At 59.1% G+C, this 85416-nt stretch carries 76 protein-coding genes and 2 tRNA genes (1 of these 78 only partly in view); 32 read left to right on the forward strand and 46 right to left on the reverse strand.

Features of this window, described 5'->3' with window-relative positions:
- The 15 genes from pnp to rlmE all read right to left on the reverse strand — a co-directional run.
- Positions 1-1036, reverse strand: the start of a protein-coding gene (gene pnp, locus ACB035_RS07105; RefSeq protein ID WP_019445917.1) for a polyribonucleotide nucleotidyltransferase. 1112 nt of this gene lie to the left of the window's left edge; 1036 of the gene's 2148 nt are visible here — the first part of the coding sequence; the start codon lies at positions 1034-1036; its stop codon lies off the left edge, out of view.
- A gap of 167 nt (positions 1037-1203) precedes the next feature.
- Entirely contained in the window at positions 1204-1473 is a 270-nt protein-coding gene (rpsO, locus tag ACB035_RS07110) for a 30S ribosomal protein S15 (RefSeq protein ID WP_005338797.1), read from the reverse strand.
- 144 nt (positions 1474-1617) lie between these two features.
- The gene (truB, locus tag ACB035_RS07115) at positions 1618-2568 is read right to left on the reverse strand and encodes a tRNA pseudouridine(55) synthase TruB (protein ID WP_005338798.1); all 951 of its coding nucleotides are present in this window, start codon (positions 2566-2568) and stop codon (positions 1618-1620) included.
- 1 nt (position 2569) lies between these two features.
- Entirely contained in the window at positions 2570-3007 is a 438-nt protein-coding gene (gene rbfA, locus ACB035_RS07120; protein WP_005338799.1) for a 30S ribosome-binding factor RbfA, read from the reverse strand.
- 55 nt (positions 3008-3062) lie between these two features.
- The gene (gene infB, locus ACB035_RS07125) at positions 3063-5756 is read right to left on the reverse strand and encodes a translation initiation factor IF-2 (RefSeq protein ID WP_005338806.1); all 2694 of its coding nucleotides are present in this window, start codon (positions 5754-5756) and stop codon (positions 3063-3065) included.
- A 20-nt stretch (positions 5757-5776) separates the two neighbouring features.
- Positions 5777-7279 carry a transcription termination factor NusA gene (nusA, locus tag ACB035_RS07130; protein WP_005338808.1) on the reverse strand — a complete coding sequence of 501 codons (1503 nt, stop codon included), beginning with the start codon at positions 7277-7279 and terminating at the stop codon, positions 5777-5779.
- Positions 7280-7293: 14 nt separating this feature from the next.
- Positions 7294-7752, reverse strand: coding sequence for a ribosome maturation factor RimP (gene rimP, locus ACB035_RS07135; RefSeq protein ID WP_005338809.1), 459 nt, complete (start codon positions 7750-7752; stop codon positions 7294-7296).
- A gap of 166 nt (positions 7753-7918) precedes the next feature.
- A tRNA-Met gene (locus ACB035_RS07140) sits at positions 7919-7995 on the reverse strand.
- Positions 7996-8087: 92 nt separating this feature from the next.
- Positions 8088-8172, reverse strand: a tRNA-Leu gene (locus ACB035_RS07145).
- Between the two features lie 7 nt (positions 8173-8179).
- On the reverse strand, positions 8180-8506 hold the full coding sequence (secG, locus tag ACB035_RS07150) for a preprotein translocase subunit SecG (protein ID WP_005338811.1): 327 nt from the start codon (positions 8504-8506) through the stop codon (positions 8180-8182).
- A complete protein-coding gene (gene tpiA / locus ACB035_RS07155) occupies positions 8507-9271 on the reverse strand; it encodes a triose-phosphate isomerase (protein ID WP_279503662.1) in 765 nt (254 codons plus the stop codon).
- 131 nt (positions 9272-9402) lie between these two features.
- Positions 9403-10737, reverse strand: a complete 1335-nt coding sequence (glmM, locus tag ACB035_RS07160) for a phosphoglucosamine mutase (protein ID WP_005338823.1) — start codon at positions 10735-10737, stop codon at positions 9403-9405.
- A 15-nt stretch (positions 10738-10752) separates the two neighbouring features.
- Positions 10753-11598 carry a dihydropteroate synthase gene (gene folP / locus ACB035_RS07165; protein WP_139405726.1) on the reverse strand — a complete coding sequence of 282 codons (846 nt, stop codon included), beginning with the start codon at positions 11596-11598 and terminating at the stop codon, positions 10753-10755.
- Positions 11599-11657: 59 nt separating this feature from the next.
- On the reverse strand, positions 11658-13604 hold the full coding sequence (gene ftsH / locus ACB035_RS07170; protein ID WP_005343537.1) for an ATP-dependent zinc metalloprotease FtsH: 1947 nt from the start codon (positions 13602-13604) through the stop codon (positions 11658-11660).
- A 45-nt stretch (positions 13605-13649) separates the two neighbouring features.
- The gene (gene rlmE / locus ACB035_RS07175; protein WP_005338828.1) at positions 13650-14279 is read right to left on the reverse strand and encodes a 23S rRNA (uridine(2552)-2'-O)-methyltransferase RlmE; all 630 of its coding nucleotides are present in this window, start codon (positions 14277-14279) and stop codon (positions 13650-13652) included.
- A 97-nt stretch (positions 14280-14376) separates the two neighbouring features.
- Between rlmE and yhbY the strand changes: the two genes are divergently transcribed.
- Complete coding sequence (gene yhbY / locus ACB035_RS07180; protein ID WP_005338829.1) at positions 14377-14673, forward strand: ribosome assembly RNA-binding protein YhbY; 297 nt, start codon at positions 14377-14379, stop codon at positions 14671-14673.
- 103 nt (positions 14674-14776) lie between these two features.
- A complete protein-coding gene (locus ACB035_RS07185) occupies positions 14777-15358 on the forward strand; it encodes a PilZ domain-containing protein (protein ID WP_371166970.1) in 582 nt (193 codons plus the stop codon).
- Between the two features lie 76 nt (positions 15359-15434).
- Here ACB035_RS07185 and greA read toward each other — a convergent pair whose 3' ends face one another.
- The 3 genes from greA to pomA all read right to left on the reverse strand — a co-directional run bounded on the left by greA (position 15435) and on the right by pomA (position 17725).
- Entirely contained in the window at positions 15435-15911 is a 477-nt protein-coding gene (greA, locus tag ACB035_RS07190; RefSeq protein ID WP_005343528.1) for a transcription elongation factor GreA, read from the reverse strand.
- 156 nt (positions 15912-16067) lie between these two features.
- On the reverse strand, positions 16068-16961 hold the full coding sequence (locus tag ACB035_RS07195; protein ID WP_031227624.1) for a flagellar motor protein MotB: 894 nt from the start codon (positions 16959-16961) through the stop codon (positions 16068-16070).
- A gap of 5 nt (positions 16962-16966) precedes the next feature.
- Positions 16967-17725, reverse strand: a complete 759-nt coding sequence (gene pomA, locus ACB035_RS07200; protein WP_005338837.1) for a flagellar motor protein PomA — start codon at positions 17723-17725, stop codon at positions 16967-16969.
- Positions 17726-17936: 211 nt separating this feature from the next.
- On the opposite strand from pomA, the gene xseB reads away from it, so the two are divergent.
- The 3 genes from xseB to dxs are packed head-to-tail and all read left to right on the forward strand — an operon-like array spanning position 17937 to position 20969.
- Positions 17937-18188, forward strand: a complete 252-nt coding sequence (xseB, locus tag ACB035_RS07205; RefSeq protein WP_005338838.1) for an exodeoxyribonuclease VII small subunit — start codon at positions 17937-17939, stop codon at positions 18186-18188.
- Positions 18189-19079, forward strand: a complete 891-nt coding sequence (gene ispA / locus ACB035_RS07210; protein ID WP_042080637.1) for a (2E,6E)-farnesyl diphosphate synthase — start codon at positions 18189-18191, stop codon at positions 19077-19079.
- A gap of 21 nt (positions 19080-19100) precedes the next feature.
- Positions 19101-20969: a 1-deoxy-D-xylulose-5-phosphate synthase gene (gene dxs / locus ACB035_RS07215; RefSeq protein WP_323906720.1), complete on the forward strand. Its 1869-nt coding sequence runs from the start codon at positions 19101-19103 to the stop codon at positions 20967-20969.
- 73 nt (positions 20970-21042) lie between these two features.
- On the opposite strand, the gene ACB035_RS07220 is transcribed toward dxs, so the two are convergent.
- From ACB035_RS07220 to glyA, 13 genes are all read right to left on the reverse strand, one after another.
- The gene (locus ACB035_RS07220; RefSeq protein WP_019445927.1) at positions 21043-21984 is read right to left on the reverse strand and encodes an ABC transporter permease; all 942 of its coding nucleotides are present in this window, start codon (positions 21982-21984) and stop codon (positions 21043-21045) included.
- Positions 21985-21987: 3 nt separating this feature from the next.
- Positions 21988-22962, reverse strand: a complete 975-nt coding sequence (locus ACB035_RS07225; protein WP_042080630.1) for an ABC transporter permease — start codon at positions 22960-22962, stop codon at positions 21988-21990.
- A 99-nt stretch (positions 22963-23061) separates the two neighbouring features.
- Positions 23062-24618: an ABC transporter substrate-binding protein gene (locus ACB035_RS07230; RefSeq protein ID WP_005343519.1), complete on the reverse strand. Its 1557-nt coding sequence runs from the start codon at positions 24616-24618 to the stop codon at positions 23062-23064.
- A gap of 70 nt (positions 24619-24688) precedes the next feature.
- Positions 24689-26413: an ABC transporter ATP-binding protein gene (locus ACB035_RS07235; protein WP_005358467.1), complete on the reverse strand. Its 1725-nt coding sequence runs from the start codon at positions 26411-26413 to the stop codon at positions 24689-24691.
- Positions 26414-26900: 487 nt separating this feature from the next.
- Positions 26901-27395 (reverse strand): phosphatidylglycerophosphatase A, encoded by a 495-nt coding sequence (locus tag ACB035_RS07240; protein ID WP_216977131.1) that lies wholly within the window; start codon positions 27393-27395, stop codon positions 26901-26903.
- Entirely contained in the window at positions 27392-28351 is a 960-nt protein-coding gene (gene thiL, locus ACB035_RS07245; RefSeq protein ID WP_026034998.1) for a thiamine-phosphate kinase, read from the reverse strand. The genes ACB035_RS07240 and thiL overlap by 4 nt, the downstream gene beginning before the upstream one ends.
- A 57-nt stretch (positions 28352-28408) precedes the next feature.
- Positions 28409-28822 carry a transcription antitermination factor NusB gene (gene nusB, locus ACB035_RS07250; protein ID WP_005343514.1) on the reverse strand — a complete coding sequence of 138 codons (414 nt, stop codon included), beginning with the start codon at positions 28820-28822 and terminating at the stop codon, positions 28409-28411.
- Positions 28823-28836: 14 nt separating this feature from the next.
- Positions 28837-29307, reverse strand: a complete 471-nt coding sequence (gene ribE, locus ACB035_RS07255) for a 6,7-dimethyl-8-ribityllumazine synthase (protein ID WP_005338866.1) — start codon at positions 29305-29307, stop codon at positions 28837-28839.
- Positions 29308-29510: 203 nt separating this feature from the next.
- Positions 29511-30620: a bifunctional 3,4-dihydroxy-2-butanone-4-phosphate synthase/GTP cyclohydrolase II gene (gene ribBA / locus ACB035_RS07260; RefSeq protein WP_021230382.1), complete on the reverse strand. Its 1110-nt coding sequence runs from the start codon at positions 30618-30620 to the stop codon at positions 29511-29513.
- Positions 30621-30769: 149 nt separating this feature from the next.
- Entirely contained in the window at positions 30770-31423 is a 654-nt protein-coding gene (locus ACB035_RS07265; protein ID WP_371166971.1) for a riboflavin synthase, read from the reverse strand.
- 55 nt (positions 31424-31478) lie between these two features.
- The gene (gene ribD / locus ACB035_RS07270; protein WP_371166972.1) at positions 31479-32588 is read right to left on the reverse strand and encodes a bifunctional diaminohydroxyphosphoribosylaminopyrimidine deaminase/5-amino-6-(5-phosphoribosylamino)uracil reductase RibD; all 1110 of its coding nucleotides are present in this window, start codon (positions 32586-32588) and stop codon (positions 31479-31481) included.
- Between the two features lie 199 nt (positions 32589-32787).
- Positions 32788-33237, reverse strand: coding sequence for a transcriptional regulator NrdR (gene nrdR / locus ACB035_RS07275; RefSeq protein ID WP_005338880.1), 450 nt, complete (start codon positions 33235-33237; stop codon positions 32788-32790).
- 150 nt (positions 33238-33387) lie between these two features.
- Positions 33388-34641, reverse strand: a complete 1254-nt coding sequence (gene glyA, locus ACB035_RS07280; protein WP_005338884.1) for a serine hydroxymethyltransferase — start codon at positions 34639-34641, stop codon at positions 33388-33390.
- Between the two features lie 324 nt (positions 34642-34965).
- On the opposite strand from glyA, the gene ACB035_RS07285 reads away from it, so the two are divergent.
- Positions 34966-35250 (forward strand): hypothetical protein, encoded by a 285-nt coding sequence (locus ACB035_RS07285; RefSeq protein ID WP_139743394.1) that lies wholly within the window; start codon positions 34966-34968, stop codon positions 35248-35250.
- 50 nt (positions 35251-35300) lie between these two features.
- Here the strand turns inward: ACB035_RS07285 and torS are convergent, their stop codons facing one another.
- A complete protein-coding gene (torS, locus tag ACB035_RS07290; protein WP_371166973.1) occupies positions 35301-38126 on the reverse strand; it encodes a TMAO reductase system sensor histidine kinase/response regulator TorS in 2826 nt (941 codons plus the stop codon).
- Between the two features lie 70 nt (positions 38127-38196).
- Here torS and torT point away from each other — a divergent pair, with 70 nt between their 5' ends.
- Together torT and ACB035_RS07300 are read left to right on the forward strand one after the other, a co-directional pair.
- On the forward strand, positions 38197-39243 hold the full coding sequence (torT, locus tag ACB035_RS07295; RefSeq protein ID WP_371166974.1) for a TMAO reductase system periplasmic protein TorT: 1047 nt from the start codon (positions 38197-38199) through the stop codon (positions 39241-39243).
- 37 nt (positions 39244-39280) lie between these two features.
- The gene (locus ACB035_RS07300; protein WP_047438145.1) at positions 39281-39685 is read left to right on the forward strand and encodes a GFA family protein; all 405 of its coding nucleotides are present in this window, start codon (positions 39281-39283) and stop codon (positions 39683-39685) included.
- Between the two features lie 36 nt (positions 39686-39721).
- Here the strand turns inward: ACB035_RS07300 and torR are convergent, their stop codons facing one another.
- Positions 39722-40435 (reverse strand): two-component system response regulator TorR, encoded by a 714-nt coding sequence (gene torR, locus ACB035_RS07305; protein ID WP_371166975.1) that lies wholly within the window; start codon positions 40433-40435, stop codon positions 39722-39724.
- A 145-nt stretch (positions 40436-40580) separates the two neighbouring features.
- Between torR and torC the strand changes: the two genes are divergently transcribed.
- From torC to ACB035_RS07365, 12 genes are all read left to right on the forward strand, one after another.
- Complete coding sequence (gene torC, locus ACB035_RS07310; protein WP_371166976.1) at positions 40581-41747, forward strand: pentaheme c-type cytochrome TorC; 1167 nt, start codon at positions 40581-40583, stop codon at positions 41745-41747.
- Between the two features lie 27 nt (positions 41748-41774).
- Positions 41775-44267, forward strand: coding sequence for a trimethylamine-N-oxide reductase TorA (gene torA / locus ACB035_RS07315; RefSeq protein ID WP_371166977.1), 2493 nt, complete (start codon positions 41775-41777; stop codon positions 44265-44267).
- A 99-nt stretch (positions 44268-44366) separates the two neighbouring features.
- Positions 44367-45035, forward strand: a complete 669-nt coding sequence (torD, locus tag ACB035_RS07320; RefSeq protein ID WP_005358423.1) for a molecular chaperone TorD — start codon at positions 44367-44369, stop codon at positions 45033-45035.
- 7 nt (positions 45036-45042) lie between these two features.
- Positions 45043-45411, forward strand: coding sequence for a hypothetical protein (locus ACB035_RS07325; protein ID WP_064338674.1), 369 nt, complete (start codon positions 45043-45045; stop codon positions 45409-45411).
- Between the two features lie 153 nt (positions 45412-45564).
- On the forward strand, positions 45565-48012 hold the full coding sequence (locus ACB035_RS07330) for an EAL domain-containing protein (RefSeq protein WP_371166978.1): 2448 nt from the start codon (positions 45565-45567) through the stop codon (positions 48010-48012).
- Between the two features lie 478 nt (positions 48013-48490).
- Complete coding sequence (gene acs / locus ACB035_RS07335; RefSeq protein WP_371166979.1) at positions 48491-50437, forward strand: acetate--CoA ligase; 1947 nt, start codon at positions 48491-48493, stop codon at positions 50435-50437.
- Positions 50438-50725: 288 nt separating this feature from the next.
- Entirely contained in the window at positions 50726-51175 is a 450-nt protein-coding gene (gene aroQ / locus ACB035_RS07340; protein WP_005338907.1) for a type II 3-dehydroquinate dehydratase, read from the forward strand.
- A 36-nt stretch (positions 51176-51211) separates the two neighbouring features.
- Positions 51212-51670 carry an acetyl-CoA carboxylase biotin carboxyl carrier protein gene (accB, locus tag ACB035_RS07345; RefSeq protein WP_139443126.1) on the forward strand — a complete coding sequence of 153 codons (459 nt, stop codon included), beginning with the start codon at positions 51212-51214 and terminating at the stop codon, positions 51668-51670.
- A 15-nt stretch (positions 51671-51685) separates the two neighbouring features.
- Entirely contained in the window at positions 51686-53026 is a 1341-nt protein-coding gene (gene accC / locus ACB035_RS07350) for an acetyl-CoA carboxylase biotin carboxylase subunit (RefSeq protein ID WP_005338910.1), read from the forward strand.
- A gap of 127 nt (positions 53027-53153) precedes the next feature.
- Positions 53154-53417 carry a YhdT family protein gene (locus tag ACB035_RS07355; RefSeq protein ID WP_069556466.1) on the forward strand — a complete coding sequence of 88 codons (264 nt, stop codon included), beginning with the start codon at positions 53154-53156 and terminating at the stop codon, positions 53415-53417.
- Positions 53407-54864, forward strand: coding sequence for a sodium/pantothenate symporter (gene panF / locus ACB035_RS07360; RefSeq protein WP_129504643.1), 1458 nt, complete (start codon positions 53407-53409; stop codon positions 54862-54864). Before ACB035_RS07355 ends, panF begins: the two co-directional genes overlap by 11 nt.
- 88 nt (positions 54865-54952) lie before the next feature.
- Positions 54953-56380 (forward strand): PTS transporter subunit EIIC, encoded by a 1428-nt coding sequence (locus ACB035_RS07365; protein ID WP_042080616.1) that lies wholly within the window; start codon positions 54953-54955, stop codon positions 56378-56380.
- Position 56381: 1 nt separating this feature from the next.
- Here ACB035_RS07365 and ACB035_RS07370 read toward each other — a convergent pair whose 3' ends face one another.
- Positions 56382-57254: a LysR family transcriptional regulator gene (locus ACB035_RS07370; RefSeq protein ID WP_005358412.1), complete on the reverse strand. Its 873-nt coding sequence runs from the start codon at positions 57252-57254 to the stop codon at positions 56382-56384.
- 100 nt (positions 57255-57354) lie between these two features.
- On the opposite strand from ACB035_RS07370, the gene ACB035_RS07375 reads away from it, so the two are divergent.
- The 3 genes from ACB035_RS07375 (at position 57355) to ACB035_RS07385 (ending at position 60506) form a co-directional block, all read left to right on the forward strand.
- On the forward strand, positions 57355-58371 hold the full coding sequence (locus ACB035_RS07375; RefSeq protein ID WP_371166980.1) for a zinc-binding alcohol dehydrogenase family protein: 1017 nt from the start codon (positions 57355-57357) through the stop codon (positions 58369-58371).
- A 537-nt stretch (positions 58372-58908) separates the two neighbouring features.
- On the forward strand, positions 58909-59787 hold the full coding sequence (gene prmA, locus ACB035_RS07380) for a 50S ribosomal protein L11 methyltransferase (RefSeq protein WP_005338919.1): 879 nt from the start codon (positions 58909-58911) through the stop codon (positions 59785-59787).
- A 164-nt stretch (positions 59788-59951) separates the two neighbouring features.
- Positions 59952-60506, forward strand: coding sequence for a sugar O-acetyltransferase (locus ACB035_RS07385; protein ID WP_236357098.1), 555 nt, complete (start codon positions 59952-59954; stop codon positions 60504-60506).
- Between the two features lie 382 nt (positions 60507-60888).
- On the opposite strand, the gene ACB035_RS07390 is transcribed toward ACB035_RS07385, so the two are convergent.
- Together ACB035_RS07390 and ACB035_RS07395 are read right to left on the reverse strand one after the other, a co-directional pair.
- Complete coding sequence (locus ACB035_RS07390; protein ID WP_279464406.1) at positions 60889-61437, reverse strand: NAD(P)H nitroreductase; 549 nt, start codon at positions 61435-61437, stop codon at positions 60889-60891.
- A 115-nt stretch (positions 61438-61552) separates the two neighbouring features.
- Positions 61553-63592, reverse strand: a complete 2040-nt coding sequence (locus ACB035_RS07395; RefSeq protein ID WP_279464405.1) for an NADPH-dependent 2,4-dienoyl-CoA reductase — start codon at positions 63590-63592, stop codon at positions 61553-61555.
- Between the two features lie 208 nt (positions 63593-63800).
- Between ACB035_RS07395 and sppA the strand changes: the two genes are divergently transcribed.
- Complete coding sequence (gene sppA / locus ACB035_RS07400; RefSeq protein WP_371166981.1) at positions 63801-65645, forward strand: signal peptide peptidase SppA; 1845 nt, start codon at positions 63801-63803, stop codon at positions 65643-65645.
- Between the two features lie 91 nt (positions 65646-65736).
- Here sppA and ACB035_RS07405 read toward each other — a convergent pair whose 3' ends face one another.
- From ACB035_RS07405 to ACB035_RS07440, 8 genes are all read right to left on the reverse strand, one after another.
- Entirely contained in the window at positions 65737-66657 is a 921-nt protein-coding gene (locus ACB035_RS07405) for a L,D-transpeptidase family protein (RefSeq protein ID WP_005338927.1), read from the reverse strand.
- 511 nt (positions 66658-67168) lie between these two features.
- Entirely contained in the window at positions 67169-68410 is a 1242-nt protein-coding gene (locus ACB035_RS07410) for a tetratricopeptide repeat protein (RefSeq protein ID WP_371166982.1), read from the reverse strand.
- A gap of 11 nt (positions 68411-68421) precedes the next feature.
- Complete coding sequence (locus tag ACB035_RS07415) at positions 68422-69057, reverse strand: energy transducer TonB (protein WP_005343441.1); 636 nt, start codon at positions 69055-69057, stop codon at positions 68422-68424.
- Between the two features lie 16 nt (positions 69058-69073).
- A complete protein-coding gene (locus tag ACB035_RS07420; RefSeq protein ID WP_005338933.1) occupies positions 69074-69481 on the reverse strand; it encodes a biopolymer transporter ExbD in 408 nt (135 codons plus the stop codon).
- A gap of 67 nt (positions 69482-69548) precedes the next feature.
- Positions 69549-70076 (reverse strand): MotA/TolQ/ExbB proton channel family protein, encoded by a 528-nt coding sequence (locus tag ACB035_RS07425; RefSeq protein WP_005338936.1) that lies wholly within the window; start codon positions 70074-70076, stop codon positions 69549-69551.
- Between the two features lie 10 nt (positions 70077-70086).
- On the reverse strand, positions 70087-71460 hold the full coding sequence (locus ACB035_RS07430; protein ID WP_005338937.1) for a MotA/TolQ/ExbB proton channel family protein: 1374 nt from the start codon (positions 71458-71460) through the stop codon (positions 70087-70089).
- A complete protein-coding gene (locus tag ACB035_RS07435) occupies positions 71457-72221 on the reverse strand; it encodes a DUF3450 domain-containing protein (RefSeq protein ID WP_371166983.1) in 765 nt (254 codons plus the stop codon). The genes ACB035_RS07430 and ACB035_RS07435 overlap by 4 nt, the downstream gene beginning before the upstream one ends.
- Before the next feature lie 108 nt (positions 72222-72329).
- Positions 72330-74885, reverse strand: a complete 2556-nt coding sequence (locus tag ACB035_RS07440) for a TonB-dependent receptor (protein ID WP_216951982.1) — start codon at positions 74883-74885, stop codon at positions 72330-72332.
- 739 nt (positions 74886-75624) lie between these two features.
- Here ACB035_RS07440 and ACB035_RS07445 point away from each other — a divergent pair.
- The 5 genes from ACB035_RS07445 to ACB035_RS07465 all read left to right on the forward strand — a co-directional run bounded on the left by ACB035_RS07445 (position 75625) and on the right by ACB035_RS07465 (position 81927).
- Positions 75625-76650, forward strand: coding sequence for an ABC transporter permease subunit (locus ACB035_RS07445; RefSeq protein WP_031227629.1), 1026 nt, complete (start codon positions 75625-75627; stop codon positions 76648-76650).
- A 2-nt stretch (positions 76651-76652) separates the two neighbouring features.
- Positions 76653-77696, forward strand: coding sequence for an ABC transporter permease (locus tag ACB035_RS07450; RefSeq protein WP_013724081.1), 1044 nt, complete (start codon positions 76653-76655; stop codon positions 77694-77696).
- A gap of 149 nt (positions 77697-77845) precedes the next feature.
- Positions 77846-79663 (forward strand): extracellular solute-binding protein, encoded by a 1818-nt coding sequence (locus tag ACB035_RS07455; RefSeq protein WP_371166984.1) that lies wholly within the window; start codon positions 77846-77848, stop codon positions 79661-79663.
- 31 nt (positions 79664-79694) lie between these two features.
- Positions 79695-80753: an ABC transporter ATP-binding protein gene (locus tag ACB035_RS07460; protein WP_371166985.1), complete on the forward strand. Its 1059-nt coding sequence runs from the start codon at positions 79695-79697 to the stop codon at positions 80751-80753.
- A gap of 127 nt (positions 80754-80880) precedes the next feature.
- On the forward strand, positions 80881-81927 hold the full coding sequence (locus ACB035_RS07465; protein WP_371166986.1) for an ABC transporter ATP-binding protein: 1047 nt from the start codon (positions 80881-80883) through the stop codon (positions 81925-81927).
- 101 nt (positions 81928-82028) lie between these two features.
- On the opposite strand, the gene ACB035_RS07470 is transcribed toward ACB035_RS07465, so the two are convergent.
- Positions 82029-82640 carry a YitT family protein gene (locus ACB035_RS07470; protein ID WP_005349421.1) on the reverse strand — a complete coding sequence of 204 codons (612 nt, stop codon included), beginning with the start codon at positions 82638-82640 and terminating at the stop codon, positions 82029-82031.
- Between the two features lie 309 nt (positions 82641-82949).
- On the opposite strand from ACB035_RS07470, the gene ACB035_RS07475 reads away from it, so the two are divergent.
- The 3 genes from ACB035_RS07475 (at position 82950) to ACB035_RS07485 (ending at position 85072) form a co-directional block, all read left to right on the forward strand.
- Complete coding sequence (locus ACB035_RS07475; protein WP_247823978.1) at positions 82950-83963, forward strand: NAD-dependent epimerase; 1014 nt, start codon at positions 82950-82952, stop codon at positions 83961-83963.
- A 110-nt stretch (positions 83964-84073) separates the two neighbouring features.
- Complete coding sequence (locus tag ACB035_RS07480) at positions 84074-84679, forward strand: DUF2076 domain-containing protein (protein WP_371166987.1); 606 nt, start codon at positions 84074-84076, stop codon at positions 84677-84679.
- 204 nt (positions 84680-84883) lie between these two features.
- Complete coding sequence (locus tag ACB035_RS07485; RefSeq protein ID WP_040068682.1) at positions 84884-85072, forward strand: hypothetical protein; 189 nt, start codon at positions 84884-84886, stop codon at positions 85070-85072.
- 155 nt (positions 85073-85227) lie between these two features.
- Here the strand turns inward: ACB035_RS07485 and ACB035_RS07490 are convergent.
- The coding region (locus ACB035_RS07490) for a hypothetical protein (protein ID WP_371166988.1) at positions 85228-85416 on the reverse strand (189 nt) is incomplete at its 5' end.

The following is an 85416-nucleotide window of genomic DNA, read 5'->3' on the forward strand; positions in this document are numbered from 1 at the left end:
CACCACGGGTGAACAGGGCAGAGCCGTGAGCACGGGGCAGAATACCGGTACCTACGCTCAGGGCGCGAATCATTTCCGGATCGCGACCATCGATACGCGGCTCACCACGTACTACGCGACCACGAACGATGCGGCTTTCCAGGCTGTGGAACTCTTCGCCGATCTTCTTGGCATCTTCTTCCACACCGGAAGCGATAACTTGCTCAACCACACGACCCTTGATGGCCGCGATGGTTTCGTAACGAACAGCCTTCTCGGTGATGCGGTAGGCTTCACCCAGTTCGGCGCTCGCCAGCTCGGCAACCTTCGCTTTCAGAGCTTCGTTGACGGCAGGCGGAGTCCAGTCCCACGGCTTGGTGCCGACGGCAGCGGCAAACTCGTTGATCGCATTGATCACGGTCTGCATCTGCTCGTGACCGTATACCACGGCGCCCAGCATCACTTCTTCGGAAAGGATGGCCGCTTCGGACTCAACCATCAGTACCGCGTTGGCAGTACCGGCAACCACCAGATCCAGATCGCTCTGCGGCAGTTCGGTGGTGGTCGGGTTCAGCACATACTGACCGTTCATGTAACCCACGCGAGCAGCACCGATCGGGCCGCCAAACGGGATACCGGAGATGGCCAGTGCAGCAGAGGCACCGATCATGGCAACGATGTCGGGGGATACGGCCGGATTCACGGACATTACGGTCGCAACGACCTGAACCTCATTGAGGAAGCCTTCCGGGAACAGCGGACGAATAGGACGGTCGATCAGACGGGAGATGAGGGTCTCGCCTTCGCTCGGACGGCCTTCACGACGGAAGAAACCACCCGGGATACGACCAGCAGCATAGGTACGCTCCTGGTAGTTGACGGTCAGCGGGAAGAAATCACGGCCGTGATCGGCCTCTTTCTTGCCGACTACGGTCACAAATACGCAGGTATCGTCCATGCTGACCATAACGGCCGCAGTGGCTTGACGGGCCATCACACCGGTTTCCAGAGTGACGGTGTGTTGACCGTACTGGAATGACTTTACAATAGGATTCACGTGAATTTCCTTTTTACAATTTGGCTCTTTAAATTCGCGCACAAGTATACTTGATTCGATGCAAAAGGTAAGCGGCGACGCGAATTCTGTGAAGCAGGCAACGGCTTGAAGAGCAATAAAAAAGGGGAACCTGACGGTTCCCCTTTTTCGCGAAATCTGATGGTCGATTAACGACGCAGACCCAGCTTGGCGATCAGAGCAGCATAACGCTCGGAATCTTTACGCTTCAGGTAGTCCAGCAGCTTACGACGCTGGGAAACCATGCGCAGCAGACCGCGACGACCGTGGTGGTCCTTGGAGTGCTCTTTGAAGTGACCTTGCAGATGGTTGATCTGGGCAGTCAGCAGGGCAACTTGCACTTCGGGGGAACCGGTGTCGTTGGCGCAACGAGCGTTGTCAGCAACGATTTGAGCTTTGATCTCAGCATTTAGAGACATGGTAATACTCCAGTAGAGTGTTTAAAGGTTCACAGCCAATCTCTAATTCAGCCGTGAAATGAGGGCGGTATCATAATCGTCCCCGCCCCTTTTCGCAACGATAAAGAGGCGAAACGGGAAAGACGCCCTGATACCGCCTGAGGATCACTCCTCGTCGTGATAACGCACCAGTCGCTTGGGAGCGACGCGGCCATCATCATCAATCTCGCCAACCCCGATGAACTCGCGCTCCGGGCCGACCGTCATGCGAACCTGACCGCTTTGCGGCGCACCCGCTACCTGCACGGCCTGGCCCTGATTCACATAGGCAGCCACAACCGCCAGCATGTTCACCTCGGGCAAACTTGCTACGGCGGTGTCCATCGGCAGCAACAGCGGATCCAGCTGCTCGCGCGGCGGGATGCTCTCGGCCTTGGCCTGCTCGAAGATGCACTCGAGTTGCTCCAGAGTCAGCATCCGCTCGTACGGATAGCTGGCCACCTGGGTACGGCGCAACTGGGTCACGTGGGCGCCACAACCCAGCACTTCACCCAGATCATCAACCAGAGAGCGGATGTAGGTGCCCTTGCTGCAGTGCACTTCAAGGCGCACTTCATCACCTTCGAAGCTCAGCAGTTTGAGCTCGAATACGGTGATGGGACGGGCTTCACGCTCAATTTCGATACCTTCGCGGGCATATTCGTAGAGCGGACGGCCGTTGTGCTTGAGCGCGGAGTACATGGAGGGCACCTGCATGATGGGGCCGCGGAACTGGTCCAGCGCCTCGATCAGGGTACCGACAGCCACGTTCACCGGACGGGTGGAGACCACCTCACCATCAGAGTCGCTGGTGTTGGTGCGCTCGCCCAGTTTGGCGGTCACCTCATAGCGTTTGTCCGCTTCCAGCAGATACTGGGAGAACTTGGTGGCCTCGCCGAGGCAGATCGGCAGCATGCCGGTCGCCAGCGGATCCAGTGCGCCGGTGTGACCGGCCTTGGCGGCGTTGTAGATGCGCTTGACCTTCTGCAACACATCGTTGGAGGTCAGGCCGGTCGGCTTGTCCAGCAGCAGAATGCCGTGCACATCACGGCCCTTGAAACGACGTCTTCGGGTCATCTCAGGCTTTATCCTCAGTCGTGTCATCCGGTGCGGATTCAGCTTCTTCATCACGGCCGGATTCGGCCATGCGACGCTTGTCTTCACGCACAGTGTTGGTCACCAGGTTGGAGAGACGCATCCCCTCGACCAGGGTCTGGTCGTAGTAGAAACGCAGCTCGGGCACCACGCGCAGACGCATGGCACTGCCCAGCAGACTACGGATATATCCGGCTGCTTCGGTCAGACCCTGCAAGCCTTCCTTGATGCGCTCGGCATCATTTTCCAGCTGCAAGAAGGTGACGTAAATCTTGGCATAGTTGAGGTCACGGGACACTTCCACATCGGAAACGGTCACCATGCCGATGCGCGGGTCTTTCACCTCGCGCTGCAGGATCAGCGCAATTTCACGCTGGATCTGCTGTCCGACCCGACGGGTCCGGCTGAATTCTCTGGCCATATTCTATCCTGCGATAAAAGGGGGCCGCGGCCCCCTATTTTGTCTAACTCTCGGCTTACAGAGTCCGTTGGATTTCAACAGTCTCGTAAACTTCGATCTGGTCGCCTTCGCGCACGTCGTTGTAGTTCTTGACCGCGATACCACACTCGTAGCCGTTGCGAACTTCGTTGACGTCATCCTTGAAGCGGCGCAGGGATTCCAGCTCGCCTTCATAGATAACCACGTTGTCACGCAGAACGCGGATACGGTTGGAACGCTTGACCACACCTTCGGTAACCATACAGCCGGCAACGGCGCCGAACTTCGGAGACTTGAAGACGCTACGCACTTCAGCCAGACCGATGATTTCCTGACGATACTCAGGGGCCAGCTTGCCGCTCATGGCCTGCTTCACTTCGTCGATCAGGTCATAGATGACGGAGTAGTAACGCAGATCCAGGCTCTCGGATTCGATGACCTTGCGCGCAGATGCGTCGGCACGGACGTTGAAACCAACCAGGATGGCGCTGGAAGCAGCAGCCAGGGTCGCGTCGGTTTCGGTGATACCACCTACGCCGGAACCCACGATCTTCACCTTCACTTCGTCGGTGGAGAGTTTGACCAGCGCATCGCAGATCGCTTCCACAGAACCTTGTACGTCGGCCTTGATCACCACGTTCACTTCGGACACTTCGCCCTCGGTCATGTTGGCGAACATGTTTTCCAGCTTGGCCTTCTGCTGGCGAGCCAGCTTGACTTCGCGGAACTTGCCCTGACGATAGAGCGCCACTTCACGGGCTTTCTTCTCGTCACGGACAACGGTGGCTTCGTCACCGGCAGAGGGAACACCGGACAGACCCAGAATTTCCACCGGCAGGGACGGACCCGCTTCCTTGATCTCGCGACCCAGTTCGTCACGCATGGCGCGAACACGGCCGTACTCGAGACCACACAGAACGATGTCGCCCTGACGCAGAGTACCTTCTTGTACCAGTACGGTCGCAACCGGACCACGACCTTTATCCAGGAAGGATTCGATCACGACGCCGTTGGCCATGCCATCAACCACCGCTTTCAGCTCCAGTACTTCAGCCTGGATCAGGATGGCTTCCAGCAGGTCGTCGATGCCTTCGCCAGACTTGGCGGACACGTGCACGAACTGGCAGTCTCCACCCCAATCTTCGGACATGACGTTGTAACGGGCCAGTTCGGTCTTGACGCGATCCGGATCCGCTTCCGGCTTGTCGATCTTGTTGACCGCCACAACCAGCGGCACACCGGCAGCCTTGGCGTGCTGGATAGCTTCGATGGTTTGCGGCATCACGCCGTCGTCAGCTGCAACAACCAGAACAACGATATCGGTCGCCTTGGCACCACGAGCACGCATGGAGGTAAACGCCGCGTGACCAGGGGTATCCAGGAAGGTGATCATGCCACTGTCGGTCTGGACGTGGTAAGCACCGATATGCTGGGTAATACCACCGGCTTCGCCAGCAGCAACCTTGGCTTTACGAATGTAGTCGAGCAGCGAGGTCTTACCATGGTCAACGTGACCCATGATGGTAACGACCGGTGCGCGCGGCTTGGCTTCGGAGGTCTCGTCACGATCGGACAGTACCGCCTCTTCCAGCTCGTTCTCACGACGCAACACAACCTTGTGACCCATCTCCTCGGCGACCAGCTGAGCGGTCTCCTGATCGATCACCTGGTTGATGGTGGCCATGGCACCCATCTTCATCATCACCTTGATGACTTCAACGCCCTTGACGGCCATCTTGTTGGCCAGCTCGGCCACAGTGATGGTCTCGCCGATGACGACGTCGCGGTTCACCACGGCAGCCGGCTTGTTGAAGCCGTGCTTCATGGCGTTCGGCATTGCGACCTTGCCGCGCTTGCCTTTGCGGGCACGCGGGTTGCGAGAGTCGCGATCATCTTCACGACGACCGGCTTTCTTCGGTGCCTTGGCAGCTGCGGCAGTGCGGCGGCTGGTCTCTTCTTTCCGATCCAACTCGTCTTCTGCGGCTTGCGCATGCTTGTTGGTGGTCAGATGGTAGTCGCTGCTCTCTTTGGCGCGAGCGGCCTCTTCTTCAGCCCAGCGGGCTGCGTTCTGTTCCGCCATGAGACGAGCCTCTTCGGCTTTCTTCGCGGCGAGTTCTTCAGCTTTTTTCAAAGCTGTTTGTTCCTGTTGGCGCTTCAGTTCTTCTGCTTCGCGCTTGGCCATCTTTTCTGCCTCTTGCTGAGCTGTGCTACTGGCTGCTTTGGCGGGCTGTGAAGCCTGTCGAGCCTTTGATTGTGCCTCGATCCGCGCCTTTTCCTCAGCTTCACGACGAGCTTGCTCAGCCTCACGGCGAGCCTTCTCTTCAGCTTCGAGACGGGCCTTCTCTTCGGCCTCGCGACGAGCTTTTTCTTCTGCTTCCAAACGCGCTGTTTCCTCGGCTTCCGCCTGACGCTGTTCATCTTCCAGCGCCGAGCGTCTTACATAGGTGCGAGACTTGCGCACTTCTACCTGCACTTCCTTGTTCTTGCCGCCAGTCCCCTGAACACTGATGGTGCTCTTGGTCTTGCGCTGCAAGGTCATGCGGGCAGGAGCGGCGACCTCGTCACCTCCATGCTGTTTCTTCAGGTGTGCCAGCAGAGCCTGTTTCTCAGACTCGCTGACCATGTCGTCGGCCTTGCTCTTGCTGATACCGGCATCGACAAACTGCTGGAGAAGACGATCAACCGGTGTGTCGATGTCAGTGGCAAGTTGTTTGACTGATACTTCTGCCATTCATTTTCCTCCGTTTGATCTTACTCGGACTGCTCTTCTCCGAACCAACAGATATTGCGAGCAGCCATAATGAGCTCACCTGCCTTCTCGGCAGTCAGCCCTTCAATATCAGCAAGGTCATCGATACCTTGCTCAGCCAAATCTTCCAGGGTGCCCACGCCACGGCCCGCCAGAGCGTAAGCCAGTTCGCGGCTCAGACCGTTCAGATTGAGCAGCTCTTCGGACGGCTCAACGCCATCGAAAGACTCTTCTTTGGCCAGTGCCTTGGTAGTCAGGGCATCTTTGGCGCGCTTGCGCAGCTCTTCGACCATGTCTTCATCCAGACCGTCGATAGCCAGCAGCTCGTTGACCGGTACAAAGGCGATCTCTTCCAGGGTAGAGAAGCCCTCTTCCATCAGCAGACCGGCGAAATCGTCGTCGATATCCAGAGTGCTGGTGAACAGGTTCATGATGCGGTCGTTTTCGGCCTGGTGCTTGGCACGCATGTCCTCAACGGTCATCACGTTCAGCTCCCAACCGGTCAGCTGGGAGGCCAGACGCACGTTCTGACCATTGCGACCGATGGCCTGAGCCAGGTTGGCAGCTTCCACGGCGATATCCATGGTGTGGTTGTCTTCATCAACGATGATGGAGGCCACATCGGCAGGTGCCATGGCATTGATCACGTACTGGGCCGGGTTGTCATCGTACAGCACGATGTCTGCACGCTCACCGCTCAGCTCGGCGGAGACAGCTTGCACACGGGCACCACGCATACCGATACAGGCACCGATCGGGTCGATACGACGATCGTTGGTCTTCACCGCGATCTTGGCGCGGGAACCCGGATCACGGGCAGCGCCCATGATTTCGATCATCTCTTCACCGATCTCCGGTACTTCGATACGGAACAGCTCTTTCAGGAAGTCCGGGCTGGAACGGCTGACAAAAAGCTGGGAACCACGGGCTTCCGGACGCACTGCATACAGCAGGCCACGGACACGGTCGCCCGGGCGGAAGGTTTCACGCGGCAGCATGTCATCACGGAAGATCACGGCTTCAGCATTGCTGCCCAGATCCAGGATGACGTTGTCGCGGTTGCTCTTCTTGACCACACCACTGATGATGGTGCCTTCTTTATCTTTAAACTGATCAACTACTTGTGAACGCTCGGCTTCGCGCACTTTCTGCACGATAACCTGCTTGGCGGTCTGGGTAGTGATACGGTCGAAGGTCACAGAGTCAATCTGGTCTTCAACATACTCACCGATCTGGATTTCCGGCTGATCGATCTGCGCCGCTTCCAAGGTGATTTCCGCGTAGGGGTTCTCCATCGCGGCTTGATCCGCAATGACTACCCAGCGGCGATAAGTGTCGTAGTCACCGGTCTTGCGATCGATTTCGACCCGAACTTCAATCTCGCCTTCATATTTCTTCTTGGTCGCAGTCGCCAGCGCGGTTTCCAGAGCCTGGAAGATCTTCTCGCGGGGTACCGCTTTCTCGTTGGATACTGCGTCAACGACCAGCAAAATCTCTTTATTCATATCCGATAGCCTCGTTAACCAAAGTTCGGCACTATGTTCGCTTTTTGGATATTGGTGAAAGCCAACACGTCGTCCTTACCATCTACTGTCAGGGTGATCATGTCGCCTTGCACAGCTTTGATTACGCCTTTGAACTTGCGGCGGTTGTTTGTTGCCATCCGAAGCGTTACCGCCGCCTCTTGGCCAACGTATTTTTCGAAATGGGCAACCTTGAACAGGGGACGATCCAGGCCTGGGGAGGATACCTCGAGGTAGTACTCCTCGGTGATGGGATCTTCGACGTCCATGATGGCGCCAACCTGATGGCTGACTTCAGCACAGTTCTCGACAGTCACACCCTGCTCGCCGTCGATATAGACACGCAAGGTGGAGTGTTTACCCGCGCGGATAAACTCAATACCCCAAAGTTCAAAACCCAAGGCAACGACCGGAGCCTCGAGCAGATCGGTCAAACGTTGTTCCAACGTAGCCAAAGTCACCCTCCGAAAAACAAAAAAAGGGCATAAAGCCCAGATAGATATCGATTCAGAGTAAATTGCACATAACAAAAAGCCCCGATGTCAAATCGGGGCTTGGCGCTTTACCCTGATTGTCGCCTCGCAGCGACCGCCTTCCTGAGCGTAGGAAATGCGTGAAATTTGGTTGCGGGGGCCGGATTTGAACCGACGACCTTCGGGTTATGAGCCCGACGAGCTACCATGCTGCTCCACCCCGCGTCCGAAATCGTGCGAGATTATAGCCACTTCACTCTCTCGATACAAGACTGACTGGCTATAATACACTCGGTTTCCCGAGCTCACTGCTTAATTGGTGCCGTGGGCGGGACTCGAACCCGCACACCCTAGAGCACTACCCCCTCAAGATAGCGTGTCTACCAATTCCACCACCACGGCAAAACTCTTACTCGGGAACGTCAGTATCTTTCTTCACTGGCGCTTTGGTCTGCTCAACCTGTTGGGTTTGTTGCAGATTTTCCCACTCACTACCCTGCTTTACCTTATTGCTGGACATAGATCCAAGCACCAGGCTGATAACGAAAAACAGAGTAGCCAAAATTGCTGTTGTTCGGGTCAGGAAACTGCCTGAACCACCGGAGCCGAATACTGTGTTCGATGCCCCTGCGCCGAAGGAGGCGCCCATATCAGCCCCTTTACCTTGCTGAATCATCACCAGACCAATCAGAGCCAGTGAAACCAGCAGATAAACGACTAGAAGAATCTCGTACATTTAACTTGCACCCTTTGCCGCTTCAACAATTCCTAAAAACGCATCGCTATCGAGGCTTGCTCCGCCAATCAGTCCGCCATCAATATCGGGCTGTGCAAACAAATCTCTCGCGTTGCTCGGCGTTACGCTCCCACCATAGATGATTCTAACTTTCTCACCTATTACCGGAGTATCCTCCGCCAAGCGACCACGTATAAAGGAATGAACCTCTTGTGCCTGCTCGGGTGTGGCGCATTTACCTGTACCTACAGCCCAAATCGGCTCGTAGGCGATGATAGCATTATCGAAAGCCATCGCGCCATTTTTCTCTATGACGATATCCAGCTCTTCAGCGATCACCTCGAAGGCTCTTCTCGCCTGCCTAGCCGCACCTGATTCACCTAAACAGAGGATTGGAATCAAGCCTGCCGCTCTGGCTGCCGCAAACTTCTCTGCGACGATAAAACTGGTCTCACCAAAGAGACGCCTGCGCTCGGAGTGCCCTACCAATACGTAATGACACCCTGCCTCTACCAGCATCCGACACGAGATTTCTCCAGTGTAAGCGCCAGTCGCGTGCTGACTCACATTCTGAGCCCCCAACTTTATTACCTTCTGCTCATTAAGCAGTGAAGCGCTAAAGTCGAGATGCACATGGGAAGGACAGAGAACCACATCTACTTTTCCGTCAACGCCGTTTAGGCACTGACTCGTAAACTGCTCTAACTGCGACTTACTACCGTGCAACTTCCAGTTGGCTGCTACAAACGGCTTGCGATGTCCCATCGGCAACTCCCTTGCGAAAGCGGGGCTGATAATATCCAGAGGATGCTCAGCTGACAAGTGCTATTTTTAAATTTTTGAATCGTTTGAACAAGATACAACCAGGGCGGCTAAAAAGCCGCCCCAACTGTTCATTAAAACGCCGATTCAACCTGCTTGGCGATGCGCTGAGCCATATCACGCACCTGCTGTTCATGCTCCCCTTCGACCATGACCCGGATCAGCGGTTCGGTACCTGATTTACGCAACAGTACGCGACCACGACCAGCCAGCTCCTGTTCCACCTTGGCAACCTCAGCCATGACAGCATCAGCGGCCAGCGGATCCTTGCCTTCGGCAAAGCGAACATTCACCAGCACCTGCGGGAACTTGCTCATGCCGGAGCGCAGCTTGGCAAGCGGCATCTCGGCACTGCGCATGGCGGTAAGTACCTGCAAGGCGGCCACGATGCCATCACCCGTAGTGGTTTGATCAAGACAGATAATGTGGCCGGAGTTCTCGCCACCGATGCGCCAGCCCTTCTCTTCCATCATCTCCAGCACATAGCGGTCACCCACCTTGGCACGGGCAAACGGAATACCCAGGGTTTGCAGCGCCAGCTCCAGACCCATGTTGGCCATCAGGGTGCCGACGACACCGCCTTTGAGTCGACCATTGCGCAGGGCATCGCGCGCGATGATATAGAGCACTTCATCACCGTCGATGAGATAGCCGGTATGGTCGACCATGATCAGACGGTCACCATCACCATCAAAGGCAACCCCCAGATCGGCCTTGCACTCCAGCACCTTGGCAACCAGTGCGTCAGGCGCAGTCGAACCGACACCATCGTTGATGTTGAGACCATCCGGGGCACAGCCCATGGTGATCACTTCGGCACCCAGCTCGCGGAAAACCGACGGCGCAATGTGGTAAGTGGCGCCGTGGCCACAGTCGACCACCATTTTCACCCCATCCAGATTCATGTGGGAGGGGAAGGTGCTCTTGCAAAATTCGATATAGCGACCGGCGGCATCATCAATGCGCACCGCTTTGCCAAGTTCGGCAGACTCGACACACTTGAGCTCGTGATCCAGCTCGGCTTCGATCGCCAGCTCGACATCATCGGGCAGCTTGGTGCCATCGGCGGAGAAGAACTTGATGCCGTTGTCATAGAAGGGGTTGTGGGAAGCGCTGATGACGATGCCAGCTTCGGCACGGAAGGTGCGAGTCAGGTAGGCAACCGCCGGTGTTGGCATGGGTCCCATCAGAATGGCTTTAAGGCCTGCCGCGGAGAGCCCCGCTTCCAGCGCGGATTCCAGCATGTAACCGGAGATGCGGGTATCTTTGCCAATCAGCACCTTTTTGGTGCCCTTCTTGGAGAGCACCTTGCCGGCAGCCCAACCCAATTTCATTACAAAATCAGGGGTGATCGGGTATTCGCCAACCTTGCCGCGCACACCATCGGTACCGAAATACTTTCTTGCCATTGTCTGTTCTCTTTATTATTTGGAAATAAAATCTTGTCCCGTCATTGCCAGCCAACCGACGCGCAATGCGTCCATGGTCTCCCGTACATCGTGTACCCTGATGATGCGGGCCCCATGCTGCATGCCGATAAGGGCGCATGCCAGACTGCCCGCCAGACGCTCATCCACCGGACGGCCCAGCAGGTTGCCTATCATAGACTTTCGCGACATCCCCACCAATAGCGGCAAGCCATAATCAAGCAGTTCCTTTTGAGCCGCCAACAGCTGATAGTTGTGTGCAAGGGTTTTGCCAAAGCCATATCCCGGATCCAGCAACAGCTCTTCACGACGGATCCCGACCGCCAGACAAGCCGCAATACGCTCATCAAAGAAGGCGCGTACCTCCCCAATCAGGTCGTCATAGTGCGGCTCGACTTGCATGGTTCTCGGCTGCCCCTGCATATGCATCAGACAGACCGGAACCCGCGCTTCGGCCGCGGCCTGCAGCGCTCCAGGCTCTTGCAGCGCCCGCACATCGTTGATCAGATGGGCACCCGCCTTGCAACCCTCCCGCATCACAGCCGCTTTGGAGGTATCGAGGGAGATCATCACATCCAGCTCACGAACCATCTGCTCCACGACAGGAATGACCCTGTCCAGCTCCTCCTGCTCGCTCACATCGGGCGCGCCAGGGCGGGTTGACTCGCCACCGATGTCGATGAGGGTCGCACCGTCAGAGACCATCTGGCGCGCATGGGCCATTGCCCGTTCAAACTGGTTGAAATTACCGCCATCGGAGAAGGAGTCGGGCGTCACATTGAGGATCCCCATCACATGGGGACGATCGAGGGAGAGGCTGAGCCCCTTGCTGGTTAACTGCATTTTCACGTCCATCTGATAAAGAAAAACCCCGGGCAAGCCCGGGGTTTGGAGAGTCACAATTATTTGGCCGGAGCGTCGTTGGCTTTGTCGATAGTGACATCCGCCACCGGTGCAGCCTCATCGGCAGGCTTGGCCTCGGCAGCCACGGTGGAACCGCCTTGCGGGGTATCACCGTGCTCGTCATGCCAGTTGCTCGGAGCACGAACCTCGCGACGGGCCATCAGATCATCGATCTGCTTGGCATCGATGGTTTCGTACTTCATCAGCGCATCTTTCATGCTGTGCAACACGTCCATATTATCCAGCAGGATCTGCTTGGAACGGGCGTAGTTGCGGTCGATGACCTGCTTGACTTCGGCATCGATAACGCGAGCGGTATCGTCGGACATGTGCTTGGCCTTGGCCATGCTGCGACCGAGGAACACCTCGCCATCTTCTTCCGCATAGAGCATTGGGCCGAGACGCTCGGACATACCCCACTGGGTCACCATCTTGCGTGCAATGTCGGTCGCCCGCTCGATATCGTTGGACGCGCCGGTCGATACCTTCTCGGCACCATAGATCAGCTCTTCTGCCAGGCGACCGCCATACAGGCTGGAGATCATTGACTCCAGATGCTGCTTGGAGTGGCTCCAGCGATCCTGCTCCGGCAGATACATGGTCACACCCAGCGCACGACCGCGCGGAATGATGGAGACCTTGTAAACCGGGTCATGATCCGGAACCAGACGACCAATGATGGCGTGACCAGCCTCATGATATGCAGTCATCTCTTTCTCGGACTCTTTCATCACCATGGAGCGGCGTTCCGCACCCATCATGATCTTGTCCTTGGCCTTCTCGAACTCGGCCATGGAGACCACTCGGCGGCTCTCACGGGCGGAGAAGAGGGCAGCTTCGTTGACCAGGTTGGCCAAATCCGCACCGGAGAAACCGGGGGTACCACGGGCAATCAGTGCCGGATTCACGTCATCCGCCAACGGAACTTTGCGCATGTGCACTTTCAGGATCTGCTCGCGACCACGGACATCCGGCAGACCGACCACAACCTGACGGTCGAAACGGCCCGGACGCAGCAGTGCCGGATCCAGTACGTCAGGACGGTTGGTGGCAGCGATGACGATAATGCCTTCATTGCCTTCAAAGCCATCCATCTCGACCAGCATCTGGTTAAGGGTCTGCTCACGTTCATCGTGACCACCACCCAGACCGGCGCCACGCTGACGACCGACCGCATCAATTTCATCGATGAAGATGATGCAGGGGGAAGATTTCTTGGCCTGTTCGAACATGTCACGCACCCGGGAGGCACCAACACCGACGAACATCTCCACGAAATCGGAACCTGAGATGGTGAAGAACGGCACCTTGGCCTCGCCCGCAATGGCCTTGGCCAGCAGGGTCTTACCGGTACCGGGAGGACCCACCAGCAGCACACCGGTCGGGATCTTGCCACCCAATTTCTGGAATTTGCTCGGGTCGCGCAGATAGTCGACCAGCTCCTTCACCTCTTCCTTGGCTTCATCGCAACCTGCAACATCAGCAAAGGTGGTCTTGATCTGATCTTCGCTCATTAGGCGAGCCTTGCTCTTGCCGAACGACATGGCACCTTTGCCACCGCCGCCCTGCATCTGACGCATGAAGAAGACCCAGACACCGATCAGCAGCAGCATCGGGAACCAGGAGATGAAGATAGAGGTCAACAGAGACGGCTCTTCCGGCTTCTCGCCCATCACTTTGACATTGTGATTGAGCATGTCGTTGAGCAGCTGGGGATCCGGCGCAGGGATGATGGTGGTAAATCGTTCACCAGTACGCTTGACGCCATTAATGACCTTACCGTCCATCCGTACTTCACGGATCTGCTCTTGGGTCACCTCTTTAACGAAGCTGGAATAGTCCAGCTGGCGACTGGTGGTATCGCTGGGGCTGAAGCTATTGAACACCGACATCAAAACGACGGCGATGACCAGCCACAGGATTAAGTTTTTCGCCATGTCACTCAAATCAGTAACCTCGCAGACTGACAGTTAACGATGAAGGTTAGGGTACTACAGTTTAAAACCGGTAGCCACAATGTAGACTTCCCGTGATCTGGCGCGGGATGAGTCTGGTTTACGAATTTTGACAGCGGAGAAAAGTTTACGAATTTCATTGAGATAGGCATCAAAGCCCTCTCCCTGAAACACCTTCACTACGAAACTGCCGTCACTACGCAATACCTGATTGCACATGTCCAGTGCCAGCTCGACCAGATACATGGCGCGAGCCTGATCCACCTGCTGGGTACCGCTCATGTTGGGCGCCATATCAGACATCACGACATCGACCTTGTCGGGACCCACTCGCTCCAGCAAAGCGCCGAGTACAGTTTCCTCCCGAAAGTCCCCTTGCAGGAAATCGACACCAGCAATGGGATCCATCGGCAAAATGTCACATGCGATAACGCGACCCGAATCACCAACCTGTTCAACCGCAAACTGGGACCAACCACCGGGGGCTGCACCCAAATCCACTACGGTCATGCCATGTTTCAGCAAGCGATCCTTGCCCTGGATCTCGTCAATCTTGAAAACAGCACGAGAACGCAGGCCCATTTTCTGGGCTTTTTTGACGTATTGATCGTCGAAATGTTCTTTTAACCAGCGAGTTGAACTGGGGGAACGTTTTTTCTGGGTCATGATAATCGACTTTAAAAAACCACAAGGGTTATTAGTATTAAGGGCTAAGTGGGGGTAGAATACGCCCCTTTCAACCCTGACTTATGAAGAAATTGCGATGATTCTCAACAATAAACAGAAACAGTACCTCAAGGGCCTTGCCCATAGCCTCAAGCCTGTCGTCCTGCTGGGTCAGCATGGTCTGACCGAAGGTGTACTGGCCGAGATCGATCTGGCACTGAACCATCACGAGCTGATCAAGGTTAAGGTTGCCTCTGAAGATCGCGAAATGAAACAACTGGTTATGGATGCTATCGTCCGTGAAACCGGTTCAATCAAGGTGCAAAGCATGGGTCATGTGCTGACCATTTATCGTCAAGCCAACGAACCCAAAATCCAGCTGCCCCGCAAGTAAAAGGAAAGAGCATCGCTCTTTCCTTATTCCACTTCTTCCCGAGTCGCTTGCCAAAGTAGTCGCAAAGCCCTTAACCTGCGATGAATACTTCCGGACACGCATTATGGCTCACCATCCTATTCTGACCGACGATGAGCTGGCCATGCTGCGGGACTTGGGGAGCAATCAGGACACCCATGTTCTGAGTGGTCACCTCGATGCCCCCATGCTTGGCTTGCTGCAAAAAGCCGAACACCTTGTACTCGAAGCCCGCTTCGCAGGCCATCAGCTGCGTTTTCCCCTGAGCTTTACCCAAGGGGAAGATGGCTTCGTCGAGCCCCGGTTATCTGCACCGGTCATCAGGGAGCTGGGGTTTGCCCAACCGCGCGCCTGGCGTCTCACCCAAAAAGCCAAGCTATGCAGCGAACTGGGCCTGTTTCAGGTACTCAGCCTCTCCCTCAACGGCCTCATCGTGGAAAATTTGCCAATCGACATGGTGGCCGATACCCCCATCAACGGCGAGCTCTGCATCGAGCAAGAGGACCCTCTTCCACTGCAGGGACGACTGGTAAGGCGCATCAAAACCAATGCCGACCATGCCACCTGGGCACTGAGCTTTCAGATGAGCGAAAACAACATCGAACGGCTGCGCCACTGGTTGTTTCAGCGCCATCAGGACGCCTTTACCGAGGCGTATCTGTCCTGATTTTTATCAATAATCACATAGATAAAGACAAACAGGGGAGCGTAAGCCCCCCTGTTTCATTGTCTGTAGCATTAGCTTAGATATAAGCAACTTCCAGCACTTCGTATTCCACATCGCCAGCAGGGGTCTTTACGATTGCAACATCGTCCACTTCCTTGCCAATCAGGGCGCGGGCAATGGGGGAGTTGACAGAGATGAGGTTCTGTTTGATATCAGCCTCATCATCACCCACGATGCGGTAAACCACCTCTTCCTCTGTCTCGCTCTTGAGCAGAGTCACAGTCGCGCCAAAAATAACGCGGCCGTTGTTGGTCATCTTGGTGACATCGATCACCTGCGCATTGGAGAGCTTGGCTTCAATCTCCTGAATGCGGCCTTCACAGAACCCCTGCTGCTCGCGAGCGGCATGGTATTCGGCGTTTTCCTTCAGATCACCGTGCTCACGGGCATCGGCAATCGCTTCGATAATCTGGGGACGAAGCTCGGTCTTGAGATAATCGAGCTCTTCGCGCAGCTTCTCAGCGCCGCGAACAGTCATCGGAGTATGATTCATAGTCGAAACCTGGGTTGCTTGAAAATAGAAACTGCGGCCATCTGCAAGGAGGCCGCAGCAATCGGTTCGGATGAGGCATCTTAATATGAAGCCAACACAAAATCCACGTCAGCCCCCTGATGCAGATCCCACTTGCGTCATCGACATTCCCCTCGCTTACTTCCCTTCCGGTACGGAAATGGGGGCCGAAACGGTCGGTTTGCCCTGCATGATGGCGATCTCCACCCGCCGGTTCATCCGACGATTTTCCGGGGTGGTATTGGGCACCAATGGCTGGGAATCCGCCATCCCCTGCACCACCAGTCGCCCCTGATCAAAACCGGGGACCTTCAGCATCTGGTGCGCCACCGCCACCGCCCGTTGCGACGACAACTCCCAGTTGGACTGGAACAGCTCATCTTCGGTCGCCACGTTGTCGGTGTGACCGGAGATGGTGATTTCACCCGGCACATCCTTGAGCAGGGTCGCGACCTTGCGAATGACCGGCCAGAACTGTGGCTGCAAAAATGCCGAACCGGCCGGGAAAGACGCTTTTTCCCTGATCCGGATGATGATCTGCTGGCCCAGCGCCTCAATTTCGATGGCGCCATCCTGGATCTGATCTTTCATCTGCTCGGCGAGGGCTTTGGCCAGGGTATTGGACTGTTCTTGCGCCTTCTTTGCATCCTGCGCGGTATCGCCCCCCGTCTGCTTGCCATCACTCTTGTCCTGACCACCTGCCTGATCCGCCTCGCCGGGCAGAAACTCCAGTTCGGTCTGAGTCATATCGATGGTCTGCTGCATCACGGTATCAATCGGCGTGGGCTCAGGGCGACCGGGCCTGAACTCCTGGGCAATCACCGAGGTTCCCTTGGGAATATCTTTCACCTCAAGGATGTTCTGCACTCCGAAAGCATTCTTCATAGAGCCCGCGATCTGCTTGAACTTGAGTACGTCCATCTCGGCAAAGGAGAGCAGCAGCACGAAGAAGCACATCAGCAGCGACATCAGGTCGGCAAAGGTGCCCATATAGGCAGGAAGACCGGGGGGGGGACATTTGCAATCAGACATGGTACCTACTCCGCGCCGGTATTGCGTTTGGACTGGCTCAGATAGTTCTGCAGCATGGACTGGATCACCCGCGGGTTCTGGCCATCCTGAATCCCCATAATGGCATCAAGGATCAGGGTACGACTGAGCTTCTCCTCCCCGCTGCGCAGCTCCAGCTTGTCAGCAATAGGAATAGCGATCATGTTGGCCTCAATCGCTCCGTACAGGGTGGTAAGCAAGGCCACCGCCATTGCCGGACCGATCGATTTGGGGTCACTCATATTTGACAACATGGCCACCAAGCCCACCAACGTACCTATCATCCCCATGGCTGGGCCCAGATCCCCAAGGGTACGGAAGACCTTGATGGCAATGACATGGCGCTCGGCTGTCAGGTCGATATCCTTTTCCATCACGGCGCGCACCACTTCGGCATCGTGACCATCCACCAGCATGTCGATCCCTTTTTTCATAAATGCATTGGGGATCTCTGCTGCCTCCAGCGCCAGAAAGCCCCCTTTGCGAGCCGCGTCAGCCAGTTCAACGGCTTTGGCGATCAGGTCGTCGAGCTTGTCGCCCTTATACATAAAGGCTTTGCCTGCCACCTTGAAAGCCAGAAAAAACTGCCCGATATTGAACTTCATCATGGCGATGAAGATTGAGCCAAGAATAGTGATATAGACCGATGGCATATCGATAAACATGCTCAACGAGCCACCGAGGATCATGCCGTAAATCACGACACCGAATCCTAAAACGATACCTAACAAGCTCCCTAGATCCACGTCCCTACTCCTGTCACCGGTTCTTATGCCTAATTATAGTTTGTTGAATTTTCTGCTATTGCGACCCTAGCGGCAAGCATGCATCCACTGAGAATGATGGCTCATTATCGGCCAGTTTAGCGAGAGTTTGAGGGGGCAATGCTTTTCTGCCTCCCCCCTGTGGACGGTCGATGTTAATATAAGCCGTTTTTTTCAATCCCCGAGGATGGACATGGCCAGTAAAAAAATCGACCGTCTGAGTTTTGATGCCACTCTGGAAGAGCTGGAAACCATCGTTCATCAGCTGGAACAAGGTTCCCTACCCCTGGAAGAGGCACTCAAGCAGTTCGAGCAGGGAGTTCATCTGGTACGGGCCGGTCAGCAAAAGCTGGAACTGGCCGAACAGAAGATCCAGATCCTGCTCAGTCAAGCCGATGGCAGTGACCAGCTCGCCCCCTTCCAGCCAGAACAAGGAGAGGAGTGAGTGGCGCTGGACCATTTTTCCCGTCTGCATCGTCAGCGTATTGACGACTGTCTGTCAGCACAACTTGAATCCTTGCCCGCCATGGCGCCGCGCCTGCGCGATGCCATGAGTTATGGCTTGCTGCTGGGCGGCAAGCGGGTTCGCCCGTTTCTGGTCTACGCGGTCGGCGAGATGCTGGGCGTCAAGAGCGAACTGCTGGATGGCCCTGCGGCTGCAGTGGAGTGCATCCACGCCTACTCCCTGCTGCACGATGACCTGCCCGCCATGGATAACGACGACCTGCGTCGTGGTCAGCCAACCGTTCACAAGGCGTTTGACGAAGGAACCGCCATTCTGGCCGGTGATGCGCTGCAGACCCTGGCGTTCTCCATTCTGGCCGATCACCCCATGCCCGATACCTTGATGGCCAACCGGGTGCGGATGCTGAGTACCCTCGCCCGCGCCTCCGGCTATCTCGGTATGTGTGGCGGTCAAGCGCTGGACCTGCAGGCCGAAGGGCGCCAGATCACGCTTGCCGAACTGGAGCAGGTACACCGCCACAAGACCGGTGCGCTGATTGAATGCGCCGTGGCGCTCGGCGCCCTGTGCAAAGCCGATGTCGATGACGCCACGCTGGCTGCACTGCAAACCTACGCAGCCGCGATTGGCCTCGCCTTTCAGGTGCAGGATGACATCCTCGACATCACAGGTGATACCGCCACCCTGGGCAAGCCGCAAGGTTCTGACCTGGCGCTGGAGAAAAGTACCTATCCGGCCCTGCTCGGACTCGAAAATGCCCGTGAGCTGGCTCGCGAACTGCATGGGAAAGCCTTAACAGCCCTGCAATCCTTGCCCTACAATACCGACATTCTGGAAGCGTTTGCCGATTACATCATCGAGCGAACCCACTAAACGCTGGATAACAGTAACAATATGAGCGTTGATATTAGCAATTTCCCCAACCTGGCCCTCGCGGACACTCCGGTCGAGCTGCGTTCCTTGCCCAAAGATCGGCTGCCGGTGCTGTGCAACGAGCTGCGCGAATATCTGCTGCGCTCTGTCAGCCGCTCCAGCGGACACTTTGCCTCCGGTCTCGGCACGGTCGAACTGACCGTGGCCCTGCACTACGTCTACAACACCCCGTTCGATCGGCTGATCTGGGACGTGGGCCATCAGGCCTATCCCCACAAGATCCTGACCGGGCGCCGTGATCAGATCCACACCATCCGTCAGAAAGACGGTCTGCACCCCTTCCCCTGGCGCGGCGAGAGCGAGTACGACGTGCTCTCCGTCGGCCACTCCAGCACTTCCATCGGTGCGGCGCTCGGTATGGCGGTCGCCGCCGAGAGTGAAGGTCTGGGTCGCAAGGTGGTAGCAGTGATCGGTGATGGTGCCATTACCGCAGGGATGGCCTTTGAAGCGCTCAACCACGCCGGCGATGTCCATAAAGACATGCTGGTGATCCTCAACGACAACGAGATGTCCATCTCCGAGAATGTCGGGGCGCTGAACAACCATCTGGCCCGGGTCATGTCCGGCAAGCTCTACACCACCATCCGCGAAGGCGGCAAGAAGGTGCTGGCAGGTCTGCCACCGGTCAAGGAACTGGCCAAGCGGGCCGAAGAGCACCTCAAGGGGATGGTGGTGCCCGGCACCCTGTTCGAGGAGTTCGGCTTCAACTATATCGGCCCCATCGACGGTCACGATATCGAGGCGCTGGTCGAGACCCTCCGCAACATGCGCAATCTCAAGGGCCCGCAACTGCTGCACGTCAAAACCAAGAAGGGCAAGGGTTACGAGCCGGCGGAGAAAGACCCTATCGGTTATCACGCCGTGCCCAAGTTCAATCCTGACGATTGCTCCCTGCCCAAGGCGAGCAGCGCCAAACCCACCTTCTCCGCCATCTTTGGCCAATGGCTGTGCGACATAGCCGCCAAAGACGAGAAGCTGGTCGGTATCACCCCCGCCATGCGCGAAGGCTCCGGTCTGGTGAAATTCAGCCAGCAGTATCCGGACCGCTACTTCGATGTGGCCATTGCCGAGCAGCATGCAGTCACTTTCGCCGCAGGTCTTGCCATCGCCGACAAGAAGCCTGTGGTGGCCATCTATTCGAGCTTCCTGCAGCGTGCCTACGATCAGGTGATCCACGATGTGGCGCTGCAAGATCTGCCGGTGCTGTTTGCCATCGACCGGGCCGGTCTGGTGGGCGCCGATGGCCCGACCCATCAGGGAGCGTTCGACATCAGCTTCCTGCGCACCGTGCCCAACATGGTGGTGATGACGCCATCTGACGAGAACGAGTGCCGCCAGATGCTCTATACCGGCTATCTCCATCAAGGCCCTGCCGCCGTGCGTTACCCCCGCGGCAGCAGTCTGAGCGATGCCCCCATCTCGTCAGAGATGCAGGCACTGGAGCTTGGCAAGGGTCGTATCCTGCGAGAGGGCAAGGGCACTGCCATTCTGGCCTTTGGCACCTTGCTGCACCACGCGAAAGCGGCGGCAGAGGCACTGGATGCCACCCTGGTGGACATGCGCTTCGTCAAACCGATGGATGAGGCACTGGTGCTGTCGCTGGCGGCCAGCCACGATCACTTCGTCACCATCGAAGACAACGCCATCATGGGCGGTGCCGGTTCGGCGGTGAACGAGCTGCTGATGCGCAATAAACAGTGCAAGCCGATACTCAACCTCGGCCTGCCGGATCGCTTCGTGGAACAGGGTACCCAGCAGGAGATCTATGCCCTGCTCGGTCTGGACGATGCAGGCATCCAGCGCAGCATCGAAAGCTGGCTGCAAGCCTGAACACGTGTTAACGCTATCAAACAAAAGAAGGGCGCCCACTGGCGCCCTTCTTATTTTGCGTTTCTGACTTGGATTACCCTTTGTAGATCTTGGGGTTAAACACATCCCGCAGCCAGTCACCCAGCAGATTGATGACCAGCACCAGCACCACCAGACAGATACCCGGGAAGGCGGTGATCCACCAGGAGCCGGAGAAGATGTAGTTGAAGCCGACGCTGATAAGCGAACCGAGCGAGGGCTGATCAACCGGCATTCCCAGCCCGAGGAAGGAGAGCGCCGCCTCGCTCATGATGGCGTTGGCCACCTGCACGGTGGAGATCACCAGAATGGGCGACAGGCAGTTGGGCAGAATGTGGCGGAACATGATGCGCGGGGCGCGGAACCCCATCACCTTGGCCGCTTCCACATACTCCTTCTTCTTCTCCGCCAGCACAGAGGCGCGCACAGTACGGGCGTACTGCGGCCACTCTGCAATACCGATGATCACCACCAGCATCATGATGGCGAACTTCGAGTAGAACTCGGAGCCAAAGGTTGCCTGAAAGATGGCAGAGATGATGATCGCCACCATCATGGTGGAGAACGACAGCTGCACATCGGCAAAGCGCATCAACAGGTTGTCAATGCGACCACCGAAGTAACCGGCAATCAGACCGATGACGATACCGAGCACCAGCTGCAGCGCCACCGCAAACAGGCCGATGGTGAGGGAGATACGGGCGCCATAGAGAATGGTGCTCCAGATATCCCGCCCCTGGTTATCGGTACCGAGCCAGAAGCGCTCCTCGCCACCTTCGAGCCAGGAAGGGGGCAACTCGGCATCCATCAGATCAAAACTGGTCTGGTCATAGACGTTGTGCGGGGCGAGCCAGGGGGCCAGCAGCGCCGCCAGCACAAATACCACGAACACCGCAAAGCTGAACATGGCTACCTTGTCCCGCAGGAAGTAGTAGACGATGTCAGAGTTCTTGAATCGTGCCCAACGGCTTGGGCTTGCAGTTACAGCATTAGTCATCTGTTACCCCTTGGCGGTCAGGTTAACGGTCGGGTTAATCAACCCGTAGAGCAGGTCGACCAGGGTATTGGTCACCACGAAGATCAGTCCCACGAAGATAACGTAGGCGGTGATCAGCGGGGTATCGACCCGGTGGATCGCCTCAAGGAACAGGAAGCCGGTGCCTGGCCACTGGAACACGCTCTCGGTCAGAATGGTGTAAGCCACCATGGTGCCGATCTGCACCCCACCGACGGTAATGACCGGCAGCATGGTGTTTTTGAGGGCGTGGCTGTAGTAGACCTTGTTGTTGTCCAGCCCCTTGGCACGGGCGAACTTGACGTATTCGGAGGAGAGCTGCTCCAGCATCTCGGAGCGCACCAGCCGGATAAACAGCGGCAGCATGATGGAGGAGAGGGACACCGCCGGCAGGATCAGGTGCAGGATGCCGTCCCAGGTGAAGAAGCCCGACTCCCAGCCCAGCAGGTTACGGGTCTCGCCGCGGCCATAGGCAGGCAGCCAGCCCAGCTGGATGGAGAAGAGGTACATCAGCATGATGGCGGTCAAAAATACCGGGATCGAGATGCCGATACTGCTCCCCGCCATGATGATCTTGGTGGGAATGCTGCGCGGGCGGATCGCCGAATAGACACCGAGTGGAATGGAGACCACCACGATGATGAGCGCGGCGGCAAACACCAGCTCAAGGGTAGCCACCAGCTTGTCGAGGATCACCTCGAGAGCGGGTCGCTTGAAGAAATAGGAGGTGCCCAAATCCCCATGCACCGCATTTTTCAGAAAGCGGCTGTATTTGATGAGGAAGGGATCGTTAAGGCCCATCTTCTCGCGCAACTCGTGACGCTGGGCTTCGGAGACGGATTGTCCCACCAGCTCGCGCAACGGGTCACCCAGGTTGTCCTGGATGGAGAAGGCGACCAGGCTGATGACGAACATCACTATCACGGCCTGATAGAACCGTTTCAGCAGGAATGTAAACATGCTTGTCCTTCTACGTGGCCTGTGTCGTGGCACAGGCTTCTGTTAGTGGGCGGAGTGGCCAGCTGACCACCCCGCCCCGTCCTTCCTTGCGACGTTCTCTTACTTGCTGACCACCAGGTCACCCAGGTAAGGGAAGTTCATCACGTTGACCACCGGCTTGATATCGACGTTCTTCTTGGCGCCATAGGCCAGATCTTCCCAGTGCAACGGCACGTAGGCAGCATCTTCGATCAGCATGGCTTCGACCTTCTTGAGCATCTCGGCACGCTTGGCCGGATCGGTCTCGGCGTTGGCATCCATCACCAGCTTGTCAGCTTCGGCGTTGGCGTAACCGGCGCAGTTGTACTGGCCCATACCGGTCTTGGCGTCCTTGGTGAAGGTCAGGAACTCGAAGAAGTTCGCGGTATCTTCGGTGTCGGAGTGCCAGCCGATCAGTTGCATGTCCGCGGCGCACTTGTCAAACTCAGGCCAGTACTGGGCCACCGGCATGGTCTTCAGATCCACCTTGATGTTGATCTTGGCCAGCATGGCGGAGACAGCCTGGGCAATCTTGACGTCGTTGACGTAGCGGGCAGCCGGGGAGATGAAGGTCATCTTGAAGCCTTTCTCGTAACCGGCCTCTTTCATCAGCTCCTTGGCCTTGGCCAGATCATACTGGGGTACCAGCGCCTCGTTGTGACCGGCATAGCCTTTCGGGCTCAACTGGCCAGCAGGGGTACCGAAGCCCTTGTTGATCTTCTCGACGATACCCACCTGGTTGATGGCGTAGTTGATCGCCTGACGTACACGCTTGTCTTTCAGCGCCGGGTTGGTGTTCTGGTTCAGCTCGATGATGATGGCGCGGGTACCGGACAGGGTGACCAGCTGGGAGTCCTTGCCATTCTTCACGCGCTCCAGATCGTTGGGCGCAACCGGATAGATCATGTCCACGTCACCACCCAGCAGGGCAGCAACACGGGTCGCATCTTCCTTGATCGGCACCACGGTCAGGTTCTCGACGTTACCCTTGGAGGCTTTGTCCCAGTAGTTGGCGTTGCGGGCATAATCCAGCTTCACACCCTGCTCGCGGAACTTGACGGTGAACGGGCCAGTACCGGAGACGTGGGTAGAGGCAAAGGAGTCGCCATTCTTGACGATCTCGGCCTTGTCTTTGCCCGCTTCGGTCTTGCCAGTGTAGAACTTGGAGTCCATCGGGAAGATGTAGGTGACGGTCTGCAGCACCAGCGGGAACGGCTTGGCGGTGATCAGATCGACGGTGTAGTCATCCACCTTCTTCACTTCGCTGATGGGATCGAAGATCGCCTTGAAGTCGACGGAGGATTTCAGGCGGTTGACGGTCCACACCACGTCGTCAGCGGTGAAGTCGTTACCGGAGTGGAACTTGACCCCTTTGCGCAGGTGGAAGCGGACGGTCTTGTCATCGACACGCTCGAACTTCTCGGCCAGACGGGGCTCGAACTGCAAGTCCTGGGTGTAACGCATCAGGGGATCGAATACCAGGTGCGACATCTCCAGGGTCTGACCGGAGAGCTGCTCCTGCGGATCCAGCGAAGTAGCGTCAGAAGCGACACCCACCTTGATATCAGCGGCTGAGACACTGAAGGCGAAACCGGCGGCAAACAGCGCCAGGGCAATCTTGGACAATCCTTTCTTCATCTTGTTCTCCATGCTTTTGGCTTTCTTATGACACTTTTTTTGACAAGCAGACCGGCGCTCCGGCGCTCTCCTAGCTTGCGATTTCCAGCCCCTCGCGGGACATTCCCTTGAACTCCGGCATGAGGGAGATCAGCTTGCGGCTGTACTCATGCTCGGCATTGGTAAAGAGTTTTTCGGTCTCGGCCACTTCCACCAAATGGCCGTGCTGCATCACCCCGATGCGGTCGCACATCTGGCGGATCACCGGCAGATCGTGGCTGATAAACAGCATGGTGAGCTTGAGCTCCTGCTGCAGATCCTTGAGCAGGTTGAGGATCTGGGCCTGCACCGACACATCCAGCGCCGAGGTCGGCTCGTCACAGATAAGGAAGCGCGGGCGAGTGGCCAGGGCGCGGGCAATGGAGATGCGCTGGCGCTGACCGCCGGAGAACTCGTGGGGATACTTGACCCCGGCACCACGACCGAGACCCACGTGATCCAGCAGATCGCCGACAATTCCCTCAATCTGGCTCTCGCTGCTCGCCAGCTGATGGAAGCGGATCGGCTCGGCAATGATGTCGCGCACCTTCATCCGCGGGTTCATCGAGGAATAGGGGTTCTGGAACACCATCTGCATCTGGCGACGCAGCGGGCGGCGCTCGCGCTCGCTCTTGAGGGCAGTCAGATCGATCCCCTCGAAGAAGATTTTGCCGGTATCAGGCGGATAGAGACCTGTGATGGCGCGGGCAATGGTCGATTTACCGGAGCCCGATTCCCCCACCAGACCGAAGGTCTCCCCTTCGAAGATCTCGAAGCTGATGTTGTTGCAGGCGCGCACATACTGGCGGCGGCTCGGGAAGATGGAGTCCTTGGTGACGAATTTCAGATCGACATTCTCCACCCGCAGCAGCGCCCCTTCATAGGCACGCTCGTCCTGACTCTGGCCGAGCCAGTGGGTCTTGAGGTCGATATTGGTATCCGGCGCACTGGCATCCTCGATATAGGAGACCAGCGGGAAGCGCACCAGCTTCACATCGGAACGGGGGACCGCCGAGATGAGGCTGCGGGTATAGGGGTGATTGGGGCTGCCCAGCACCTGTTCGGTCAGGCCGAACTCCACCAGATCGCCGCGATACATCACCGCCACCTTGTCGGTAACGTTGGAGACCACGCCCATGTCATGGGTCACCAGCATGCAGCCCACCTGACGCTCTTTGCAGAGGGCGCGGATAAGCTGGAGGATCTGATCCTGAATGGAGACGTCCAGCGCCGTAGTCGGTTCATCTGCGATGATCAGCTCCGGATCGCAGGAGAGCGCGATGGCGATAACCACCCGCTGACGCATGCCACCGGAGAACTGGTGCGGATACTGTTTGATGCGCAGCTCCGGCTGCGGAATACCCACCGCCCCCATCAGCTCCAATGCCTTGGCAAAAGCAGCCTCGCGAGAGAGGTCGGTATTGGCCAGAATGGTCTCCACCAGCTGATGCTCAACGGTGAACAGCGGGTTGAGGGAGGTCATGGGGTCCTGGAAGATGAACCCGATACGGGAGCCACGGATGGCCCGCATCTCGTTCTGGCTCTTGCCGGAGATGAGCTCGCCATTGAGATAGATATCGCCACGGGCGATGCGACCCGGCGGGCTCAGCAGATCGATAACGGCGTTGCCGATGGTGGACTTGCCGGCGCCGGATTCACCGACCACCCCGACAATCTCACCCTTTTCGATAGAGAAAGAGAGATCCTTCACCGCGGCCAGCACCCCGTAGCGGGAGGGGTACTCGATCCGCAAGTTCTTTACTTCGAGCAAGGACATGTTTACCTCTGCGGGGGACATCCGTCCCAAATAATTCGTCCGTAAATCAGCCGCAGATGCCGGTTGTTACCTTGGGCAATATTTGCTCAATCCATGAGGCAGCGAAACCAGCGATCCGGGCGGGTTTTTTGCATTTTTTTGGAATAACCCGCGAGTAACTTAGACGGTTTGACCACGGGTGTAAATGATTGAGTTATACAATTCCGCAATGTTTTGTGCAGATAACCACCAATTCGGTAGAGATAAATGATGATTTTCATCACAAAAATGGCCGGTGCGTCCGTACATCTATTGGTATCATTACTTTAATTTCAACAACAACGCAACAAGCAGCATTTATCACTATTTCCAAAACAATCACCAGCCCCGAATGAGTAGTGAATATTTATGTGAAATGGATGATAAACGGCAGCATATGCCGATGAATGAAAATTAAGCAGATATAAATCGGGGGATGCCAGAACGGTCATCCCCCGGAAGATGGCTCTCAACCGAGCCAGAATGCCAGTAATTGCATACAAAACAGGGCGAACAGGCCGGCGATCAGATCGTCCAGCATGATGCCCAGGCCACCGTGGATCCGGCGATCAAACCAGGAGATGGGCCAGGGCTTGAGCACATCAAACAACCGGAACAGCGCAAAGCCCGCCACCACCCACTCCCAACCGGCTGGCGCGGCGATCATGGTGACGCCAAAGCCGATCACCTCGTCCCAGACGATGGCGCCGTGATCCGGCATGCCGATGGCATCGGTGGCGCTCTGGCAGATGCGGATACCGATCAGGAACCCCACCACCAGCAGAGCGATAAACCAGTGGGTCGGCAGCCCGCTCACCAGCAGGTAGAGCGGAATGGCCGCCAGGGTGCCCATGGTGCCCGGCGCTTTGGGGCTGAGACCGGAACCAAACCCCACCGCCAAAAAGTGAAGCGGATTTTTCAGATCCAGTCGTGTCAGCTCGGGCTTTATCCTGAACAAACTCATGCGAAGTGATCCCACCCTTTCAGTTGCAACTCGACCGCCTGGTCGCCACGCAGGTAATCGATGCCCGGCTCGCCCGCCACGATGCGGCCAATGCGGCTGAACTTGACCCCGCTGTGGGCCAGCGCCGTATCGAGCGCGCCGCGGTGCTCCTCCGGAACGGTAAAGCAGAGCTCGTAGTCATCGCCACCGGCCAGCGCCAGTTGCCACGCCTCCTGCTCGCTCACCGCATCCTGCAGCACCGGCGAGAGCGGCAGCAGATCGAGATCGATCTGGGCCCGCACGCCGGAGGCCTTGAGGATATGGCCGAGATCCGATGCCAGCCCATCGGAGAGATCCAGCGCACTGCCCGCCAGCCCGCGCAGGGCCTGACCGGCCAGAATGCGGGGATGGGGGTGGTCGAGCCGTGGCAGCACGGCCGCCAGCTGGTTCTCGTTGAGGGTGCGTTTGCCCAGCAGGTGGGAGAGCGCCAGCGCGGCATCCCCCAGAGTGCCGGTGACATAGATGCCGTCACCCGCTTTGGCGCCGCTGCGCATCAAGGCGCGCCCGGCAGGCACCGACCCCTTCACCGAGATGGTGATGGAGAGCGGCCCGCGGGTCATGTCTCCGCCCACCAGCGCCACATTGTAGTACTCGGCCAGCTCCAGAAACCCTTCGGCAAACCCGGCAACCCAACCTTCGTTGATGGCAGGCAGGGTCAGTGCCAGCGACACCCAGCGCGGCTCGGCCCCCATGGCGGCGAGATCGGAGAGATTGACCGCCAGCGCCTTGTAGCCGAGATCCACCGGATCCATGTCGGGAAAGAAGTGTACGCCGCTCACCAGAGTGTCGGTGCTCACCGCCAGCTGGGTATCGGGGGGCAGGGTCAGCAGGGCACAGTCATCTCCAGGGCCCATCACCACGTCCTTGCGGGCGTGGGGGACCTTGAAGTACTTATCAATCAGCTCAAATTCACCCATACAGTAAAAAGCCAGCAATAAGCTGGCTCCTCTCTTAGATGCTGACGGACAGCAGGCTCAACGCTTGTTCAGCGACTTGATCACCTTGTCCAGTACACCGTTGACAAACTTGTGGCTGTCATCGGCAGCAAAAGCTTTGGCCAGCTCGATCGCTTCGTTGATGACCACGCGCGGCGGTACATCATCACGACGGGTCAGCTCGTAGGTCGCCAGACGCAGGATCGCCTTGTCCACCATGTCCACTTCTTCCAGCGGACGGGAGAGGAAAGGTGCAAACACCTTGTCCAGCTCGCTGCAGTGGAGGGCTACCCCGAACAGCAGATCGCGGAAATAGTTCAGGTCTACACCCTTGGTGTCCTGATCGATCTTGAACTGCTCTTCGATGTCACCCACGTTAGCCTTGGTCATCTGCCACTGGTAGATGGCCTGGGTGGCGCAATGGCGGGCTTTACGGCGCTCAGACGGTTTCAATGTACTTCTCCTCGTTACACGTCCAGTTCTTTCAGGACGTTGATCATTTCGAGCGCTGCCAGTGCAGCCTCTGCACCCTTGTTACCCGCCTTGGTACCTGCACGCTCGATGGCTTGTTCAATGTTTTCAGTGGTCAGCACACCGAAGGCAACGGGAATTTCATATTCCATCATTACCTGGGCCATGCCCTTGCTGTTCTCGTTTGCCACCAGGTCGAAGTGGTAGGTGCCGCCACGGATGACAGTACCGACTGCCACGATGGCGTCGTATTGACCACTCTTGGCCAGCTTCTTGATGACCAATGGCATTTCAACCGCGCCCGGCACTTTTACCAGTGTCAGGTTGCTGTCCTGCACTTGACCTTGACGCTTCAGTACGTCCACCGCGCCGTTCACCAGACTGTCGTTGATGAAGCTGTTGAAACGGGCAACAACAATAGCAACGCGCGCCTCAGGAGCGGCGATATTTCCTTCGATAACCTTCATTGGAAATCCTGTATCTGTGCAATCAAAAGGGCCGGAGTCAAAAGTGCTCACATTCTAGCACAACAGACCCACGACAAAAACCATGGCCGCAATAGACGGCCATGATCGCGATGTAACCAGTCCGGCGCACTTGCTCGCCGGTAAATTCCACGACTTCCAGACCGAAACCGCCCGGAAGGGGATGGTACTTCTCTGGTAGTACGTTACTCGCCGATGTACTCAACCACTTCCAGACCAAAACCACCGAGGGCATGGTACTTCTTCGGCGAACTCAGCAGGCGCATCTTGCTTACACCAAGGGCCTTGAGGATCTGGGAACCCACACCAACCCGGCGCGAGGTGCCCTGCCACTTGGCTCCTTCCGGCGCTAGCCCCTTGTCGGCGGCTTCAAAACCCTTGACCCTAGCCAGCAGCTCGGCGCCATGTGATTCCGCCCCCAAAATCACCAGCACGCCGCCTTCGTCAGCGATGCGGGCCATGGATTTGGGCAGCGGCCAGCTGCGGGCGGCGTGGCGGTCGGTCAGCAGCAGATCGCTCAGCACATCGTGCAGATGGACGCGCACCAAGGTCGGCTGATCGGCCTGTACCTCACCCTTTTTCAAGGCGAAGTGAACCTGATTGTCGATGGTATCGCGGAAGGTGATGAGGTCAAACTCGCCAAACTCGGTCGGCAACTTGCACTCGGCCACCTTCTCGACCGTGGTCTCGTGCTGGTTGCGGTACTCGATAAGGTCGGCAATGGTGCCGAGCTTGATGCCATGCTCCTCGGCGAACACCTCCAGATCCGGACGGCGCGCCATGGTGCCATCTTCGTTGAGGATCTCGACGATGACGGCGGCAGGCTCGAAACCGGCCAGACGAGCCAGATCGCAACCGGCTTCGGTGTGGCCGGCGCGGGTCAGCACGCCGCCATCCTGCGCCATCAGCGGGAAGATATGGCCCGGCTGCACCAGATCGGCCGCCTTGGCATTGGGCGCCACTGCCGCCTGCACGGTCACCGCACGATCGGCGGCTGAGATACCTGTGGTCACCCCTTCTGCCGCCTCGATGGAGACGGTAAAGGCGGTGGAAAACTGGGCATTGTTGCGATCCACCATCAGCGGCAGCGCCAATTGCTTGCAGCGATCCCGGGTCAGGGTCAGGCAGATGAGGCCACGGCCGTAGCGGGCCATGAAGTTGATATCCTCCGGACGGACGCAGGAGGCGGCCATGATGAGGTCCCCTTCGTTCTCCCTGTCTTCGTCATCCATCAGGATCACCATCTTGCCAGCCTTGATATCGGCAATGATTTCCTGGGTTGTGCTCAGCGCCATGGGCTACTCCATCAGTGTGCTTGGGGGTTGAGCCCGCAGGCTCAACGCAAATGCGTGTGTATGTTGCTCTAGATTGGGGCTAGCGGCTCCATTTCAATCAGAGCGGGATCACAGAAAATCGTTTTGGTGGCCAGATTTAGCGCACACCGTCAGAGAAAACCGGCCTTGGCCAGCGTCTCCATGGTCAGGGTCGAGGCGCTGCTCTCCTGACTTTTCCCCATCATCAGCCGCTCCAGATAGCGGGCGATCTGATCCACCTCGAGGTTGACCTTGCGGCCCGGCTTCCAGCTGGCGATGGTGGTCTCCTGGGCTGTGTGGGGCACGATGGTCAGACGGAAAAGGTCCCCCTGCACCGCGTTCACCGTGAGGCTGATGCCATCCACCGCAATGGAGCCCTTCTCGGCGATATAGCGGGAGAGCTCGCCCGGCGCCTTGACCCAGTACTCGATGGCGCGGCCGCTGCTGGAGACGCTTTTCACTTCCCCTACTCCGTCTACGTGGCCGGAGACCAGATGGCCGCCGAGGCGGGAGGTGGGCATCAGCGCCTTCTCCAGGTTGACCCGATCGCCCACCTTGGCGGCGGCAAAGCCGGTTCGGGAGAGGGTTTCCAGCGACACGTCGGCGGTATAGCTCTTGTCGCCGAGCGCCACGACGGTGAGGCAGACGCCGTTGGTGGCGATGGAGTCGCCCAGTTTGACGTCGCTAAAATCCAGACCTGGTGCGTGGACGGTGAGGGCCATGTCATCGCCCTGACGGCGCAGTTCGGCCAGGGTTCCCACCGCTTCGATAATTCCGGTAAACATGCAGATCACCTTGCTGATGACGGGGGCTGATTATGCCCCCTTGAACATTGATAAATCAGGCTATTTTGGCGGTAATGCGAATATCCGGCCCCACCATGCGCACGTCCTTGATGGCGAGCTTGAGCGCCTGGAACAGCCGGGTCAGGCCCGGCAGATGGAACAGGCCGCGCCCTTCGTCACCCATCAGTTTGGGTGCCTGATAGAGCACCAGCTCATCCACCAGCCCCTTCTCCAGCAGAGCGCCGCAGAGCCGCGGCCCCGACTCGACCAGTACCGAGTTGACGTTCTGCTTGGCCAACAGCATGAAGAGGCTGACCAGATCCAGCTTGCCATCCAGCAGTGGCAGCTCCAACTGCTGCACCCATGCGGGCCACTCGCCGGACGCCTTGTGCCGAGCCAGCAGCACCGGGCTCTCGCTCTGGAACAGCGGCAAGTCGGGTGTGAGGCGGTTTTGCGAATCGACGATGACCCGCAGCGGCTGGCGCAGGGTCTCTTTGGGATAACTTGCCTTGACCGAGGGGGGTAGCTCGTCCCAGCGCACGGTCAGGGAAGCACCATCGGCCAGCACGGTTTCAGCGCTGGAGAGCACCGCATCGTGACGGGCCCGCAGCCGCTGCACGTCGCGGCGTGCATCGGGGGAGGTGATCCACTGGCTCTCGCCGCTCGCCATGGCGGTGCGGCCATCGAGGCTGGCCCCCAGCTTGACGGTCACCCGCGGGAAGGCGGTACGCATCCGCTTGAAAAAGCCCGGGTTGAGCGCTTCGGCTTCGCTCGCCAGCAGGCCGAAATCGGTTTTGATGCCCGCTTCGGAGAGCATCCGCAGGCCGCGCCCGCCCACCTGGGGATTGGGATCGACCATGGCCGCCACCACCCGGGCCACGCCGGCGTTGATCAGCGCTTCGGCGCAGGGGGGGGTACGACCGTGGTGGGAGCAGGGTTCGAGGGTCACATAGGCGGTAGCGCCACGGACGTTGTCACCGGCGGCGCGCAGGGCGTAAACCTCGGCATGGGGCTCGCCCGCCTTCTGATGCCACCCTTCGCCAACCACCACGCCATCTTTGACCAGCACGGCGCCGACGCAGGGGTTGGGGGCCGTGGTGTAGCGGCCGCGGCGGGCCAGTTCGAGGGCCCGACTCATCCATTGGTAATCATCTTGACTAAACATTCGGGCTCCTTTGACAACACATCTCGACTTTACGCAGTATCGTAGGTTCGATTAGCGCAGCGTAATCGGACGCGGCAACATGGGTGAGAATGGCGGTTTACTTCTCCAGCTTGGCAATCTCTTCGCCAAATTCGCGGATATCTGCGTGTCCTGAGGTAGAGAGGGGCAAAGCGGATATCCGCTTACCCATCCGCTACCATCATTTCTCCAATTTGGCGATCTCTTCGCCGAACTCTCGAATATCTTCGAAGCTGCGATAGACGGAGGCAAAGCGAATATAGGCCACCTTGTCCAGACTCTTGAGCTCATCCATCACCAGATTGCCCACCAGCTCGGAGGCGACTTCGCGCTCGCCGGTGGCTCGCAGGCGGGATTTGATATGGTTGACCGCCTTTTCGATGGCCTCCATGCTCACCGGCCGCTTCTCCAGCGCCCGCAGGATGCCGGCGCGCAGCTTGTCTTCGTTGAATGGCTCGCGGGAGCCGTTGGACTTGATGACGCGGGGCATCACCAGCTCGGCCATCTCGAAGGTGGTAAAACGCTCGTGACAGAGCAGACACTCACGACGGCGGCGCACCTGATGGCCTTCTGCCACCAAGCGGGAATCGATCACCTTGGTATCAACCGCACTACAGAATGGGCAATGCATCGGACCTCCGGCGTTAATGGAACAGGGACCGGCCCGGCGGGCCAGGATCTAGGTCGGCCAGTGTAGCACGGCCATCCAAAACCGGTAAAAGCCAGAAAAAACAATGCCACCCGCAGGTGGCATTGGTCTCAAACCGGATGGTCTGACTTATCAGCCATAAACCGGGAAGCGGCGGCAGATATCCAGCACCTTCTCGCGCACGGTGGCCAGCACGGCATCGTTATCGTGGTTGTCCAGTACGTCGCAGATCCAGTGGGTCAGCTCGATGGACTCGGCTTCCTTGAAACCGCGGCGGGTGATAGCCGGGGTACCGATCCGCACACCGGAGGTGACGAACGGGGAGCGCGGATCGTTCGGCACGGAGTTCTTGTTGACGGTGATGTTGGCTTTGCCCAGCGCAGCGTCAGCATCCTTACCAGTCAGCTCGCGACCGATCAGATCAACCAGCATCAGGTGGTTGTCGGTTCCGCCGGAGACGATCTTGTAACCGCGCTCGATAAAGGTGGCGGCCATCGCCTTGGCGTTCTTCACTACCTGAGCCTGATAGGTCTTGAACTCCGGCTCCAGCGCCTCTTTGAAGGCAACGGCTTTACCGGCGATGACGTGCATCAGCGGGCCACCCTGACCACCCGGGAAGACGGCAGAGTTGAGCTTCTTGTAGAGCTCCTCGTCGTCAGCGGCGGAGAGGATCAGACCACCGCGCGGACCGGCCAGGGTCTTGTGAGTGGTGGAGGTGACCACGTGAGCGTGGGGAACCGGGTTCGGGTAGACGCCAGCGGCAATCAGACCAGCCACGTGAGCCATGTCGACGAACAGGTAGGCACCGACCTTGTCGGCGATTTCGCGCATGCGGGCCCAGTCAACAATACCGGAGTAGGCGGAGAAGCCACCGATCATCATCTTCGGCTTGTGCTCGACAGCCTGACGCTCCATGTCGTCGTAGTCGATCTTGCCTGACTCATCGATACCGTAAGGCACGATGTTGTAGAGCTTGCCGGAAAAGTTGACCGGAGAGCCGTGGGTCAGGTGACCACCGTGGGCCAGGTTCATGCCCAGCACGGTGTCGCCCGGCTGCAGCAGGGCCATGTAGACGGCACTGTTGGCCTGGGAGCCGGAGTGCGGCTGCACGTTGGCGTAAGTGGCACCGAACAGCTCTTTGGCGCGCTCGATAGCCAGGGTTTCGACCACATCCACATACTCGCAACCACCGTAGTAACGCTTGGAGGGGTAACCTTCAGCGTACTTGTTGGTCAGCTGGGAGCCCTGGGCTTCCATGACACGGGGGCTGGTGTAGTTCTCAGACGCAATCAGCTCGATATGCTCTTCCTGACGACGGGTTTCGTCTGTGATGGCCTGCCACAATTGCGGATCATAATTGGCGATGGTCATGTCACGTTTCAACATCCGTTTCTCTCCTGAAAATCGTTTGCGCGTTAGGTGAAGTGGGCGCGGGCATTGTAACGTGAGCTGGATCAAAGAGACAGTCCAACCACCTAAAAAAATGTTGAATTTATGTTGTAAAAAACAAGATTCCCTCCCCGTTCAATACCCTGGCCGCTCCGCCAAACGGCACATTTTTCATCCCGCTGCGGGCGGGCAAAACCCGAAGGGGATCACAACGCCCTCTTTATCCATCCTGTAACATATTCATTCGAAACAAATTTAATGATGATGGAGCTGATTGCAGCCATGCATCCGAGGGGCTGCACCTAACCGGAGGAGTTCAAGATGGACCATCTGCTGACATTCGTGATCCTGGCTGTCTTTTTTCTGTTCTACTGGGTCTACTACACCAGCCAACGCAAACATGTTTCCACCACCTCGTGGGAGCAGCTCCCCACCAAAGCCGACTATCTGGCGGCCCACCCTGAATCAGTCGATGGCGACATCATCTTCTGTTATCACTGCGGCCACCACGAGTTGCTGGAGGTAGGCATGGTGCACCTGACCGATTTTCGCCGGGAATGGGTCTGTGCCAAGTGCAAGCAGGTGCTGTTTCGCGAGAGCGAATAACGGCGCAGGGGCTGGCCCCCTCCCTAAACGTTGTGCATCGCCAGCAGGGATCAGGGCTGCGCATCCCTGTTTGCCACCAGCCACTGCTGCAACCCGCTCACCGCCGCGTCAAATTGCGCCCCGATTGCCGCAGGCTCCCCGCCTCCCGCCTCAAGAGCCGCACAGTGGCTGGCAAATTCGGTCAACCCCAGCGCCAGCGCACTCCCCTTGAGCTTATGCGCCAGCTGACGTTGCTCACTTCCCTCATCCTGAGCCAACTTATCTACCAACACCCGCCCTTGCGACTCAAACAGCGCGACCAGCTGGCGGATCCGCGCCATACCGAGCAGGGGCAGATCGGCGTCCAGCACCGGATTGGCCCACTCAGGCTGTTTAGTTGGGGGCACGGCTACTGATAACTGAACCTGCGGCTCGATAGAGGCCCCTTCTTGCCGAAACAGCTGATCGATGGCGTTCGCCAGCACCGCCAGCCGTACCGGCTTGCCGACAAAATCGACAAACCCGGCGGCAAGGCAGTGGCGGATATCCTCTGGATACATCTGGGCCGAGATGGCGATGGCGGGCAGCTGCCGCTCATGCATCTCCTCGCTGATGGCTGCCAGATCCTCGCGCAGGGTCATGCCGTCCATATCGGGCAGATTGATATCGAGCAGCGCCAGCTCGAAGGGACGCTCGGTCACCAGCGCCAGCGCACTGCGACCATCCTCCGCCAGGGTGACGCGATGGCCGAGGCGGGTCAGCATGCCGTGCGCCACCAGCCGGTTGATCTCGTTATCCTCCACCAGCAGGATGTCACGGGACTGGCCAAGGTGCAGCGGTTGCGCCTCGGCAGGCAGCTGGGCGCTCGAACGCTGCAACGGCAAACTGAAGCTGAATTCACACCCCTTGCCCGGTTTGCTGACAAGGTTCAGCTCGCCCCCCATGGCGGCCACCAGCTTGCGGCTGATCGCCAGTCCCAGCCCGGTGCCGCCCTGATGGCCTATATCACGCTTGCGCTGGCGAAACGCCTCGAACACCGCCTCCTGCTCATCGGCCGGAATGCCGGGGCCGGTATCGCGCACCACAAACCGGATGCAGGGCTCGGCGCAAGGGCCGTGACAGACAAGGGGCGCCACCGTCAGGGTAATCTGGCCACGGGCGGTAAACTTGACTGCATTGCCAAGCAAGTTGCCGAGCACCTGCCGCAGTTTGCCCAGATCCCCCTCGACCACAGGCGCCAGCCCGGGCGCATATTCCAGCGCCAGGGTGACCCCCTTGGCCGCTGCCTTTGGCCGAAACAGCGCGCTGAGTTCATCCACCAGCTGGAACAGGGGGAAGGGCTCGCGGCGCGCCTCCACATGGCCCGCTTCTATCTTGGAGTAGTCGAGAATGTCGTTGAGGATCTCCAGCAGGGATTCGCCACTGTGCTCGATGGCGGCCAGATAGCGCTGCTGGGTATCACTCAGGTGGGTATCTTCCAGCAGCGTCAGGCCCCCGAGAATGCCGTTCATGGGGGTGCGGATCTCGTGACTCATGGTAGCGAGAAACACCGACTTGGCGCGGTTGGCCTGTTCTGCCTCGGCGCGGGCCTGCCGCTGCTTCGCCACCTCCTCATTGAGCCGCTCGTTGGCGTGACTGAGCTGGCCAGTGCGCTCCTCGACCCGTGACTCCAGCTCGCGCTGATAACGGCCCAGCTCCACCGCATTGTCACGAAACACCTGCAGGGCCCGGCCCAACTCCGCCAGCTCATCGCGCCCGGTACTGGCGATCGGCTCAAGGAGGGCCAGATCCCCGCGCACCAACCGGCTCATCCCCGCCACCGCCCGTTGCAGCGGCCAGACGATCCGGCCGTAGACCATGCGCCACATCAGCAGCATCAGCAGTACCAGCGTGAGCAGGCCAATGCCCATCAGCGCCTGCTCCAGCAGCCTGAGACGTTGACTTAGCGCCTGCTGGCTCTGCCCCAGCGAATCGCGGGCACGGCTGACCAGCTCACCGACCTGCTGGTTGAGGCTGCTCATCAGGGCCTCATTGGCACTGGCCAGCACCCGCAGCGCCTCCCCCTTGCCGAGCCAGTCGCTGCGCAGTTGCATCAGCTTGTCGCTCTGTGCCAGCACGGTCAGCGCCTGCTCCACCGCCTGACGACGTGCCGGATCGGTCACTGCCCCGGCCCGCAGTTGCAAGATAGCCAGCTCCCGCTGCCCCTCTTGCAATAGCGTTTGCAACTGTTCCTGCCGTTCGCTGCGCCACATCTCTTCGATGCGCTGCTGCTGCATCAGGGTGCGATGGCGCAGCTCGGTCATCTGCTCCAGCCAGTCGAGATCTTGCTCCAGCAAGCGATCCAGCGTCCGGGTCGCCTGCGCGCCTTGCTGTTGGTAGAGGGAACCCAATCCCGCCACCATCACGGTTTCGGCGTTCTCCATCTGGCTTCTCGCCAGCTCGGCGATCTGTCCGGCCGCCGCCACCAGACGGGCCCGCTGCGCCTCGCCCTGCGCCATCAGGGTCAGTCGCTCTCCCACCAGCCAGCCCTGCTGGCCCAGATTGCCGATGATGCTCTGACTAAGCTGATCGAGGCTTGTTGAACCCTGCCCACGACCAAGTTGCGCCAGCACCTGTTGTAGCTGTTGCCCCTGCAGAGTGAGCAAGCGCCCCTGATGCTCCCGCTCCTGCTCGCTGGTTGCGGTGGCCAGCAGCCGCGACGCGCTCTGGATCTCGCCGCTGAGGCGAGAGAGCGTGCGGGCCAGCTCCTGATCGGCCAACGTCTGCTGCACCCCTTGCTCCAGCTGGCGCAGATGGCTAAGCCCCACCCAGCCCAGCAGGGAGGCACTCAGGGTCAGCAACGCCATCAGGGAGAAGGCCAGCAGCAACTTGCCACCCAGGCCGGAAAAGATTCTCACGGGAAGTCCCTTGGTTGTGGTCGGCTTTGACCGGATAATATGGCCCAACACTTTAACAAAACCCCTGACCATGCGAAGCGTCTATCTCTCCCCGTTGTTGCTGATGTGGTTGCTAATGCTTCCCCGCGCCGCCCTCGCCTTTGCGGTCGATATCTGGCCCGGCGGCGAATTCAGCGGCCAGCCGCTGCGCCAGCAGTGGCCGGAACCCGCCGCTGCAACCAAATCGCTGACCCTCTGTGCCCTCTACCCCCATCTGCGCGACGCCTACTGGCTTTCGGTCAATCAGGGCATGGTGGACGAGGCGAAGCGGCTGGGAGTCAAGTTGCAGATCCATGAAGCGGGGGGCTATGGCGCCCTCGCCGAGCAGCGCCAGCAGTTGCAGCGCTGCGTGCAGGAAGAGAGCGACGCCATCTTGCTCGGCGCGGTGAGCTATCAGGGCTTGCGCGAGGCCATCAAGGTCACGCCGCTGCCGGTCTTTGGACTGGTCAACGATCTGCCCAGCGGTCTGGTGCAAGCCAAGGTGGGGGTCTCCTGGTACCAGATGGGCTGGCAGATTGGCCACTGGCTGGCGCAGCGTCACCCCGCCGGCAGCAAGCCGGTCTCGGTCGCCCTCTTCCCCGGCCCGCAGGCAAGCGGCGGCAACAACTTCGTCGAGCCGGGCTTTGCCGATGCCATCAAGGGGAGCGCCATCAAGCTGGTCACCACCGAGCGCGGCGACAACAGCCGGGAAATCCAGCGCACGCTGGTGCAGCAGACGCTGGCCCGCTATCCCGACCTCGACTATCTGGTGGGAGGCGCCATCGCCGCCGAAGTGGCGGTCAACGAGCTGGCGCAGCGCCATCTCGACAGGCCTCAGGTGCTGAGCACCTACTTCAGCCACGGGGTACAGCGGGGCCTGCGCCGGGGCAAGATCCTCGCCGCCAACAGCGATCAGATGCGGCTGCAGGGGCGCCTTGCGGTCGCTCAGGCGGTCTGCCTGCTGCAACACCCTGATGCCAGTGCCGAACAGTGTCCGCGGGTGATGGGGCCACCCATTCTGACGCTGTCTGCACCGCTGGCCGACCCCGCCGATTCCCTCTCGGAGGGCGCTTTTCGCCCCGTCTATCGGGTCGAATAGCCGTTCCAAATCCGATTAGCACACTCAAGGAGAAGAGATGAAAGAGTTACATGCCAGCTGCCTGTGCGGCGCCGTCGCCCTGACCCTGCCGGATCAGTTCGACTATATGGGGAACTGCCACTGCAGTGAATGCCGCAAGTTTTCAGGGGGAGATTATGCCTCGGTCGGCGGACTGGATGGCAACAAGGTCACCATAGTGAAGGGGGAAGAGGCCATCGGCCGCTACCGGAAATCGGCAGAGACCACCCTCGCCTTCTGTCGTCACTGCGGCTCCAGCCTGTTCAGCCAGAAGAGCAGCAGCGGCAAGATCAATCTGCGGTTGGGGATACTGGACGATGTGCCGAGCCAGCGGCCCGCGTTTCACATCTTTGTCGGCTCCAAGGCGCCCTGGCACCAGATTGGCGACGACTGCCCGCAATTTGATACCCGCCCGCCGGTCTGATACCCGGTCAAACAGGCCAGGGCCACCGCAACGGGGTCAGGAGGCTATCTCGCCGGCAAACAGATAGCCTTCACCATGGACGGTGACAAACAGCTGGGGATCCCGTGGATCCGCTTCCATCTTGCCGCGCAGCCGCCGGATCAGTACATCTATGGTGCGATCGCTCGGGCCATCGCCGCGATGGCTGATGAGGGTCAGGATCCGCTCCCGACTGAGCACCCGCCCGGCATGGGCGACAAAGGCCACCAGCACTTCGTATTCCGCCTTGGTCAAACGCACCGGCACTCCGTCCTTGCTGAACTGGCGACGGGGAATGTCAAAACGCCAGGGGCCAAAGCGCACCGCATCGTCAGCGACCGCAGGCTCGCTCGGCGCGGCGGCCGCCAGCGAGATCCGCCACAGCAGATTCTTGACCCGCACCAGCAGTTCCCTGAGCTCGAACGGCTTGGTGACATAGTCATCGGCCCCCATCTCGAGGCCGACAATCCGGTCCACCGCATCGCTGCGGCCGGTGACAAGAATGATCCCCACCGTGCTGCGCGCCCGCAGTTCACGGGTCAGCAGCAGACCATCTTCCCCCGGCAGGTTGATATCCAGCATCACCAGATCGACCGTCTGCTCCGCCAGCACGGCGCGCATCTCCTGGCCGTTTTCGACCGCCGTCACCCGATAGCCCTCCCGCTCGAAATAGCCGGTCAGCTTCTCGCGGGTAACCGCATCATCTTCAACAACCAGAATGTGGTAGCTCATGGGCAGGGTTCACGATGGTCGACAAGGGAGGATTATTCTATTCACATTTTGTCATAAATACCCCTATTTCATTAATTTGTGGCGGCAACCCTGTTCACAACGCCTCCCTATCATGGCTCCCATCAAAAAAGTGATGTGAGAGAGCATGATGAAAAAACTGTGGCACTTCCTGCGCACCCCCAGCCGCCGCTGGTCGGTACTGGCGCTGCTTCTGGTGGGCGTCGGCGTCACCCTCGCGGGCACCGTCGGCCTGCACTACGGCTTTGAGAAAACCAGCAGCCTCGAATTCTGTATCTCCTGCCACTCCATGAAAGACACCGTCTATCCGGAGTACAAGGAGTCCATCCACTTCAAGAATGCCTCAGGGGTACAGGCGGTCTGTACCGACTGTCACCAGCCGAAGGACTTTGTCGGCAAGGTGGCCCGCAAGATGGAGGCGGCCAACGACCTCTATCAGGAGTACATAGGCCACAGCATCGACACCCAGGAGAAGTTCGAGGACCGGCGCTTGCATCTGGCCGAGAAGGTGTGGGCACGGATGAGCAGCCAGAACTCCAAGACCTGCAAGTCCTGCCACAGCTACGACAACATGGATCACGCCAAGCAGTCCCCGGCGGCAGCGCTGGCGATGAAAGATGCGGCGGCGAAGAACATGAACTGCATCGAGTGCCACAAGGGCATCGCCCACGAACTGCCCAACATGGCGGGGGGCTTCCGGGCCACTTACGCCACCCTGGTCAACGACGCGCAAGAGGCGCCAGCCGCCGAGACCCTCTACAACCTGGGTGAAAAAGATCTCTACGCCAGCGAACAGAGCACCGACCCGGTCGGCAAACTGCTGCCCGCCTCCCGCATCGACGTCGTAGGCCGCAGCGGCGATCGCCTCAAGGTGACCATCGAAGGGTGGCGCGAGAGCGATGGCAAGGGCCGGGTGCTGAGCGAATACATGGGCAAGCGGGTCTTCGTCGCCACCATCCGTGACGAACTGAAAGCGAGCGAGAAAGTGCTCAAGCAGGAGACCGACAGCGCCACCCATATCAAGTGGGAGCAGGTTCAGGTGCAGGCCTGGGTCGATGGCAAGGGCTTTGAGTCCTCGCTCAAGCCAATCTGGGATTACGCCGGCGAGATGTACAAATCCACCTGTAACTCCTGCCACGGCGCGCCGGATCCCGCTCACTTCACTGCCAACGGCTGGATTTCGGGACTCAAGGCGATGTCTGCCTACTATCGCCTGAGCAAGGAAGAGGAGCGCACCCTGCTCAAATACCTGCAAAACCATGCCGCCGATACCGGTGGTCAGGGCAGCCACTAAGTCCGGATTCGAAAGAGGAATAACAAGATGATCAATATTTCCCGTCGTGGTTTTCTGGGTGGCTTGCTGGCCAGCGGTGCCTCTGCCCTGATCGGCCCCTCCCTGCTCGGTCGCGCCGTGATGGCCGCCGAGTCTGGCGACAAGCTGGTGCAGTCCGGCTCCCACTGGGGCGCCTTCCGTGCCCGGGTGGTCGATGGGCGCTGGGTCGAGACCCTGCCGTTCGAGCACGACAAGCACCCCACAGACATGCTCAAAGCCTTGAGTGAAGTGGTCTACAACCCCTCCCGCATCCGCTACCCCATGGTGCGGCTGGACTGGCTGCGCAAGGGGCACCAGTCCGACACCAGCGAACGCGGCCAGAACCGCTTCGTGCGGGTGACCTGGTCCCAGGCGCTGGACTTCTTCTATCACGAGCTGGAGCGGGTGCAGAAGACCTATGGCCCGAGCGCTCTCTATGCCGGTCACTCCGGCTGGCAGTCGGTGGGCAAACTGCACTCCGCTGGCGCCATGCTGGGGCGTGCCATGAACCTGCACGGCACCTATCTGGCCAAGGCCGGTGACTACTCCACCGGTGCCGCCCAGGTGATCCTGCCCCACGTGGCGGGCGCAATGGAGGTGTATGAGCAGCAAACCTCCTGGCCGCTGGTGCTGGAACACAGCAAGACTATCGTCATCTGGGGCTCCGATCCCATCAAGAACCTGCAGGTGGGCTGGCTGGTGCCGGATCACAGCGTCTACGACTACTGGGCACAGCTGAAAGAGAAGGTAGCCAAGGGCGAGATCCGGGTGATCAGCGTCGATCCGGTCAAATCCAAGACCCAGAAGTACCTCAATTGCGATCAGGTGACCCTGAATCCGCAAACCGACGTGCCGCTGATGCTGGGCATCGCCCACACCCTCTACAGCGAGAAGCGCCACGACGAAGCGTTCCTGAAGAACTACACCACCGGTTTTGACAAGTTTCTGCCCTACCTGCTGGGCACCAGCGATGGTCAGGTGAAGGATGCCGAGTGGGCAGCGGCCATCTGTGGCGTACCAGCCGAGACCATCCGCGAGCTGGCCCGCGCCATGAGCAGTGGTCGTACCCAGCTTATCGGCGGCTGGTGTGTACAGCGCATGCACCACGGCGAGCAGTATGCCTGGATGCTGGTGGTACTGGCCTCGATGATTGGCCAGATCGGCCTGCCGGGGGGCGGTTACGGCTTTGGCTGGCACTACAACGGGGCGGGCACCATCACCTCCAGCGGCCCCATCATGTCAGGTTTCAGCTCGGTCATTCCCGGCGTTAAACCACTCCATGACGGCGACTGGAAGGGCTACTCCAAATTCATTCCGGTGGCCCGTTTCGTCGACTGCATCCTCAATCCGGGCAAGCAGATCGCCTTCAACGGCCAGACCATCACCTACCCCCACATGAAGATGGCAGTGTTCTGCGGCAACAACCCGTTCCACCACCAGCAGGATCGCAACAAGATGGTCGCGGCCTGGCGCAAGCTGGAAACCGTGGTCAGTATCGATCACCAGTGGACCGCCAGCTGCCGCTTCGCCGATATCGTGCTGCCCGCCACCACCACCTACGAGCGGGATGACATCGAGCAATGGGGTTCTCACTCCAACGCGGGCATTCTGGCCATGTACAAGGTGGTAGAGCCGCTGTTCGAGGCGCGGGATGACTACGACATCTTCGCCGATCTCTGCCGTCGCTTCGGTCGCGAGGCCGAGTTCACCGGTGGCAAGAGCAAGCTGGAGTGGATCCAGAGCATCTATGACGACGCCCGCCTGCAGGGTCGCGGCATCGGCATTCGACTGCCCCGTTTCAGCCAGTTCTGGCACGGGGAAGGCTTCGTCACCTTCCCGGCGGGCCAACCCTGGGTGCGCCACGAGTCGTTCCGTCAGGAGCCGGATCTGGAACCTCTCGGTACCCCGTCTGGCCTTATCGAGATCTACTCCAAGACCATCGCCGACTACGGCTATGGGGATTGCCCGGGCCATCCGGTCTGGATCGAGCCCTACGAGCGCTCCCACGGCGGACCAGGCAGCAAACAGTACCCGCTGCACCTGCAATCCTGCCACCCGGACAAGCGGCTGCACAGCCAGCTCTGCTCCTCCGACAACTACCGCACCACCTACACGGTGCAGGGTCGCGAACCTGTCTACATGAATCCGCAGGATGCCAAATCCCGTGGCCTCAAGGACGGCGATCTGGTGCGGGTGTTCAACGGTCGCGGTCAGGTATTGGCCGGGCTGGTGGTGAGCGATGACTACGCCCCCGGCGTGGTGCGCATTCATGAAGGGGCCTGGTATGGCCCGCAAGAGGGCGGCAAGGTAGGGACTCTCTGTACCTACGGCGATCCCAACGTGCTGACCGCCGACATCGGCTCCTCCAGCCTGGCGCAGGCCACCACGGCCCATACCGCGCTGGTGGAGATCGAGAAGTTCCGCGGGCAGGCACCTGCCGTCACTGCCTTCGGCGCGCCGGAATCGGCCAAGGGCATCGACCCCATGTTCCCGGCACTCTGACCCCGGGGGGACGAAAGCGCCCCCTTGAGTTTCCTTTATTTTTAAAGTCGTTAGAATCGGGAGCCATCAAGGCTCCCGATTGCCATCCACGGAGGAAAAATGCAGGAATTTATGGCTACCAGCGAACGCCGGGCCGAACTCTACTGGTGGTTCTCCACCCTGTTCGCCGCCGAACTCAGTGATGAGCAGATCGCCGAATATGACACCTATGACGTGCGAAGCTTCCTGAAAAGCCTCTCCACCCTGGATCCGATGCGCGAAGCCGTGGCCGAGCTCAACGATGCCATCGCCCGCCTGCTGGTGCGCCCGGATCGCCAGCTGGAACTGGCCGCCGACTTCGCCGGCCTGTTTCTGGTGGATCCCAAACAGGGCGCCCTGCCCTACGAATCGCTCTACCGCGGCGATGCCAAGCTGCTGATGCAGGCCCCGATGGCCGAGATGCAGGCCCGCCTCGATCGCCTCGGCATCAATGTCAGCGATAAATACAAAGAGCCTGCCGACCATCTGGCAATCGAGCTGGATCTGATGGGCAATCTCATCATCCGCGCGGCGGAAGCCAAGAGCGCGGCCGAGCGGGAACGCTGGCTCGACGAGCAGGAAGCGCTGCTGCACGGTCATCTGCTGGGCTGGTTTGACAAGTTCGAAAGCGCCTGTCGCGCCGCCGACCGGTTTGGCTTTTACGGCGCCAGTGCCCGTCTGCTGGGGGTCTTCCTCAAGATGGATGCCAACTACCTCTCTCTGGTCAAACCGGCACCGTCCGCCGACTGAGGCCGCGATGAAGACAGCCCTGCTTCTGATTGCATGCTGGCTGCTGGCCCTGATCCCGCTGGATCAGGGCATTACTCCCCTGATTGCGCTGCTGTTCAACCCGGATCGCGAGCTCTACGGCACCGCCCAGCTCACCGGCTTTGCCGGCATCCTGCTCACCCTCTACCTTGCCAATCTCGGCGTCGAGGTGGTGTTGCGCCGCCGCTTCCAGATTGCCGGCATGCTGGCGCTGCTGGCCGCCTGGATCGACTTCATCAACAGCAGTGGCTGCGAGTCGCACTTCCTGCTGCTCTATCTGCTTGCCCTCCCCTTCCATCTGCTCGGCTGGCTGGTACTGGTGCGCGGCATTCAGGCGTTTGGTCGCCAGAAGGGATAACCACTCGCCCCCTTTTCCCATCCTTTTTATCAGGTTTTTCTGCCTATTCTTGCCGTCAAAACAACCAGATAACTCCGCTTGACTCCCGGCCAAACAGTTCGTGCCATACTGACAACTGATGCAAGTGATAAAACAATCAATGCCGAGGTCATCATGGATGGGAAGCTTTTCAACGCCGACACCGAGGCAATGTTGACCCAGCTGTCAGATCACACCGTCCTGGAACAGCTGATGGATAATGCCCCTCTGGGGATCGGCGTCTTTGACTGCGAATTTCGCTACCGTAAAGTCAATCAGGTGCTGGCCGACATCAATGGCAAGAGCATCGAGGAGCATCAGGGCAAGCACCTCCGAGAGGTGGTTCCCAAGCTGGCACCGACCCTGGAGCCTATGTTTCAGCAGATCATGCGAAGCGGCATGCCCTACGTGGATATCGCCATCACGGGCCAAACCGCGGCGTACGACAGCAGCTCACGCCGCTTTCAGGCCACCTACAGCCCGATGCGTGATGAGAAGGGGGAGCTGAACGGCATCCTCGCCATCGTGCGGGACATCACCGAGCAGTACGAAACCGAACAACGGCTGCAACTGGCAATGCGAGCGGCCCAAATCGGGGTGTGGGAGTGGCACGTGGCGGAGGACAGATTGCTGTTCGACGGCCAGATTGAGCCGCTGCTGGGCATCGAGGCCAACCAATTCCACGGCGGGCTGCAAGCGTTCGTCGACTGTTTTGAACCGGAATCCGGCAGCCAGCTCAAGGCCGCCCTGCAAAGTCATGACCCCATCCATCTCACCCTGAGCTACCTCACCGCTCTCAACGAGCGCCACTGGGTCGATATTCATGCCGACCATGTCCCCGCCACCGAGTCGGTCGGCCACCGGGTCATGGGGGTTATTCACAATGCCACCGCCCGCCGCCGTCAGGAGGAGCGGCTCCATCAGGCCAACGTGGTATTCGATACCACTGCCGAGGGGATCATCATCCTCGACAGCGAACACCATATTCTGTCGGTCAACCCGGCCTTCACCATGCTGACCCAATACAATGCCGAGGAGGTGATAGGCCGTACCCCGGATATCATCATGCATCCCAGGCGCTACACCGACCTCGACTATCCCTGGTATCACCTGCGCCCCGGCAACAACGCCTGGCATGGCGAGATGGTTTGTCTGCGCAAGGATGGCAGCTACTTCTCCTCCTGGCAGCAGATCAGCGCTGTCTATGACAACTTCAACAACACTACTCACTATGTGATCGCCCTCTCCGACATCAGCGCCATTCGCAAGGTGGAGGCCGAGCTGAATCACCTTGCCTATCACGATCCCCTGACCGAGCTGGGCAATCGTCATCTATTGCAGGAGCGGCTGGCCCTTGAGCTGAAAACCGCGCAGCTCAATCGCAAACGGTTGGGGCTGCTCTTTATCGATCTGGATGGCTTCAAGCTGATCAACGACAGCCTGGGCCACGGAGTTGGCGATGAGCTGCTCAAGCGGCTGGCAGAGCGGATCCGCGGCTGCCTGCAACACAACGATCTGGCGACCCGCCTCGGGGGAGACGAGTTTCTGGTGCTGATCCCCTATCTGGAGGAGCCTGACGAGCTGGCAACCCTCGCCAATACCCTGCTGACCGTGTTGCGTGAACCGGTTGAGCTGGCCCATGAGCTGGTGGCAATCTCGGCAAGTATCGGTATCGCCATCTATCCCGATCATGCAGACAGCCCGGAAACCTTGGTCAGCGCCGCCGACAGCGCCATGTACGAGGCGAAAAGTCAGGGGCGCAATGGATTCCAGTTCTATACCCCCTGCATGGCGGCTCGAGCCCGCGAGCGGATGCAGATTGAGCAGGGTCTGCTCAAGGCCCTTGAGCTCGAACAGCTCTGCATTTTCTATCAACCCATGACCAATCTGGCCAACGGCCACCTGAGTGGACTGGAAGCCCTGCTGCGCTGGCAGCACCCCAATGAGGGGATGATAGCGCCGACCCGTTTTATTCCGGTGGCGGAGGAGTGCGGCCTGATCGAGAAAATTGGGGAGTGGGCAATGCGCAACGCCTGCGAGCAGGGACAAAACTGGCTGGCCGCCGGACTGCCGGTGCCCCGCTTGTCGGTCAATGTGTCGGTGCGGGAGATGCGATCCCCCGGCTACGTTGAACGGGTCGCCGCCATCCTGGCTGAGACCGGATTTCCGCCAGAACGGCTCGAGATCGAGGTGACTGAGAGCATCATCCAGCGAGTCGAACAGAGTCTGGATCTCTTTACCCGCCTGAAAAATCTCGGCGTGCAGATTGCCATCGATGACTTTGGTACCGGCTTCTCGTCACTGAGTCTGCTCAAGACCCTGCCGATCGATCGCATCAAGATCGACCGGGCGTTTGTGCAGGCATTACCGGAAGACAAGAACAGTCGGGAGCTCTGCCGCACCATCATCAATCTGGCCGACAGTCTGGATATGGAGGTCACCGCCGAAGGGATTGAAACCAAGGCACAACACGCCTTCTTGCAATCACTCAACTGCGGCGAAGGACAGGGTTATCTGTTCAGCAAACCACTGCATGTAGAACAGATGCACGAACGCTTGGATTGCCAAAACGTTCAACATTAGCGATACCAAGGAAACAAACGGCCAATCAAACTATTTTCCAAACGTCAGGGTAGGAACACCACCATTATCCCGGTCATTGGCCATGCGAGTGAGCGGTGAGTCGCCAGAGTAACGGGATCCTGGCTCACTGAGGGAAAACTTGGTTCCCGACTTTTTGTCCTGCCATGCATGACCAAGCTGATCAGCAACCCGCTCCCGCACAGTCTGTGAAGGCTCCTGGTGTGTAATCGCAAACTCTTTGGGAGGTTTGTCTGCAAGAACAGTCGTATCAAACTGCCACAGGGATGCACAGAGCAATAGAGAGAACATAACTACCTCCATCCATCGAAGTCCTCCTTTTTACCGACTCACTGCGTGAGTGTCACCCATAACCCTGTAACCAAATGTTGCTGTCTATCCAAAAGTCTAATTGCCCCCATCAGCCAAAGGTATAAGTTGTTACTTAATTATTAAAAGTATGTATTCAAAGGAGTGAGTGATGAGCGAGAGCAAGGTCTACCCGGTCAAACCCCACATCAGCAGCAATGCACTGCTCGACAAGGGCGACTACGCCGCCATGTATCAGGCCTCCGTCGAGGATCCCGATACCTTCTGGGGAGAGCAGGGAAAAATTCTCGACTGGATGAAACCCTATACCAAGGTCAAGAACACCTCCTACGATCCGGGCCATGTCTCCATCAAATGGTTTGAAGATGGCCAGCTCAACGTCTCGGCCAACTGTCTCGATCGCCATCTCGCCGAACGGGGTGACAAGGTCGCCATCATCTGGGAAGGGGACAACCCCGCCGAAGATCGCAAACTCACTTACCGCGAACTGCACAGCGAAGTGTGCAAGTTTGCCAACGTCTTGAAAGCACAAGGGGTACACCGCGGCGATGTGGTCTGCCTCTATATGCCGATGGTGCCCGAAGCCGCCATCGCCATGCTGGCCTGTACCCGCATCGGCGCGGTACACAGCATCGTATTCGGCGGCTTCTCGCCGGAAGCGCTGGCTGGTCGCATCATCGACTCGGGCTCGCGCATCGTGATCACCGCCGACGAGGGGCTGCGTGGTGGCCGTCCGGTACCGCTCAAGAAGAATGTGGATGAAGCGCTCACCAACCCGGAAACCCAGGTCAACAAGGTGATCGTGCTCAAGCGCACCGGCAGCAATGTCGCCTGGCACAACCACCGCGACATCTGGTGGCATGAAGCGACCGCAGCCGTCAGCAGCGACTGCCCGCCCGAGGCGATGAACGCCGAAGATCCGCTCTTTATCCTCTATACCTCCGGCTCCACCGGCAAACCCAAGGGGGTGCTGCACACCACCGGCGGCTATCTGGTCTATGCCACCCTCACCTTCAAATATGTGTTCGACTACCACGAAGAGGACATCTACTGGTGTACCGCCGATGTGGGCTGGGTCACTGGTCACTCCTATCTGGTCTACGGGCCGCTTGCCAACGGTGCCACCACCATCATGTTCGAAGGGGTGCCCAATTACCCTGCCACCAACCGCATGAGTCAGGTGGTGGACAAGCACCAGGTCACCATCCTCTATACCGCTCCTACCGCCATCCGCGCCCTGATGGCCAAGGGTAACGAAGCGGTCACCGGCACGTCACGCCAGAGCCTGCGCATCATGGGTTCGGTGGGTGAACCCATCAACCCGGAAGCCTGGGAGTGGTACTACCGCACCATTGGTGATGAGCGCTGTCCCATCGTCGATACCTGGTGGCAAACCGAGACCGGCGGCATCCTGATTACGCCGCTGCCCGGCGTCACCGACCTGAAACCGGGCTCGGCGACTCGTCCCTTCTTCGGGGTGCAACCTGCGCTGGTCGACAACATGGGCGAACCGCTGGAGGGGGCCACCGAGGGTAACCTGGTGATCACCGACTCCTGGCCGGGCCAGATGCGCACCGTATTCGGCGATCACGAGCGGTTCGAGCAGACCTACTTCTCCACCTTCCCGGGCCGCTACTTCACCGGCGACGGTGCCCGTCGCGACAAGGACGGCTACTACTGGATTACCGGTCGGGTGGATGATGTACTGAACGTCTCCGGCCACCGCATGGGTACCGCCGAAATTGAATCGGCGCTGGTGGCCCATCCCAAGATCGCTGAAGCCGCGGTGGTGGGGGTTCCTCACGAGATCAAGGGTCAGGGTATCTATGCCTATGTCACCCTGATCGCCGGGGAAGAGCCAAGCCGCGAGCTGCATAAAGAGGTGAAGGAGTGGGTGCGCAAGGAGATTGGCGCCATCGCCACGCCGGATGTCATTCACTGGGCAGAGGGGCTGCCGAAGACCCGTTCCGGCAAGATCATGCGTCGCATCTTGCGCAAAATCGCCACCGGCGAGACCGACAGCCTGGGAGATATCTCCACCCTGGCGGATCCGGGGGTGGTAGACAAACTCATTCGCGAGAAGTCGGAAGCTGCCTGATCCCGCTTCGTTTGTTGCTCAATAAAGCCGGCCCTGTGCCGGCTTTGTCGTTTCTCATCCGCCAGCAAACAGCAAGGCGGTAGCTACGGAGCCTTGCCGACCAAAACGTACAATAAATAGCCAGATGTAGAGATTAGACCAGTAAAATGCTGCTAATTTTCACGAAATCAATATAATTGCGAAATCTGTGTGCCAGGGCACACCGATTTGCGCAGAAAATGGCTAGATTTCTGGTAGTCCACAAGATAGCTGATAGATAGCAGCATTATCATCGAGGATGTACTCAATATGTCGCAAAATCACCGAATTCTCCTGCTCAACGGACCAAACCTGAATCTGCTGGGCAAACGGGAACCGGGTATCTACGGCAGCAAGACGCTTGATGAGATCGTCGCCGATCTGAAGCTTAACGCCAGCGAACTCGGTGTCACTCTGGAACATCTGCAATCCAACGCCGAACATGAGTTAGTCGGCCGCATCCATCAGGCCATGGGCCAGGTGGATTTTATCATCATCAATCCGGCCGCCTTCACCCACACCAGCGTCGCCATTCGCGATGCACTGCTGGGTGTCGCCATCCCTTTTATCGAGGTTCACCTGTCAAACGTCCATGCCAGGGAGCCGTTCCGTCATCACTCCTATCTGTCTGATGTCGCCAAAGGGGTCATTTGTGGTCTGGGGGCCGATGGCTACCAATTCGCTTTAACCGCGGCCGTGCACCATCTGCGCGCGGCTTGATAATCACTGATCAGATAAAGAAGAAAGAGAATGCTAATGGATATCCGCAAAATCAAGAAGCTGATTGAACTGGTTGAAGAGTCCGGCATCGCCGAACTGGAGATCTCCGAAGGTGAAGAGTCCGTTCGCATCAGCCGCAACTTCTCCGGTCAGGTGACCACCGCCATGCCGCAGATGATGATGCAGCAAGCCGCTCCGGTTGCAGCACCTGCCGCTGCCGCCCCGGTTACCGCCGCACCGGCCGCCGATGCCGCCCCGAGCGGTCACCTGATGCGCTCCCCGATGGTTGGCTCCTTCTACCGCTCCTCCAGCCCGGATGCCAAGCCGTTCGCGGAAGTGGGTCAGCAAGTCAATGTCGGCGACACCCTGTGCATCGTCGAAGCCATGAAAATGATGAACCAAATCGAGTCTGACAAGGCCGGTGTGATCAAAGCGATCCTGGTTGAAAATGGTCAGGCCGTCGAATTTGACGAGCCGCTGTTCATCATCGAATAAGGGAAATCGCCACCCATGTTGGACAAAGTAGTCATCGCCAACCGCGGTGAAATTGCCCTGCGGATCCTGCGCGCCTGTAAAGAGCTCGGGATCAAGACAGTGGCCGTTCACTCCACCGCCGACCGGGAGCTCAAACATGTGCTGCTGGCCGACGAATCCATCTGTATCGGCAGACCGGCCAGTACTGAATCCTACCTCAACGTCCCGGCCATCATCGCCGCCGCCGAGGTAACCGGTGCCGTGGCCATCCACCCGGGTTACGGCTTCCTCTCCGAGAACGCCGATTTCGCCGAAGTGGTCGAAAAGTCCGGCTTCATCTTCATCGGCCCGCGCGCCGAGACCATTCGCCTGATGGGTGACAAGGTCTCCGCCATCGAAGCGATGAAGAAAGCGGGCGTACCGTGTGTACCGGGCTCTGACGGCCCCGTCGACAACGACGCCAAGCACAACGCCGCCATTGCCAAGCGCATCGGCTATCCGGTGATCATCAAGGCCGCCGGTGGCGGTGGTGGTCGCGGTATGCGCGTGGTGCGCAATGAAGCGGAACTGGCGGGCGCCATTGCCCTGACCAAATCCGAAGCAGGCCAGTTCTTCAAGAACGACATGGTCTACATGGAGAAGTACCTGGAAAACCCGCGCCACATCGAAATTCAGGTGTTGGCAGACGGCCAGGGCAACGCCCTCTATCTGGGCGAGCGTGACTGCTCCATGCAGCGTCGCCACCAGAAAGTGGTGGAAGAGGCGCCGGCACCGGGCATCACCGCCGAAATGCGCAAGTTCATCGGTGAGCGCTGTGTGCGTGCCTGTATCGAGATCGGCTACCGCGGTGCGGGTACTTTCGAGTTCCTGTACGAGAACGGCGAGTTCTATTTCATCGAGATGAACACCCGTATTCAGGTTGAGCATCCGGTCACCGAGATGGTCACCGGTATCGATCTCATCAAGGAGCAGCTGCGCATCGCCGCCGGTCAGCCCCTGTCGATCACCCAGCAGGATATCCGCATCCGTGGCCATGCCATCGAGTGCCGGATCAACGCCGAAGATCCGGCCACCTTCATGCCCTCTCCGGGTTTGGTGCAGCGCTTCCACGCGCCGGGTGGTCTGGGCGTGCGTTGGGACTCCCACATTTATGCAGGTTACAAGGTACCGCCCCACTACGATTCAATGATCGGCAAGCTGATCTGCTACGGCGAGAATCGTGACATTGCCATCGCCCGCATGCGCCATGCGCTGGACGAGCTGGTGGTGGAAGGGATCAAGACCAACGTACCGTTGCAAAAAGAGATCATGAAAGACGAAAACTTCCAGCACGGTGGCACCAATATCCACTATCTGCACAAGAAGTTGGGTCTGTAAGGATCGCTGATAGAGACCGGACTTCCGGTGGAAGTCTGCTCCGCAAGGAGCCTCTGCTGAAAAAGGGCCATGGCGACATGGCCCTTTTTTGTTATCCTTGCGCCCCTCAAATTTGTCGGAGGCCAAGGTGAACCGTTTTGCTCTCGCCCGCCGGGAAGCAGCTTTCTGCCTGCTGCTGACCCTGTTCTACTTCTTTGCCTGGTATGGCACCGCCTATTTTATCCCGCTCCAGCTGGAGTTGTGGGGGCTGCCGCTGTGGTTCCTGCTCAGTTGCATGGTGATGCCGCTGCTGTTCATTCTGCTCTGCGCCCTGATGGTGAACCGGCTGTTTGTGGAGATCCCCCTCGATACCCACGCCCCTTCCGGCAAGGAGTCATCCCATGAATCTTGAGTTGATGCTGCCGCTCGTCATCTATCTGGTGCTGGTGCTGGGGGTGGGTTTCTGGGCCAGCCGCCATCGCGCGCAAGGCAACTTCGTGCAGGAGTACTTCATCGGCAACCGCAGCATGGGCGGGCTGGTGCTGGCGATGACGCTAGTGGCCACCTACACCTCGGCCTCCTCCTTTATCGGTGGGCCAGGCGCGGCCTACAAGATCGGTCTGGGCTGGGTGTTGCTGGCGATGATCCAGCTGCCCACCGTCTGGCTCACTCTGGGGGTACTGGGCAAGAAGTTCGCCATCATCGCCCGCCGGGTCAATGCGGTGACCATCAACGATATGCTGTGGGCCCGCTACCAGAACAAGGCGGTGGTGATCCTCGGCTCCGTTACTATCATCCTCGCCTTTATCGCGACCATGGTGGTGCAATTCATCGGCGGCGCCCGCCTGCTGGAGACCGCCACCGGCCTCTCCTACCAGCAGGGCTTGATGCTGTTTGCCAGCTGCGTACTGCTCTACACCATCATCGGCGGCTTCCGCGCCGTAGTGATGACCGATGCCCTGCAGGGGATCATCATGCTGATCGGTACTGGCGCCTTGCTGGCGGGGATTCTGATTGCCGGTGACGGGCTGCCTAACCTTATCCACCAGCTCAGGGAGATCGATCCCAAGCTGGTGAGCCCGCAAGGGGCCGGCGACATGTTGACCCAGCCCTTTATGCTGAGCTTCTGGATCCTGGTCTGTGTCGGGGTGGTGGGGCTGCCCCACTCGGCGCTGCGCTGCTTTGGTTATCGCGACAGCAAGGCGCTCCATCGCGGCATTCTGATCGGCACAGTGGTCAGCGCCCTGCTGATGTTTGGCATGCATCTGGCGGGTGCCCTTGGCCGCGCCATCCTGCCGGGCATGGACAGCCCGGACAAGATCATGCCCTCCCTGATGATGGAAGTGCTGCCCCCCTGGCTGGCTGGGGTCTTTCTGGCGGCGCCGATGGCAGCCATCATGTCCACCATCGACTCCCAGCTGATCCAGGCCTCCGCCACTCTGGTGAAGGATCTCTATCTCAACTATCTGAGTCCAAAGCAGGAGAAGCTGGAGGTGCGCATTCCGCGCCTCTCCCTGCTCTGCACCCTGATCCTCGGCACCTTGGTGCTGCTGGCGGCGTTGCAACCGCCCGAGATGATCATCTGGCTCAACCTGCTCGCCTTTGGCGGTCTGCAGGCGGTGTTCCTCTGGCCACTGGTGCTCGGCCTCTACTGGTCGCGGGCCAACGGCCCGGGCGCACTGGCCAGCATGGTCAGCGGCATCGTCAGCTATGGGGTACTCAGTCAGTGGGGGATCAAGCTGGCTGGCCTGCACGCCATCGTGCCAAGCCTCACGCTGGCGCTGGTGGTCTTTATCACGGTCAGCCTGCTGACGGCACCGCCCTCGCGGGAAGTGCGCGAGCTTTTCGGGCAGAAATAATAAAAATATAAATTAGGGTTCCAAAACTATCCCCAAATAGGTGTTTTCCGGTTAAACTGTGCGCCAAGTCACAGAACGTAGCCGCTGTATGCCCGTTAAAGCCACTCGACAAGTCGTTACTCAAGCCCTGCAGCGGCTCGGTTATGCCCTGCTGCTGCCCGTCTCCATCCTGCCGATGGCGGCGTTGATCTACCGGCTTGGGCAACCCGACGTGCTCGATTTGGCGGTGCTCTCCCTCACCGGTCAGGCGATCTTCAGCCAGATGCCGCTTATCTATGCGGTGGCGATCGCCTTTGGCCTGAGTCGGCAAGAGCTGGGCGGACAGACGCTGGCGGGTGCGGTCAACTTCCTGCTGCTCAGCACCGCCTTCAATACGCTGGCCCCCAACCTGCACGCCGACATGATCTGCGGCCTGCTGGCGGGGCTAACCACTGCCATCATCTACCCCTGGGTTCACCAGCAAACACTGCCCCGCTGGCTGCAGATCGCCAGGGGAGAGTTTCCCAGCCTGCTGGTGTCGGCCTTGGCCTGCCTGCTGATCGCCATCCCCCTCTCGCTGCTGTGGCCGCCGCTGGAGCGCGGGCTGACCCTGCTCACCTCGGAGCTGCTTACCACGCCGTTTGGCGCCTTCTGCTACGGCACCCTCAACCGCTTGTTAATCCCGCTCGGGCTGCATCAGGTATTGGGCAGCGTCATCGGCCTTGGCGAGAGCAACCTGCAGGCGCTGGCCACCGCCCAGCCCCTTCATGAAGGATATGTAGCCGGTCTTTACCCCATCATCATGTTCGGCCTGCCGGGTGCCTGTTTTGCCATCTGGCTGCACCGCCAGCGGATGCAGCGGCTGCCGCAGGGCGGGCTGCTGCTCACCCTGGCGCTCACCTCGGCACTGGTGGGTATCACAGAGCCTATCGAATTTCTGTTCGCCTTTACCGCCCCCTGGCTGTTTCTCGCCCACGCCCTGTTGACAGGGCTATCGCTCGCTGTCTGTAGCGGGCTGGGGATCAAGGTGGGCAGTTACTTCTCCGCCGGTCTGCTGGATCTGGTGCTGAGCTATCAGGCAGGGGAGCACAGCTTCTGGCTCATCCCGGTCGGTATCCTGTTTTTCGTCGCCTACACCCTGCTCTTTTACCAACTGCTGGAGCGCGCCCCCCTCAGCATGCCGAGCAAGCCCATCGCGGTGGAGCATCCGCGCCTTGCCAGCGTTGCCCCCTCCGACCCGCAGATGCTGGCGATCCAGTACCTCAAGGTGCTGGGCGGGATGGACAATCTGGTGGCGATGAGTGTCTGTATCACCCGCCTCAGCCTGCGGGTGCGCGATATTTCACTGGTGGATGAATCTCGCCTGCTGGGCCTGGGCTGCCTCTCCTGGATCCAGCTCAACGACCACCAGCTGGTGCTGGTGCTGGGCCCCAGCGCCAGCCTGATTGAAGGGCAGATCCGCATGCTGGCGGAGCGCCAGTCGGTCCCCCTCGGCCTCAAACCCAATCAGGAGTCGGCCAGCCAGAGCAGCTGGTAACTCAGGCAAACGGCAACCGCTCGGCCACGAAATCCATCAGGGTGCGCAGAGCGGGGGCCAGATGCTCCCGACTCGGATAGATTAGGTAGAACGGGTTGGCCGGAATGGGCTGATCCGGCAACACCTTCTGCAGCCGCCCCGCCGCCAAATCCCCTTCACAGACATGGTGGGGCAACAGGGCAATCCCCCCGTCATGAAGCGCCATCTCCCGCAGCGCCAGCAAGCTGTTGCTGACACAGGCCCCCTGTGGCCGCCAGCCCCCCTCCTGCAATGGCCACACCGGCATGGCCGAGTGCACCAGACAGGCATAACGACCCAGCTCGCTCAGCTGTTGCGGCATGCCGTGGGCCGCCAGATAGGCGGGCGCAGCCACCAGATGACGCGCCACCTGACCGATGCGCCGACAGATGAGGCTGGAGTCTTTCAGCGGCGCCGCCCGCAGCGCCAAATCATAACCTTCCCCCACCAGATCGAGCTGTTCGTCACTCAGGGTCAGTTCCAGCACCACTTCGGGATAGAGGGCGCGAAACTCGGCGAGGATCCGGCCAAGCAATAGAGTACCGGTCGCCTCGGGGGCAGTGATCCGCACCCGCCCCGCCGGGGCCGAGCGCAGCCGTGCCATCGCCAGATTGGCGCTGCGGGCCAGTGCCAGTAGCCCCTGACAGTGCTCCACATAGAGCTCCCCCTGCGGGGTCAGGCTCAACCTGCGGGTGGTGCGCTGCAACAGCCGCACCCCGAGCTGGGATTCGAGCCGCGAGATCTTCTGGCTCACCGATGACTTGGGCATACCAAGCAGCTCGGCGGCCCGGGTAAAGCTTCCCTGCTCCACCACGGTGGCAAACAGTCCCATCAACTCCAGATCGACATTGTTCATATATTCAAACAGTCTTTACCGATTACCCATCTTAATCTTGATAATCAACCAGACTAGAGTGAGTGGCAATCCCGAACACAGCGATTTGAAAGGAAAAACCATGAAAGCCATTGCCCTGACTCACTATCTGCCAAGCGACCACCCCGACTGCTTCATCGCCGCCAACCTGCCCGATCCGGTTCCGGGCCCGCGGGATCTGCTGGTGCGGGTCACCGCCACCTCCGTCAATCCGGTAGATACCAAGGTGCGCTCCCCCAAGGCCAAAATTGAAAGCTCGCCTAGGGTACTGGGCTGGGATGCGGTGGGGAAAGTGATCGCCACCGGCAGCGAAGTGACCCTGTTCAAGGCGGGCGACCGGGTCTGGTATGCCGGCGATATCAGCCGTCCGGGCAGCAACAGCGCCCTGCAACTGGTGGATGAGCGCATCGCCGCGATCGCCCCCACCAGCTTGAGCGATGTGGAGGCCGCCGCCCTGCCGCTCACCGCCATCACCGCTTGGGAGACCCTGTTCGAGCGCTTCGCTCTTACCCGCGAAAGCCGTGGCAAACTGCTGATCATCGGCGGCGCCGGTGGCGTGGGCTCCATCGCCATCCAGCTGGCACGCCAGCTCACCGGTATGGAGGTGATTGCGACCGCCTCCCGCCCCGAGAGCCGCGAGTGGTGCCTCGAAATGGGCGCCCATCAGGTCGTAAACCACCACAAGTTGCAGGAGGAGCTGACCGCCCTTGGCATCACCCAGGTCGATGCCATCTTCTGCACCAACGCCACCGCCGAGCACTGGGCCACCATGGCCGGGCTGATCCGCCCGTTTGGCCATATCTGCACCATCGCCGAATCGAACGAGCCGTGGGATCTCTCCTTGCTCAAGAGCAAGAGCGTCACCTTCAGCCAGGAGTTCATGTTCACCCGCCCCCTGTTCCAGACGCCGGACATGATCGAGCAGCACCGCTTGCTCGGCCGGGTGGCGGCACTGGTCGATGAAGGGGTATTGCAGACCACTCTGACCAGAACCATCCCGTCACTGACCCCGGTCACGCTGGCTCAGGCCCATGCCGAGGTGGAGGCGGGACGCATGGTAGGCAAGCTGGTGATCGACATGAGCGGCTTTGCCAACTAAGCCCTCAAACGCACCATGATGGGATAAGTTCACCAAGGAGATGCCCCAAACGGGCACAACCAGCGGCACTCATGACTGCCTGTGGCAGGCCAACGTCCGACAATCAGCCAAAAAAGAGGCCATTTCGCGAGAAATGGCCTGAATACCTGAACATTGGGGTAACAATCACACACATATCCTTATGCAGGACATATTAGTCTTTGCATCTGGCGTGCCAACAGCAGCATGAATGCGTCAAAACGGCGCCAGCCCGTCCTTGAGCAAGGTGCCAACCTTGCTCTTTTTTGATCTGGCAGACTGTTTACTAGGCAAACAAGTGCAGATAAAAAAATGCCACCCGAGGGTGGCAGTGAAAGATGACGGAACTTGAGCAAAGCGTTCAGCGAAAACCGGTCGTCTTCGCCTGCATAGAGCAATACAGGAACCGTGCCAATCCGGCAAAAGCCCCCGTATCCCTCCACGTCATGGGCAAACCACGACAGCACTGCCCCATGATGGTAGAATCTCGCGGTTTCACATTTATGAAGAGTCGACGCCATGCCCTGGATACAAATTCGAATCAACGCCACTGCCAAGACCGCAGACAAGGTGAGCAACATGCTGCTGGGGCGTGGAGCCCAGGCGGTGACCTTTATGGATGCCAAGGATGTGCCCGTCTACGAACCCATGCCCGGTGAAACCCCGCTCTGGGGCGAGACCGAAGTGATGGGTCTGTTTGATGCCGAAACCGATCCGGCCCCCACCATCGCCTTCTTCCAGCAGATCTTCGGCGAAAACGTCGGCTACAAGGTCGAGCAGCTGGAGGACAAGGACTGGGTGCGCGAGTGGATGGATCACTTCCACCCGATGCAGTTTGGCGAGCGCCTCTGGATCTGCCCGAGCTGGCGCGACGTGCCGAACCCCGATGCGGTCAACGTCATGCTGGATCCGGGTCTGGCCTTCGGTACCGGTACCCACCCCACCACCGCCCTCTGCCTGCAGTGGCTGGACGGACTGGATCTGACCGGTAAAACCGTGGTCGATTTTGGTTGCGGCTCCGGCATTCTCGGCATCGCCGCCCTGAAACTGGGTGCCGCCCGCGTCATCGGCATCGACATCGACCCGCAGGCCATTCAGGCCAGCCGCGACAACGCCGCGCGCAACGGCGTCGCCGACCAGATTGAGCTCTATCTGCCAGCCGACCAGCCACAAGACGTCGAAGCGGACGTAGTGGTCGCCAACATCCTGGCCGGCCCGCTGCGCGAACTGGCTCCACTTATCGCTGGCCACGGCAAAGCGGGCAGCCTGATGGCCCTCTCCGGCGTGTTGGAGAGCCAGGCTCCGGAGCTGGAAACCATCTACGGTCAGTGGTTCGAGATGGACCCGACCGCAGTCAAGGAGGAGTGGTGCCGTCTCTCCGGCCGCAAGCACGGCTAAACATAGCTCCCGCTCTCAAGGCGGCAAGTCAGCATCTTTATTAAACAAGAGCACCCGCGGGTGCTCTTGTTGTTTCTCCCCCCTTTCCTACTCTGGGGGACGGTTCACGCTTCTCTGGCCAATGAGGGATTAACATCGTTCTTCCACATTATTGAGGCCCTGCCATGAGCGAATACCAGAAGATGATCAGCAGCCAACCGTACAACTGCATGGCACCCGAGCTGGCCCAGTTGCGCCGGGAGGCGGCACGGCGCTATCGCCGTTTCAATCAGGCGGAAGAGGAGACAGAGCAGCGGGCACTACTGGCGGAGCTGATTGGCGAACTGGCAGAGAATGCCTTTATCTGCCCGCCCCTCTACTGCACCTATGGCTGCCACATCCACCTTGGCGAGCGCAGCTACATCAATATGGGGGCTACCCTGCTGGACAACGCCCCCATTCGCATCGGCGCCCATGTGATGATTGGGCCAAACGTGCAGATCTATACCGCTGCCCATGCGCTGGAGGCCGATGAACGAATTCAGGGAACAGAGACAGCGCTGCCGGTCACCATTGAAGACAAGGTCTGGATTGGGGGCGGCGCCATCTTGCTGCCCGGCGTCACCATAGGGCGGGAGGCGATCGTCGGCGCAGGCGCCGTAGTCACCAAAGATGTACCGGCCGGTGCTCGGGTAGTCGGCAACCCGGCCCGGATCCTGCCAGCCAAAAACAGGGCATAAGGCTGCCAACCGGGCTGCATGACGATGCCGCCATCAACTCACAACAACCCTGACACCCCATAAAAAAATAAAGCCCAATGTCACGAAGACGTTGGGCTGTTAAAAGGTGCTACGGAATTGCGACTCTCATCGCAGAAAAATTAGAAGGAGTGCCCTTCTAAACTGGCAGGGAGATATTAGCGAATGCGCAAACGTTTTACATAGTGAAATACAACAGGATTGCGAGGTACATCGCACTATTTAAATAATTACCTGCTATGGCGCGCGAAGCCTCTTTGAGCCATTTATTTTCCCCAATTTCTCTGGTTACTATTCACGGTTAAACAGAAAAGCCCCGATTTCTCGAGGCTTTGCTTCTCTCAACCGCAACATGGCCGAAAAGTTAGAAACGGCGGACAAACTCATCGAGCGGCAGCTCGCGCAGTTTGCGTGCTTCCAGCATGGGGGTACCGAGGTAGAGGAAACCCACCAGCTGATCCTCTGCCGCCAGTCCCAATCCCTTGTTGATCTGCTCATCGAAGATAAACCAGCCGGAGCGCCAGATACCGTTGAAGCCCTGCGCCTGCGCCGCCATCTGCATCGCCATCAGGGCGCAACCTGCGGAGAGCTCCTGCTCCAGTTTCGGCACCTTGGGGTGATCCTGATAACGGGTTGCCACGGCGACGAGCAAGGGTGCCCGCAGCGGCGCTTCGCTGCACTTCTTGATGCTCTCTTCATCTTCGCCACGGGCACGGGCGGCGTCCGCCAACAGCTTGCCCAGCCGCTCGCGCCCCTCTCCTTCAAACAGAATGAACTGCCAGGGGGTCAGGGTGCCGTGATCCGGCGCGCGCAGGCCCGCCTTGAGAATATTGTCGAGTACCTCACCGCTCGGGGCGGGATCGGCGAGACGGCCACAGGAGTGGCGATTGAGCAACAGGGTGAGGGCATCCATGGGCAATTCCTTCTCTGGGGCAATGATGGCGCTACCTTAGCACAGCACCGAATGAAGAAAACCCCTGAGGCTCAGGGGTTTATCGCACTAAAAAGGGACAAGAGGGCACAGTTGGCTAGATGATCGCAGCCAGCTCGGCCCCTTGCCGGATGGCGCGTTTGGCATCCAGCTCGGCAGCCACGTCGGCTCCGCCGATGATATGCACCGGCTTGCCTGCCGCCTGCAACCCGGCCTGCAGCTCCTTGAGGGGCTCCTGCCCGGCGCAGACGATCACCTGATCCACCGGCAGACACTGCTTGCTCTCGCCCACCTGAATGTGCAAGCCCTCGTCATCGATCCCCAGATATTGCACCCCGGAGAGCATCTGCACCTTGCGGTTCTTGAGCACGGTACGGTGGATCCAGCCGGTGGTCTTACCAAGGCCGTCACCCACCTTGCTCTCCTTGCGCTGGAGCAGCCAGATCTGGCGCTCGGGGGCGTCGATTTCAGGAGCCGTGAGGCCACCGCGCTCGCCAAGCTGTTTGTCGATGCCCCACTCCTTGAGCCAGTGATCACGGTGCCCATCGGCATCCGTCTCCACCTTCTTCTCTACCCTTTTCTCCACAAGGAATTCGGCCACATCGAAGCCGATGCCGCCGGCACCGATCACCGCCACCTTCTGGCCGACCGGTTTGTGATCCCGCAATACATCGAGATAACTCATCACCTTGGGATGCTCGATCCCCGGAATATTGGGGGTGCGCGGACGAATACCGGTAGCGAGGATCACCTCGTCAAAACCGCCGCCGAGCAGGCTCTCGGCACTCTGGCGCTGGCCGAGATAGAGCTCGACGCCGCACTTCTCCAGCCGTTTGGCGAAATAGCGCAGGGTTTCGTGAAACTCCTCCTTGCCCGGGATCTGCTTGGCGAAGTTGAACTGGCCGCCGATTTCGCTGGCCTGATCGAACAGGCTCACCTGATGACCACGCTCAGCAGCGTAGCAGGCAAACGCCAGCCCGGCCGGGCCCGCCCCCACCACCGCCAGCTTTTTGGGCTGGGGCACGCGGCCAAAGGTCAGCTCGGTCTCGAAACAGGCGCGGGGATTGACCAGACAGGAGGCGCGCTTCTGCTTGAACACATGGTCGAGGCAGGCTTGATTGCAGGCGATACAGGTGTTGATCTCGTCCGCCCGGTTCTCGGCCGCCTTGATGACAAATTCGGGATCCGCCAGGAAAGGGCGCGCCATGGAGACCATATCCGCCTCGCCACCCGCCAGAATCCGCTCTGCCACCTCTGGTGTGTTAATCCGGTTGGTAGTGATAAGCGGCACCTTGAGATGCTTTTTCAGCTCGGCGGTCACCCAGCTGAAGGCGCCGCGCGGCACGCTGGTGGCGATGGTGGGAATACGCGCTTCGTGCCAACCGATACCGGTGTTGATGAGGGTCACCCCCACCGCTTCCAGCGCTTTGCCAAGGGCAATCACCTCTTCCAGGGTCGAGCCCTGCTCCACCAGATCCAGCATGGAGAGGCGGAAGATAATGATGAAGTCGGTGCCGACCCGCTCGCGGATGGCGCGGACAATCTCCACCGGGAAGCGCATCCGGTTTTCACTGCTGCCGCCCCAGCCATCGGTGCGCTTGTTGGTGCGCTCGCAAATGAACTGGTTGATGAGATAGCCTTCCGAGCCCATCACCTCGACGCCGTCATAACCGGCCGCCTTGGCAAGCGCAGCTGTAGCCGCGAAGTCGCGAATGGTGCCGCGGATCTGCCGCTCGCTCATGGCGCGCGGTTTGAACGGGGAGATGGGGGCCTTGAGGGCGCTCGGCGCCAGACTGAACGGATGATAGGCGTAACGACCGGCATGGAGGATCTGCAGCGCTATCTTGCCCCCCTCCTGATGCACGGCGCTGGTCACCTTCTTGTGCTTGCTCACCTGCCAGGGGAAGCTCAGCTGGGAACCGTGAGGCACCAACCGACCGCGCAGATTGGGGGCGATACCACCGGTGACGATAAGGCCAACGCCACCACGGGCTCGCTCGGCGTAAAAGGCGGCCAGCTTGTCAAAACCGCCCTTCTCCTCTTCGAGGCCGGTATGCATGGAGCCCATCAAGACGCGGTTGCGCAGCTGGGTAAAACCAAGGTCGAGCGGGGTCAGCAGGGTCGGATAGCGGCTCACGATGCCTCCAGTTAATTTTTTGTTATCAAACTGAGGCTAGAGTAAAGAATCGAAAATTCTTTTTCAAACAAATGTTTGGACAATTTTTCAGCGAACAGCCGTGCCCTGAACGAAGATAGACGGGATCCGCCAGTCGGAAATGGCAATTTCGCCCGCAACTGGTTAATAATGGCTCTTCTCTACCCATTAACAGGGCGATAACGCGACTATGTCTATTTTCAAAGGTCTGGGTTGGTTGTTCCGCAGCCTGTGGCGCCTGCTCAATTTCACCCGGCTGATGCTGGTCAATCTGCTGTTTCTCATCGTAGTGCTGGTCATCGTCTTCAGCGTCAGCCAGAAAGAGGCCCCCAAGGCGCCCATCGAAGGGGCGCTGACCCTCAATCTCAACGGCGTGCTGGTGGAGCAACGCTCCCAGACAGATCCCACCGTACAACTGCTGCGCAAGATGGACAGCAGCGACGAGCAGCCGAGCGAGATCGTCCTCTCCGACCTGCTGTGGGCCATCAAGAGTGCCAAGGATGACGAGCGCATCAAGGCGCTGGTGATCAAGCCGCAAGGGCTGCAGGGGGCCAACTTCACCAAACTGCAGGAGGTGGCGAGTGCCATCGACTCCTTCCGGGAGAGCGGCAAACCGGTGATCGCCATGGCTGACTTCTACACTCAGGGGCAATACCTGCTGGCGGCCCACGCCGATCACGTGCTGCTCAACCAGAGTGGCGCCGTGGTGATCGAGGGGCTTGGGGTCTACCAGACCTACTTCAAGTCGGCGCTGGAGAAGCTCAATATCACCCCGCACGTGTTCAAGGTCGGCACCTACAAATCCTTCGTCGAACCCTATACCCGCGACGAGATGTCCCCCGAGAGCAAAGAAGCGAACCAGCGCTGGCTGGATCAGCTGTGGCAATCCTATGTGGCTGACGTAGCCGAGCAGCGGGAGATCGAACCCGATGCGGTCGCGCCGGGCAAGGATCGCTTCCTCGAGCTGCTGCGCAAAGCCGGTGGCAATGCCGCCAACTACGCCCTCGACAACGGGCTGGTGGATCAGCTGGCCACCCGCGACGAGATGACCCAGGCGGTCATTAAAGAGGTGGGTGAAGCGGACGACCACGGCTGGAAAGGGGTCGGCCTGAAAGAGTATCTGGCTGCCATTCCGGAACAATATCCCCAGAGCGGCAAGGATGAGGTGGGTCTGGTGGTCGCCAGCGGCGCCATCATGGATGGCGTGCAGCCTGCCGGAACCATCGGCGGCGACAGCCTCTCCGATCTGCTGGCCGATGCTCGCCGCGATGACAAGGTCAAAGCCGTGGTCCTGCGGATCGACAGCCCGGGCGGCAGCGCCTTCGCCGCCGAGCAGATCCGCGCCGAGCTGCTGGCCCTGAAACAGGCGGGCAAGCCGGTGGTGGTATCCATGGGCAGCTACGCCGCCTCCGGTGGCTACTGGATCTCCGCCGATGCGGACAAGATCTTCGCCTCCCCGACCACACTCACCGGTTCCATCGGGGTGTTCGGCATGTTTGCCACCATCGACAAGGCGTTGGCCCAGTTCGGCGTGCATACCGACGGGGTCGGCACCACAGATTACGTCGGCGTAGGCCCGACCCGCGCCCTGCCGGATCACGTCGGTCAGGCAATCCAGCTGAGCGTGGAAGATACCTACCAGCGCTTCATCGGTCTGGTCAGCAAGGGCCGTGGTCTGAGCCCGGAAGAGGCAGAGAAAGCGGCCGAAGGTCGGGTCTGGACCGGCGAAGATGCCAAGGCCCTGGGGCTGGTGGACAAGTTCGGCAATCTGGATGACGCCATCAAGGCCGCCGCCGAACTGGCCAACCTCAAGGAGTGGCAGGTGACCCCCATCGAGCAGGAGGAGTCCACCAAGGACAAGTTCCTGCGCCAGCTGTTTGACAGCAGTGCCCAAGTGCTGGCCCCCCAGTTGCAAAGCTGGCTGCCGGCTGGATTTGGCAAGGCATTGGTGGAAGTGAACCGCAGTCTCGACCCGCTCACCCGCTTCAACGATCCGCAAGGCACCTACGCCTTCTGCCCGGTCTGCGTGCAGTGAGCAAGCGGTGACTCACCCATAAAAAACGGCGACCATCTGGTCGCCGTTTTCTTTATTCAGCCAGTGCGCGCGGCACCGCCAACTTGCTCAATCAGGGATTGAGACGGGTCGGCATACCGGTACGCTGTTCCAGCACCTGCTTGACCACGTTGGAGTCAGACTCGGCGTGAGCGATGAAGCGGGTGATGGCCGGTGTCATCGGGAGCGGCACGGAGGCGGTGGAGTTGAACTCCTCCTCGGTGCGCGACAGCGGCTCGTGTACTTCCATGTAGCGACCGCCATCCGGCTCGACCGTGGTCTTGACCGGCTGGTTGACGAACTGGACGCGGGTGCCGACCGGCACGTTGTCGAACAGATACTTGATGTCGTCAGCGCGCAGACGCACGCAGCCGCTGCTCACCCGCAGACCGATACCGAAAGTGGCATTGGTGCCGTGGATGGCATAGAGGTTGCCAATGTAGAGGGCGTGCAGACCCATGGGGTTATCCGGACCGGCTGGCCATACTGCCGGCAGAGTCTTGCCCTGGGCAGCATAGCGGCGACGGATGTTCTCGGTCGGGGTCCAGGTCGGGTTGGCGCGTTTGCGCTCTACCTTGGTGATCCAGTTCTCCGGGGTGTTTACCCCCAGCTGACCGATGCCGATGGGCAGCACTTCCACCACGTTCTTCCCTTTCGGGTAGTAGTAGAGACGCATCTCGGCAACGTTGATGACGATCCCTTCGCGGGGCGCGTTGGGCAGGATCAGCTGGTGGGGGATGATCAGGGTGCTACCCGCTTTCGGCAGATAGGGATCAACGCCCGGGTTGGCTTCCATGATGTTGGTCAGACCCAGCTGGAAGTCAGCAGCGATCTGCTCCAGCGGACGGTTGTCCGCAGGCACCACGTATTCCTGGTTTTCACCGATCAGGCGGCTGTTGGCCGCAGGCAGACGGTACTCGACGGCGGCAGCCTGCTGGCTGACCAGCGCAAATGTGCATAAAAGGGCCGAAGCGGCAGTGCGAAGGGGATTCATAAAATTCCTGTGTGGTTTCCTGTACCAAATGGGCCGGGGGCCGTCTCATCCTCGGTCTGCCGGTGGCGGGTCAACCTGCCCCACGACGCCAATAACCGAGCGCGCATTCTTTCCTGAGTCGGCCAAAATTTCAACTTCCATATGTTGCTTTTCTTGTTAAAAGTAGCCGTTTTCGGTGTGACGCTTATCAACAGGGCAAAAGCCACACAGGCAAGTCGCAGCAAAGAGAAAGATGAATGGCACGGCCCGCCTGTCAGCAAGCCACCCGAGCCCCCATCAACCACAACGCAGCGCCACCTTGCTTCACGGTTGCAGCCCTAGCTGAAACGTTTGTCACACCGGGAGAGATAGACCAATGTCGATGGAGGCTCTGTATTGGCATGAAGAGGGATAAAACCGCGCATCGGCCACCCGCCGGTGCTGGCAGCCACCATAAAAAAACCGCTCCGAAGAGCGGTTAATGGAGCCACCAGGCAACCATAAAAGGGACTACAGGTAGTTGTCATTGGAATTACTGGACGGCTGCCTCCCCTGCACCGCTCTGCTCTTTGAGGAAGCTGATCCACGGAGATGCCCGACCGCTGACGTTGCCATTCTGAGCAGCCTGGGTGAAGGCGTTGAGGGCCTCCTTCGGCTTTTGTTGCTCAAAATAGGCGACCCCGGTCAGGAACTTGAGATCCGCCCGCTGTTCACCATTGGCATTGGTTGCCGGTTTGGCGGCCAGCGCCACCAGATCCTGATAGCGTTTGCTCTGGATCATCATGCGCGCCATTTTCAGCTGCAATTCGGCGCTCGGGGCCAGCTGGTAGGACTTGGCCAGGGTGTCGATGGCCGGATCCAGCTCCTTGGCCTGATGCCAGTAGTTGGCCAGGGTCTTGTAGTTGCTGGCGCTCTGCTCAATCGCCCCATCCTTCATCCCCTTCTCCATCACCCGTGCGGCGCGATGGGGAATGCCGGTGAAGGCGAGGTAGTTGGCGAGGCGCTGCAGCTCGGCAGCCTCGGTCAACATGCCGAGGTTATAGGCCGACTCCAGCGCAGCCAGCGCCTTGGCATCGTTGCCTGCCTGCATATGCATGGCCGACAGCTGGGTCCAGTACTTCTTCTTCTCCGGGAACATGTTGACCAGAGAGGTCAGCACCTCGGTCGCCGGTTTGTACTGTTTCAGCTCGTAGTGAGCGCCCATCTTCAGCAGATACCAGGACTCCGGCGCTTTACCTGCCGACAGCTTGATCGCCTGATCCACTGCTGGGATCGCGTCACGGTACTGCTTGAGCTGCACGTGTGCGTTGGCCAGCGTGATATAGGCATGGGAGTTGGGCTTGTCATCCTTGCCCTGGTTGGCAAACCACTCCTTCATGGTCTTGATCGACCCCTGATAATTGCCCTCAGCCATATAGAGCTGGGCCAGGTTGTAGCGCACCTGCTGGGCCACCGGTGGCGGCAGGCCGCCTGTCGCGATGGCATCGGCAAAGTACTTGGTCGCCTGACCGTATTTCTCCTGCTGAGCGGCTACGAAACCGAGGGTCTGCAATATGACCCCCTTGTCGTAGACCCGCTCGCCCGCGCCGGAGAGCGCGTCTTGCAGCTTGGCATTGGCCTCGCCGTATTTCTTCTCGGTGATCAGCTCCTGCGCCTTGTTGACCGCCCGATAGGCCCGATCCGACAGGGCCGGCTGCTCGGCGGCCCAACTGGCGGTGCTGAGCAGCACCGCCATGGCGACCGGGGCGAGGATCATCTTGTGTAACTTGTTCATCGCCACCTTCCTTAGTTGACCGCAAACTCGATCTCTTGCTGCATACGGCTCGCCTGCGGCTTGCCATCCACCATGGCCGGTTTGAACGTCCACTTGGCGATGGTTTTGCGCGCCTCTTTGCCGAGGTCATAACTGCGCGGCTCTTCCTTGACGATCCGCACGTTGCTGACGGTACCGCGCTCGGTGACGGTGAACTCCACCAGCACCTTGCCGGAGGCCAGCCCCGCCAGTGCCGCCTTGCGGGGCATCATGGGCTCGAAGGTTGCCAGCGGAATGGCGCCGTTGTTGCCACCGACTCCGCCACCACCACCGCCGGTACTGTAGGCACCCAGCGCGTTGCCACCACCGATGTTGACCGGGATGTCGAGCTTGGGCATGTCCATCGGCGCGCTCTCCATCTTCGGCCGATCCGTGCTAGCCACTTCCATCTCGGGAGGCGGCGGCGGACGCTTGGGCGGCGGCGGTTTGGGCAGCTCCCGCTGTTTCTCTTGCAGGGTCTCCTGGGGCTTGAGGCGGATGAAATCGGTCATGGTGACGTCATCCTTCTCCACCAGCTCCCGGTGATCCGGTGTGATCAGCTTGTTCATTCCCAGAAACAGAAAGAACACCACCACACAGGAGACCGCCAACGATATCAGGTATCTCATAGGTCTCTCTCCGGCATCAGCTGCTCTTGTCTGCCGCGATGGAGATGTTCTGGACACCGGCCATGCGGATCTGATCCATGACCTGCACCACCAGACCGGAACGGGATTCGTTATCGGCCTGGATCACCACGGCACTCTCCGGGTTTTCGGCCCGCAGCCGCTCGATGTTGGCGCGTACCGCCCCCACCTCGACCACCCGCTTGTCGACCCAGACCTGACCGTTTTCGCGCACCGCGACCATGATATTGCCCTTCTTCACCGTCTCGGCCGTGCTGGCACTGGGACGGTTGATCTCGACACCGGACTCCTTGACGAAGGAGGTGGTGACGATGAAGAAGATCAGCATGATGAACACTATGTCCAGCATGGGGGTCAAATCGATAGCCGCCTCGTCAGCACCGCTGTCGCTGTAACGTTTTCTCATAGCAGAAACTCCTTGCTTGTTCTGTGCCACCGGCAGGCCATGCCTCGCCGGGGGTATGCATCCTGCATCAACCGTGTTTCAGGTTGTCTTCCAGCTTTTGCACCGCCAGTTTGGCCTTGTGATCGAGCTGGTTGACAAAAAACAGGCCGGAAAGGGCGGCGATCATGCCCGCCATGGTCGGTACTGTTGCCTTGGAGATCCCCGATGCCATCGCCCGCGGCGAACCGGTACCGGTGATGGCCAGGGTGTCAAACACCTGCACCATCCCCACCACGGTGCCGAGCAGCCCCATCAACGGGCAGAGAGCGATCAGCACCTTGATGACCGGCATCCCCTTGTCCACCGCCATGGCAACCCGTGAGACCAGCTCGCGCCGGATCTGCTTGGCAGACCAGGAGAGATGATCGGTGCGAGCCAACCAGGTGGCCTTGGTCTGCTTCACCTGCTTGGGGTAAACCGCCATGAAGTAGAACCAGCGCTCCAGCAACAGGGCCCACATCATCAGGGTCAGGAAGAACAGGGCGACCAGTACATCGCCCCCCAATCCCAAAAACCGGCGGACCGACTCGACTTCTTCAATCAACCAGAACCACATGGGTGACTCCTTACGCTGCGGCTTTGGAGGCGTGCAGACGTTCCTGATAACGGGCGACGAAACCGGCGCTCTGCTCTTCCAGCACCTGGATCAGACGACGGCTCTGGGTCTGCACAATGGTGTAGAGGAACAGCATGGGCACCGCGACGACCAGACCCTGCATGGTGGTCACCAGCGCCTCGGAGATACCGCCCGCCATCAGCTTGGGATCGCCGGTACCAAACAATGTGATGGCCTGGAAGGTGGCAATCATCCCCACTACGGTACCGAGCAGGCCCAGCAGCGGCGCGACGGAGGCGATCAGCTTGATGAGGCTGATGCCCTTCTCGAACTTGGGCACGTTGCGCAGAATGATCTCGTCGAGCTTGGACTCCAGATCCTCGATGTTGTCACCACGATGGTTCTGGTAGGCCCCCAGCATGTCACCAATGGGGTTGCCCTTGATGATCTGATCGGATTTCAGCTGCTTGCGCATGGACGAACCGATCAGCGACAGGCGGATACCGCAGAAGATGGCCAGCAGGGTACCGATGACCCCCAATGCCAGGATCACATAACCCACGGAACCACCCTGATCGATACGCTCCTTGAGGGTCGGTGACTGCACCAACAGGGAGAGGATCACGCCGCGAGACGGGTCGATAAAGATGGGCTTGACCCCGTCACCGCCCTGTTCAAACTCGGCGATGGGAGCCAGCACACTCTTCTCCGGTTGACGGGAGAGCTGCTCGAATTTACCGGTCTCCGGCACGAAGGTGAGGTACTTGCCTTCGGAGACAGTGTTGAACTCGCCGATCTGGGTGACAGTCTTCTCGGCCTGGTTGCCTTCGCCATAGACCACGGTCGCCGGGATCTGGCTCACCTTGCCACCGTCCACCATGCGACTGAGGGTGGTGGTCCAGAACGCTTCCAGATCGTCGCTGGAGGGGAGCTCTTTACTCTCGGCCAGACGGGTCAACAGGGCGGATTGCTCCGGATGCTCGACCCGACGAGCGGAGGCGTTGAAGATCCCCTTGAACTCCCCGGCAAACTGACGCAGCACCCCGAACATCTCGCCCATGTTGCCGGAACGCTGGCGCAGGGTTTCAGTCAGCTCGGTCAGCTGCTTGTCGTTGGCATCAAAGGTCGCCTTGAGTTGCTCGCCCTTGGCGGTTTCGGCAGCCAGCTCGGCCTTGGCCTTGGCCAGCAGCGCCCCCTGCTCGTTCTTGTCAGCCAGGAAGCGGGCTTCCCGCTCCTTGTTGAGTTGGGATTCGCTCAGGCTGGAGGCCTTGACCTGATTCAGCAGCGCATTGAGATCCACCGGTTTTTCGGCGGCGGTCACCGGCAGGGTGACCAGGGTTGCTCCCGCAATCAGGGAGGCAATAGCAAGTTTGATTCCTTTCATGATGCTTTCTCCGCAGTTTGAACCGGCAGCTTGATCAGCGCGGGAGGCGCCTGCTTCTTGGCGATGCGAAGGCCCTGTTCAACCGCACTGCGATACTCCTGGGGCAAGGCTTCCCACTGACGAGTCTTCTTGTTCCACATGCCGGTCTCCTGACCATCCGGAGACTGGTAAAGCAACGCGATGCGGCCAACACGCAGGAACTCGTAGGTCTTCTCGCTGCCATCCTTGTCCAGGCTCGCCTTGTAGGCCTCGATGGTGCGGCTGAAGCCCTCCTCGATCTGGTAAGCCTCCAGGATCTTGCGGTACTTCTCGGAGATGGTGACATCGGCCCGGTTCATCAGGTCGGTCAGGGCCGCCACGCGGTCCTCGCGCTCGACCTTCTGGAACGGCAGATCCAGTGACACAAACTGCTCGAGGGAGTCGATCATCTTGAGCATCAGCGGCACCACTTCGGTGCTGGTCTGGTCGATCTGGGCGATCTGCTTTTGCATCGACGCCAGCTCGGCACTCTGGGACTCGACCATCTTGCTCACCTGCTCGTTGTAGGTGCGCAGACTGTCGACCTGACGCAGGGCGGCCTTGTACTGGGCCAATGCGGATTCGGCAGATTCGGCATAGCTGTCGATCTTCTGCTGGGAAACTTTTGATGCGTTGTCGGTGGCGGCTTGAGCGTCCACGGCCTGACCGGCAGTGGCGGCACTCAGATTGAAGCTGGTCAACAAGGCGGCCGAAACCAGGCTGCCAAGGAGCGCTTTCTTCATTGTAATGGTCCTTGTCTTCATAGGATTACCCTATCTCCGTAACTTCCTTGGACGTTGGGCACAGCCGACCCGACCGGGCCGGCTGAGGTTGTATATCAACGGGGTTGATTAGAACTTCTGGGTGTAGTCGATGTAGTAGACCCGTCCGTCAATGCTGTAGAGGTATTCATCGTAGGTGTAACCATCATTTGACAGGGAAGGTCCGCGGTTGAACATGTTCTTCACGCCGGTCTGGATCTTGGCATTCCAGCTGGTATCGACCGCGACATTCAGGTTCCAGATGGTGTTGGAAGCGATATGCCCCTCTTCCTTGTCATCCACATAGTCCTGGCTCTGGGAGTCGATATAGTTGGTGCTCAGGTAGGTATCCAGATTCCAAAGCTGCGGGAAGTTGGCACCGATCCCGGAGTTGAAACGGAAGTCGGGTTTGCCATTCCAGCCCTTCTTGTCAACCATTGGGCCACCAGCAAACAGACCTTCCTCATATTTCAGGATGTAGCTGCTGCCAAAGTCGTAACGCAGGGTGAAGGAGTTGAAGTCGTACTTGTAGTCCGCCTTGAAGTCGATACCACTGGTCTTGAGTTGCCCCAGGTTGACCATGCCGGCATAGACCTTCTCGACATCGCCATTGGCGTCACGAATGACGTTCGGGTTGCTGCCGGTATTGAGCTCCTGATAGAACTGGGTCTGGGTGGTAGCCAGCTGGATCACGTCATCAATCTTGATGTAGTAGTAATCGAGCGACAGGTTCAGATTGTCCAGCGGATTGTAGGCCGCCCCGATAGTGAAGGTATTGGCGGTCTCTTCCTTCAGGTTCTTGTTGGATTGACGTGTTGTCTCGTACTGCTCTTCGGAACAGTTGGCAATACCATTGGCCTGGCAGTAGACATAGTCCTTGGCAAAGTCCGCTGACTGGGCATCCGCCGCATAGAGATCATTCAGACCCGGCGCGCGGAAAGACTGGGACCAGGAGGTACGGAACATCAGCTGGTCGAGCGGCTGATAACGCAGACTCGCTTTGGGCGAGAAGGCGCTGCCAAAGTCGCTGTACTTGTCGTAACGACCCGCCAGGTTCAGCTCGATCTGCTCGGTGATGGGGATCAGGCTCTCGATGTAGGTGGCAAACACATCGCGCACACCGCTACCGGAGTTGCCGGATGAACCCAGTACGTTACCCGCTTCGGACTGGCTGTCGTAGGTGTCGGAGTAAACCCAATCGTTATACTCGGCCCCCAGATACCAGCTGACCGGGCCAGCAGGCAGTTCGCCCATCTCCCAACCCAGACCGCCATACCACTGGAAGAAATCCATCTTGGAGTTGCGGCTGGTGGTATAAGAGAGATCCTTGGTGGCATCAGCGGAGAAGCTGCCGTTGACGAAGTTTCCACTGTTTACCTGAGTCTGAACCGCCGGCTCCAATACATAGCCATTACCAATACTCTGGTTATCTGTCTTGGAGTACATGTAACCAGCGTTCCACTCCAGATCGCCAACCGCCTCGGTCGGAACCACCCCTTCAAAACCCAGGTTCAGGGTACCGGTCAAGTCGGTCACTTCATTGTCACGGGGACCGACGTTGTTGAAGCGGTAGTAAACCGTCGCAGCCTTGGCGGTGCTGAAGTTGTTGGCAGACAGGACTGCAGCGCTTTCAGGGGTGGAGCCATCCACGGTGAAGGCACCGGCAGCAGGGGCGAAACGACCAAAACTGGTGACCCGGGAACCTATCATCTGTGGCACGAAATCCACATTGTCGTTGATATGGTAGCGGCCGTTGACATAGACGGTGTCGCGAGTACGCGAGGCGGTCTTGGCTGCGACTTGAGCAAAGTCGAAGCGGCAAGCCGTACCCTTGGTGACAAAACCGGCGCCGGTGCTTTCACAGTCGACCCCATTCAGAGTACGGGTTACGGTCTTGCCAGTTGCCGCGTCTACTCCCTTGATATTGCGACCATAGAGGCTAGGAGACTCAGCCCCCTGCTTGGCCAGATAGTCACGATCCTTGTAATAGATTTCGTCTTTGACATCATGCTCGTAGACCATCATCAGGGAACCTTTCTCACCCGAAATACCGCTGACGATGGAACCACTCTGTTCGTCACCACCTTCCTCGGTCGGTGAACCGACGCGCCCCTGGAATGACAAACCTTCAAAACCCTCTTTGAGGATCACGTTGATAACGCCACCGATGGCATCAGAACCATACAGGGCAGAGCCACCGTCCAGGTTCACTTCCACCCTCTCAACGGCAGCCATGGGGATGGTGTTGAGGTTGATGGCGGTGCCCCCCATGGAGGGAGAACCGGCGATACGCTTGCCATTGAGCAGCACCAGTGTGCGATCTTCACCAAGGCCACGCAGCCCTACTGTGGCTTGTGATTGGGCGGAACTACCGGAGGATGGGGAGAAACCACCAAAGGAGTTATAGGAGGCCTGTTTCAGATAATCCGCCACAGTCTGCTGACCAGACTGTTCAATTTGGGCTTTGCTGACAGAGACAACCGGAGTCGCCCCCTCAACATCAACACGGGAGATACGGGAGCCAGTGACTTTGATTTTCTGCAGTTTTTCGACGTTCTGCCCTTCTTCGGCAGATACGGATGGGGCCGCCGCAAGGCTCGCCAAGGCGAACGCAATCGCAGCAGAGATTCTGCTCTTCCTAAGCATCGCTTATATCCTTCCTGGTTGTTTATTGTTTGCTTCCTGATACCGCCCTCTTTGGAGCGATGTGTAAGGCTTATCAATCTTTGACTAGCGACGTCAATGGAGCAGGGGTATGGCGAGGTCAGGCGCAGAATAAGCGGTGTGTATTAATTTTGACCGGCATAATTAGTGAATAATTCTGCCAAAAACAATCTGTACAATGTAAAAGCATTGTTAAATGGCGTAAATGGCGCTGAATTAAAATTTGATGAACTTATTAGTTAACGTGCTGTCCGTTTATATCTTATTTTGATTTATTGGCATTAATAAGAATAAAACACTAACTTCATGAGGGTTGCACCTGACCGTTCTCATAGGGATAACAGATAAAATCGTCGAGATGATATCGTTTTCCTTCAATTTCACCACCCAAACAAAAACATTGTAAATCAACAACTTAAAAACATTTAAAACTCAAACAAACAGCTGTTTATATTTTTTAAAATAATGTTGAGCAGTAGCGTTTTGTTTTGATTTTCACTTTTCAGATAAAAAACGTCATTTTTCGGTGCTTTTGGTCTCAGCGGGTCATTTGTCCCAGTTTTCCATTTCCTTGTACTTGATTTTTGTTGCAGAGCTTTTACAGTGGCCAAGCGGATTGTCTGCTGTTTGGCAACCAATCCAGCGCGTAATGCCAGGAAGGACAGGCCCGTCACCGGATTTGACTGGCCGCAAAAAAGAACAACAAGGACGAGGTTCCACCATGCTGTCGTATTTCCTACGCCGGATGCTTTTGATCATTCCGACGTTTCTCGGTATCACCCTGCTCGTCTTCACCATCACCCGTTTCGTGCCGGGCGGTCCGGTCGAACGCATGCTGCTGCAAGCCCAGGTTTCCCAGAATGAATCTGGCCGCTCCAGTGGCAGCAAGGGGGCGCAGGCCCTCTCCGATGAACAGATCGAGGAGCTCAAGGCCTTCTATGGCCTCGACAAGCCCATGCTGGTCGCCTATTGGGAGTGGCTGCAGAAGCTGGCGGTGCTGGATCTGGGCGAATCAACCCGCTACTACGAGCCGGTGTGGGATCTCATCAAGGAGCGGCTCCCGGTCACCGCCTTCTTCGGGCTGGCAACCTTTCTGCTGAGCTATGCGGTCTCCATTCCGCTGGGGGTGGCGAAGGCGCTCAGGCACAACAGCCGCTTCGACTCGTTGAGCTCCATGCTTATCTACATGGCCTATGCCCTGCCCGCCTACGTGGTGGGGATCTTCCTCATCACTGTCTTCGCCTTCCATCTGGAGTGGCTGCCGATGGGCGGTTTTCCGGGGGATGACTTTGAGTACATGGAGAGCAGCTGGGATCAGATCCGCACTGTCTTTGCCCACGCCCTGCTGCCGCTTATCGCCTACGCCATCGGCGATTTCGCCATCCTCACCATGACCATGAAAAACAGCCTGATGGAGAACCTGTCGGCCGATTATGTGCGTACCGCCGTGGCCAAGGGACTGCCATTTCGCAAGGCGGTCACCGACCACGCCATGCGCAACAGCCTGATCCCCATCGCCAGTCACCTGGGGTCTGTGCTCACCGTTTTCTTTGGCGGCTCCTTCCTCATCGAGACCATCTTCAACATCGACGGCATCGGCCTGCTCGGTTACGAGGCTATCGTCGAGCGGGATTACCCCACCGTCATGGGCATTCTGGCCATCACCTCCATGCTGATGCTGATTGGCAATATCGTCTCCGATATCTGTGTTGCCCTTGTTGATCCGCGCGTGCGGTTTGGAGACTGACCATGAAGCTCAATCCGGTTACCTTGAAAAAACTCAAGCGCTTCAAGTCGATCAAGCGCGGTTACTACTCCTTCATCATCTTCACCACCTTGGTGCTGCTCTCCCTGCTGGCGGAGCTGCTGGTCAACAGTCGGGCACTGATGGTGAGCTATCAGGGCCAGCTGCACTTCCCCACCTATGGCGATGTGATCCCCGGCCAGCAGTTCGGGCTCGATTACGAGTACGAAACCAACTACCGCCAGCTCAAGGCCAAATTTGCCGCAGAGGGCCAGGGCGACTGGGTGCTGCTGCCGCCGGTGCCCTGGAATCCCTACGAGCAGGATTTCAAGGAGGATGCCTACCCGCCCTACGCCCCCAGCGCGGCCGAGCGCCACTTCCTCGGTACCGACACCAGCGGCCGCGACGTACTGGCGCGGCTGGTTTACGGCTTTCGCATCGCCATCGGCTTTGCCTTTATCGCGCTGGCGGCCAGTTACGCCATCGGGGTAACCATCGGCTGTCTGATGGGCTTTCTCGGCGGCCGCTTCGACCTCATCCTGCAACGCTTTATCGAGATCTGGTCCCAGGTGCCGTTTCTCTACGTCATCATGATCCTGGTGTCGCTGGCCAAGCCCAACTTCGGCCTGTTTGTTGCCATCAACGTGCTGTTCGGCTGGATGGGGATCACCTGGTATATGCGCACCCTCACCTACAAGGAGCGGGCGCGGGACTATGTGATGGCGGCGCGGGCACAAGGGGCAACCACCGGGCGGATCATCTTCAACCACATCCTGCCCAACACCCTGATGATGATCGTCACCCTGGCGCCGTTCGCCGTGGTGGGCAATATCTCCACCCTGACGGCACTCGACTATCTGGGCTTCGGGCTGGCACCGCCGACCCCGAGCTGGGGGGAGTTGCTCTCCCAGGGCATCAACAATCTGGATGCCATCTGGATCGTCAGCTCGGTGGTGGCAGCGGTGAGTCTGGTGCTGATCATGGTCTCCTTTATCGGTGAGGCGATCCGCGAGGCGTTCGATCCACGTAAATTTACCCGTTACCAATAAGCCAGCCGATGCCAGCGCATCGGCAGGCGTCGGGTAACGAACAGTGATTAATGAAGGACGGGCCGCCGCCATCGGCGGTCCCGGGAGCAAGGGATAATCCCGTTATCAATCAAGACCCCCAGTGCAGGGGCCAGACCTGGAAGTCAAACATGAAAAATAAAATCAAATGGATAGGTGCTCTCTTTGTGCTGGTAAACGGATCCTGGGTCTGGGCGGCCAGCCTGCCCGCGGATCTCAAATGGGAGACCAACGACACGGATCCTGTGTTCGCCTCCCCCAAGGCGCTGCCGGGTGGCAACCTCAATATGTTTGTGGAGAGCTTTCCGCTGACGTTCCGCACCGTAGGGCCTGACTCCAACGGATCGTTCCGTTCCTTTATTCTCGATAACCAGTTGCGACTCATCAGCTTTCACCCCAATACCGGCAACCCCATCCCCTCGCTCGCGACCCACTGGGCCATCGCGCCAGACAGCCAGACCGTCTACTTCAAGCTGGATCCCCGCGCCAAATGGTCGGATGGCAAGCCGGTCAATGCCGATGACTACACCTTCGGCTACGAGATGATGCGCTCCAAACACATCAAGGGGCCCTGGTTCAACAACTACTACACCACTGAAGTGGTAGCGGTAGAGAAGATCGATGATCACACCATTATGGTCAAAGCGGGCAACCGCAAGGCCAAGATGGACCTGCTCAACACCACCGAGCTGTGGCCCCAGCCCAAGCACTACTACAAGCTGACCCCCAACTGGGTGAAGCAGTACAACTGGGCCGTGGTGCCCACCACAGGTCCCTACGTGATCAGCGACGTCAAGAAGGGCAAGTCGGTTACCTTCAGCAAGCAGAAGGATTGGTGGGCAAAAGACGATCGCTATAACCAGCACAGATTCAACATCGACACCATCAAGGTGCAGGTGATCCGCGACCACAACATCGCCTTCCGCCACTTCCTGAAAGGGGAGATCGATACCTTCGAGATGATCCTGCCCAACTGGTGGCATGAAAAAGCGGTCACCCCGGAGTACAAAAAAGGCTACGTGCAGAAGGTAATGGCCATGACCGATACCAAACAGGGCGGTCAGGGTGTGCACCTCAATGTGGCCAACCCCAAGCTGGCGGATGTGAACGTGCGCCTCGGCATCCAGCACGCCTTCAACATCGACAAGATGATCGAGACCGTGCTGCGCGGCGACTATGACAGAGCCACCACCTTTGACTCGGGCTTTGGCGAGTTCACTGACATCACGCTGCCACAGCGGGCTTATGACATCGGCAAGGCGCGGGAGTACTTTGCCAAGGGCGGCTACAACAAGCCGGGGCCGGACGGCATCCTGCACAATGAGAAGGGGGAGCGGCTGACGCTGGCACTCACCTACACCAGTCAGGAGCACTCCAAGCGCCTGACCGTGCTGAAAGAGGAGGCCAAGAAGGCGGGTCTGGATCTGGAGCTCAATCTGGTGGATGGCGCCACCGGTTTCAAGGTGATGCTGGAGAAGAAACACGAAGCGGCCTGGCTCGGTTGGGGCGGCGGCGGTCTCTATCCGCAATATTGGGAGTTTTTCCACTCCGCCAACGCCAACAAGCCGCAGACCAACAACCTGTTCAACGTGGCTGACAAGGAGCTGGACGCGCTGATCGATGTCTACAACGTCGAATTCGACATGGCCAAGCGGGCCAAGCTCTCCCAGCAGATCCAGCAGCGCATCTATGACCTCGCCATCTTCGTGCCCGGGGTGCAGCTCAACTATGTGCGGGCCAGCAGCTGGCGTTATGTGATGCTGCCGGAAGTGCCTGCCACCAAGAACACGCCGGATCTGCTCTACTGGCCGATGGACGGTTATCCTCACAGTAGTGGCGGTTTGCTCTGGCTCGATCCCAAGGTGAAGGAAGAGACCCGCAACGCCAAGGAGGCAGGGGAGGCGCTGGCGCCCATCAACCTGCTCGACAAGACCTATGCACGTCATTGATATTCAGGCCATTGCGAAGGGAGCAGCCGTTATGCCCAACACCCAGGCCCCCATTCTTGACGTACCGGATAACGGGGGGGAGTTCGCCGCTGATCACGGCCAGCACCAAGCCTCGATTCTTGAGGTAAGCAATCTCGAGGTGGAGTTCGCCGTCGATGACGGCAAGATCAAGGTGCTCGACGGGGTCAGCTTCAAGGTGGCACCGGGCCAGACGCTGGGGATCGTCGGCGAGTCTGGCTGTGGCAAGAGTGTCACTTCACTCGCCATCATGGGGCTGCTGCCCAAGCCCCACGGTCAGGTGGTAGCCGGTTCTATCCGCTTTCAGGGGGAGGAGCTGCTGTCGCTTGCGCCGGATCAGATGTACAAGGTGCGCGGCAACCGCATCTCTATGATCTTTCAGGAGCCGATGACGGCCCTCAACCCGGTGCAGACGGTCGGTGAGCAGCTGATGGAGGTGTTTCGCCTTCATCGCCCCGAGTACGACAAGGCCCAGCGCAAAGCCGCGGCCATCGCCATGCTGCAGAAGGTGGGGATCCCGGAACCGGCCCAGCGCTTTGCGGTCTATCCCCACAACCTCTCCGGCGGTATGCGCCAACGGGTGATGATCGCCATGGCGCTCTCATGCGAGCCGGACCTGCTTATCTGTGACGAGCCGACCACGGCACTGGATGTCACCATTCAGGCCCAGATCCTCGAACTGATGAAAGAGCTGCAGGCCCAGACCGGGATGGCCATCATCTTTATTACCCACGATCTGGGGGTGGTTGCAGAGCTGTGTGACGAAGTGGTGGTGATGTACGCCGGCCGCGCGGTGGAGCAGGCCGACGTGTTCGAACTGTTTGACCACCCCCGTCACCCCTATACCCACGGCTTGATGAGCTCAATCCCGCGGCTCGAGGATGAGCCCAAGAGCCTGCTCAAGACCATCAAGGGACAGGTGCCAGCCCTGCACGAGATGCCCGCTGGCTGCCGCTTCTTCAACCGCTGCCCCCATGCAACCGATCTCTGCATCAGCGCCATTCCGGCGGTGGAGCAACTCAATCCGCGCCACCATGTCGCCTGTCACTACTGGAAGGAGTTGACCGTATGAACGCGCTTGCATGGGTCATAAATGTGCGACCGCTATTCCGGGGTAAGCAGGCAGCATTGCCCATGGCGCGGCTCAATCCCCCTCATTCAACACATGTCGCCTGTCACTACTGGAAGGAGTTGACCGTATGAGCACTCTGTTATCGGTCAGGGATCTGAAACAGCACTTCCGGCTGGGAGGCGGGTTCCTGCGCAAGCAATATACGGTTCACGCGGTGGATGGCATCAGCTTCGACCTGAAACAGGGAGAGACGCTGGGGCTGGTGGGTGAGTCGGGCTGCGGCAAGTCCACCCTCGGGCGCAGCCTGCTCAAGCTGTTCGAGCCGACCGCAGGCACCATCACCTTCGAGGGGCGCGACATCACCGCCCTTAGCCCGAAGGAGATGCGCTCCCTGCGTCAGGAGATGCAGATGGTGTTTCAGGACCCAGCAGAATCCCTCAACAGCCGCCACACTGTGGGCCAAATTTTGGAGGAGCCCTTTATCATCCACGGTAAAGGCAACACTGAGCAGCGCCGCGGCTGGGTGCAGGAGTTGCTGGCAAAAGTGGGCCTGCCGGGCAGTGCGGTGGATCGCTACCCCCACGAGTTTTCCGGCGGTCAGCGCCAGCGGATCGGCATCGCCCGCGCCATCGCCCTCAAGCCCAAGCTGCTGGTGTGCGACGAGGCGGTCTCGGCCCTCGATGTCTCGGTGCAGTCGCAGATCGTCAACCTGCTGCTCAGCCTGCAGCGGGAGATGAACCTCTCCATCATCTTCATCGCCCACGATCTGTCGGTGGTCAAACACATCTCGGATCGCATCGCGGTGATGTATCTGGGACGGATCGTCGAACTGGCGGATGCCCAGTCGCTCTATCTGGCGCCGCGCCACCCTTACACCCAGGCGCTGATCTCTGCCATTCCGGTACCGGACCCGCGCAGGCGCAGCCAGCGCATTCTGCTGACCGGCGATGTGCCCTCCCCCATCTCGCCGCCAAGCGGCTGCCACTTCCACCAGCGCTGTCCACATGCGACCGAGCTGTGCAAAAGCAAGGCGCCCAAGCTTGAGGCGTGTGATGAGGCCCATCATCAGGTGGCCTGCCACACCCCGCTCGCCGTCAGTGGTCACGCTATCAGCGGCAGCGCCATCAGTAGCAACGCCATGAGCGGTGACAGCAGGCTGGAGCAGGCAAGCTAGGCGCAGCGAACAAACCCCAGGGTAGAAACAGACGAGGCGGCCATCAGGCCGCCTCGTGCTATCGGGTCACGCTTGTCTTATCGAGCCACTGCCGCAGCTTGTCAGGCAATCTGGTAGCGGCCCGGCTTGTGGTTGAGTGTCAACACCAGATTACAGATAACCGCCGCCACGATGGAGAGCGCTAGGATCCAGGGCTGCACCACGAAAAACGAGGCAACAACAATGGCGCAATCGAGCCCCATCTGCAGCTTGCCCGCCCGGATGCCAAAGCGATCCTGAATAAAGAGCGCCAGTATGTTGAAGCCCCCCAGACTCGACTTGTGACGGAACATGATGAGCAGCCCCATACCGATCAGGGTACCGCCGATCAGCGCCGCATAGAGCGGCTCTATCTTGCCGATCTGCAACACCCCGTTGAGGTGATCGGTCATGTAGGAGACCGCCGCCACCGAGACAAAGGTGTTGAAGGTAAAACGTGGCCCCATCCGCAGCCATGCCAGCGCATAGAAGGGCAGGTTGATGCCGAAAAACAGCAGGCCGAAGCTGATGCCGGTCACCTTTTGCAGCAGCAGCGCCAGCCCGGCAGTCCCGCCGGTAAGCAGGCCAACCTGATGAAACAGAAAGATGCCGAGGGAAACAAAGCCGGCCGCCGTCAGCAGGGCCAGCACATCCTCATAAATAGGATGAGCAGTGCGAATCGAGGTGTTGTCCATAACCTGTATCCAAGCGAAGTAAAGAGAGAGTGTCTGTCGCCTGCCGTTGCGGGCGGGCTGCGAGCCCTGTCCACAGGGCTTCGTTATGGGGTCCAGTCTATTTTTTGTGAAAAGGATCACAACAGTCAGGCTGAACGCCCCAATCTGGTGCATGTCATCTGGCATTGACACTCGCTGCACCAAGATGCAGCATGCCGCGCCGACAGAGGCGGTTTGCCATGGCACAAACGCGCCGGCTCTGCTACAAAGCGCGCAGCCCCCTTTTCCCTTCACCGTAAGGAGCCCCATGACCTGCACAGGACCCCAACCATGACGTATCTGGTCACCGGCGTCGCTGGCTTTATCGGTTTTCATGTGGCCAGCCAACTGTGCGCCGCAGGTCATCAGGTGGTGGGGATCGACAACCTCAACGACTACTACGAGGTGAGTCTGAAAGAGGCGCGGCTGGCCCAACTTGCCAGTTTCCCCCATTTTCGCTTCGAGCGGCTTGATCTGGCAGATCGCGAGGCGATGGCGACCCTGTTTGCCAGCCACGGTTTCGAGCGGGTGCTCCATCTGGGGGCGCAAGCGGGGGTGCGCTACTCCATCGACAATCCGTTCGCCTATGCCGACAGCAACCTCACCGGCATGCTGACGGTGCTGGAGGGGTGTCGTCACCACGGGATTCAGCACCTCATCTACGCCTCCTCCAGCTCGGTCTATGGCATGGGGGATCAGATGCCCTACTCCACCGCGCAGCAGGTGGATCACCCGGTCTCCCTCTACGCTGCGACCAAAAAGAGCGGCGAGCTGATGGCCCACGCCTATTCGGCGCTCTATGGCCTGCCCACCACAGGGCTGCGCTTCTTTACCGTCTACGGCCCCTGGGGCCGCCCCGACATGGCCATCATCAAGTTCACCCGCGCCATCCTCGCGGGAGAGCCTATCGACGTCTATAACAACGGCGATCTCAGCCGCGACTTCACCTTTATCGACGACATCGTCGCTGGGATCCTCGCCGTCGCCGATCAGCCGCCCCGCCCCAATTCCGATTGGCACGCCAGCGAGCAGAGCGCGGCCGAGAGCGCAGCCCCCTACCGCATCCTCAATATCGGTAACGGCCAGCCGGTGCGGCTGCTCGATTTTATCGAGGCGCTGGAAGAGGCCATCGGCAAACCCGCCATCAAGCGGATGCTGCCGATGCAGGCAGGCGACATGCACGCCACCTGGGCCGACAGCGAACCGCTGCACACCCTCACCGGCCTGCGCCCCGCCACGCCCCTCAAGCAGGGGGTTGCCGAGTTTGTCCGCTGGTATCTCGACTACTACCAGCCCGACCGCTGACGAACGCGGGTAGACCCTCGGTCATTGATGAGTTAATCAGATACCACTGATGCCCCGCGGGTTTTAGGATGGCTGAACGCACTGTCTGCGCACCATAGCGAGGATTTGAGATGCAACAACAGGAACAGGGTCTGATCGATGGACTGTTCGACCGCCTCAAGCAAGCGCAAGCCAGGGATAGCAAGCGAGACCAACAAGCGGATCAGCTGATCCGCCAACATCTGGCCCAGCAGCCCGATGCCCCCTACTACATGGCCCAGGCGCTGCTAATTCAGCAGGCAGCCCTTACTCGCCTCAACGAGCGGGTCAAGGAGCTGGAAGCCAGCCAGAGCGCCTCAAGTGGTGGCAGTTTTCTCTCCGGCCTGTTTGGTAGCGAAAGCAGCCCGCCCCCGCGCTTCACGCCGCCACCGGCATCCGCTCCTGCCCAGCCAGCATCCCGTACCAGCTCCTTTTTGGGCGGCGCCCTGCAAACCGCCGCCGGTGTGGCCGGTGGCGTGATGCTGGCCGATATGATCGGCGGACTGTTTCACAACAATCGGCCCGAGGAGATCATCGACATCATAGAGCCAGCGCCCATCGCCAATCCGGTCGATGCGGAACCGGTGCGCTGGGACGGCTGGGATTCACCTCCCGATGCTGGCAGCAATTTTCTCGACGACGATAGCCAGAGTAGCGGCTGGGCCGACAGTGACGATAACAACGACGGTTTCTTCTGACCGTCAAACCATTACTGGCCCCGCACCTAGCGGGGCTCAACTCGATACGAAACCCATGACTATGGAAAGTGTGATGACACCACGGATCGGCAGCGGCATGACGCGATATACTCAGCGCGCTTCGTGCCACCCGGGAACAACTCCCGACCCCAGGCGCTCTGTCCGTGGCCACGCAACACCCCCATGACGACAAGGAGCCACCTCATGATCCGAACCCTGCTTTTGACCGGTGCCGCCATTGCGGCCTATGCCCTGACCCAGAGCCACTCTCTGCTTCCCCTGCTCAGCCTGCTGGCCCTGCTTTCGCTCTGGGTTGTCAGCGAAATTGGACTGATATATCGCCAGTTACCAGCCGCCCAACCAGACGAATCTACCTACCACTTGGATGTCTGAGTTTGTTAAGAAATCCTTATGCCAACGCTTCTTCATCTAACAAGGTCGATATCATGAACTCAACTTCCCCACTTTATTCGAGCCTGATACTACTTGCTTGCCTGCAAAGTGCTTCGCTGTGGGCGCAATCCCCATGCCCAACAGGGGATGACTGCTCAACACTTAGTAACAACCAACCAGTCTCCGTACTGGGAAGCAACGGTGGTAACGGTGGTAACGGCGGTAACGGCGGCAACGGCGGCAACGGCGGCAACGGCGGCAACGGCGGCAACGGCGGCAACGGCGGCAACGGCGGCAACGGCGGCAACGGCGGCAACGGCGGCAACGGCGGCAACGGCGGCAAC

Source organism: Aeromonas sp. S12(2024) (genome assembly GCF_041402305.1).
In the GTDB taxonomy this organism is placed as follows: Bacteria; Pseudomonadota; Gammaproteobacteria; order Enterobacterales; family Aeromonadaceae; genus Aeromonas; species Aeromonas veronii.

Coding starts and splice junctions, on each gene's coding strand:
- sppA (WP_371166981.1), top strand. CDS start 63,801: ATGTCTATTTTCAAAGGTCTGGGTTGGTTGTTCCGCAGCCTGTGGCGC.
- ACB035_RS07375 (WP_371166980.1), top strand. CDS start 57,355: ATGAAAGCCATTGCCCTGACTCACTATCTGCCAAGCGACCACCCCGAC.
- ACB035_RS07300 (WP_047438145.1), top strand. CDS start 39,281: ATGAAAGAGTTACATGCCAGCTGCCTGTGCGGCGCCGTCGCCCTGACC.
- ACB035_RS07385 (WP_236357098.1), top strand. CDS start 59,952: ATGAGCGAATACCAGAAGATGATCAGCAGCCAACCGTACAACTGCATG.
- ACB035_RS07475 (WP_247823978.1), top strand. CDS start 82,950: ATGACGTATCTGGTCACCGGCGTCGCTGGCTTTATCGGTTTTCATGTG.
- torA (WP_371166977.1), top strand. CDS start 41,775: ATGATCAATATTTCCCGTCGTGGTTTTCTGGGTGGCTTGCTGGCCAGC.
- ACB035_RS07185 (WP_371166970.1), top strand. CDS start 14,777: ATGGCTCACCATCCTATTCTGACCGACGATGAGCTGGCCATGCTGCGG.
- ACB035_RS07430 (WP_005338937.1), bottom strand. CDS start 71,460: ATGAAAGGAATCAAACTTGCTATTGCCTCCCTGATTGCGGGAGCAACC.
- ACB035_RS07365 (WP_042080616.1), top strand. CDS start 54,953: ATGCCCGTTAAAGCCACTCGACAAGTCGTTACTCAAGCCCTGCAGCGG.
- ACB035_RS07330 (WP_371166978.1), top strand. CDS start 45,565: ATGGATGGGAAGCTTTTCAACGCCGACACCGAGGCAATGTTGACCCAG.
- ribBA (WP_021230382.1), bottom strand. CDS start 30,620: ATGGCGCTGAGCACAACCCAGGAAATCATTGCCGATATCAAGGCTGGC.
- ACB035_RS07415 (WP_005343441.1), bottom strand. CDS start 69,057: ATGAGATACCTGATATCGTTGGCGGTCTCCTGTGTGGTGGTGTTCTTT.
- ACB035_RS07390 (WP_279464406.1), bottom strand. CDS start 61,437: ATGGATGCCCTCACCCTGTTGCTCAATCGCCACTCCTGTGGCCGTCTC.
- panF (WP_129504643.1), top strand. CDS start 53,407: ATGAATCTTGAGTTGATGCTGCCGCTCGTCATCTATCTGGTGCTGGTG.
- acs (WP_371166979.1), top strand. CDS start 48,491: ATGAGCGAGAGCAAGGTCTACCCGGTCAAACCCCACATCAGCAGCAAT.
- ACB035_RS07420 (WP_005338933.1), bottom strand. CDS start 69,481: ATGAGAAAACGTTACAGCGACAGCGGTGCTGACGAGGCGGCTATCGAT.
- rpsO (WP_005338797.1), bottom strand. CDS start 1,473: ATGTCTCTAAATGCTGAGATCAAAGCTCAAATCGTTGCTGACAACGCT.
- rlmE (WP_005338828.1), bottom strand. CDS start 14,279: ATGACCCAGAAAAAACGTTCCCCCAGTTCAACTCGCTGGTTAAAAGAA.
- greA (WP_005343528.1), bottom strand. CDS start 15,911: ATGAATCATACTCCGATGACTGTTCGCGGCGCTGAGAAGCTGCGCGAA.
- torD (WP_005358423.1), top strand. CDS start 44,367: ATGCAGGAATTTATGGCTACCAGCGAACGCCGGGCCGAACTCTACTGG.
- glyA (WP_005338884.1), bottom strand. CDS start 34,641: ATGTTGAAACGTGACATGACCATCGCCAATTATGATCCGCAATTGTGG.
- rbfA (WP_005338799.1), bottom strand. CDS start 3,007: ATGGCCAGAGAATTCAGCCGGACCCGTCGGGTCGGACAGCAGATCCAG.
- accC (WP_005338910.1), top strand. CDS start 51,686: ATGTTGGACAAAGTAGTCATCGCCAACCGCGGTGAAATTGCCCTGCGG.
- ACB035_RS07285 (WP_139743394.1), top strand. CDS start 34,966: ATGGACCATCTGCTGACATTCGTGATCCTGGCTGTCTTTTTTCTGTTC.
- ACB035_RS07450 (WP_013724081.1), top strand. CDS start 76,653: ATGAAGCTCAATCCGGTTACCTTGAAAAAACTCAAGCGCTTCAAGTCG.
- ACB035_RS07440 (WP_216951982.1), bottom strand. CDS start 74,885: ATGCTTAGGAAGAGCAGAATCTCTGCTGCGATTGCGTTCGCCTTGGCG.
- ACB035_RS07410 (WP_371166982.1), bottom strand. CDS start 68,410: ATGAACAAGTTACACAAGATGATCCTCGCCCCGGTCGCCATGGCGGTG.
- infB (WP_005338806.1), bottom strand. CDS start 5,756: ATGGCAGAAGTATCAGTCAAACAACTTGCCACTGACATCGACACACCG.
- glmM (WP_005338823.1), bottom strand. CDS start 10,737: ATGGCAAGAAAGTATTTCGGTACCGATGGTGTGCGCGGCAAGGTTGGC.
- truB (WP_005338798.1), bottom strand. CDS start 2,568: ATGACCCGAAGACGTCGTTTCAAGGGCCGTGATGTGCACGGCATTCTG.
- dxs (WP_323906720.1), top strand. CDS start 19,101: ATGAGCGTTGATATTAGCAATTTCCCCAACCTGGCCCTCGCGGACACT.
- ACB035_RS07480 (WP_371166987.1), top strand. CDS start 84,074: ATGCAACAACAGGAACAGGGTCTGATCGATGGACTGTTCGACCGCCTC.
- ACB035_RS07445 (WP_031227629.1), top strand. CDS start 75,625: ATGCTGTCGTATTTCCTACGCCGGATGCTTTTGATCATTCCGACGTTT.
- ACB035_RS07225 (WP_042080630.1), bottom strand. CDS start 22,962: ATGTTTACATTCCTGCTGAAACGGTTCTATCAGGCCGTGATAGTGATG.
- ACB035_RS07465 (WP_371166986.1), top strand. CDS start 80,881: ATGAGCACTCTGTTATCGGTCAGGGATCTGAAACAGCACTTCCGGCTG.
- accB (WP_139443126.1), top strand. CDS start 51,212: ATGGATATCCGCAAAATCAAGAAGCTGATTGAACTGGTTGAAGAGTCC.
- nusA (WP_005338808.1), bottom strand. CDS start 7,279: ATGAATAAAGAGATTTTGCTGGTCGTTGACGCAGTATCCAACGAGAAA.
- torR (WP_371166975.1), bottom strand. CDS start 40,435: ATGAGCTACCACATTCTGGTTGTTGAAGATGATGCGGTTACCCGCGAG.
- ACB035_RS07405 (WP_005338927.1), bottom strand. CDS start 66,657: ATGAATCCCCTTCGCACTGCCGCTTCGGCCCTTTTATGCACATTTGCG.
- ACB035_RS07425 (WP_005338936.1), bottom strand. CDS start 70,076: ATGTGGTTCTGGTTGATTGAAGAAGTCGAGTCGGTCCGCCGGTTTTTG.
- ACB035_RS07240 (WP_216977131.1), bottom strand. CDS start 27,395: ATGAGTTTGTTCAGGATAAAGCCCGAGCTGACACGACTGGATCTGAAA.
- yhbY (WP_005338829.1), top strand. CDS start 14,377: ATGATTCTCAACAATAAACAGAAACAGTACCTCAAGGGCCTTGCCCAT.
- ACB035_RS07470 (WP_005349421.1), bottom strand. CDS start 82,640: ATGGACAACACCTCGATTCGCACTGCTCATCCTATTTATGAGGATGTG.
- ACB035_RS07460 (WP_371166985.1), top strand. CDS start 79,695: ATGCCCAACACCCAGGCCCCCATTCTTGACGTACCGGATAACGGGGGG.
- ACB035_RS07455 (WP_371166984.1), top strand. CDS start 77,846: ATGAAAAATAAAATCAAATGGATAGGTGCTCTCTTTGTGCTGGTAAAC.
- aroQ (WP_005338907.1), top strand. CDS start 50,726: ATGTCGCAAAATCACCGAATTCTCCTGCTCAACGGACCAAACCTGAAT.
- torT (WP_371166974.1), top strand. CDS start 38,197: ATGCGAAGCGTCTATCTCTCCCCGTTGTTGCTGATGTGGTTGCTAATG.
- nrdR (WP_005338880.1), bottom strand. CDS start 33,237: ATGCATTGCCCATTCTGTAGTGCGGTTGATACCAAGGTGATCGATTCC.
- ACB035_RS07230 (WP_005343519.1), bottom strand. CDS start 24,618: ATGAAGAAAGGATTGTCCAAGATTGCCCTGGCGCTGTTTGCCGCCGGT.
- prmA (WP_005338919.1), top strand. CDS start 58,909: ATGCCCTGGATACAAATTCGAATCAACGCCACTGCCAAGACCGCAGAC.
- folP (WP_139405726.1), bottom strand. CDS start 11,598: ATGCAGTTAACCAGCAAGGGGCTCAGCCTCTCCCTCGATCGTCCCCAT.
- ACB035_RS07370 (WP_005358412.1), bottom strand. CDS start 57,254: ATGAACAATGTCGATCTGGAGTTGATGGGACTGTTTGCCACCGTGGTG.
- thiL (WP_026034998.1), bottom strand. CDS start 28,351: ATGGGTGAATTTGAGCTGATTGATAAGTACTTCAAGGTCCCCCACGCC.
- ACB035_RS07235 (WP_005358467.1), bottom strand. CDS start 26,413: ATGTCCTTGCTCGAAGTAAAGAACTTGCGGATCGAGTACCCCTCCCGC.
- ribD (WP_371166972.1), bottom strand. CDS start 32,588: ATGTTTAGTCAAGATGATTACCAATGGATGAGTCGGGCCCTCGAACTG.
- ACB035_RS07325 (WP_064338674.1), top strand. CDS start 45,043: ATGAAGACAGCCCTGCTTCTGATTGCATGCTGGCTGCTGGCCCTGATC.
- ACB035_RS07195 (WP_031227624.1), bottom strand. CDS start 16,961: ATGTCTGATTGCAAATGTCCCCCCCCCGGTCTTCCTGCCTATATGGGC.
- tpiA (WP_279503662.1), bottom strand. CDS start 9,271: ATGGGACATCGCAAGCCGTTTGTAGCAGCCAACTGGAAGTTGCACGGT.
- secG (WP_005338811.1), bottom strand. CDS start 8,506: ATGTACGAGATTCTTCTAGTCGTTTATCTGCTGGTTTCACTGGCTCTG.
- ribE (WP_005338866.1), bottom strand. CDS start 29,307: ATGAAGGTTATCGAAGGAAATATCGCCGCTCCTGAGGCGCGCGTTGCT.
- ACB035_RS07485 (WP_040068682.1), top strand. CDS start 84,884: ATGATCCGAACCCTGCTTTTGACCGGTGCCGCCATTGCGGCCTATGCC.
- ACB035_RS07435 (WP_371166983.1), bottom strand. CDS start 72,221: ATGAAGAAAGCGCTCCTTGGCAGCCTGGTTTCGGCCGCCTTGTTGACC.
- torC (WP_371166976.1), top strand. CDS start 40,581: ATGATGAAAAAACTGTGGCACTTCCTGCGCACCCCCAGCCGCCGCTGG.
- xseB (WP_005338838.1), top strand. CDS start 17,937: ATGGCCAGTAAAAAAATCGACCGTCTGAGTTTTGATGCCACTCTGGAA.
- ACB035_RS07265 (WP_371166971.1), bottom strand. CDS start 31,423: ATGTTTACCGGAATTATCGAAGCGGTGGGAACCCTGGCCGAACTGCGC.
- ACB035_RS07220 (WP_019445927.1), bottom strand. CDS start 21,984: ATGACTAATGCTGTAACTGCAAGCCCAAGCCGTTGGGCACGATTCAAG.